Source organism: Pseudomonas acericola (SeqCode) (assembly GCF_053456465.1).
In genome coordinates this window covers 1,022,259-1,132,798 of sequence record NZ_JBRFJB010000002.1, presented here as the reverse complement: position 1 = coordinate 1,132,798, position 110,540 = coordinate 1,022,259, and the positions used below count along the sequence as shown (strand labels likewise).

The following is a 110,540-nucleotide window of genomic DNA, read 5'->3' as shown; positions in this document are numbered from 1 at the left end:
GTCAACGTGCACGTAGCCGCGCTCGTCGAGGCTTACACCGCTGTCAGCGGCCAGCAGGTCGGTGGTCACTGGACGACGACCAACGGCTACGATCAGCTTGTCGAAAGTGATGGTTTTTTCGCCATCTTTATCGGTGTAGTTAACGACAACTTCTTCGCCGTTGACTTTCGAGCCGGTCACGCGAGCGCCCAGCTTGATGTCCAGACCTTGTTTGGTCAGGGTTTTCAGCGCTTCTTTGGAGACGGCAGTGTCGGCAGCCAGCAGGAACGTGTCCAGGGCTTCCAGCACGGTCACTTCAGCGCCCAGACGGGACCATACCGAACCCAGTTCCAGGCCGATCACGCCAGCGCCGATCACGCCCAGACGCTTAGGTACAGCCTGGAATTCCAGGGCGCCGGTCGAATCAACGATCACGTTGTTATCAACGGGAGCCGGTGGAATGTCGATTGGGCGCGAACCTGGAGCCAGGATCACGTTTTCAGCTTCGATGATTTCGGTCGAGCCGTCTGGCTTGGTGATTTCAACTTTCTTGCCGGCCAGCAGCTTGCCGTGGCCTTGCAGGGAAGTGACGCCGTTGGCCTTGAACAAGGTCGCAACGCCGGAAGTCAGGCCCTTAACGATGTTGGCTTTACGGCCGACCATTGCTGGTACGTCCATAGTTACGCCAGCATGGTTGATGCCGTGGATCGCGAAGCCGTCTTGGGCTTCGTGGAATTTCCAGGAGCTGTCCAGCAGCGCCTTGGAAGGAATGCAACCGACGTTCAGGCAAGTACCGCCCAGCGCCAGTTTGCCTTCCTTGTCGGTGTATTTTTCGATGCAAGCAGTCGAGAGGCCCAATTGTGCGGCCTTGATCGCGGCAACGTAGCCGCCAGGGCCTGCACCAATCACTACGACGTCAAATTTCTGTGTCATGAAAATAGATCCTCTATTTGCGACAAGCTTTTAGCCGCAAGCTGCAAGCCAAGCTGCTTTTTCCTACAGCTTGTAGCTCGCAACTTGCAGCTGCTTATATCAGATATCCAGCAGCAGACGAGCCGGGTCTTCCAGCAGGTTCTTGATGGTCACCAGGAACGTCACGGCTTCTTTACCATCGATCAGGCGGTGATCGTAGGACAGTGCCAGGTACATCATCGGGCGGATCACGACTTGGCCGTTGATGGCCATCGGACGCTGGATGATGTTGTGCATGCCCAGGATCGCAGCTTGCGGCGGGTTGACGATCGGGGTCGACATCATCGAACCGAAAGTACCACCGTTGGTGATAGTGAAGGTACCGCCGGTCATCTCGTCGATGCTCAGCTTGCCGTCACGGGCTTTCTTGCCGTAGCCGGCGATGCCGCCTTCGATTTCAGCCAGGCTCATCAGCTCGGCGTTACGCAGAACCGGCACTACCAGGCCACGGTCGCTGGATACGGCAACGCCGATGTCTGCATAGCCGTGATAAACGATGTCGCTGCCGTCGATGGAAGCGTTGACTGCCGGGAAGCGTTTCAGCGCTTCGGTGGCCGCTTTCACGAAGAACGACATGAAGCCCAGGCGCACGCCGTTGTGGGACTTCTCGAACAGGTCCTTGTACTTCGAACGCAGGGCCATGACTTCGGTCATGTCGACTTCGTTGAACGTGGTCAGCATCGCCATGTTCGACTGTGCTTCAACCAGGCGCTTGGCCACGGTGGCACGCACGCGAGTCATCGGTACGCGCTTCTCGGTGCGGTCGCCAGCGGCGAACACAGGCGCAGCGGCAGCCGGGGCAGCAGCCTTGGCAGGTGCGGCAGCTGGAGCGTTTTTCTTCGCTTCAACAGCGGCAACCACGTCTTCCTTGGTCACGCGGCCGTCTTTGCCGGTGCCTTTGATGGAAGCCAGGTTGATGCCGTTTTCTTCAGCCAGTTGACGCGCAGCTGGAGCAGCGATCGGGTCTTCAGCGCCAGCAGCCGGAGCGGCAGCAGGAGCCGAGGCAGCTGGTGCAGCAGCGGCTGGAGCAGCGGCAGCAGCGCTGCCCTCTTCGATCGAGCCCAGCACCTGGTTCGACAGAACGGTTGCGCCTTCTTCGGCAACGATTGCGCCCAGCACGCCGTCAGCTTCAGCCAACACTTCCAGAACGACTTTGTCGGTCTCGATGTCGACGATCAGGTCGTCACGCTTGACGGCCTCGCCTGGTTTCTTGTGCCAGGTGGCAACGGTGCCATCGGCAACCGATTCCGGGAATGACGGGGCTTTGATTTCGATAGCCATTATCTGTGTGTCCTTAAAATTCGGTTTCAGTCAGCGCGAAGGCGTTAAACAGTGAAAGCATCTTGCAGCAGTTTTTCCTGCTGCTCGGCGTGCATCGACGCATAACCACACGCAGGTGCAGCAGAAGCATCACGACCGGCGTACTCCAGGCCCAGGCCTGCTTTGTGGTTACCGATACTGCGACGCAAGTGATGCTGGCTGCTGTACCACGCGCCCTGGTTCATCGGTTCTTCCTGACACCACACCACATTGGTGAGGTTGGTGTAGGCCGCGATGGCCTCCATCAGGTCGTCTTCCGGGAACGGGTAAAGCTGCTCGATACGCACGATGGCGATGTCTTCGCGGCCTTCGGCACGACGTTTTTCCAGCAGGTCGTAGTAGACCTTGCCGCTGCACAGGACCAGGCGAGTCACCTTGGCTGCATCCAATGCATCGATTTCTGGAATCACGGTCTGGAACGAGCCTTCGGCCAGATCTTCCAGGGTCGAGATGGCCAATTTGTGACGCAACAGCGATTTCGGGGTCAGCACTACCAGCGGCTTGCGCAGCGGGCGGATCACCTGGCGACGCAGCAAGTGGTAGATCTGGGCCGGGGTAGTCGGCACGCACACCTGGATGTTGTGCTCGGCGCACAGCTGCAGGTAACGCTCCAGACGGGCCGAGGAGTGCTCCGGACCCTGACCTTCATAACCGTGTGGCAGCAACATGGTCAGACCGCACAGACGGCCCCACTTGTGCTCGCCGCTGGTGATGAACTGGTCGATAACCACCTGGGCACCGTTGGCGAAGTCGCCAAACTGGGCTTCCCAGATCACCAGCGCGTTTGGCGTGGTGGTCGAGTAGCCGTATTCGAACGCCAGTACGGCTTCTTCGGACAGGAACGAGTCGTACAGGTCGAAACGTGGCTGGCCTTCGTACAGGTTCTGCAACGGGATGTAGGTGCCCGCGTCTTTCTGGTTGTGCAATACCGCGTGACGGTGCGAGAACGTACCACGGCCGATGTCCTGGCCGGTCATGCGGATCGGGTGACCTTCGAACGCCAGGGTCGCGTACGCCATGGTTTCGGCGTAACCCCAGTTGATCGGCAGGCCGCCGGCTTGCATCTTCTGACGGTCTTCGTAGATCTTCGCAACCTGGCGCTGTACGACGAAGCCTTCTGGAATTTCCAGCAGCTTGGCAGACAGTTCCTGCAAGGTCTTCAGGTCGAACGAGGTGTCGTGACGCGCAGTCCAGGTGTGACCCAGGTACGGACGCCAGTCCACGAACAACTCTTTGTTCGGCTCTTTAACCAGGCTTTTCACTACGTGCAGACCGTTGTCCAGCGCGTTGCGGTATTCATCGATCTTCGCCTGAACACGCGCATCGTCAACCACGCCGGCCTTGGTCAGGCTTTCGGCGTACAGCTCACGGGTGGTGCGCTGCTTGGTGATCTGCTGATACATCAACGGCTGGGTGCCGCTAGGCTCATCCGCTTCGTTGTGACCGCGACGGCGGTAGCAAACCAGGTCGATCACTACGTCACGCTTGAACTGCATGCGGTAGTCGATGGCGAGCTGGGTCACGAACAACACGGCTTCCGGGTCATCGCCATTCACATGGAGGATCGGCGCCTGGATCATCTTGGCCACGTCGGTGGCGTACTCGGTAGAGCGCGCGTCCAGCGGGTTGCTGATGGTGAAACCAACCTGGTTGTTGATCACGATGTGAATCGTGCCACCGGTCTTGAAGCCGCGGGTCTGCGACATCTGGAACGTTTCCAGGACCACGCCTTGACCGGCGAATGCCGCGTCACCGTGGATGGAAATCGGCAGGACTTTTTCACCGGTAGCGTCGTTACGACGATCCTGGCGAGCACGGACCGAACCCTCGACCACTGGAGAAACGATTTCCAGGTGGGATGGGTTGAAGGCCATGGCCAGGTGAACTTCACCGCCGGTGGTCATCACGTTGGACGAGAAGCCCTGGTGGTATTTAACGTCACCGGAACCCAGCTCGACCTTCTTCTTGCCTTCGAACTCGTCGAACAGTTCACGCGGGTTCTTGCCGAAGGTGTTGACCAACACGTTCAGGCGACCACGGTGAGCCATGCCGATCACGATTTCCTTGGTGCCGTAGGAACCGGAACGCTGGATCAGCTCGTCGAGCATCGGGATCAGGCTTTCGCCGCCTTCCAGGCCGAAACGCTTGGTGCCTGGGTATTTGGTGCCCAGGTATTTTTCCAGGCCTTCGGCAGCGGTTACGCGCTCAAGCAGATGGCTGCGTACGTCAGCGGACAAAACCGGACGGCCGCGCACACCTTCCAGACGATGCTGGAACCAGTGGCGTTGCTCGGAATCGGTGATGTGCGTGAACTCGGCGCCAATGGTGCGGCAATATGTCTGCTGCAACGCTTCGTGAATTTCGCGTAGGCTCGCTTCCTCTTTGCCGATGAACAGGTCGCCGGCACGGAAGGTCGTATCAAGATCGGCATTGGTCAAGCCGTAATGATTGATCGACAGGTCAGCAGGTGCAGGACGCTTCCAGAGCCCCAGCGGGTCAAGCTGGGCCGCCTGGTGGCCGCGCATCCGGTAGGCCTGGATCAGTCGCAGCACTTCAACTTGCTTCTTCTCATGCTCACTGCTCACGCTGCCGGCGGAAACCGGTTGAGCGCGGCGCTGGTTCTTTGCCAGCAGCACAAATTGATCGCGAATTGTTGCGTGCGATACATCGGTGGCAGCGTTGCCGTCTGAAGACAACGTCTGAAATTTGGTGCGCCATTCTTCTGGCACAGCGTTAGGGTCGTGCAGGTAGAGCTCATAAAGCTCTTCCACATAGGCAGCGTTACCACCTGAAAGATAGCCGCTGTTCCACATGCGCTGCATCACGCTTTCTTGCATGCTTGGTCACCCTCGATTTGGGGACACCACCGGCGAAAACACCGAGTTTGCTTGCAAAAGGCCAAGTGCAGCGACCAAAACAAGCCACTTAGGATCACGCTGATAGTTCGGGTACCAACCCGAATGCCCCTGCTTGTCTCATTTCTTCAAAATAAGAGCTGCGGCTTTGTAAGTCGCTGCTCAAGTTAAAACTACGGCGCCGGTTGAAGCCTGCGCCGTAGCATTTACGGGCACAACGGTCCTGCTTTGCTACAACGTCAGTTACACGCCGCTTTGCAGCAGCATGTTACGGATGTGACCAATGGCCTTAGTCGGGTTCAGGCCTTTGGGACATACGTTGACGCAGTTCATGATCCCGCGGCAGCGGAATACGCTGAACGGGTCATCCAGTGAAGCCAGACGCTCGGAGGTCTTGGTGTCACGGCTGTCTGCCAGGAAGCGGTACGCTTGCAGCAGGGCAGCTGGACCCAGGAATTTATCCGGGTTCCACCAGAAGGATGGGCAAGAGGTCGAGCAGCAAGCGCACAGGATGCACTCGTACAGACCGTCAAGCTTCTCACGTTCTTCCGGGGACTGCAGACGCTCGATGGCCGGAGCCGGCGTGTCGTTCTGCAGGAACGGCTTAACTTTCTCGTATTGCTTGTAGAAGATGCTCATATCGACGACCAGGTCACGGATAACCGGCAAACCTGGCAGTGGACGAACAATCAGCTTGTTGCCTTTAACCACGGCGGACAGCGGCGTGATGCACGCCAGGCCGTTTTTGCCGTTGATGTTCATGCCGTCGGAACCGCACACACCTTCACGGCAAGAGCGACGATACGAGAAGCCCTCGTCCTGCTCTTTGATCAGTGCCAATACATCCAGCACCATCAGGTCTTTACCACCGGTATCGACCTGGAATTCCTGCATGAACGGCGCGGCGTCCTGATCAGGGTTGTAGCGATAAACACTGACTTTCAACATGGCAGCCACCCTTAGTAAGTCCGAATCTTCGGTTCAAACGTCGGCACCGTCTTCGGCGAGAAGTTCACGGCACGCTTGGTTACGCGCTTGTCACCCGGGAAGTACAGGGTGTGGCACAACCAGTTTTCGTCGTCGCGATCTTCAAAGTCTTCACGGGCGTGGGCACCACGGGATTCTTTACGAACCTCGGCAGCGATTGCAGTCGCTTCGGCCACTTCCAGCAGGTTTTGCAGCTCAAGGGCTTCGATACGAGCGGTGTTGAACGCCTGGCTCTTATCGTTGATCTTGACGTTGGCGATGCGCGTACGCAGGTCGGCCAACTGGGCAATACCCTTCTGCATGTATTCGCCGGTACGGAATACACCGAAGTAGTTCTGCATGCAGCTTTGCAGCTCGCGACGCAGGGTTGCCACGTCTTCGCCATCGGTACGCTCGTTCAGAGCGTTCAGGCGCGCCAGGGCGGTTTCGATGTTGGCGTCGGTGGCGTCATCGTATTCGATGCCGTCAGTCAGCGCTTTTTCCAGGTGCAGGCCAGCAGCACGGCCGAATACCACCAGGTCGAGCAGCGAGTTGCCGCCCAGACGGTTGGCACCGTGTACCGATACGCAAGCCACTTCGCCTACGGCGAACAGACCGTGGATGATCTCGTCCACGCCTTCGGCGTTCTGGGTGATCGCCTGGCCATGAATGTTGGTCGGTACGCCGCCCATCATATAGTGGCAGGTTGGAACCACTGGCACTGGCGCCAGTACCGGGTCAACGTGAGCAAAGGTCTTGGACAGCTCGCAGATACCTGGCAGGCGGCTGTGCAGCACTTCCTCACCCAGGTGGTCGAGCTTGAGCATCACGTGGTCGCCGTTCGGGCCACAGCCGTTGCCGGCGATGATTTCTTTAACCATCGAACGCGCAACAACGTCACGACCAGCAAGGTCTTTCGCGTTCGGAGCATAACGCTCCATGAAACGCTCGCCGTGCTTGTTGATCAGGTATCCACCTTCACCACGGCAACCTTCGGTAACCAGTACACCGGCGCCGGCGATACCGGTCGGGTGGAACTGCCACATCTCGATGTCTTGTACCGGCACGCCAGCACGCAGGGCCATGCCGACGCCGTCACCGGTGTTGATCAGGGCGTTGGTGGTCGACGCGTAGATACGGCCTGCACCGCCAGTCGCCAGAACAGTCGCCTTGGCGCGGATATAGGTGGTTTCACCGGTTTCGATGCAGATGGCGATCACACCAACGAATGCACCGTCAGCGTTTTTCACCAGGTCCACGGCGTAGTACTCGTTCAGGAACGTAGTACCGGCTTTCAGGTTGCCCTGATAAAGGGTGTGCAGCAGCGCGTGACCAGTACGGTCGGAAGCGGCGCACGTACGGGCAGCCTGCCCGCCTTTACCGTAATCCTTCGACTGGCCGCCGAATGGACGCTGGTAGATACGGCCTTGTTCGGTACGGGAGAACGGCAGACCCATGTGGTCCAGTTCGAACACCGCAGCCGGGCCTTCCTGACACATGTACTCGATAGCGTCCTGGTCACCGATATAGTCGGAACCCTTGACGGTATCGTACATGTGCCAGCGCCAGTCATCGTTCGGATCGGCGGAAGCGATGGCGCAGGTGATGCCACCCTGGGCCGATACGGTGTGGGAACGGGTCGGGAACACCTTGGTGATCACGGCAGTCTTGTGACCGCCCTGGGCCAGCTGCAGCGCTGCGCGCATGCCAGCACCGCCGCCACCAATAATGATGGCGTCGAATGAAATAGTTGGAATGTTAGCCATGAATCAGATACCCCAAAGAATCTGCACACCCCAGACGAAGTAAGCGAACATCGCGACGCCGCAGACTGCCTGGAAGAGAAAACGTACTGCAGTCGCGGACTTGCCCAGCGCCATCGGCGTCAGGTAGTCGGTCGCGATGGTCCACATGCCAACCCAGGCGTGTGCGCCCAGGGCTACAAGGGCCAGCAGACTGAAGATTCGCATCGCATTGTGGGAAAACAGGCCATGCCATTGCTCATAGCTGATGCCTGGATTTGCGACGAGGTATCCGATCAGGAAAATGAAATAAGCCGCGAGAACGACCGCAGACACACGCTGTGCCATCCAGTCATAGAGGCCCGAACGCGAAAGGTTCGTAACGCTGGTTACCATATCCAAACTCCTGCCAGAACGATCAGCACCACGGAAATGGCGATGATGATTTTCGAGCCCAGGCGGCCGCCTTCCAGCGTCTCACCGATACCCGCATCCATGATCAAGTGGCGCACACCGGCTACCAGGTGATACAGCAGAGCGGACAGGAGGCCCCATGCTACGAACTTGGCCAGCGGGCTGGTCAAGCATGCCTTCACCTCGGCGTAACCTTCCTCGGAACCCAGGGATTTGCTCAATGCATAAAGCATGATGCCCAAGCCCAGGAACAGGATGATGCCGGAAACACGGTGCAGGAACGACGTAACGCCGGTGATGGGGAGTTTGATGGTCCTTAGGTCTAGGTTTACAGGTCGTTGGCTATTCACGGCTTTTTTTCACACTGAAGAGCCCCTAACAATCAGGGCAAAGTTGTTGGGGAGTGCACTGGTCAGGTAAGCACCACCCAGGGAGTGCGACCCCCAATGAAAGCAAGCCCAAAAGCCCTTGGCGGTCGGTGGCCGAGTATAGACAGTTAGGTTACTAATGACAACGCGCGCACCTCACCCTAATAGCTGATTGCGCTGGCGGTATAAAAGGCGTAAATGGCAGTCAATTTCGAGGAAAAAGTACGGTTAAAGCCTTCTGGTGCAAGACTTTAGGCAAATTGACATCTGGATTTATATCAATATAGTGGTGCGGGCCCTGCGTGGGGGGTCTGTCTGATGATTTGAAGCATAAATAGGAGGCCACATGGCTGACAAAAAAGCGCAGTTGATCATCGAGGGCGCAGCCCCCGTCGAGCTGCCCATTTTAACCGGCACCGTTGGTCCCGATGTTATCGACGTACGGGGCCTGACGGCCACGGGCCGTTTCACATTCGACCCAGGCTTCATGTCGACCGCCTCTTGCGAGTCGAAGATCACCTATATCGATGGTGATAATGGCATTTTGCTGCATCGCGGCTACCCGATCGAGCAACTGGCCGAGAAATCGGACTACCTGGAAACCTGCTACCTGCTGCTAAATGGCGAACTGCCAACAGCCGAGCAGAAAGCCCAGTTCGTCAGCACCGTGAAGAACCACACCATGGTTCACGAGCAATTGAAGACCTTCTTCAACGGCTTCCGTCGCGACGCCCACCCGATGGCCGTCATGTGCGGTGTGGTCGGCGCCCTGTCGGCCTTCTATCACGACTCCCTCGACATCAATAACCCGCAGCATCGCGAAATTTCCGCGATCCGCCTGGTTGCCAAGATGCCGACCCTGGCCGCAATGGTTTACAAGTACTCCATGGGCCAACCCATGATGTACCCGCGCAACGACCTGACGTACGCGGAAAACTTCCTGCACATGATGTTCAACACCCCGTGCGAGATCAAACCGATCAGCCCGGTGCTGGCCGCTGCGATGGACAAGATCTTCATCCTCCACGCCGACCACGAGCAGAACGCATCGACCTCTACCGTGCGCCTGGCAGGTTCTTCGGGTGCCAACCCGTTCGCCTGTATCGCCGCCGGTATCGCCGCACTGTGGGGCCCTGCCCACGGCGGTGCGAACGAAGCCGTATTGACCATGCTTGATGAAATCGGCGATGTGTCCAACATCGACAAGTTCATCGCCAAGGCCAAGGACAAGAACGATCCGTTCAAGCTGATGGGCTTCGGCCACCGGGTCTACAAGAACCGCGACCCGCGCGCCACCGTGATGAAAAAGACCTGCGACGAAGTGTTGAAGGAACTGGGCATCAAGAACGATCCGCAACTCGAACTGGCCATGCGCCTGGAAGAGATCGCCCTGACCGACCCGTACTTCATCGAACGCTCGCTGTACCCGAACGTCGACTTCTACTCGGGGATCATCCTCAAGGCAATCGGCATTCCAACCAGCATGTTCACCGTGATCTTCGCCCTGGCGCGGACCGTGGGCTGGATCTCCCACTGGAAAGAAATGCTCTCCAGCCCGTACAAGATTGGCCGCCCGCGCCAGCTGTACACCGGCTACGAGTCGCGTGACATCACCAAGCTGGAAGATCGCAAGTAAGCATTCAACTGCTTAGCTGCATTGAGAACGGCCTCCCTTAGTGGAGGCCGTTTTTGTTTGTGTCGCCTGTACCATCGCCATCGCAGGCAAGCCAGCTCCCACATTCGACCGAGTACACCCCTTGGAATGCAGTCAAATGTGGGAGCTGGCTTGCCTGCGATTAGGCCCGAACAGCCACCCCTGAACCCCAGACAAAAAAATACCCCAGCCTTGCGACCGGGGCACTTCTTATCCAGCTACAACCTTAGTGAGAAACCGCCCCACTCGCCCCCAGGCCAGTCTGCGAACGCACAAACTGCGGGAAGTAAAGCGCACGCTCTTTCTCCGCCGCCGCCGACTTGTCGGTGATGGAGAAGAACCAGATACCGACGAACGCAATGATCATCGAGAACAGCGCTGGGTACTCGTAAGGGAAGATGGCTTTTTCATGGTGCAGGATCGAGACCCAGATGGTCGGGCCGAGGATCATCAGGCCTACGGCGCTGATCAAGCCCAGCCAGCCGCCAATCATGGCGCCACGGGTGGTGAGGTTTTTCCAGTACATAGAAAGCAGCAACACCGGGAAGTTACAGCTGGCCGCAATGGAGAACGCCAAGCCAACCATGAACGCGATGTTCTGGCTTTCGAACAGGATACCCAGGCCGATTGCCAATACACCCAAGGCCACGGTGGTGATCTTCGACACGCGAATCTCATCTTTCTCGTTGGCCTTGCCTTTCTTGATCACGCTGGCGTACAGGTCATGGGACACCGCCGACGCACCGGCCAGGGTCAAGCCGGCAACCACCGCGAGGATGGTGGCGAACGCCACGGCCGAGATGAAGCCCAGGAAGATACTGCCACCCACCGCGTTGGCCAGGTGCACCGCCGCCATGTTGTTGCCACCGAGCAAGGCGCCTGCAGCATCCTTGAACGCCGGGTTGGTGCTGACCAGCAGGATCGCGCCGAAGCCGATGATAAAGGTCAGGATGTAGAAGTAACCGATGAAACCCGTGGCGTAGAACACACTCTTGCGGGCTTCTTTAGCGTCGCTGACGGTGAAGAAGCGCATCAGGATGTGTGGCAGGCCAGCCGTACCGAACATCAGCGCAAGACCGAGGGAGAACGCTGAGATCGGGTCTTTCACCAAGCCACCCGGGCTCATGATCGCCTCGCCTTTGGCGTGAACCTTGATCGCCTCGGAGAACAGCGTGTTGAAGTCGAAGTTGACGTGCTTCATCACCATCAGCGCCATGAACGAGGCACCGGACAGCAACAGCACGGCCTTGATGATTTGCACCCAAGTGGTCGCCAGCATGCCGCCGAACAGCACGTACATGCACATCAGGATGCCCACCAGGATCACCGCAACGTGGTAGTCCAGGCCGAACAGCAGTTGGATCAACTTGCCCGCGCCGACCATCTGCGCGATCAGGTAGAACGCCACCACCACCAGCGAACCACACGCCGACAGGCTGCGGATCTGGGTTTGCCCGAGGCGGTAGGACGCCACGTCGGCAAACGTGTACTTGCCCAGGTTACGCAGGCGCTCGGCGATCAGGAACAGGATGATCGGCCAGCCCACCAGGAAGCCGATCGAGTAGATCAGGCCGTCATAACCGGAGGTGTACACCAGCGCGGAAATCCCCAGGAAGGACGCCGCCGACATGTAGTCACCGGCAATCGCCAGGCCGTTCTGGAAACCGGTGATCTTGCCACCGGCCGCATAGTAGTCGGCCGCCGATTTGTTGCGCTTGGATGCCCAGTAGGTGATGCACAGGGTGGCACCGACGAACGCGACAAACATCACGATGGCCGATACGTTCAGGGGTTGTTTATGCACTTCACCGGTCAACGCGTCCGCGGCCCAAAGGGCCGGAGCGAAGAACGAAGCGCCAAGTAGTGCCAGTAGACGACCGATCATTGCGCAGCCTCCTTGAGAATCGCATTGTTCAGGTCGTCAAATTCGCCATTGGCCCGGCGCACGTAGATGCCGGTCAGGATGAAGGCGGACACAATCAGTCCGACGCCCAGGGGAATGCCCCAGGTAATCGAAGAACCGGGGCTGATCTTGGCCCCCAGCACTTGTGGCCCGTAGGCGATCAACAGGATGAAAGCGGAGTAAAGCCCGAGCATGATCGCCGAGAGAATCCAGGCGAATCGTTCCCTTTTTCTCACCAGCTCCTTGAAACGCGGGCTGTTTTGAATCGAGAGGTAAATGCTGTCGTTCATTGTTTTTATCCTCGCAGCACAGCTTTTTTATTATTTTGGAACGTATCCACTGTATGCGGCTGCCGTAGAGGTTCCAGACGACCTTAGTCTTAGATCGAGTGTAGCGAGGGATTGTCAGAGCGCAGGAGGATTTGCAGAGGGACAAATTAGTGTGGGAGCGGGCTTGCCCGCGATTGCGGTGATTCAGTCAGCTTAAGCATCGACTGACACACTGCTATCGCGGGCAAGCCCGCTCCCACATTAGGTTTGTGGCGTGCTTGCTACAGATTACTTACCGATCCACTCAGCCACACGCTCAGGGTGCTTGGCCACCCAATCCTTGGCCGCCGCATCCGGCTTGGCGCCCTCTTGAATAGCCAGCATGACCTCGCCGATTTCATCCTTGGAAGCCCACTGGAATTTCTTCAGGAAGGCCGCAACTTCCGGCGCTTTCTTCTCCAGGCCCTTGCTGCCGATGCTGTTGACGGTTTCAGCCGCGCCATACACGCCTTTTGGATCTTCCAGGAAGCGCAGTTTCCACTTGGCGAACATCCAGTGTGGCACCCAACCGGTGACCGCAATGGATTCCTGCTTGTCTTCAGCACGGGTCAGTTCGGCGATCATCGCTGCGCCCGAACTGGCTTGCAGTTTGTAATCTAGGCCGTACTGCTTGATCGCTTCGTCGGTTTTGAGCATCACGCCTGAACCGGCGTCGATACCAACGATTTTGTTCTTGAAGGTGGTGTCGGTCTTGAGGTCTTCGATGGATTTGGCTTTCACGTACTCCGGCACGATCAGGCCGATTTTCGCATCCTTGAAGTTAGGGCCGTAGTCGACCACCTTGTCCTTGTTCTTGGTCCAGTACTCACCGTGGGTCACCGGCAGCCAGGCAGACAGCATGGCGTCGAGTTTGCCGGTGGCCACGCCTTGCCACATGATCCCGGTGGCGACGGCTTGCAGTTTCACGTCATAACCGAGCTTGGCCTTGATCACCTCTGCCGCCACGTGAGTGGTGGCAACGCTGTCGGACCAACCGTCCACGTAGCCGATGCTCAGGGTTTTGCTGTCGGCGCTGGCCAGTGTGGAGCTCATCGCAACTACCAGAGTGGCAGCTGCGCCCAAGAGTCGTCGCATCTTCATCGTACTTCCCCGAAAGTGCTGCGCCCGACGGATGCCGAGCGACGTCAACCTGTTGTTATGTGGTGCGCCGCGCCCCCGTCACGCGCATCGATCCGGTTGCTGCGGCATCAGTGGAGTGCTGACACTTCGATCATCAACCCGGCGGGACTTGGAACCTGCTCTGTCAGCGACCTCACCCGAGCAAGAAACGACATCACAACGCCAGCAGGACGCTTTGTAGGATTTGGCGTCAAAATCCCGCCCGAACTTTGCATGTCAAAATTATGCAGCCCCACTGGGACGCGCCAAATCCGGGTAAGATGCGCGCCTTTGCTCCCCCAGATAAGCCGACCATGCCCGCGACTGCCCGCTTTCCTGCCCTGCCCTATTTCTTCGCCTTGATCCTTGGCCTGCTGGCCCTGGTCGGTTACTGGTACGGCCTCGGCCGGCCGGTGGTGTTGCCCGACGTCGCCAGCGCTTCGCACAAAATGCAGTGCGCGTCCTACACGCCGTTCGATAAAGACCAATCGCCGTTCGACCAGCCGTTCAAGCTGCGCCCCGAGCGCATGGAAGCCGACCTCGCCTTGCTGGCCACCCGTTTTGAATGCATTCGCACCTACTCAATGACCGGCCTGGAAGCCCTGCCGGACCTGGCGCGCAAGCATGGCTTGAAGGTGATGGCCGGTGCCTGGGTCAGCAGTGACCCGGTGGCCACCGAAAAGGAAATCAACGAACTGATCGCCTCGGCCAACGCCAACCCGGATGTCGTCACGTCGGTAATCGTCGGCAACGAAGCGCTGCTGCGCAAGGAAGTCACTGCCACGCAGTTGGTGAAACTGATCCAGACGGTCAAAAGCCAGATCAAACAGCCAGTGACCTACGCCGACGTGTGGGAATTCTGGCTGCAACACCCGGAAATCGCCCCGGCCGTGGACTTCCTGACCATTCACCTGCTGCCGTACTGGGAAGATGACCCGTCCGGGATCGACCAGGCGCTCAAGCATGTAGGCGACGTGCGCCAGACCTTCGGCACCAAGTTCGCGCCCAAGGACATCCTGATCGGCGAAACCGGCTGGCCCAGCGAAGGCCGCCAGCGTGAAACCGCGGTGCCGAGCCGGGTCAACGAAGCCAAGTTCATGCGCGGTTTCGTGGCCATGGCCGAAGCCAATGGCTGGCACTACAACCTGATCGAAGCCTTTGACCAGCCGTGGAAACGCGCCAGTGAAGGTGCCGTGGGCGGCTATTGGGGCCTGTTCGATGCGGATCGCCAGGACAAAGGCATCCTCGCCGGGCCGGTGACCAATGTGCCGTACTGGCCGTTGTGGCTGGGTGTAGGCGGGTTGATCCTGCTGGGTACCTTGGCGCTGGGTGGCCGTGTACGCAGCACCCGTGCCGCGCTGGCCCTGCCGCTGCTGGGCGCGGTGGCGGCTTGCTCCATCGGCAGCTGGGCAGAACTGACCCGCATCACTGCGCGTTTCAATGATGAATGGGTGTGGGCAGGTTTGCTGCTGGTGTTGAACCTGTTGGTGCTGGCCCACGCCGCGCTAGCCTTGAGTGCTCGCGAAGGCTGGCGTGAGCGAGCGTTCAACTGGCTGGAGCAACGGGCCGGCTGGCTGATGGCGATTGCCGGGTTTGCCGGGGCCGTGATGATGTTGGCGTTGGTGTTCGAGCCGCGCTATCGCAGCTTCCCAAGTGCGGCGCTGGTGCTGCCGGCCTTGGTGTACCTGGTTCGTCCGGTCACTGGCCCGCGCCGGGAGATTGCGTTGCTGGCGTTTATCATCGGTGCCGGCGTTGCGCCGCAGTTGTACCGCGAAGGTCTGTTGAATCAGCAGGCTTGGGGTTGGGCGGTGGTCAGCGTGCTGATGGTTGGGGCTTTGTGGCGGTGCTTGCGGGTGCGCAAGGCTTAAGTTCGCTATCGCAGGCAAGCCAGCTCCCACACTTTGACCGTGTGAACCCAGTCAAGTGTGGGAGCTGGCTTGCCTGCGATGAGGCCCTATCAGGCAACCCGCGGCTTCCTGACCAACCGCAACCCCGCAATCACCAACGCAAACACCGCAAACCCGGTGTTGTACAACGCCAGCGCCGGCAACCCGACCACCATCCCCAGCACCGCCAGCCACCAGCCCACACGGCCCGGCACAAAAAACGCGACAACCGACGCAATCAACGCCACCCAACCCAGCACCTTGAAGTGGATCATCAAGCCCAGGTTCGACCGCAACTGGCATTCCCAGCGGCCGGCTTCGTCGGCGCAGATCCCCACCCAACTGCCATCCTCCATAAAACCGTAGCGCGCACCATAACTGGCAGCCAGCCACAGCGGCAGGGCAATAAGCAGCAAAATCAACGGCAAGCGACGGGACATGGGGCACTCCGATAGGCAAAAACGGCGCTCAGCTTAATGCCCCGGTGGCCGTTAGCAAGGCGCATACACACAATTTGTGTCCACCAAAGCGTGGCAAAGTGTATCGTCTGGCTACTATTACCCCGATTCCGACGTTATTTTCCGAGATTTCGTGCCGTGTGATGGCACTTCGGCGACAGCGCGGTGGTCATAGCCTGCGAACTTCATTTAGCACGTTTCCTCTTAGGGATTTAGTCATGCTCCGTTCCTTGCGCTGTGCTGCCCTGCTGGGCAGCCTTTTTCTGAGTGCGTCAGCACTGGCGGTCGATATCGACCAAGCCAGCTATGGCTACCCTTTGACCAACCCGTTTGAAGCGACCATCGCCACCACCCCGCCCGACCTTCGGCCAAAATTGCCGAGCAACGACGAGATCAACCAGTCCGACTACACCCTGACGATGCGCCCCGAGCGCGAGTTCAGCCTGCCCGACAACTTCTGGCCGGTGAAGAAGCTCACCTACCGCATCGCCAAGCAAGACCGCGCTGCGCCGCTGATCTTCCTGATCGCCGGCACCGGTGCGCGGTTCGACAGCAGCATCAACGAATACCTGAAAAAACTGTATTACCAGGCCGGCTACCACGTGGTGCAACTATCATCGCCCACCAGCTTTGATTTCATCAGCGCCGCCTCACGCTTCGCCACCCCGGGGATCACCCAGGAAGACGCCGAAGACATGTACCGCGTGATGCAAGCCGTGCGTGCGCAGAATGCCTCGCTGCCGGTGACCGACTTCTACCTCACCGGCTACAGCCTCGGCGGCCTCGATGCAGCATTCGTGGCCAAACTGGACGAGACCCGCCGCAGCTTCAACTTCAAGAAAGTCTTGCTGCTGAACCCGCCGGTCAACCTCTACACCTCGATTACCAACCTCGACAAGCTGGTACAGACCGAGGTCAAGGGCATCAACAACACCACCACCTTCTATGAACTGGTGTTGAACAAACTGACCCGCTACTTCCAACAGAAGGGCTACATCGACCTCAACGACGCCCTGCTCTACGACTTCCAGCAATCCAAGCAGCACCTGACCAACGAACAGATGGCCATGCTCATCGGCACCTCGTTCCGCTTCTCGGCGGCCGACATTGCCTTTACCTCGGACCTGATCAACCGTCGCGGCCTGATCATCCCGCCGAAGTACCCGATCACCGAAAGCACCAGCCTCACGCCGTTCCTCAAGCGCGCGCTGCAATGCGACTTCGACTGCTACCTCACCGAGCAGGTGATCCCGATGTGGCGCGCCCGCACCGACGGCGGCAGCCTGCTGCAACTGGTTGACCAGGTCAGCCTTTACGCGCTCAAGGACTACCTGCACAGCAGCAAGAAAATCGCCGTCATGCACAACGCCGACGACGTGATCCTCGGCCCTGGCGACCTCGGTTTCCTGCGTAAAACCTTCGGCGATCGCTTGACCGTCTACCCGCTGGGCGGCCACTGCGGCAACCTCAATTACCGCGTCAACGCCGACGCCATGCTGGAGTTCTTCCGTGGCTAAATATCTTCTGCTGCTCGCTGCCTTGATGTGCGCGGGCGTGGCCAATGCCGACAACAGCAAGGCTCACGAACCGATCAAGGTCGACTCCGATGGTTTCAAGGAGCCGTTGTCCAAGCTCAAGTTCAACCCCGGCATGGACCAGCGTGAGTTCGAGCGTTCGTCGCTGACCGCACTCAACGTCTACGACCCGCTGGAGGCCTGGAACCGTCGGGTGTACCACTTCAACTACCGCTTCGACCAATGGGTATTCATCCCCGTGGTCAACGGCTACACCTACGTAACCCCAAGTTTCCTGCGTACCGGCGTGAGCAACTTCTTCAACAACCTGGGCGATGTGCCCAACCTGGTGAACAGCCTGCTGCAACTCAAGGGCCACCGTTCCCTGGAAACCACCGGGCGCCTGCTGCTCAACACCACCATCGGCATCGCCGGCCTGTGGGACCCGGCCACCGCCATGGGCCTGCCGCGCCAGAGCGAAGACTTCGGCCAGACCCTGGGCTTCTACGGCGTGCCCGGCGGCGCGTACCTGGTGCTGCCGGTCTTCGGCCCGTCGAACCTGCGTGACACCACTGGTTTGATTGTGGACTACACCGCAGAGAGCCAGATCAACTTCCTCAACGTCTCCGAAGTCAGCTCCAACCACCCGGAAATCTGGGCGTTGCGCGCGGTAGACAGGCGCTACCAGACCAGCTTCCGTTACGGTCAGATGAATTCACCGTTTGAGTATGAAAAGGTGCGTTACATCTATACGGAATCGCGCAAGTTGCAGATTGCCGAGTAAACAACGCCCACAAAAAAGGCCATTCGATTGAATGGCCTTTTTTATTGAAAAAATTGTTTCCTTACGCGGCAAACGTCTTCGCCAATTGCCTTTCAACACTCACTCGGGGGGCACACCGTAATTGTTCTCACCCTTATCGCCCTGAGTAAATAATTGGATGGACACCATGATAGAACCTACTACCGGTATCAAAAACCAAAGTATATATGCCCCTGTAACGTTTACATCATGCAGCCGTCGAAATGTCACTGACAGCCGCGGAGGTATCATGAACAACATATAAAAACCAAATGGAACGTAGAACCATGGATTCGAAAAAACACCTGCAGTTTTCGCCATGACAATAGAGCCCCAAATAACCATCGTGTCTATTAATACAAACCCCCAGTACTCCCTTCTACAGGCTCGCCCACTGAACTCGACATAGTTCTTCACTGCCTGAAAACACCCATTCATCCTTAACCCCTTATCGATCCGTTTTTATCGCGCGACCTCACTCGAAGGCACGCGACGCATCCTATAAATGCCTGAAAAACAGAACTGTAGGATTAAGCGTAAGTAGCTTCAAAACTGCACTCATTGCGAACTAATCAGCGCTTCGCAGCTCGCCATACCTTGCCCAGAACTTGAACGACGACCAATACCAACGCACCGGCAACAATCCCCGCGACACCATTGAGCAGCATCGGCACCAACCACGCCACCCCACCCGCGCCCTGGCTGACCGTCTCGATCCAGTGATGCACTACCGGCACGCCGTGGGTGAGGATGCCGCCACCCACCAGAAACATCGCCGCCGTACCGATCACCGACAGGCTCTTCATCATGTACGGCGCCGCGCGCAGTATCGCGCCGCCGATACTGCGCGCCATCTGGCCGGGCTTCTGCGTCAGCCACAGGCCCAGGTCATCCAGCTTGACGATGCCGGCCACCAGCCCATAAACGCCCACAGTCATGACGATGGCGATACCGGAAAGCACGATCACTTGCTGCATCAATGGCGCATCCGCCACGGTGCCCAGGGTGATCGCGATGATTTCGGCGGAGAGGATAAAGTCAGTACGAATCGAGCCCTTGATCTTGTCTTTTTCGAAGGCCACCAGATCGGTTGCCGGATCGGCTACTGCTTCGACCAATTGCGCGCGCTCGGCGTTGTCCTCGTCCTTGCTGTGGAGAAATTTGTGCGCGAGCTTCTCGAACCCCTCAAAACACAGATAAGCGCCGCCGAGCATCAACAAGGGCGTAACGGCCCACGGCGCAAACGCGCTGATCAACAACGCGGCCGGCACCAGGATCAACTTGTTGACGAACGAACCCTTGGCCACCGCCCACACCACGGGGATTTCCCGCTCGGCGCGCACGCCGGAAACCTGTTGGGCATTCAACGCCAGATCGTCGCCCAGCACGCCGGCGGTCTTCTTCGCGGCCATTTTTGTCATCAAGGCAACGTCGTCGAGTACGGCGGCGATATCGTCGATCAGTACCAGTAAGCTGCTGCCTGCCATGAATCGGTCTTCCATAAAGGGGGATACGCCGAGCATAACGTGGCGCAAGGCTTTGCGGGCGTCTTGTTGAGGCTCGCGGATAGCCGGTGCTACCATGCGCAACCGCCAGTCTTGGCAAGGAAAGTCCAGGTTTATGAGCAGCATTCGCGAGCGCAACAAAGAAAAAATCCTGCGGGCGGCGAGCGAGGAGTTTGCCGACAAGGGCTTCGCCGCGACCAAAACCAGCGACATCGCCGCCAAGGCCGGGCTGCCCAAGCCCAACGTCTATTACTACTTCAAGTCCAAGGACAACCTCTACCGCGAGGTGCTCGAAAGCATTATCGAGCCAATCCTGGCCGCCTCCACGCCGTTCAACCCGGAGGGCGAGCCAAAGGAAGTGCTGAGCAACTACATCCGCTCGAAAATCCGCATCTCCCGCGACCTGCCGTTTGCCTCCAAGGTCTTCGCCAGCGAAATCATGCACGGCGCCCCACACCTCAGCGCGGAGCAAGTCGAGCAACTCAACGCCCAGGCCAAGCACAACATCGACTGCATCCAGAACTGGGTGGATCGCGGCCTGATCGCAGCCATTGACCCCAACCACCTGATGTTCAGCATCTGGGCGGCGACGCAGACCTACGCGGATTTTGACTGGCAGATCTCGGCGATCACCGGCAAGGCCAAGTTGGATGAGGCGGACTATGAGGCGGCGGCGTTGACGATTATTCGGTTGGTGTTGAAGGGGTGTGAGCCGGACTGACATACCGGTGTGAGGCTATCGCAGGCAAGCCAGCTCCCACAGGTTCCAGCGTCGTACATAAAATGTAAACACACCGCAAATCCCCTGTGGGAGCGGGCTTGCCCGCGATAGCGCCCGCCCAGACACATCCTGCCAAAAGCCTGCCCATCAGCATCAACCACCTGGATCTAGCCTCTCAGAACCCCCACTGAAGAGAGGCCATGGAATGCCTGATCTCCCCGCGTCAAAACGCCTACGCTTCGGCCGGCATGATGAGCCCAGCCGTATTTACCTGCTGACAACCAATACGCTTGATCGCGAACCCATTTTCCAGGACTTCAAGCTCGGTCGCCTGGTGGTTCAACAATTCAGGATTGCCCAGAACCAGGGCCTGGCAACCTCATTGGCCTGGGTCGTCATGCCGGATCACTTCCACTGGCTGGTCTCGCTGGAGAAAGGCTCACTGGCCGATCTCATGCGCCAGGTGAAATCCAAAAGCACCCGCGTCGTGAATGCGGTAGCCAGGCGTCAAGGTCGGCTCTGGCAGCCGGGTTTTCACGACCATGCCGTGCGCCGTGAAGAAAGCCTTGAAGGGATCGCCCGGTATATCGTGGCCAATCCCCTAAGAGCTGGATTGGTAAAACGATATGGCGACTATCCGCTGTGGGATGCCATTTGGCTTTGACTTGAGACCGAGTCGCCGCCATCGCAGGCAAGCCAGCTCCCACATTGGCCGGTGTGAACACCACCAATCCCTGTGGGAGCTGGCTTGCCTGCGATGGGGCCCGACAGGTCACCCAACGATCAAGCCGACACCCCCGCATCCGCCAACAACCCCACCCCCTCGATCGCCGTTATCGCGCACTGCTCATCAATATCCGACGTATCCCCGCTGATCCCGATCGCCCCCAGCACCCGACCCTCCTGATCCCGGATCAACACCCCACCCGGCGCCGGCACCACGCTGCCCTGCCCCAGGCTGTTCAACGCGGCGATAAACGCCGGCCGTTGCTGCGCGTCGAGCGCCAGCAGGCGCGAGCCCTTGCCCAGGGCAATCGCGCCCCAGGCCTTGCCGATGGCGATCTGTGGACGCAGCAGGCTGGCGCCGTCTTCCCGTTGCAGGGTGATCAGGTGCCCACCGCTGTCGAGCACCGCGATGGTCAGCGGTGCCGCCGCAATGGTGCGCCCCGCAGTCAGGGCCTGGCTGGCCAGTTGGGTGGCAATTTTCAAGGTTAAAGCGCTCATGGTGCCGTCCTTATCTTGTTATGGAAAAAGCAGTGGAGGTCTGAAGGATCAGATGCTCGATCAAACAAATAGAACACAATGACATTTGTTTTTGTATACAATATTTTCGAACAAACCTTCCATACGTCGCAAAAATGCCTTCCGACGAACGCAAAGGCCCGCCGATAAAATGGATTGACCTGCGCAGCTCGCCGTGAATACACTTTGACCAGACACCACTTGTATACAATTACAAAACGCAAGAGGCACCAAAATCATGAGCAAAATGAGAGCAATCGAAGCCGCCGTTCTGGTAATGCGCCGTGAGGGCGTGGACACCGCCTTCGGTATCCCAGGCGCTGCGATCAACCCGCTGTACTCGGCCTTGCAAAAGGTGGGTGGCATCGATCACGTCCTTGCTCGCCACGTTGAAGGCGCCTCCCACATGGCCGAGGGCTACACCCGCACCAAGGCCGGCAATATCGGCGTGTGCATCGGCACCTCGGGCCCGGCGGGCACCGACATGGTCACCGGCCTGTACAGCGCCTCGGCGGATTCGATCCCGATCCTGTGCATCACCGGCCAAGCCCCCCGCGCCCGGATGCACAAGGAAGACTTCCAGGCCGTGGACATCACCAGCATCGTCAAGCCGGTGACCAAGTGGGCAACCACCGTGCTGGAACCCGGCCAGGTGCCTTATGCGTTCCAGAAAGCTTTCTACGAAATGCGCTCCGGCCGCCCAGGCCCGGTGCTGATCGACCTGCCGTTCGACGTGCAGATGGCCGAGATCGAGTTCGACATCGACGCCTACCAGCCGCTGCCCCTGGCCAAGCCACTGGCCACGCGCATCCAGGTGGAAAAAGCCCTGGCCCTGCTCGACCAGGCTGAGCGCCCGTTGCTGGTCAGCGGCGGTGGTGTGATCAACGCCGATGCCAGCGACCTGCTGGTGGAGTTCGCCGAACTGACCGGTATCCCGGTGATCCCGACCCTGATGGGCTGGGGCACGATCCCCGACGATCACCCGCTGATGGTGGGCATGGTCGGTCTGCAAACCTCGCACCGTTATGGCAACGCGACGATGCTCAAGTCGGACGTGGTGCTCGGCATCGGTAACCGCTGGGCCAACCGCCACACCGGTTCGGTGGAGGTGTACACCGAAGGCCGTAAATTCATTCACGTCGACATCGAGCCGACGCAGATTGGTCGTGTATTCACCCCAGACCTGGGCATCGTTTCCGACGCCGGTTCGGCCCTGACCATGTTCATTGAAGTAGCCCGCGAGTGGAAAGCCGCCGGCAAGCTCAAGGACCGCAGCGCCTGGCTGCATGATTGCCAACAGCGTAAAGCCACCCTGCACCGCAAGACTCACTTCGACAACGTGCCGGTCAAGCCGCAACGGGTGTACGAAGAGATGAACCAGGTGTTCGGCAAAGACACCTGCTACGTCAGCACCATCGGTTTGTCGCAGATTGCCGGCGCACAATTCCTGCACGTCTATAAGCCACGCCACTGGATCAACTGCGGCCAGGCCGGCCCGTTGGGCTGGACCATTCCGGCTGCGCTGGGCGTGGTCAAGGCTGATCCGAGCCGCAAGGTCGTCGCGCTGTCCGGCGACTATGACTTCCAGTTCATGATCGAAGAGTTGGCCGTGGGCGCGCAGTTCAAGCTGCCGTACATCCACGTGGTAGTGAACAACTCCTACCTTGGCTTGATCCGTCAGGCCCAGCGCGGGTTTGAAATGGACTACTGCGTGCAGTTGTCTTTCGACAACCTCAACGCACCGGAGCTCAACGGTTACGGTGTGGACCACGTGGCCGTCGCCGAGGGCCTGGGTTGCAAGGCCCTGCGTGTGTTCGAACCGGGCCAGATCCAGCCGGCGCTGCGCAAGGCGCAGGAAATGATCGAAGAATTCAAGGTGCCGGTGATCGTTGAGATTATTCTGGAGCGCGTGACCAATATTTCCATGGGCACCGAGATCAACGCCGTCAACGAATTCGAAGATCTGGCCCTGGTCGGCAACGATGCGCCGACTGCCATTTCCCTGCTCGATTAAGGAGAACCCTATGCCGCGCTTTGCCGCCAACCTGTCCATGCTGTTCACCGAGCAAGACTTTCTTGCTCGCTTCAAAGCGGCCGCCGATGCGGGCTTCGAAGGTGTGGAGTATCTGTTCCCGTATGAATTCAGCTCGGCTGAAATCAAGGCCCACCTCGACGCCAACGGCCTGACCCAAGTGCTGTTCAACCTGCCGGCCGGTGACTGGGCCAAGGGCGAACGCGGCCTGGCGTGCCACCCGGACCGGGTCGAGGAGTTCCGTGCCGGGGTCAACCTGGCCATCGCCTACGCCCAAGTGCTGGGCAACACCCAGGTCAACTGCCTGGCGGGCATCCGGCCGCAGGGCGTTGACGATGCAACGGTGGAAAAAACCTTCGTCGCCAACCTCAAGTACGCCGCCGACAAGCTGCAAGCGGTGGGCATCAAGCTGGTGATGGAGATGATCAACACCCGCGACATCCCGGGTTTCTACCTGAACAACACGGCGCAGGCCCTGTCGATCCGCGAGCAGGTGGGCAGCGCCAACCTGTTCCTGCAATACGACATCTACCACATGCAAATCATGGAAGGTGACCTGGCCCGCACCATGGCCGCGCACCTGGATGAGATCAACCACATCCAGCTGGCGGACAACCCAGGGCGCAACGAGCCGGGCACCGGTGAGATCAACTATCGGTTCCTGTTCGAGCATTTGGATCGCATTGGTTACAAGGGCTGGGTTGGTTGCGAATACAAACCGCTGACCACCACCGAAGCCGGCCTCGGCTGGCTCAAAACCCACAACGCGATCTAACCGACACACCACCCATTAATGTGGGAGCTGGCTTGCCTGCGATGCAGACACCGCGGTGTTTCAGGCAAAACCGGTGGATGCCATCGCAGGCAAGCCAGCTCCCACATTGGATCGTCTGTGTTTGGCAGACCGAGACAGGCCTGCCCATCTAATAAAAAGAGGATTTTCGTCATGGCTAAAATCGGATTTATCGGCACCGGCATCATGGGTCAACCCATGGCCGCCAACCTGCAAAAGGCCGGTCACCAACTGTTCCTCTCCGAACACCACGGCAAGGCCCCACAAGCCCTGATCGACGACGGCGCCATCGCCCTGGCCAGCCCGCAACAAGTCGCCCAGGAAGCCGAGTTCATCATCGTCATGGTGCCCGACACCCCGCAGGTCGAGGACGTGTTGTTCCGCGCCGACGGCGTGGCTGCTGGCCTGTCGCCGAACAAGGTGGTGATCGACATGAGCTCGATCTCCCCCACCGCCACCAAAGCCTTTGCCGCGAAGATCAACGCGACTGGCGCGCAGTACCTCGACGCCCCCGTGTCCGGTGGTGAAGTCGGCGCCAAGGCCGGCACCCTGAGCATCATGATCGGTGGCAAGCCGCAGACCTTCGAACGCGCCCTGCCGCTGTTCCAGGCCATGGGCAAGAACATCACCCTGGTCGGCGGCAATGGTGATGGCCAGACCGCCAAGGTGGCCAACCAGATCATCGTCGCGCTGAACATCCAGGCCGTGGCTGAAGCGCTGCTGTTTGCTTCGAAAAACGGCGCCGACCCGGCCAAGGTGCGTGAAGCGCTGATGGGTGGTTTTGCTTCGTCGAAGATTCTGGAAGTGCATGGCGAGCGCATGATCAAGGGCACCTTTGATCCAGGCTTCCGCATCAACCTGCACCAGAAGGACCTGAACCTGGCGCTGGCCGGTGCGAAGGAGTTGGGGATCAACCTGCCGAACACCGCTGGCACGCAACAGGTGTTCAGCACCTGCACCGCCATAGGTGGCGGCAACTGGGACCACTCGGCGCTGATCAAGGGCCTGGAGCACATGGCCAACTTCTCGATTCGCGACAAATAACAGCCTTTGAAATGCAATCCAGTGTGGGAGCTGGCTTGTGTGGGAGCTGGCTTGCCTGCGATAGCATCACCTCAGTTTGCCTGATACACCGAGGTGTTTGCATCGCAGGCAAGCCAGCTCCCACACAAGCCAGCTCCCACATTTTGGTCCCAGTTCCAAGTCTCGAATCTAATAACAAGAATCCCCCGGGAGCCCGCTTATGTCGGTCGATCCGCAACACCTGCTTCGCGAGCTGTTTGCCACAGCCATCGACGCCGCCCACCCCCGGCAAGTCCTTGAACCCTACCTGCCCGCCGACCGCAGCGGCCGGGTGATCGTGATCGGCGCCGGCAAGGCCGCCGCCGCCATGGCCCTCGTCGTCGAAAACTGCTGGCAAGGCGAAGTCTCTGGCCTGGTGGTGACCCGCTACGGCCATGGCGCCCCCTGCAAGAAAATCGAAGTGGTCGAAGCCGCCCACCCCGTGCCCGATGCCGCCGGCCTGGCCGTGGCCAAGCGCGTGCTGGCACTGATCAGCAACCTCGGCGAAGACGACCGCGTGATCTTCCTGCTCTCCGGCGGTGGCTCGGCCCTGCTGGCCCTACCGGCCGAAGGCATCACCCTGGCCGACAAGCAAACCATCAACAAAGCCCTGCTCAAATCCGGCGCCACCATTGGCGAGATGAATTGCGTGCGCAAGCACCTCTCGGCGATCAAGGGCGGCCGCCTGGCGAAAGCCGCCTGGCCCGCGACGGTGTACACCTACGCGATTTCCGATGTGCCGGGCGACCAGGCCACGGTGATCGCCTCCGGCCCCACCGTCGGCGACCCGAGCACCTCGGCCCAGGCCCTGGCGATCCTCAAACGCTACAACATCGACGCCCCCGCCGCCGTGCGCAGCTGGTTGCAGAACCCCGCCTCGGAAACCGTCAAGCCCGGCGACCCGGCGCTCGCCCGCAGCCACTTCCAGCTGATCGCCCGCCCGCAGCAATCCCTCGAAGCCGTGGCCGTGAAAGTCCGCCAGGCCGGGTTCAGCCCGCTGATCCTGGGCGACCTCGAAGGCGAAGCGCGGGACGTCGCCAAGGTGCACGCCGGCATTGCGCGGCAGATCGTGCAACACGGCCAGCCGCTGGCGGCGCCGTGCGTGATCCTCTCCGGCGGTGAAACCACCGTCACCGTGCGCGGCAATGGCCGTGGCGGGCGCAACGCGGAATTCCTGCTGAGCCTCACCGACAGCCTCAAGGGCCTGCCGGGCGTATATGCGCTGGCCGGCGACACCGACGGCATCGACGGCTCCGAAGACAACGCCGGCGCGATCATGACCCCATGCAGCTATGCGCGCGCCGAAGCCCTGGGCCTGTCGGCCAGCGACGAGTTGGACAACAACAATGGCTACGGCTACTTCGCCGCCCTCGACGGGTTGATCGTCACCGAACCGACGCGCACCAACGTCAACGACTTCCGCGCCATCCTGATTCTTGAGACTGCCAAACATGACGCCTGACAAGAAGGTCAAAATCCTCGCCACCCTGGGCCCCGCCACCGACGGCATCGACGACATCCGCGAGCTGGTGGAAGCCGGGGTGAATATCTTCCGCCTCAACTTCAGCCACGGCGACCATGCCGACCACGCCCAGCGCTACCAGTGGATTCGCCAAGTGGAGCGCCAGCTGAACTACCCGCTGGGCATTCTCATGGACCTGCAAGGGCCGAAGCTGCGCGTCGGCCGTTTTGCCGAGGGCAAGGTGCAACTGGTGCGCGGCCAGGCCCTGCGCCTGGACCTGGACCCGACCCCGGGCGACCAGTGCCGGGTCAACCTGCCGCACCCGGAAATCATCGCAGCACTGGAACCCGGCATGGACCTGTTGCTGGACGACGGCAAGCTGCGCCTGCGGGTCATCACCAAACACGCCGAGGCCATCGACACCACCGTGCTGAATGGCGGCGAATTGTCTGATCGCAAAGGCGTGAACGTCCCACAAGCCTTGCTGGAACTGAGCCCCTTGACCGCCAAGGATCGGCGCGACTTGAGCTTTGGCCTGGAACTCGGCGTGGACTGGGTGGCGCTGTCGTTCGTGCAGCGCCCGGAAGACATCCGCGAAGCCCGCGAACTGATCGGCGACAAGGCGTTTTTGATGGCCAAGATCGAGAAGCCATCGGCCGTGCAGCGCTTGCAAGAAATCGCCGAGCTGAGCGACGCGATCATGGTGGCCAGAGGGGATCTGGGCGTGGAAGTGCCGGCCGAGAGCGTGCCGCAGATCCAGAAAGACATCATCAGCGTCTGCCGCCAGCTCGGTAAGCCGGTGGTGGTGGCCACGCAGATGCTCGAATCCATGCGCTTCTCCCCGGCGCCGACCCGTGCCGAGGTCACTGATGTTGCCAACGCCGTGGCCGAAGGCGCGGATGCGGTGATGTTGTCGGCGGAAACCGCGTCGGGCGAGTACCCGCTGGAAGCCGTGCAGATGATGAGCAAGATCATCCGCCAAGTGGAGAGCGGCCCGGATTACCAGGCGCAACTGGATGTGAGCCGGCCGAAGGCGGATGCCACGGTGTCGGATGCCATCAGCTGCGCGATCCGACGGATCAGCAACATCCTGCCGGTGGCGGTGCTGGTCAACTACAGCGAGTCCGGCAGCTCCAGCCTGCGCGCGGCACGGGAACGGCCGGTGGCGCCGATCCTCAACCTCACGCCGAACCTGTCCACGGCGCGGCGCTTGAGCGTGGCGTGGGGGGTGCACTCGGTGGTCAATGACCGGCTGCGCCAAGTGGACGAGGTGTGCTCGACGGCGCTGGAGATCGCCCAGGCCCAGGGCATGGCGCAGCGCGGCGATACGTTGGTGATTACTGCGGGGGTGCCGTTTGGGCAGCCGGGGTCGACCAACTCCCTGCGTATAGAGACGTTGATTTAGCGTCTGTTCGGGCCTCATCGCGGGCAAGCCCGCTCCCACATTGGGCTGTATTCACGCTTATGAATGTGTGAACCCAATCAAGTGTGGGAGCTGGCTTGCCTGCGATAAGGGCAACTCGGTCTAACTGACTTACCCCTATGCATAACCCAACTTGCCCCGACTGGGCCGAAGCCCTGCTCAACGGCTTCAGCCAGATATTCCTGCAGCGCCAGCCACTGTGCGGCCTGCTGTGCCTGCTGGCCATCCTGATCGGCGCCCCGGCCTTGTTCGGCGGGGCGTTGCTCGGTGGCGTGGCGGGTTTGCTCACGGCCCAGCGCCGGGGCTATCCCAAGGCCGAGCGCCAGGCCGGGCTCTATAGCTATAACGGTGTGTTGCTGGGCTTGTTGATCAGCCAGCACTTCGCCTGGTCGGCCTTGTTGCCGCCGCTGATCCTCGCGAGCGGTGGGCTGGCGGCGATGCTCACGCGACAATGGCTGAAACAGACGACCTTGCCGCCCTACACAGCGCCCTTCGTGGGCCTGGGTTGGTTGCTGCTGGGCACCGTGCCGCCAGGCGCCCTTGTCCTGACCGAGCCGGATAGCCTCGCCGTCATTGCCGCGCCCTTTACCGGGCTCGCACAAATCATGTTGCTGGACCAACCGGCGGCTGGCGTATTGATTGCCCTCGGCCTGTGGCTGGCCAACCGGCGTGCCGCCCTGTGGGCCTTGCTCGGCGCCAGCCTCGGCGTGCTGGTCGCGCTGCTGCTGGGCGAGCCCTCCGGCGCCCTCCTCGGCCTGCACAGTTACAACCCGGCGCTGGCCGCATTGGCCCTGAGCCAAGCGCGCCGCCAACCCTGGCTGCCCCTGCTCGGTATCGCCCTGGCGATCCTCCTCACGCCCGCCTTCACCGCCCTGCATCTGCCGGCGTTGACCGCGCCCTTTATCCTCGCCTGCTGGCTGGTGCGCGCCGGTGTTCGCCTGCTTCAGAAACCCCGCATGGACAGCCCCTTCGAATCCCCCTAGGCTTGCTCGACATCTGATTCAGGCGGGCTTTATGGACAGCAACAACGACTGGCGCCAACGGCTCTACGTCATGATTTTCCAGACCGACACCAACGCAGGAAGACGCTTTGACGGCATCTTGTTGCTGATCATCCTCGCCAGCCTGGTGATCGTGATGCTCGACAGCATCGACGAGGTGCACCAGAACTACGCCGACGTGCTGGCGTACATCGAGTGGGGCTTCACCATCATCTTCGCCATCGAGTACGGGCTGCGGCTGTATTGCTCGCCCAAGCCGTTGCGGTATGCCTTCAGTTTTTATGGGCTGGTGGACTTGCTGGCCATCGTGCCGGGCATCCTCGCCCTGTATTACAGCGATGCGCAGTACCTGCTGATCATCCGCATCATCCGCATGCTGCGCATCTTCCGCGTGCTCAAGCTCAGCCCGTACCTCAAGCAGGCCAACTACCTGATGGCGGCGCTGCGCGGCAGCAAGCAGAAGATCGTGGTGTTCCTGGTCAGCGTGTGCACCCTGGTGACGGTGTTCGGCACCCTGATGTACGTGATCGAAGGCCCTGAACACGGCTTTACCAGCATTCCCAAAGGCATCTACTGGGCCATCGTCACCCTGACCACCGTGGGCTTTGGCGATATCGTGCCGAAGACGCCCTTGGGCCAGGTGATTTCATCGCTGGTGATGATCACCGGTTATTCGATCATCGCCGTGCCCACCGGGATTTTCACTGCCGAACTGGCCAGTGCCATGCGCGGTGAGCAGCTGCAACACGACTGCCCGGTGTGCAAGAAAAACAGCCACGAGCCCAACGCTGCATTCTGCTCGCGCTGTGGGAGTAATCTTTTTCATAAAGTGGAATAAGCAAAGTGCGTTTTAATCTTTAAACGTCTATGCAGGCCCGGCTATAGTCGCTGGCAAATTGCCGTCATTTACACCGTCACCTTCTCGAACAACAAGGAATGAGCAGTGAAAAAACTCGTTAGCGCCTCCCTACTGGCCGCCGGCCTTGCCCTGGCGGGCGCCGTCCAGGCTGCCCCCGTGACACTGCTTAACGTCTCCTACGACGTGATGCGCGATTTCTACAAGGACTACAACGCCGCGTTCCAGAAGCACTGGGACGCCGAGCACCCGAACGACAAGCTGACCTTGCAAATGTCCTTCGGCGGCTCAAGCAAACAAGCGCGCTCGGTGATCGACGGCCTGCCGGCTGACGTGATCACCATGAACATGGCCACCGACATCAACGCCCTGGTGGACAACGGCAAACTGGTGCCGGACAACTGGGTCACGCGCCTGCCGAACAACAGCGCACCGTTCACCTCCGCCACCGTATTCATCGTGCGCAAAGGCAACCCGAAAGCCCTGAAAGACTGGCCAGACCTGTTGAAAGATGGCGTGCAAGTGATCGTGCCCAACCCGAAAACCTCGGGTAACGGCCGCTACACCTACCTGTCGGCCTGGGGTTATGTACTGAAAAACGGCGGCGACGAAAACAAGGCCAAGGCCTTTGTCGGCAAGCTGTTCAAGCAAGCGCCGGTGCTAGATACCGGTGGCCGTGCCGCCACCACCACGTTCATGACCAACCAGATCGGCGACGTGCTGGTGACGTTCGAGAACGAAGCAGAAATGATCGCCCGTGAATTCGGCCGCGACCAGTTCGAAGTGATCTACCCGAGCGTCTCCGCCGAAGCCGAGCCACCGGTGTCGGTGGTCGACAAAGTGGTCGAGAAGAAAGGCACCCGCGCGGCTGCCGAAGACTACTTGAAGTACCTGTGGTCGGCAGAAGGCCAGGAAATCGCGGCCAACAACTACCTGCGTCCACGTGACCCGAAAGTGCTGGCCAAGTACACCGACCGCTTCCCGAAAGTCGACTTCCTGTCGGTGGAGAAGACCTTTGGTGACTGGCGCACCGTGCAGAAAACCCACTTCAATGATGGTGGGGTGTTTGACCAGATCTACAGCGGTCAATAAGCCCTGAATCAGCTAAAAGCCCCTGAATCCAGGGGCTTTTACTTTTATGCACGGACACACCAGACATTGCCATCACCTTTTTCGGGAAAAGGTACGTCGATCTCCATCCCCTGCCGTTTCAGTTGCAGACGCCTAGCCTGCCGGTCCGGAAACTCCCCCGCAGCGAACGGCACCACCAAAAACCCGCTCTCCTCGCCGCAGGACTTGCTGACCGCCAGCGCAACTGTCGCTCCGTCGACTGTGACATGGCCTCCCGACGGCGAAAACCGCGCCATCAAACCCACGAAAAACTCTTCGGGCATGTGTTCCACCTGGTAGCTGCCGCTCATGCCGATGGAACCCGCAACCGCCGCCATCGGCACCAACAGACGTAGGGTAGCGGCATCCTGCAACTGGCTGACAACAGGGTCGATGGCCGGTGCCAGATGTCGGTTGCGCGCTTCCACATCCTCTGCGATTCGATGATTGAGCCTCGCGTCCGGCACATCGACCCTTTGCGCAACGGACGCCAACAAGCGTTGCGCTGGCGCCTGCCCCTCGATGATCGCCTGCCACCCCGACGCATCCTTGCCTTCAAGCAGATAAATGGCCAAGGCACCCAATGCATAGCTTTCACCGTCCAACGACAACACCGCAGCCTCCGGGAAGCGCGTCCGCACACTGTGCGCCCACGCTTCAGACGTGTCCGGGGCACCACTCGCGAACTGCCGGGCGAGCCCCTCAATGTATTCGGCGGTGCCTTCAACAATGTCGTAAAAGTGGATGTCTTGCGCCTCCTGGGGGAACTCGGCCTGCCAACGGTCATGCCAGTAGCGCGCCTTGCCCAGCGCGTCGGCATCGCCTTGTAGTGAGGCATAAAAGGCGCTGATCAGGTGCTGCCGATACTGACGGGGCAACGCCTGTTCAGGGTAGCGCGCGGAGCGCGAGCCCGAAGGCAGTTGCCAACCCTTCTGCGCAAAAAAATGAAAGGCTTCATGGGTTGCCAGTGCAAACAACTCGGGTACGGCGGCGGGATTGCTGAGCAGGTGTTGCGCCTCTTGCTCAGGCAACTCCTGGCCCAACCCCATGTAGACCGTCGGGCGACCGTCCCACGACAGCTGTTGAAAGGTCTTGTAGTCCGATGACAAGCCAAGCGCTTGCACCGGTTCCACGGCAATCGCTCTGTAGCCGTTTGCATCGATCAACCAGGCGGCCGTACCGTCGTAAACCAGAATTTGCGCCTCAGCATAGAATCCGGTCTGCCGCTTCAAGCGCTCCATTGTCGCCAACTTTGGCCAAGCGACGGCGCTGGCGGCGGCCATCCGTTCGACGTAGGCCTCGTTACTGATCGTCGTAAGTTTTTGTTCAGCGACAGCCGTGATTGCCGGCACAAACGTCCACAGCAACAACATCCCGATCATCCGCATGATGACGCTCCCATCCTGATTCAGCCTGTAAAGGTGCAGGCGTCGAATCTAGAGCGGATACGTCATGCGGTCTTGCCAGACGCGCCCTATAACAGCGTCGGAATCGGCCTATACGGAAAAGCCTTCACATCGGCGGTGTCACCCCATCCTTGCCTGCCGAAATTGCCTGGGCCGTGATAGTCCCATCTGCGCCCTTCGCCGCAAACAGCACCACTTTCACCCCCGGCTGAAGCAAGCTGCGATCCCCTGGCTCCAGGTTGACGATCGGCACATCCTCCGGCACCACGATCTTCTGCTCGCCGCCCTTGTACTTCACCGTCAGCGTGCGCCCGTTGCTCACCACCAGGTCACCCACGGTGCCGTTGGTCATGCTGCTGCCTTCCTTCAAATCAAACGCTCGATGCCCGTCGCCGGTGCCGGCCATGGCCGGCGGGAACACGTGCACTTCCAGCGCAGTCAGGCTGCCGTCGGCATTGGGCATGGCAGCGGAACCGATGTAGCTGCCCGGCTTGATTTCATCGATCTTGGCCAAGGTGACGGCGCGCACCTGGGTGGCCGGGGTCAACAGCACAGTGACGTCTTCGCCGCTGTTGACCTTGACGTGCATCGCGTCACCGTCGATGGCGGTGATGGCACCGCGTACGCCCACGCGCGGCGCTTCGGCAGCGTGGGCCAAGCCCACGGCCATGGCGGCGGCGAGGGTTGAAGCCAGGAGCATCTTGTTCAGCGTGATCTTCATGGGATTTCCTGTTTCGGCAGTTGTGTCTGAATGTATCATCGCCGTTCGCGGCAAAAGTTAACGATTCAGTCATTAATTTGCGGCATGAGTGTTATCACCGCCAGCGGCCTTCTGCCCCAAGGGCCTTGTCTTTACTCTCGCACGCCATCTTCCTTCGCTTTTATGAGACCACCATGAACGCAACCCCACACGCTTCAAGCACGATGACCCGCGGGATGGTGATGCTGTTTGCGTTTTGCTGCGGCGCCATCGTTGCCAACATCTACTACGCGCAGCCGATCATCGAGCTGATCGCCCCGGACATCGGCCTCACACCGGCCATGGCCAGCCTGATCGTGTCGCTGACGCAAATCGGCTACGCCCTCGGCCTGTTTTTCCTGGTGCCCCTGGGCGACTTGCTGGAAAACCGCAAGCTGATGATCAGCACCACCGTGCTTGCCATCGCCAGCCTGCTCGGTGCGGCGTTTATCCAGCAGCCGAACCTGTTCCTGCTGGTGTCGTTGCTGATCGGCTTCAGCTCGGTGTCGGTGCAGATCCTCATCCCGCTGGCCGCGCACCTGGCGCCGGCGGAGTCCCGTGGCCGGGTGGTCGGCAGCATCATGGGCGGCCTGTTGCTTGGCATCCTGCTGGCGCGGCCGGTGTCCAGCGTGGTGGCGGACCACTTCGGCTGGCGCGCGATGTTCATGGCTGCGGCTGGGTTGATGGCGTTTATCAGCGTGGTCCTGCTGATCACCATCCCCAAGCGCCAGCCTGACCACAGCGCCACCTACGGCCAACTGCTGCGCTCCCTCGGCACCTTGCTGCGCAAGCAACCGGTGCTGCGCCAACGGGCGTTCTACCAGGGTGGCATGTTCGCCACGTTCAGCCTGTTCTGGACCGCCGCACCGCTGGAACTGGCGCGCAATCACGGCCTGAGCCAGAGCGAGATCGCCCTGTTTGCCCTGGTCGGTGCCCTCGGTGCCATCGCCGCGCCCATCGCCGGGCGCCTGGCGGATGCGGGCCACACCCACCGCGCTTCGCTGCTGGCCATGCTGTTTGCCGCATTGAGCTTTCTGCCGGCCTTCGTCCACCCGCTGTACAGCGTGATCGGCCTGGCCGTCACCGGCGTGGTGCTGGACTTCTGTGTGCAGATGAACATGGTGCTCGGCCAACGCGCCATCTACGCCCTCGACGCCAACAGCCGCAGCCGCCTGAACGCGCTGTACATGACCAGCATCTTCATCGGCGGCGCCTTCGGCTCGGCGATTGCCAGCAGTGTGTATGAACACGGCGGCTGGCTGGGTGTGATGCTGGTGGGCAGCGCGTTCCCGCTGGTGGCGTTGTTGCGGTTCTTGAGTGTTCCCCGCGAAGCTGCCCCGGTAGCCGCGTAGACGCATGACCTCAGGAACGCACCAACTTCTCCAAAGCCGCATCCGCCAGGAATGACGAGCGGCTTTTGACCTTGTGCTCACGCACATAGCGGTCGATACGCTGGATGACATAACCGGGCAAGGTCACATTGACCTTCTCGGTCTTGCCCAGATAGGGCGAGATGTCCAGCTCCAACATGCCCCAGCCCATACCTGCGTAGTCTTCGTGGGCGTGATGATTGGCCACCGAAGTGGGCATCGGAATCGGCCCGCCCTCGGCGGCGATCTCTTGCAGCAGGATGTGGGCAACTTCCACGGCGGCGTTGTACGCCTCTTCAAAACTGTCCCCGGCCGTGACGGCGCCTGGAATATCGGGGATCTGAATACCGGTGGCGGTGAAGTCATCGCCCCATTCGATACAGATTGGGTATTGCATGAATGCTCTCCTTGAAACTAAAGAGGTCGGCACGTTTGCGGATATTGCTTGCTCGCACGGGCCAGAAATAGATAACCCTAGGGTTATCTATAATTAAGCACAAAATGCACAAGACTGAATGACGGCTGTTTTACTGAATGTTGAAAAGCTACACGTTCACAACGTGTGAGCCTGGCGCTGCGTGGAGAAACCGAGGAATGCGACCATTCAGCGACGGCCAATAGCTGAACGACACAGGCAAGGCCGGCTGCCGCTGCAACCACGCCAGAATCACCTGTGACGCCAGGGTCAGCGCAAGCTGCTGGCCGGGGCACTGATGCCGGCCCCAACCAAAGCTGAACGTTCGCCGCTGCGGGCGCTCAAGCAGGAAGCTGTCGGGCTCCGGGTTGGCATCGCCGTCCCGGTTGGCCGACGCCAGAAGCACCAGAATCGCATCGCCCACTTCCAGGACCTGGTCGCCAATCGTGCAGCGCTGCGCGACAAATCGCCGGGTGTTTTGCACTGGTGCGTCGTAGCGTGCCACCTCCTCCAGCAGCGCCATCGCCAATGTCGGTGTGCGTTGCACCTGCTCCAGCAGGTCGGGCCGCCGGGCGAGCGTCACCAGCGTATTGCCGATCAGGCCGGCAGTGGCTTCGCAGGTCTGCGACAACAGGCCGATCAGGTTGGCATTCAACACGTCTGCACCCACCCATTCACCGTTGCGGATGGCGGCCAGCAGCGCCGTCTCTTCGAGCACCTTGCTGAACATCTGCCGCAACTGCGAAGCGCCGAGGTCGGCGTTGCGCAGTTGCGCTTCGTCACTCAACGGTGAGAGGCAAGCGACAAAATCCCGCGTCAACTCGGCGATCACACGCAACTGATCGCCGGGCACACCGAGCAAGTGGGCAATCACTGACACCGGCAAGCGGAACATCCAGTCGTCCCACTGAGTGGCATCAGCGCTGAGGTGCTGCACGGCGCCCGCGACCTGCTGCGCGCTAACAGCCGCCAGCGCAGGCTCGATGGCGGCACGTGGGCAGCGATGGGCAGCGCCTTCGTTCATGCGCATCAGCTGCGCAAATACCTGGCCCGCGGCGTGTTGCGCAATCGCGGCCGGCACCGGCTCATGCAGGGGCCGAACGCGGCAGTCGGGATGGGCCAACACCGCCTCGACCGTCTTCGCACGGCTCGCGATCCACAGCCCCAGGTCGGCGTCGAACAGCAAGCCGTCATGGCGGCGCAAACCGGCGTAGTAGGCGTAGGGATCAGCATGGGTCGCAGCTTGCAGCGGTGTCATTCAGCACATCCTGTCCTCATGAAGAACCGTTACTATCCGCGCTCCCGCTCGGCAACGATTCGCTCAGGAACGAAATATGAATGGCCACGACGAAGACGCCGCCCTCTCACAAGTCGCCGGGGCGATTGCCGAACCTGCGCGTACGAAAATGCTCTGCGCGCTGATGGACGGCCATGCGCGCACCAGCACCGAAATGGCGGCGATTGCCCAAGTCAGTGCGTCCACCGCCAGCGCCCATCTGGCGCGGCTCAAGGACGATGGGCTGATCCAGCTCCACACCCAGGGCCGCCATCGCTATTACAGCCTCGCGGGCCCGCACATCGCCCAGGCCATTGAAGGGTTGATGGTGATCAGCCGCCAGAGCGCCAAGGCGTTTGTGCCGAACACGCCAAGCCGCTTGCAGTTCGCGCGTACGTGTTACGACCACATGGCCGGGACGCTGGCGGTGCAGTTGCATGACCACTTCATCGCAGCCGGTTGGCTGGTAGGCGACGGGACATACCAGCTCAGCCCCAGCGGCGAAAAAGCCATGCTCGAACTCGGGATTGATCTGCCTGCCCTGCACGCCCAACGCCGGCGTTTTGCCTGTGCCTGCCTGGACTGGAGCATGCGCCGCCCCCACCTGGCCGGCGCGTTGGGCGCGGCGCTGCTCAACAGTGCGATTCGCAAGGAATGGGTGACGCAGGATCTGGATAGCCGCGCTCTGGGGCTGACGCCCAAGGGCTGCAAGGCACTGGTAACGCGATTTGGAATACAGGTGTAACCGCGAAAAATATCAAACTGTGGGAGCTGGCTTGCCTGCGATAGCGGTGTATCAGCCCACACCTTAGTTGGGTGGAGTACCGCCATCGCAGGCAAGCCAGCTCCCACATGAATCGGTGGCGTTGTCCAGGCAACACAACAGCCGCTCGACCGTATGCTCCAGCGGCCCGGAGTTATCCAGCACAAACAACCCCGACGCATTGCCGGCGATCAGCTCTGCCGTGAACTGCGCATTCCGCGCCAGGCGCGCCTCAATGTCCGCCAACGATTCACGCCCACGCGCAATCAAGCGCTGGCGCAACACCGCCTGATCCACCGTCAGCAACAACACCAGCAACGTCGGATAACGCGCGCGGGTCTGCGCCAGGTGCGCGCGGGAGCCATTGACCAGCACGTCGTCGCCGGCTGCCAGCCAGTCGTCGATTTCCTTGGGAATGCCGTAGGACAACCCATTCGCCTGCCAACTCAGGGCAAACGCGCCCTCGGCGTCCATCGCGGCAAACTGCGCCGGGCTCACGCCTTGCGCGGCCTCGCCCACTGACTCCGCCGAACGGGTGATGACGCGCCGCACAATCCGGCAGCCGCGCTCGGCCAGGCGTGGTCGCGCGGCATCCAACAGGCTGTCCTTGCCCGAACCCGATGGGCCGATGAGATAGATCAACCTGCCTGCCATCCACACACCCTCTTTACCTGTTGCCGGTCAGCCCGCCGGCGGCGGCCACTTTACAGCAGCGCACCGGTGGGCAGTGCCACGGGGTGGAAATTTTCCAGCATCAGCCGCTCGCCGTTCTTCAGTTGCCAGTCATAAAAATCCGCAAAGTCCCCACGCGCCAATCCACGGATCACCTTGGCCACGAAACCATGGGCCACCAGCAACACCGTGCCCGAAGGATAACGTGCCGCCAGTTCGGCCAAGCCTTGGTGTACACGGCTGACCACCTCGGCAATCGACTCGCCGCCCGTGGGCCCGACCGCCCATTGCCGGGTGATGTTCTGCGCCCACAGCAGTGGATACTGCGCCTTGGCTTGCGCTTGGGTCAGGCCCTCGAATACGCCCACATCGCGTTCGCGAAAGCTGTCCATGGTCACGGGTTCAAGGTGCAACGCCTGGTTCAGGATCTGCGCGGTTTGCTGGGCGCGCAAGCGTGGGGAGACGATCAGTGCGTCGATGCCGGTGGGTAGATTTTGGCTGAGGGAAAAGGCTTGCTCACGACCGCGTTCGGTCAACTCAGGATCCAGCGCGCCTAGGTAGCGTTGCTCGGCGTTGGCCCAGGTTTCGCCGTGGCGTACGACGTGTAGGTGCATGAGGTCCATCTCGCGGTTCTGTGGGTGAATGAGAACCCTGTGGGAGCTGGCTTGCCTGCGATGGCGGTGTGCCTGCAATGAATTCGGCGCCTGATACACCGCCATCGCGGGCAAGCCCGGCTCCCACAGTGGATCTTTATTGAACGGGAGAGAGTGTTTCAAAAGCATGAAAAAGGCGACCTTTCTAAGGTCGCCTTTTTGTCATTGCGCGTACTTTTTGCTCAACCCCGGCGGCACGCCCTGCACGTTGGTTTCTTCCCACGGCCCGTTCGGGCTGATGGAGCGGCTCCAGCCGTTGCTCCAACGGTAATACGTACGCTGGCGGTAGAAGGTGTCGGGCTGGTCTTCCAGCACGTAGACCTTCATGTTGCCATCCCAGTGACTCGCCGCACCCGGTGGTGGGGCGAAGGTCGGCGATGAGGTCGGCACCGGTTTTTTCGGCGGCGCGGTCACCGGGGTGCTGGGCCTGGTACTCGGCTGGGTCGCCGGGCCCGACGGTGGGATGGTCGGGCCGGTCGGTGCCGGAGGTGGCCGGTGGACCGCACAAGCACTCAGGCCCAATACCAGGCTGAGCAGGGTGATACGTGCGAATGCGGTCATGGGCGTTTCCTCGAAATTACTTGTCCGGACTGTCGATGGTCAGCTGCTGCAACGCAGTGGTGGTGCTGGCCAAGGGTTGGCTGCGGCCGATCCACTCGCCAGCGGTCGGAAGACCGGCCCGGGATATGCGCGCAACCAGTTGGACTTCGGGGAAGTTCGACAGTTTCAACTGCGGCATCATTGCGTCGGCATCGCCCAGCTCGACGGTGATCGGCAGTTCGGCGACGGTAACGCGCTTGGCCGCCAACGGTGCCGGCGGGCCGGACACGGCGCGGGCGAAGATGAACACGCTGTCGCCTGGCAGGGCTTTGGCCTTCACGTCCGGCGCCAGGTCCACGCGAACCTTGAGCAAGGCTTTTTGCGCGACGCTGCCACCGCTCTCTTTGAGCTTGTCGGCGGCGCGGTCGATGCCGCCTTGCAGGGCGGCGCGGGAGCCATCTTCAGCCGGCAGTTGCGCCAGCAGGCGGCTCCAGTAGTCGATCGCTTCCTGGTAGCGCTGGCCTTCAAAGGCGGCGATGCCCAGCAGGCCGAGGCTGGTGACTTCCTTGGGATCGAGCTTCAGCGCTTCATCGGTCAGCGCTTGAACCTTGGGCGACCACTGTTTGTTGTCGGCAAAGTACTGCGCCTGGGCCCACTGGCCGAGCAGTTCCGGCTGGCGCCCGGCCAGGGCCGCGGCACGTTCGAAGACCTTGGCCGCATCCGCCGCGCGGTCCTGGGCCATGTAGGCGCGACCGAGGAAGTACAGGCCTTCCGGCGAGTCCGGCTGGGCGATGGCGGCGCGTTCCAGGCGCTGGGTCATGTCTTCCATGGACACCGGCGGCTGGGAGAATTCGCGGGTCAGTTCGACCTTGTCGCTGGCGCCGAAATGCAGGTACAGGCTCACGCCCAACACCGGCACCAGGAACGCGGCGAGCAACGGCAGCGGTTTGCCCAGGCGCGACTCGCGGGGTTTTTCAACGCCTTCGGTGTCGGCGAGCAATTCGCGCGCGGCTTCGGCGCGGCCGGTGTCGAGTTGGGCGGCATTGAGCACACCTTCGTCCTGCTGCACTTGCAGCTCGGCGACGCGTTCTTGGTACAGCGCCACGTTCAACGCGGTGCGATCCTCCTCACGCTGGGCACGGCGGCCGCGCAGTACGGGGATCAACAGGAAACTCAGGGCAATCAGAAGCAGCAAGCCGGCTGCGAGCCAGAAATCAATCATCAGTCTTGGTGTCCAGCAATTGGTCGAGGCGTTTACGCTCTTCGGGGGACAGCGCGTCGGAGCCGTCAGTCGGTGCGGCGCGGCGCCGGCGGATGATCACGGCCATCACCACCACGCCGCTCAGCAACAGCCCGGCGGGGCCGAACCAGAGCAGCGCGGTCTTGCCGGTGAGCGCCGGTTTGTAGCGCACGAAGTCACCGTAGCGGTCGACCATGAAGTCGATGATCTGCTGGTTGTCCTTGCCCTCCCCCAACATGCGGAAGATCTCGCGGCGCAGGTCGGTGGCGATGGGCGCGTTGGAGTCGGCGATGTCCTGGTTCTGGCACTTGGGGCAGCGCAGTTCCTTGGTCAAGTCGCGGAAACGCTCGCGCTCGGCGTCGTTGGCAAATTCGTAGGTGTCGATGGCGGCGTGGGCCACACCGGCCAAGCCCAGCGCCAATACCGCAGCGGCTAACAGACGCTTCATGGCTTGGCCTCATCGACCAGCGCCTGGTACTTGGCGGCCAGTTGCTCGCGCCACACCACTTCGTCGATCACGCCGACGTACTTGTCGCGGATCACGCCCTTGGCATCGATAAAGAAGGTTTCCGGGGCGCCGTACACGCCGAGGTTGAGGCCGAGGTTGCCGTCCTCATCGCGGATATCCAGCTGGTACGGGTTGTGAAACTCCGCCAGCCACTTCAAGGCGGCGGCGTTGTCGTCCTTGTAGTTGATGCCGTAGATCACCACGCCCTTCTCGGCCAGCTTGTTGAGCACCGGGTGTTCGACGCGGCAGGAGATACACCAGGTGCCCCACACGTTGACCAGCGCCGGCTTGCCCAGCAGGTCGGCCTGGGTCAGGGTTTTGTCGCCCTGCACGGTGGGCAGGCTGAACGCCGGGAACGGCTTGCCGATCATCGCCGAAGGCAGCTCGGACGGGTCCAGGTACAGGCCGCGATACAAGACCACCGCACCCAGCAAAAACACGATCAGGGGGATCGCCATCAACCAACGTTTCATACCGCCGCTCCCTGCAGACCGAGGGCTTCACGCACCCGGCTCTTGACCTTGACCCGATAACGCCGATCCAGCGCCGCCAGCAAACCACCGAAACCGGTGAGCAGGCCGCCGAACCAGATCCAGCGCACAAACGGCTTCACATGCACACGCACCGCCCAGGCGCCGTCGCCCAGCGGTTCACCGAGGGCCACGTAGAGATCACGGGTGAATCCGGCGTCGATGCCGGCTTCGGTCATCATCGAACTCTGCACGGTGTACAGGCGTTTTTCCGGGTGCAGCACCGCCACTTCCTTGCCGTTACGCACTACGCGCACAGTGCCTTTGTCTGACGTGAAGTTCGGCCCTTCGAAGTGCTTGGCACCTTCAAAGATGAAGTGGTAACCGGCGAGGTCCATGGACTCGCCCGGCGCCAGGCGCAGGTCGCGCTCGGCGCTGTTCTGGCTGGACAGCACCACGCCGAGGGCGCACACGGCGATGCCGATGTGGGCGATCTGCATGCCCCAGTAGCTGCGGGTCAGGCCTGGCAAACCTTTGATCAAACCTTTGTGGCGGGTCTTGTCGAAGATGTCACGCACACCCGCCAGCAATACCCAGGCGGCGAGCAGGAAGGTGGCGAGCACCGCCCAGTTGAAGTCGCCGTAGGCAAAACCGGCGATCACCGCCAGGGCCACGCTGCCGAGCAATACCGGCATCAACATGCCCGCCAGCCATTTCACCGGGGTGTCTTTCCAGCGCACCAGCACGCCAACCGCCATCACCACCATCAACAGGCCCATCAAAGGGATAAACAACGCGTTGAAATACGGCGGGCCGACGGACAGTTTGGCGCCGCTCAGCGCATCCAGCACCAGCGGGTACAGGGTGCCGAGCAGGATCATCGACGCGGCCACTACCAGCACCAGGTTATTGCCCAGCAGCAAGGTCTCCCGCGACCACAGGTTGAAGCCGACCTGGCTCTTGACCACCGGCGCGCGCAGGGCGAACAGGGTCAGGGAACCACCGACCACAAACAGCAGGAAGATCAGGATGAAAATGCCCCGCGCCGGGTCGGAAGCAAACGCATGCACCGAGGTCAGCACGCCCGAACGCACGAGGAAAGTGCCGAGCAGGCTGAGGGAAAACGCCGCGATGGCCAGCAGCACGGTCCAGCTCTTGAACACGCCACGTTTTTCGGTCACGGCCAGCGAGTGAATCAACGCCGTACCCACCAGCCACGGCATGAAGGACGCGTTTTCCACCGGGTCCCAGAACCACCAGCCACCCCAGCCGAGTTCGTAATAGGCCCACCACGAACCGAGGGTGATGCCAATGCCGAGGAAGGCCCAGGCGACGATGGTCCACGGCCGCGACCAGCGCGCCCAGGCCGCATCCAGGCGCCCGCCGAGCAAGGCGGCGATGGCGAAGGCGAAGGCCACCGAGAAACCCACGTAACCCATGTAGAGCATTGGCGGGTGCACGATCAGGCCGATGTCTTGCAGCAGCGGGTTGAGGTCGTGCCCGTTGGTGGGAATCTGCGGCAGGATGCGGCTGAACGGGTTGGAGGTCATGATCAGGAACAGCAGGAAACCGATGCTGATCATGCCCATCACCGCCAGCACCCGGGCCAGCATGACTTGCGGCAGTTGGCGCGAGAACACCGACACGGCGAAGGTCCAGCCGCCGAGGATCAACGCCCACAACAGCAACGAACCTTCGTGGGCACCCCACACGGCGCTGAACTTGTAGTACCAGGGCAAGGCGGTGTTGGAGTTATTCGCCACATAGCTGACGGAAAAGTCGTCGGTCATAAAGGCGTAGGTCAGGCAGCCAAACGCGAACAGCAGGAAGGCAAACTGGCCCCAGGCAGCCGGCTGCGCCAGGCTCATCCACAGGCGGTCGCCGCGCCAGGCGCCGAGCAACGGCACCACGGCTTGCACGATGGCAAAGCACAGGGCGAGGATCATCGCCAACTGGCCGAGTTCGGGAATAAACAAAGCGGCGTTCATGACTCAACCCTCCTTGGCGGGGGTGGGGGCGGACTGGCCGCTGTCCTTGAGGGCTTTGGTCACCTCAGGCGGCATGTATTTTTCATCGTGCTTGGCCAGCACTTCATCGGCCACCACCACGCCGTCGGCGTTGAGCTTGCCCAGGGCGACGATGCCCTGGCCTTCGCGGAACAGGTCCGGGAGGATCCCGCGGTAGCTGATGGTCACCGACTTGCTGAAGTCGGTGACCACGAAGGTGACGTCGAGGGAATCGCCGGAACGCTTCAAGGAGCCGGCCTCGACCATGCCGCCGGCGCGGATGCGCGTGTCCAGCGGTGCTTCGCCGTTGGCGATCTGGGTCGGGGTGTAAAACAGGTTGATGTTCTGTTGCAGGGCGCTCAAGGCCAGGGCCACGGCAATGCCGACGCCGGCCAGGATGGCAAGAATGATCAACAGACGCTTTCTACGCAGCGGATTCACTTTTCGGTCTCCCGGCGCAGACGACGCGCCTCTTGTTGCAGGTAACGCTTGCGCGCCAGGATCGGCGCGGCAACGTTGAGGGCCAGCACTGCCAGGCAGATGCCATAGGCCGTCCAGACGTACAGGCCGTGGTGGCCCATGGCGAGAAAATCACTGAACGAAGCAAAACTCATCCGCGCGCTCCCAGGCTGTGTTGCACTTCGGCCTTGACCCAACTGGCGCGGGCTTCGCGCTTGAGCACTTCAAGGCGCATGCGCAGCAGCAGCACGGCGCCAAAGAAGCAGTAGAACCCCAGCACCATCAACAACAGCGGCGCCCACATTTCCACGGGCATCGCCGGTTTTTCGGTGAGGGTGAAGGTGGCGCCCTGGTGCAGGGTGTTCCACCACTCCACCGAGTATTTGATGATCGGGATGTTGATCACACCGACAATGGCCAGCACCGCGCAGGCCTTGGCGGCGCTGTCACGATTACTGATGGCGTTGCCCAAGGCAATCAGACCGAAGTACAGGAACAGCAGGATCAGCATGGACGTTAGTCGCGCATCCCACACCCACCACGAGCCCCAGGTCGGCTTGCCCCAGATGGCGCCGGTGACCAGCGCCACGGCGGTCATCCACGCGCCGATCGGTGCGGCGCATTGCAGGGCGACGTCGGCGAGTTTCATCTTCCACACCAGGCCGACGATGCCGCACACCGCCAGCATCACGTAGCAGGACTGGGCCAGCATCGCAGCGGGCACATGGATATAGATGATGCGAAAGCTGTTGCCTTGCTGGTAGTCCGGCGGCGCGAAGGCCAGGCCCCAGACCAGGCCGATGCCGATCAGCAACACGGCGGCGATGCTCAACCACGGCAGCAGCTTGCCACTGATGCCGTAGAACCATTTGGGCGAGCCGAGCTTGTGAAACCAGGTCCAGTTCATTGCTGTTTCCATCACGGGTGCTTTTCGTCGATGCGAAAAGCTTAGGGTCTTTACTGGCTAATGCTTAGCCAGACCTCATTATTCGCCGACGCTGATCTTCAGGCCGGCCGCTATAGCAAAGGGTGTCAGGGTTACCGCCAGGGCGGTCAGGCTGCCAAGCCACAAGAGGTAACCGGTCGCCGGCATGCCCATCAGCGCGGCTTGCAACGCACCGCTACCGAGGATCAACACCGGGATATACAAAGGCAGAATCAGCAGGGCCAGCAACAGGCCGCCGCGCTTCAAACCCACGGTCAACGCCGCGCCCACCGCCCCCAGCAAGCTGAGGACCGGCGTACCGAGCAACAGGCTCAGCAGGAGGATCGGCAGGCATTCAGTGGGCAGGCCGAGCATCATCGCCAGCAACGGCGAAAGCAAGACCAGCGCCAGGCCGGAAAAAGCCCAGTGTGCCAGTACCTTGGCCAGGACCAGTAGTGGCAGGGGGTGCGACGAAAGGACCCACTGCTCCAGGGAACCGTCCTCGAAATCACTGCGAAACAGCCCGTCCAGCGAGAGCAACACGGACAAAAGCGCCGCCACCCACACCAGTCCCGGAGACAAGGTTTGCAACAGTTTAGTCTCGGGACCGACCGCCAACGGGAACAAGGCGATGACGATGGCGAAGAACACCAGCGGGTTGGCCAGCTCGGCCGGGCGCCGGCACAACAGTCGTGCTTCGCGGGCCACCAACAGGGCGAAGACACTCATGCTGACCACCGTCCCAGATCGAGGTCGCGGTAACCGGCGGGCAGGCGGCTCAGGGTGTGGTGGGTGGTGAGGACGACCAAACCGCCCTTCTCACAATGCTGGGCCAGGTGTGCTTCCAACTGGGCGACGCCTTGTTTGTCGAGGGCGGTGAAGGGTTCGTCGAGAATCCACAGCGGCGGCCCCGGCAGATACAAGCGGGCCAGGGCCACGCGGCGCTGCTGGCCGGCAGACAGGGTGTGGCAAGGCACGTCTTCAAAACCCTTGAGGCCAACGGCGGCGAGGGCCTGCCAGATGGCGTCACGGGTCGCGGGATGATGCAGGGCGCTGAGCCAACTGAGGTTTTCTTCGGCGGTGAGCACGTCCTTGATGCCGGCAGCGTGGCCGATCCAGATCAGGTTGCGCGCAAGCTCGGTGCGTTGTTCGTTGAGGGGTTGGCCGTTGAGCCGCACCTCTCCCGCCGTCGGTTGCATCAACCCGGCCAGCAGGCGCAGCAAACTGGTCTTGCCGCTGCCGTTGGGGCCGCTGATTTGCACCATGTCGCCGCCCGTCAGCCGCAGTTCGAGGTGCTCGAACAGCAGGCGCAGGTCGCGTTCACAGGAGAGCGCTACGGCTTCTAGAAGAGGGCTGGTCAAAAGATCGCGGGCCTTTACGGTTCAAGTCGGCGGTGCAGCGGCCGTTAAAGAGAAGTGCACAATAACGGCTTCGGCGACCGATTTTAGAGAGCTGGATCAAATAGTTGTGAGGTTTTTAGCGCTCTCTTTGCAGACGGGCCGCATTATACATGCGATGCCCTACTCTAAAGAGGGCAATTTCCTTCAAGACGGCGCGCGCGATGACCGGTGAGATCAACCTTCCTACGCTTCCACCTGCACCGGCGACCGGGCCCAGCCCTGCGCCCGCCACCGGTGAATTGCTGAAACTGCTGGAACCGCAGATCGGCTTGATCACCCCGGGAAAAACCGTGAACGCCGAGGTCATCGCCCTGAAACAAGGCGGTGAAGCCTTTCAGCTGCTGCTCAAGCTGACCCTGGAAAGCGGCCGCCAGACCCTGGTGCAAGCCAGCAGTGCGCAGCCCTTGCCCCTGGGCAGCAATGTCGCGGTAAGCCAAACGCCCGCCGGCAACCTGACCCTCAGCCTGCAACAAGCGTTGAGCGCCAATGTGGCCGCCCTGACCCGCATCGACACCAGCAAGATTCCCGAAGGCACGCTGTTGCAAGCCAAGGTGCTGACCACCCAGATGCTGCCCCAGGGCACGGCGCAACCGGCGATCTACCGCTCACTGGTGACCGTGCTCAACAACGCCCTGGCCGGCGCCACGCTGACCCTGGAAAGCCCGCAGCCGCTGCGGGTCGGCAGCTTGCTCAGCGCCGTGGTGCAGAACGCACAGACCTTGAATTTCGTGCCGCTGAGCGGGCTCAAGGATCAACTGGCGATCACCCAGCAACTGGCTACCCAACAAAGCCGCCAAGGCTCGCTGGATGCAGTGTTCACCGCCTTGCAGAACCTGCCACGGGGCGGCACCTCCGCCGAACTGCGCGCCGCCGCCGACCGCCTGCTGGCCGCCCTGCCCGACCTGGCGCAGGTCAGCAACCCGAAAATCCTCGCCCAAGTGATCCAGAACAGCGGCGCGTTTCTCGAAGCCAAGCTGCTCGCCGGGCAGAACCCGCAGATCCCGCCGCTGGACATGAAAGGCGCCTTGCTGCGCCTGGTCGCCGACCTGCTGCCGGCCCTGCCCACCAGCACCAATCTGAATGCGATCCTGGCCGCCAACACCCTGGCCCAGGTGCTGCCCAACTTCGTACGCAGCCCGCTGAACACCCTCGGCCAGGTCAGCGCGCGCCAGACCCCCGTGGGTTTTCCCTTGCCCGAGCGGCTGATGGCAAAACTGGAAGGCGAAGGCGACCTGGAAAACCTCCTGCGCCTGGCCGCTGGCGCCATCTCGCGCTTGCAGAGCCACCAGCTGTCGAGCCTGGAACAGACCGGCACCACCGCCGATGGCCGCCTGCAAACCACCTGGCAGCTGGAAATCCCCCTGCGCACCCTGCAAGACATCGTGCCGTTGCAGGTCAAGTTCCAGCGTGAAGAACCGGCGCCGGACAAGGACCAGCCGGAACGCAAGGACAAGAAAGACCCCAAGCAAATGCTCTGGCGCGTCGAACTGGCCTTCGACATGGAGCCGCTGGGGCCGTTGCAGGTTCAGGCGCAATTGAACCAGGGCAAACTGTCGAGCCAGCTGTGGGCCAGCCGGCCCTTCACCGCGAGCCTGATCGAAAGCCACCTGGGCAACCTGCGCGAACGGCTGGTGACCTCGGGCATCAACGTCGGCGACCTCGACTGCCACCTCGGCACCCCGCCACGCGGGCCGAAAACCGGACTCGAACAACGCTGGGTGGATGAAACCGCATGAAGAACCCCAACCCGCCGCGCCAGGCGATTGCCCTCAAGTACGACGGCCAGCAAGCGCCAACCCTGACGGCCAAGGGCGACGATGCATTGGCCGAGGCGATCCTCAAGCTGGCGCGGGAAAATGAAGTACCGATCTATGAAAATGCCGAGTTGGTGAAACTGCTGGCGCGCATGGAGCTGGGGGACAGCATCCCGGAGGAGTTGTACCGCACGGTGGCGGAGATCATTGCGTTTGCCTGGACGTTGAAGGGCAAGTTCCCGGTGGGGTATGACCCGGATGCGGGGCCGGTGGAGCGGGATGTTACCGAGCGCGGTGACGATTACTAACAGACCTACAGGGATTCAAATGTGGGAGCTGGCTTGCCTGCGATAGCGGTGGGCCTGTGCCAAATGGGCAAGCTGATCCGCCGCTATCGCAGGCAAGCCAGCTCCCACAAAAGCCAGCTCCCACAATGGATCTCCACTGGCGCTCCAGTGTCAGTTGAGGACTTCACTTAGAGGAATGAAGTTGACCACATCCCCCTCCGCCAACGTCGTCCCTTCCAACACCTCCACAAACCCCTCGGCCCACGCCGCGCTGCGCAGCACGCCGGAGCTTTGGTTGCGGTAGATGATCGCCTTGCCCTGCTCGATGCGCCCGCGCAAATACTCACGGCGGTTGCCTGGCTTGGGCCACACAAACCCAACCGGCACTTCGAAGCGCAAAGGTTCGACATCCGCCACACCTTGGCGGCGCAGCAGGTACGGCCGCGCCAGCAGCGCAAAGGTCACCAGGGTCGAGGCCGGGTTGCCCGGCAGGCCGATCACCGGCACGCCACGGAAGTGCCCGAAGGTCAGCGGTTTGCCTGGCTTGATCGCGAGTTTCCAAAGCGCCAGCTCGCCTTCTTCACGCAGGGCAATACCGAGGAAATCCGCCTCGCCGACCGACACACCGCCGGTGGACAGGATCAGGTCGACGTTGCCCACGCCTGCCAGGCGAGTGCGGGTCTGTTCCAGATCATCGGGCAGGATGCCGGCGTCGATCACCTCGCAGCCCATGCGTTCAAGCCATGTGCACAACACGCGGCGATTGCTGTTGTAGATCTGCCCGGGGCACAGCGGCTGGCCAGGCTCGATCAACTCGTCACCGGTGGACAGCACGGCGACGCGCGGGCGGCGGACGACCTCAAGGCAGTCGCGCCCGAGTGAGGCGGCGAGCCCCAGCTCGATCGGCCCCAGGCGCGTGCCGGCATTCAAGACCAACTCGCCGACGGTGGTTTCCTGGCCCTGGGGGCGGATGTTCTGCTGGAGGTGCAGGGGCTCGCTGAAACTCACGCGCTCGTCGGCGTGGACCACGGCGTTTTCCTGCATTTCCACGCAATCGGCACCTTCCGGTACCGGCGCGCCGGTGAAGATGCGCGCGCAGGTGCCAACGGCCAAGGGCTGCGGCGCCTGCCCGGCGAAGATGCGCTGGCTGACCACCAGCGGCTCGCCGTGCCAGTCCGCCAGGCGCAGGGCGTAACCGTCCATGGCGCTGTTGGGCCAGGGCGGCAGGTCGAGGGTGGCGATCAGGTCTTGCGCCAAGACGCGGCCATCACACTCGGCCAAGGGCAAGGTCTGCTGCTCGCGGATCGGCGCAGCCTCGGCCATCGCCAGCAGTTGCGCCAAGGCGTCTTCCACCGGCATCAGCGCGCCGGTCTTGCCGGGCTTACCCACGGGAGGCGCAGGGCTCGGCCTGCTTCAAGTGAGGGACGAAGTTGCACGGGCGATGACGGTTATCCAGCTGTTCGGCGAGGATGCCATCCCAACCGGTGCGCACCGCATTGGTGGAACCTGGCAGGCAGCACACCAGGGTGCCGTTGGCCAGGCCGGCGAGGGCGCGGGATTGCACGGTGGAGGTGCCGATATCGGCCACGGAGATCTGGCGGAACAGCTCACCAAAACCATCGACCTGCTTGTCCAGCAGGCAGCTCACCGCTTCCGGGGTGCTGTCGCGGCCAGTGAAGCCGGTGCCGCCGGTGATCAGCACGACCTGCACCACGTCTTCGGCGATCCAGTGGGCAACTTGGGCGCGGATCTTGTAGAGGTCGTCCTTGAGCAGCACGCGCTCGGCCAGGTTGTGGCCAGCGGCGGTGAGGCGATCGACGAAGACCTGGCCCGAGGTGTCGGTGTCCAGGGTGCGGGTGTCGCTGACGGTCAATACAGCGATATTCAGGGGTACGAAGGGCGCATCTGCCTTGGCGGTCATGGCACGGTCCGGTTGTCGAAGAAACAGGCCGGTGTTATATCACAGGCCCCCCTTTTGCTGCCGCTGCGGAACTGCCATGCCTAGTGATTCATCTGCCCTGCCCTGTTCGGTTCTGCTGTTATCCGGTGGCCGTGGCCAGCGCATGGGCGGCGTGGACAAAGGCCTGCTGGAATGGCGCGGCCAACCGCTGATTGCTCATCTGTACGCCCTGGTGCGCCCGCTGACGGACGACCTGATCATCTCGTGCAATCGCAACCCCGAGCACTACGCCGCGTATGCCGACCAGTTGGTCAGCGACGACAGCGCGGACTTCCCCGGCCCGCTCGCCGGGATTCGTGCCGGGCTTGGCGCCGCACGTCATGGGCACCTGCTGATCCTGCCGTGCGATGTGCCGCAACTCGATGCACGGCTACTGGCCGAGCTGCGTGAGACGGCGCAGCGCAATCCCCTTGTGCCGGTAATGGTCCGTCACGGTCAATTCTGGGAGCCGCTGATCTGCATCCTGCCCGCCGCCCTGCGGGACGCGGTCGAGGCGGCCTGGCAGGCCGGTGAGCGCAGCCCACGGCAGATCTTCATGAAACTGGGCGCGGTGGGCCTGGAGTGTCCAGCAGATGATCCGCGCCTGGCCAACCTGAACACCCCCGAGCTGTTACTCCCCGGCCATGGCGTGTCAGAATGAACCTTGCACAAGGAACTTTGCCGACGCCTCGCGCGTCACAAGGTCAGCTTTTCAAAAGAATTCTCTCGGAGACAACACCATGACTCAACGGACCATCGCCGCTCTCATGCTTGCACTGGGCCTCGCTACCCTCGCCGGTTGCGCTTCGCCAACAGTGATCACCCTGAATGACGGTCGCGAAATCCAGGCCGTCGACACCCCTAAATTCGACAAGGATTCGGGCTTCTACGAGTTCGAACAACTGGACGGCAAGCAGACCCGTATCAACAAGGATCAGGTCCGCACCGTTAAAGACCTGTAAGTCTTAGCGTTTGCCAACAAGGCCCGCCGCGTGCGGGCCTTGTCGTTTCCGAGGGTTACCAGTCGAGGGTGATCTGGCTGCGGAACTGGCGCTCTTCGCCGGTTACCGGGTCGATGAACCGCACGCCCTGGGCCAGCAGTTTCAGCGGGTTGGCGTAGTCGTCCACGGCATCCTTGAGCACATCGGGGTAGAACGGATCGTTGCAGATACTCGCGCCGAGCGCGGTCATGTGCACGCGCAGCTGGTGCTTCTTGCCGGTCACGGGGAACAGGCCGTAGCGCCACAGGTCGCCGTGCTTCTCGCGCACCTCAACCGCCGTTTCGGTGTTGCTGGCGCCGGGACCTTCCTGCATGCGAAAGAACGGTTCGCCATCCACCAGGCGGCTTTTATGCACGAGCGGAAAGCTCAGGTCTGGCAGCGCGGGTGCAATGGCTTCGTAGAATTTATCGATCTGGCGCGTGGGAAACAGCTGCTGGTACGCCGAGCGGCTGGCCGGGTTGGCCGAGAACAGCACCAGCCCCGCCGTGTGCCGGTCGATGCGGTGCAGGGGCACCAGTGACGGGTTGTCCAAACGACGGATCAGGCGACGCAGCAGGGTTTGCTCGACATACTCACCGGCCGGCGTCACGGGCAGGAAGTGCGGCTTGTCGGCGACCACCAGGTGCTCGTCGGCGTAGAGAATGGTCTCCTCCACCGGGATCACTTTTTCGTTCGGCACTTCGCGAAAGTAGTAGATGCACAGGCCTTCCTTGTAGGCCAGGTCCAGGTGGATCGGGTTGCCGTGGACATCCAGCACCCGACCCCGCGCAATGCGGTCCAGCCAGTGTTCACGGCTGATCGCCGGGAAGTGCTCGCACAGGCAATCGAGCACTGTGGCCCAAGGCCCGGGTGGCAGGTATAAGGTGCTGGCCTGGTGCTCGGACGGGATAAAAATCGAAGTGGACATGCGTAAAGCCTGGAGAAAACCGGCGGGCATTATCCCGCATGGCTCAGGCCTTGGCCAATTGCGCCCGCAGGACAGGTGAGGCGCTGGCGGCCTCGGTGAACTCCTTGAGCCAGCGCAGCACGTCCACCGCTTCCCAGCGGCCCGGATCGTACAACGCGTACAGCAAGCCCTGGTAACCCACCACATCCAACTGCTTGTGATAACCGGCGCGCTGGAACAGCGCCTCGATCTCGGCAAAGCAGGTATTGAAATGCACTTTGTTAAACGGCGTCTTGCCTTCCGTGACCAGGCCGTCGAGGCGCAGCTCGTTCACCGCATCGCGCACGACATCGGCGGACATGCGATTGACGCTGCTTTTCAGTTGTTCAACATTCACCACGGGCGTTCCCTCTATTCAATCGCTGTACAAACATACAGTAACGTAATATTTGGAAACCCGCCATCGCCTAAACCTCAGCTGAGGAAGGCGGCAACCTGATCACCGTTGAATGGCCAGTCCAACTCAGCCCCAGTATCTACCCGCCGAAGCACCGGAATCCTTAGGCCGTAGGCGTCAGTCAGGTCTACGGGGTCGGTGATATCCACCAGTTCAACCAGCAGCCCGTGTTCGACGAGCGGCATGATTTCGGCTTCGGCAATCTCGCAAAGATGGCAACCCAGGGTGCCGAACAGCTGGCATTCAGGAAGCATGACGAATGGCTCTGATCAGAAAGTAGGCGGTCATTCTATGCCCGCAATACCCCTGTGGCGAGGGAGCTTGCTCCCGCTGGGGCGCGAAGTGGCCCCAAAATCCTGGGAGCGCTGCGCACTCCAGCGGGAGCAAGCTCCCTCGCCACAATAAACCCTGACCTAAATCAGCATGGCCTATAACTGATTCAGCGATTCTCGCGGCTTTTTGCCTGCCCCTTGCAACGGAGATGCGTGTGTTTGCCAACCTGCTGATCATTCTGGCCTCATCCTTGGTGGTGATTGCCCTGTTTCGCCGGCTGCAATTGCCGCCCGTGCTGGGCTACCTGTGTGTGGGCCTGGCCGTGGGGCCGACCGCCCTCGACTGGGTGAACGACAGCGAAGAACTGCCCGATCTCGCCGAGCTGGGCGTGGTGTTCCTGCTGTTCTCCCTGGGCCTGGAGTTTTCCCTGAGCAAGATGTTCGCCCTGCGCCGCGTGGTGTTTGGCCTGGGCAGTTTGCAGGTGTTGGGTTGCGGGGTGCTGCTGGGTGTGTTGCTGATGATCCTTGGTGTGGCGCCGGGCATCGCATTGTTGCTGGGCGCGGGGTTGGCGCTGTCCTCAACCGCCATTGTCAGCAAGGAGTTGACCAGCCTCGGCGAAATCTTCAGCAGCCATGGGCAAAATGCGATTGGCGTGTTGCTGTTCCAGGATGTGGTGGCGGTATTGCTGCTGACCCTGGTGCCGGTGTTTGCCGGTACCGGCGAGCAGGCCTGGTATATCGCGCTGCCGCTGACCCTGGCCAAGACCGTGGTGCTGTTTGTCGGTTTGCTACTGGCCAGTCGCTGGTTGTTGCCGCGCCTGTTTCATGAGGTGGCGGCGTCCCATTCGGCAGAGTTGTTTGTGCTGCTGGCACTGGTGATCGTGTTGCTCACCGCGTGGCTCACGCACCTGCTGGGCCTGTCCCCTGCCCTCGGCGCCTTCCTCGCCGGCATGCTGCTGGGGGAAAGCCATTACCGCCATCAGATCGAAGCGGATATCCGCCCATTTCGCGACATCTTGCTGGGGCTGTTTTTCGTCAGCATCGGCATGCTGATCGACCTGCAACTGTTCGTCAGCCACAGCTTGTTGATCCTCGGCCTGACCCTCACCTTGATGCTGGTCAAAGGTTGCGTCGTGGCGCTGCTGGTCAAATGGCGCGGCAGCGACAGTGAAACCGCCTGGCGCAGCGGCCTGGCCCTGGCCCAGGGCGGCGAGTTCTGTTTTGCCTTGATGGCGCAGATGCAGCAGAGCCGGCTGATCCCGGACGAGTTCAATGGCTTGCTGCTCGCCGCCACCTTCTGTTCAATGCTACTCACGCCGCTGCTGTTGCGCGCCGCGCCGGCCATCGCCCTGCGCCTGCACCGCAAGCCCAACCAACAAGTGCAGCTGGAAGAAATCACTGCGCTCAACGCCGAGCTGCGTGGGCACGCAGTGATTTGCGGGTATGGCCGCGTCGGGCAATCCATCGGGCGTTTTCTGCGCAACGAACAACAGGCGTTTATTGCCCTGGATGACGACCCGGAACGGGTGCAGGAAGCCGCCAGCGAAGACCGCAGCGTGCATTACGGTGATTGCCGGCGCGGGGCGCTGCTCAGTGCCGTGGGCCTGGAGCGCGCGCGGCTGGTGGTGATTGCCGTGGACAACACCGAGGTGGCGCTGGCGGTGTTGAAGGAAGCGCGGCGCATCAACCGCGACGTACCGATCCTGGTGCGGACCCGCGATGACAGCCAATTAGCCGAACTAAAAGCCGCGGGCGCCAGCGAAGTGGTGCCCGAGCTGTTGGAGTCGAGCCTGATGCTCGCCTCCCACGCCTTGATCCTGCTGGGCCTGCCGGACCAACAGGTGCAGGCGCGAGTCGATGAAGTGCGACAGAACCGCTATCGCCTGCTGCACGGCTTTTACGCGCAGGCCGACAACCCGATCAATCCTGACTGACCGCGCCAATCTTATGGATCGACAAGTCCGCGCCGTAGTATTCCTCTTCCTGGCTCAGGCGCAGGCCCGATACGCGCTTGATGGTGCCATACACCAGGAACCCGCCGGCCAGCGCCACCGCCACACCCAGGGCGGTGCCGATCAACTGGCTGATCAGACTGACGCCGCCCAACCCGCCGAGCGCGGTCTGGCCGAAGATTCCGCAGGCGATGCCGCCCCATACGCCGCACAGGCCGTGCAGCGGCCACACGCCGAGCACGTCGTCGATCTTCCAACGGTCCTGAGCGGCGATAAAGCACCAGACGAACAGGCCACCGGCGACCGCGCCGGTGACCAGCGCGCCCACCGGGTGCATCAGGTCGGAGCCGGCGCAGATCGCCACCAGCCCAGCCAAGGGGCCGTTGTGCAGGAAGCCTGGGTCATTGCGACCGATGATCAGCGCCGCCACGGTGCCGCCGACCATGGCCATCAGCGAGTTGACCGCCACCAGGCCACTGACGCCGTTCAGCGTCTGCGCGCTCATGACGTTAAAGCCGAACCAGCCGACGATCAGAATCCACGAGCCCAACGCCAGGAACGGAATGCTCGACGGCGCAAACGCCACCAGCCGGCCGTCCCGGTAGCGCCCGTTACGCGGGCCCAGCAACAGCACCGCCGCCAGCGCCAGCCAGCCGCCCATGGCGTGCACCACCACGGAACCGGCGAAGTCGTGGAAGCTGGCGCCAAAGGTCGCCAGCAGCCAGGCTTGCAGGCCGAAATTGCCGTTCCACACCATGCCCTCGAAAAACGGATAGATAAACGCCACGATCAGCGCCGTGGCGCACAGTTGCGGAACAAACCGTGCACGCTCGGCAATGCCGCCCGAAATGATCGCCGGGATCGCCGCCGCGAAGGTCAGCAGAAAGAAGAACTTCACCAGGCCATAGCCGTGGTCGGCGCTGATCACCGCCGCCGGTTGCATGAAGCTGACGCCGTAGGAGATCCAATAGCCTATAAAGAAATAGGCCAGGGTGGAGATGGCGAAGTCGCTGAGGATTTTCGACAGCGCGTTGACCTGGTTTTTCTGGCGCACGGTGCCGACTTCCAGAAACGCGAAGCCGGCGTGCATGGCCAAGACCATGACCGCACCAATCAGGATAAACAGGGTGTTGGAACTGTGGACCAGCGTGTCCACTGCACTTTGCAAATTTTCCATGGAGGTTGGCAGGCCTGCATTAAAGGCAAAAAGCACCAAAGCGGTTCAAACCCGGGTTGCGCGCACTAAATTGGCACCACCGGTTCCACCCCTCTTCAGAGGGCGTGAACCGCTTTAGCGCAGCGATCAACTCAACAGGCCGATGCCGACAGGGTTTTTCCGCGAGTTTCAGTTATTTAGGGTAAGGTTTTTGAAGGCTTCCTGCCCGACCGCCCGGATTTCGCGCAAGCCCCGTGGCGTGCGCACCAAGGCAAAGCAAAAGCTGTACCAGACAATTGCACTGAACCTTCACCGATACCGGTGACTCGAAACGACATCTACAGCTCAGCCCATCACGGAGATACCCATGGCCAGAAAAACCGCAAAGACTGCTCAAGAAATTCTGCTGGAGGATTTTCAAACCCTGGTCAGCGACACCGAAAAGTTGCTGGACGACACCAAGGTGCTGGCCGGCGACCAGGCTGACGAGCTGCGCAGCAAGATCCACGAAAGCCTGCTCAAGGCCCGCGAAACCCTGCAAGTGACCGAAGACTCCCTGCGCGAACGCGGCCAGGCAGCCGTCACCGCCACCGAAGACTACGTGCAGGCCAACCCTTGGCAGTCGGTGGGCATTGCCGCCGGCGTGGGCTTTTTGATCGGCCTGCTGGCCACAAGGCGCTAATCATGTCTATCGGCGAAACCGGCTCGTCAACGGGCACTACCTCAAGACGTCTGGGCGCGGCCGTGCTGGGCTTGTTGCACAGCCACGTCGAACTGTTTGGCATCGAATTGCAGGAACAGAAGGCGCGTACCGTCAGCCTGCTGCTGTTTGCCGGCCTGGCACTGGTGTTTGCCCTGCTGTTGCTGGTGGGGCTATCGACGCTGGTGATGATCCTCGTGTGGGACACCGGCTACCGTCTCACCGGGATCATCTGCCTCTGCGTGTTCTACAGCCTGGCCGCCGCGTTCTGCGGGGTGCGCCTGAAAGCGGCGGTGTTCGATGAGTCCACGCCGTTCCACGCCACCCTCGAAGAGCTGGCCAATGACCGGGAGCGCCTGCTGCCATGAGCCTGACTGAAATCCCGCAGAACACCTCACGCCGGGAAATGCGCAAGGCCTTGATCCGCCTGCGCATGGAAATGCACCGCCAGGAAATCCGCCACGAGTCCCAGCAACTGTTGGCACCGCTGACCAAGGTGCGCAACATGGGCCAGAACTGGCAGGACAACCTGGGCATCAAGCATGCGCCGCTGTGGGGCGTGGCGGCGGTGACCCTGCTCGGCTTCATCACCGGCAAGGGTGCCAAGGGCGGCAGTATCAGCAGCCTGACGCGCCTGGTACGGCTGGGCGCCGGGTTGATCCCGCTGATCAAGCTGGCCATGCAAGGCGCTTCGCGCAAAGGTTGAGCCACCCTGGCTGCATTCTTGCAAACAGAAGCGGCCCGGCTCTCACATTCGAGAGCCGGGCCTTTTTTTTCGCCAACTCGTTAAGGAGGCCCTGTGATCGACGGGCAACCGCTCGCCTGCTTCCAGCCGTTTATCGACACTGCCACCGGGCGCATCGCCGGCGTCGAAGCCCTGGGTCGCTTGCGTCAACCTGACGGCCGCCTGCTCTCGGTGGGCCCGCTGTTCGCCGACCCGCGCACGCCTGGCGTGACCTTGCGCCGCCTCGACCGGCAGATCCGCGACAACGCATTGAGCCGCCTGCATGAAGTGCCCGAAGACTGGTTCCTCAGCCTGAATATCTCGCCGCGCTGGATCAACCGCCTACGCCCCGGCCAAGCGCTGCCCAGCCTGAAGCAGGTGCACGCCCAGGGGGTGGATCCGCGGCGGATCGTGTTCGAAATCACCGAATTGGGCGGTGATATCCAACGCCTGGCCGACGTGGTGGCGCGCTATCGCCAAGCCGGTGCGCGGATTGCCATCGATGATTTCGGCGCCGGCTATTCCCAGCTCGACCGGGTGCTGGCGCTGCAACCGGATATTCTCAAGCTCGACATGCGCCTGTTCCAGGACGCGGCACGGGGCGGGCCGAGCAGTGAAGTGGTGCGCGCGCTTGCGCAAATGGCCGAGAAAACCGGCTGCTGGATCATTGCCGAAGGCGTGGAGACCGAAGCGCAGTTGAGCTTTGCCCTGGAGTGCGGTGCGCGCTATGTGCAGGGTTATCTGTTCGCGCAGGCGCAGTTGGACTGGTTCGCCGCCGATGCTTTCGTGCCACGGTTTGCGCAACTGCGCACGCAGTACGTGCAGCAAAAACTCGCCGAGCGTGGACGCATCATGCAGCTGCGCCAGCAGTTGGCCGAACTGATGAAAATCCTCCAGGCCTGGGCCCAAGGCCAAGCGCCGCTGAGCCATCTGCCGCAACTGCCGGACTTCCCTTGGCTGCTGCGCTTCTACCAGTGCGACCGCCATGGCACCCAACTGACCCCCAACTTCGAGTGGCGGCACGACGCCTGGCAGTCCGACAGCCGATACCTGGGCCACAACTGGTCGTGGCGCCCGTATTTCTATCACTTGCTGGCCGAGGGCTGGGAGGAGCGCCGGCTGAACCTGTCCTCGACCTACCGCGATGCCACCACCAACCAATACTGCCTGACCGCCGGACAATTCTTCGATAACGGTCAGCGCTTGCTGTTAATCGATATCGATGCCGCCGGCCTGTAGATTTTCGCTTGCCCCGCCAAGGCGGAACCGGGAAGCTGGGGGGGTCATTCACCGAACGGAGAGTCCCCGCCTTGGATTGGCCCACCCTGCTGACCCGCGAACGTCTTGGAAAAACCCTGCACAGCCCGGAAGAACTGGGGCGCAGCCCGTTTCACAAGGACCACGACCGCATCATTTTCTCCGGCGCGTTTCGCCGCCTGGGCCGCAAGACCCAAGTGCACCCGGTGTCGAGCAACGATCACATCCATACGCGCCTGACCCACTCGCTGGAAGTCAGCTGCGTCGGCCGCTCCCTGGGCATGCGCGTCGGCGAAACCCTGCGCAGCGCCCTGCCCGACTGGTGCGACCCGAGCGACCTGGGCATGGTGGTGCAATCGGCCTGCCTGGCCCATGACATCGGCAACCCACCGTTCGGCCACTCCGGCGAAGACGCCATCCGCCACTGGTTCCAGCAAGCGGCAGGACGCGGCTGGCTGGACGACATGAGCAATGCCGAGCGCAATGATTTCCTCAATTTCGAGGGCAATGCCCAGGGCTTCCGCGTGCTTACCCAGTTGGAATATCACCAGTTCGACGGTGGTACACGGCTGACCTACGCGACCTTGGGCACCTACCTCAAATACCCTTGGACCGCCCGCCACGCCGACGCATTGGGCTACAAGAAACACAAGTTCGGCTGCTATCAGAGCGAGTTGCCGATTCTGGAACAAATCGCGCAAAAGCTCGGCCTGCCGCAACTGGAAGAACAACGCTGGGCACGCCATCCGCTGGTGTATTTGATGGAGGCTGCCGATGACATCTGCTACGCCTTGATCGACCTGGAGGACGGCCTGGAAATGGAGCTGCTGCAATACGCCGAGGTCGAAGCACTGCTGCTCAACCTGGTGGGCGACGACTTGCCGCAAACCTATCGACAGCTGGGCCCCGGCGACTCGCGCCGACGCAAACTGGCGATCCTGCGCGGCAAGGCCATCGAACACCTGACCAACGCTGCGGCACAGGCCTTCGTTGAACAACAGGACGCCCTGCTCGCCGGCACCCTGCCCGGTGACTTGGTGGAGCACATGCACGGCCCAGCCCAACGCTGCGTGCTGGATGCCAAGGACATGGCGCGCAAGAAAATCTTCCAGGACAAGCGCAAGACCCTGCATGAAATCGGCGCCTACACCACCCTGGAAATCCTCCTGAACGCCTTTTGCGGTGCCGCGCTGGAGCAGCATGGCGGCCGTACGCCGTCGTTCAAGAACCGGCGTATTCTCGACTTGCTCGGCAACAGCGCACCGAACCCGGCCTGGCCGTTGCACGCCTCGTTCCTGCGCATGATCGATTTCATCGCCGGCATGACCGACAGCTACGCCACCGAAATGGCACGGGAGATGACCGGGCGCTCCAGCCCGCAATAACGTCGGCAATCAAGCAGCCTGTTCCCTGAAAAGAATCGCCCTACGACGGGAACAGAGCGGCCTGATCGAATTCGCACAACCATTCAAAGAATAATCACGCGCGCTTCTGGCCGACCTTGAGAGCAATTCCTACGCTCCGCCCCATCGACGCTTGACTCAGTGTGTGCCCTTTTTATGCCCCAACATTGCCTGCGTATTCTGCTGGTGGAGGATCATCCCTTTCAGCTCCTGGCAACCCAGTGCCTGCTCAAGAGCTTCGGCTTCGAGCAACTGACGCTGGCGGAAAATGCCGAACATGCGATTCGCCAGATGACCCGGTCCCGGACGCCTTTCGACCTCATGCTCTGCGACCAGTGCCTGCCGGACCTGCCTGGGCTGGAGCTGGTCGAAATAGCCAGCCGCCGGGGCTTCGTTACCGCCGCCATCTTGCTCAGCGGCCTGTCCCTGCTTGAACTGTCGAAGCTCTATGCCCAGGCACTGCAACGCGGCCTGCCATTATTGGGTTACTTACCCAAACCATTGAATAGGGATGAACTTACCGCGCTGATCAATCAAACTTCTGACCTATAGCCGTAGGACTTTAAACATAAACCCATACGAAACACACAGCACAAAACCAACCTCGGGGCGTTATCCACGCCATTGCCTTCACACAACGCTCGACACACTGACACCCCCAAGCATTAAGTCCTGACAAATCGTAAGCAGCAGCCTTTTTTATTGTAGGAATTTTCTTGTTTTGTATCCAGCGCCACTGAGCTTCATGCTCACAACACACCATCTGAGCTAATGTGCCCGCTTTATTTGCACTTGCATGGAATGGGAATATGAACTCAGTTTTCATTATCGATGACCACCCTGTTATACGGCTGGCGATTCGAATGTTGTTGGAACACGAAGGCTATAAAGTCGTCGGTGAAACAGATAATGGTTGTGATGCGATACAGATGGTTCGCGAATGCCTCCCGGACCTGATCATTCTTGATATCAGTATTCCAAAGCTTGACGGGCTCGAAGTGCTGTGCCGGTTCAACGCCATGAACACTCAGATGAAAACCCTCGTCCTGACGGCCCAGAGCCCCACGCTGTTCGCCACACGTTGCATGCGTTCGGGCGCCGATGGCTACGTGTGCAAGGAGGGCGACCTGAGTGAACTGCTGAGTGCCATCCGTGCGGTCCTGTCAGGCTACAACTACTTCCCTAGCCAGGCATTGAATGCCAGCGGCGTGGACACCAGCTCGCAAGAACTTGAACTGTTCAAGTCGGTTAACGACAGGGAATTAATGGTATTGCAACTTTTTGCACAAGGCCGCACCAACAAAGAAATCGCCAAAGGAATGTTTTTAAGTAACAAAACTGTCAGCACCTATAAAAAGAGGCTCATGCAAAAACTGAAAGCCAAATCCTTGGTAGAACTTATCGAGTTGGCAAAACGAAACGCGCTAGTGTGAGAAAGCGGATGCCCAGGCGTATAAAGGATTATCTGATTGTATTGAGTGCAGGCCTATGCTTGAGCACGGCCGTGTTCGCGGCTCAAACCGAACCACAACATTTCACCTTGTTGAGCCGTGCGGGGTCCCTTCAACTGGACACTCAACTGGACAAGACCCAGCGCCAGTGGCTACAGAACAAACGCGAATTGGTGCTGGGCACCGCGCAACCGGACTACCCGCCCTTCGACCTTACGTCCAGCGGACAGGACTACGAAGGGCTCACCGCTGACTATGCAGGGATTCTCGCCAAGTCACTGGCGATGCCGGTCAAGGTGCTGCGCTATCCCACCCGAGAGGCCTCCATTCAAGCGCTCGAAACCGGTGAAATCGATCTGCTCGGTTCCTCCAATGGCTTTGAGGCTGCCAACCCTCGGCTCACGCTCTCCACGCCGTATGCCGTCGACCAACCGGTATTGGTGACCCGTGAGCGCGAGACCCGCAGCCTCAGCGAGGGCCTGGCGGGGCTGCGCTTGAGCCTGGTTTATCACTACCTGCCACTGGACGAAGTGCAAAAGCTGTACCCCAAAGCAGTCATCCGCGCCTATCCCTCGTATCAGAATGCCTTGAATGCAGTGGCATTCGATCAGGCAGACGTGTTTCTCGGCGACACCATTTCTACCCACTACATGATCAACAAGGGCTACCTGAAAAATATCCGCATGGCCAACTTCGGCAAACACGAGGCCTACGGCTTCAGCTTTGCCCTGCGCCAGGACCAGCAGATGCTCCTGGGTATCGTCAATACGGTGCTGGCGACGGTGCCCAGTAACGAACGGGACCGTATTGCCAAACGCTGGAGCGCCGGCAGCGACATCCTGCTGACTGACCAGAAGCTGCAACTGAGCAGCCGCGAAGAGCGCTGGTTGAGGGAGCATCCAGTGGTCAAGGTGGTGGTGAACGAAACCTTCGCGCCGCTGACCTTCTTTGATGCCGATGGCAATTTTCGCGGCATTACCGCCGACCTGCTGGAGCTGATTCGCCTGCGCACCGGGATGCGTTTCGAGATCGCGCGCGTAAGGGGCGTGAACACGATGATCGAACAGTTGGCGACTGGCAAATCCGACATGATTGGCGCCATCGCGCCGAGCGCCGAGCGGGAAGCCCAACTGAACTTCAGCCGGCCTTACCTGGAAAACTCCTATGTGATGCTGACGCGCAAAGAAGATCAGGTCCCCCCCAGCCTGGAGGCAATGGCGGGCAAGCGCCTGGCATTGACCCAAGGCAGCCCGATCACACGGTTCCTGCGTGAAAACTTCCCCAATATTCAACTTGTAGAAACGAGCGACACCTTCAAATCCGCCGAACTGCTGGTGCAAGGCCATGTAGACGGTGCGGTGAACACCTTGGTGGTTGCCAACTATTTCCTGTCTTCACCGATGTTCCAGGACAAGATCCAGACCAGCTTCAGTATTGGCACGGCGCCGGCCACCTTTGCTCTGGCAACGTCACGCGCAGCGACCGAGCTCAGTTCAATCCTGGACAAGGCTCTGCTGAGCATCGACCCGGATGAACTGGGGGTCATCAACAGCCGGTGGCGAGGCTACACCGCCGCATCCGACAGTTACTGGCGCAACTACCACGACCTGATTGCCCAGATCATCCTCGGTACCGGGCTGTTGCTGTTGATCTCCCTCGCGTGGAACGCCTACATGCGCCGGCAGATCAAGCATCGCAAGATGGCCGAGCGGGCGCTTAACGATCAGTTCGAATTCATGCGGGCGCTGGTCAACGAAACGCCCCACCCCATTTACGTGCGTGACCGCAAGGGGTTGCTGCAGACCTGTAACGACAGCTACCTGCAAGTGTTTGACGTCAAGCGCGAGGACGTGATCGGCAAAAGCGTCATGCAGATCAGCACGGCCCTCGAAACCGAATCCGCTCAATACCATGCCGACTACCAACGCGTGGTGGCACAAGGCAATCCGCAAATTCTCGATCGCCCCCTGCATATCCGTGGAAAAAAACACACGATCTACCATTGGATCCTGCCTTACCGCGATTCCACCGGAGAGGTCCAGGGCATCATCGGTGGCTGGATCGATATCAGCGAACGGCGCCAGCTGTTCGATGAACTGCGCACGGCCAAGGAACGAGCCGACGAGGCCAACCGCGCCAAAAGCACCTTTCTTGCAACCATGAGCCACGAAATCCGTACCCCGATGAATGCGGTGATCGGCATGCTCGAACTGACGCTCAAGCGGGCTGACCAGGGCCATCTGGACCGCCCGGCGATTGAAGTGGCCTACAACTCGGCGAAGGACCTGCTGGAGTTGATCGGCGACATCCTCGACATCGCCCGTATCGAATCCGGCCGCCTGAGCCTCGCCCCGGAGCGCGTCAACCTGAAGGAGGTGATTGAATCGGTGGTGCGTGTGTTCGATGGCCTGGCACGCCAGAAAACCCTCAGCCTGTTGCTTGAATACACCCCTGAACTGGATGACAACGACGTGCTGATCGATCCGTTGCGCTTCAAGCAGGTGTTGTCCAACCTGGTCAGCAATGCCATCAAGTTCACTGAACGTGGTCAGGTGAAGATCCGGGTCGAGGTGCTGGCCACTGATCTGCCGCAGCAGGTCGAGATGAAACTCGTGGTGGAAGACACGGGCATCGGTATCAGCCGGGACGATCAACTTCGCCTGTTCGAACCCTTCGCCCAGGCGGATAACTCAGGGCACCTGGCCCGCAGTGGAGCGGGCCTGGGACTGGTCATCTGCCGCAGCCTGTGCGCAATGATGGGCGGGCAATTGAGCCTGAGCAGCGTGCCCATGGTGGGCACCCAGGTGCATATCAGCTTGAAAATGCCACGCCTGCAACCGCTCCAGGCAGTGGATGAGCTCAAGCCGGCGACGCCCGCTTCCGCTCCAGTGCTTAACGTTCTGGTGGTGGACGACCATCCCGCCAATCGCTTGCTGATGTGCCAGCAACTGGGCTACCTGGGGCACCAGTTCACGGCCGCCCAGCACGGTGCCGCCGGGTTCCAGGCCTGGCGCCAGGAACACTTCGACCTGGTGATCGCCGACTGCAACATGCCCATCATGAACGGCTACGAATTGAGCCGCTCAATCCGCGAGTACGAGCTGCGCGAACAACGACCGCCGTGCATTGTGCTGGGCTTTACCGCCAACGCCCAACCCGAAGAGAAACAGCGCTGCGCCGAAGCGGGCATGAATGACTGCCTGTTCAAACCCATCAGCCTCACGGCGTTGGAACGGCAACTGACACAAATCCGGCCGCAACCCTGCGATGTAAAACTGGACCTTGGCAGCCTGGACGCGCTGACGGGAGGTGACCCGCAACTCAGCCAGCGCCTGCTGGAGGAGCTGCTAAGCAGCAGTCGCCATGACCGCGAGGAACTGGCGGCGCTGTTGGCACGCAAGGCGCCAGCACAGGACATTCTCGAGCAGGCCCACAAGATCAAGGGTGCCGCGCGTATCGTGCAGGCTCGCGATTTGGCCGGGCAATGTGAGGCGTTGGAGCAAGCCTGTGCCCGAGGGGAGCAGCCGCCCGCGATCGAAACGGGGATCAAGGCCTTGGAAAAATGCATGCTTGAGCTGGAGAGAATGTTGCAAACACAACTCAACGAGCTCAATCGTGCCTGACGGCCGATCTTGGGGAGCGAAATTGCTCGCTCCCCAAGGCTAGGATCAGCAGTCGGTCAAACGCAGGAAAATCGCCGCCAACTGTTCGATGCCCGCCTGATCTTGCACCGTGAAGCGCGCCAGCGAAGGGCTGTCGAGGTCGAGGACGCCAATCAATTGGCCATCCTTGACCAGCGGCACCACCAATTCACTGTTGGAGGCGCTGTCACAGGCGATATGCCCAGGGAACGCATGCACGTCTTCTACCCGCTGGGTTTGCCGCGAAGCCGCAGCAGCACCGCACACACCGCGGCCAAACGGAATACGCACACAGGCGATCTGGCCCTGGAACGGCCCAAGCACCAGCTCTTCATTGCGGTTGAGATAGAAGCCGGCCCAGTTCAGGTCGTCCAACTGGTTGAACAGGAATGCGGAAAACTGCGCGCTGTTGGCGATAAAGTCACGCTCGTCGGCGAGCAGCGATTCCAGTTGCGCACACAGCATGGCATAGCCATCAAGGCCGGTGCCGGCTTGTTGTAGATCGATCACGATTGACGCTCCAGCAGTTTGAGGCCCACCCAGTAACGGGCAAATTGATACGCGCAACGGCCGTTGCGATTGCCGCGCCCGGTTGCCCAGCGCACAGCAAGGATGTCGAGGTGTTCATCGCGCTGCCACTGCAAGCCGGCTTTGCCCGCCAGCTCGCCGATCCAGTGCTCCACCACATCCAGGAAGTGTTCCTGGGTGAACGGGTAAAACGACAGCCACAGGCCAAAACGGTCAGACAGGGCAATCTTGTCTTCCACGGCTTCACTTGGGTGCAGCTCGCCGTCCACGCGCTTCCAGTTGTCGTTGTCGCTCTGGTTTTCCGGCACCAGGTGACGACGGTTCGACGTGGCGTACAGCAGCACGTTTTCCGGCGCCTGTTCGAGGGAGCCATCAAGCACGCTCTTGAGCACGCGGTAGTCGCCCTCGCCCGCTTCAAACGACAGGTCATCACAAAACAGAATGAAGCGTTGCGGCAGCTTGAGCAGTTGCTCGACCACGCGTGGCAGGTCGGCCAGGTGGTCGCGTTCGATCTCGATCAAGCGCAGGCCGGCCTTCGCGTGCTGGGCCAGCAAGGCGCGCACCATGGACGACTTGCCGGTGCCACGCGAACCCCACAGCAACGCATGGTTGGCGGGCAAGCCATCGAGAAACTGCTGGGTATTGCGTGCCAGGGTTTCACGCTGCTTGTCGACGCCGATCAGGTCGGACAGGCGCATGTCCAGGCTGACGTCCAGTGGCAACAAGAAGCCGCTGCGACCTTCACGCTGCCAACGGGCAGCCAGGCACTGGTTCCAGTCGATGGCTTGGCGCGGCGCGGGCAACAAGGGTTCCAGGCGGGCGAGCACTGCATCGGCCCGCTCAAGAAAGGCATTCAATCGAGAATCCACGATTATTCCTCTGGCAAGTTCTTGCAAAAGATGGCGTATTGGCAGCCCCGCGGCAGAACACACGAGGCTGCGTAAAAACCGATTAATGCCGGGCAAGCCAGAGCCGGTGGATGTTCAGCTATGCTTGCCGGGCGAAGGGAAACGTGAAGTGGTTCAACACCCAATGGATATCAAGTTCGCCCACCGTTTGTCTTATAAACAAGCCCGATTGACTGTGCTGGTCGGTTTCGTCTTGGGAACCTTGCTCAGTCTGATCCAAATCGGCATTGATTATGCCAGCGAAGACGCATCCATCAACCGTGAAATACGCTCGCTGCTCGAAATCAGCCACAACCCCGCGTCACGTATTGCCTACAACATCGACGCTGAACTGGCGCAGGAACTGACCCTGGGCCTGCTGCATTCTCCGGCAATCATTCACGCCCGGCTGGTCGACAACAACGGCGTGGTACTCGCCGACGTCAGTCGTCCCCGCGCGGAAAGCCCCTACCGGCCCATCAGCGACTTCCTGTTTGGTGCCAACCGCCAGTTTGAAGATCGATTGTTTCTTACGCATATGCCCAACGAATCCCTCGGCGAGCTGCACCTGGATGTCGATACCTACGCGTTTGGCAGCCGCTTCCTGCGCCGCGCCGAGATCACCTTGCTCAATGGCTTTGCCCGCAGCCTGCTGCTGACCGGGATCCTGCTCGGCCTGTTCTACGTGATGCTGACCCAACCCCTGGTACGCATCATTCGAGCGCTGAGCACCAGCAAACAAACCCGCCTGGACTGCCCACCCGGTCACGAAAACGACGAGATCGGCGTGTTGGTGAACGTGGCCAACCAGCAATTCGAAAACATGGAAACCGAAATCCAGCAGCGTCGCCACGCCGAAGACCGCCTCACCGAATACCTGGGTCAACTGGAACATATCGTCTCGGCCCGCACCCTGGAACTCAAGACCAGCAACCAGCGCCTGAGCCAGTCCAATGACGAACTGGAAACCGCGAAGATCAATGCCATCGGCATGGCGCAGGCAAGAGCGGCGTTCCTGGCCAACATGAGCCACGAGATCCGCACGCCACTCAACGGCCTGCTGGGGATGATCGCCCTGTCCCTGGACAGCCCGCTGAACGCCGAGCAGCGCCAGCAGCTGTCCATCGCCCATGATTCGGGCAAAGTGCTGGTGGAATTGCTCAACGATATTCTCGACCTGTCCAAGTTCGATGCCGGCCAGCTTGAACTGGAGTCGATCCCCTTCGACCTCGGTTCATTGGTGGAAGACACCGCGAACCTGCTGTCGCAAAACGCCGCGTCGAGCGTCGAGCTGACTTGCCTGATCGATCCGCTGTTTCCGGCCCAGGTCATCGGCGACCCGACGCGGGTGCGGCAGATTGTCAGCAACTTGCTCTCCAACGCGCTGAAATTCACGCGCTTCGGCCGCGTGGACGTGCGCCTCAGCGCCCACAATGGCCAGGTGAGGATTGAGGTGTGTGACACCGGGATCGGCATTGCGCCAGAAGCACAGCTGAAGATATTCCAGCCGTTTACCCAGGCGGGTGCGGGCATCACCCGGCAATTCGGCGGCACCGGGCTGGGTCTGGCCTTGACCCACAACCTGTGCGAGGCGATGCGCGGTCGCTTGAGCATCAGTTCCGAAGTAGGCTTCGGCAGCCAGTTCTGCGCCGAGCTGCCGCTGCCCACCCACTTGCCCGCCGCCCGCCAGGCACCACTGCAGGGGGAGGTGATCGCCATTACCAGTGCCGGCAGTGGCCTCGCGGAGCTGCTGACCAGCCTGCTGCCCCATTGGGGGCTCACGCCTCATTGCTATCCCCGTGACGCGGACATGAGCGGGCGCAACCCTGACCTGTTGATCACCGACTGCCCCGAATGCCTGTTCCGCCTGCGCCCGACCCTCAACGCGCCGATACTGCTGGTCACCGCCTATGGCAGTTTCATGCCCAGCGAAGAAGTCGCAGCGCTGGCGCCGTTGCAACAACAGGCGCGCCCTTTGAGCCGCAATGCGCTGTACCAGATCCTGCAACGCAACCTGCGCAGCGACGCGCAACCGTTCCTCGACCCGATCCAGATGGACGCCCCACCCCTCACGCACCGGGCGCGCATCCTGCTGGTGGAGGACAACCCGGTCAATCAACTGGTGGCCAAGGGCATGCTCGGCAAGCTGGGCTGCGAAGTGATCGTCGCCGCCCACGGCGGTGAGGCGCTCAAGTGCCTGGAGGAACAGCACTTTGACCTGGTCTTGATGGACTGCAACATGCCGGTCATGGATGGTTACGAGGCCAGCCGGCAGATTCGCCGCAGCGGGCGCTGGCCGGACCTGCCCATCGTGGCCTTGACCGCCAACGCCCTGGCCGAAGAACGCGAGCGCTGCCGGGCGGCGGGGATGAATGACTACCTGGCCAAGCCGTTCCGTCGTGAAGAGCTCAAGGGCCTGCTGGATCTGTGGGTGCCGCGCTCGACAAGCCTCTGATTTGCGCGAGTAGCTGATCAAGACCGTCGCGCAAGGCATCGGCCTGGTTCAGGTCGACACCGCTGTCGCACAACAGGCGGGTTTTCAGGCCGTGGGCTTGATCGCGCAACTGCGCACCCGCCTGGTTCAGACTCAGATGCACTTCGCGCTCGTCCCGCGCACTGCGCTGGCGGCGCACCAGCCCGAGTTGCTCCAGGCGCTTGAGCAGCGGCGTGAGCGTGCCCGAGTCCAGCATCAACCGCTCCCCCAGCGCCCTGACCGTCGGCTGCGCCGGGGATGAGGCGTGCCATTCCCACAGCACCAGCATGGCCAGGTATTGCGGATAGGTCAGGCCGAGTCGATCCAGCATCGGCTTGTAGGCGCGGGTCACCGCCCGTGACGCCGCGTACAGCTTGAAACACAACTGATCGTCGAGGGCCAGGGACACGTTGGGCAAGTCGGTCATTTGAGCAGGGCTTCGATCTCTTGGGTCAGATCTTGCGGCTTGGTGGTCGGGGCGAAACGCTTGACGACCTGGCCGTCGCGACCGATGAGGAACTTGGTGAAGTTCCACTTGATGCCTTTGGAGCCCAGCAGGCCCGGCGCTTGCTTCTTCAGCTGAACAAACAACGGGTGGGCATCGCCGCCATTGACGTCGATTTTCTTGAACAAGGGAAAACTGACACCGAAGTTCAACTCGCAAAACTCGGAAATCGCACCTTCGTTGCCCGGTTCCTGTTTGCCGAACTGGTTGCAGGGAAAGCCCAATACCACCAGGCCCTGGTCCTTGTAGTCCTGCCAGAGTTGCTCCAGGCCCTTGTACTGTGGGGTGAAGCCGCATTTGCTGGCGGTATTGACCACCAGGATGGCCTTGCCGGCGAAATCGGCCAAGGTCTTTTGCTCACCCTTGATGGTGGTGCAAGGGATGCTTAGCAGGTTGTTGCTCATGGCAGTGCCTCACGAAATAGGAAAGAACGGAAAAGATAGCTAGCAATTAAATTGCGTGCAATTTAATTGGTGAAAATGATACCCCTTCATAGATCGTTCCCACGCTCTGCGTGGGAATGATCATTCACAGTTCTAGCGCGGAACGAAGTCCAGGCACACCGAGTTGATGCAATAGCGCAACCCCGTCGGCGGCGGGCCGTCCGGGAACACGTGGCCCAGGTGCGCGTCGCATTTGGCACAGGTGACTTCGGTGCGGATCATGCCGTGGCTGACGTCACGGATCTCGATCATCGCGCTGTCGGCAATCGGCGCGTAGAAGCTCGGCCAGCCGCAACCCGAATCGAATTTGGTGCTGGAATCAAACAACGGCTCATTGCAGCAGATGCAGTGATAAACGCCATCGGTCTTGGTGGCATTGTACTTGCCGCTGAAAGGTCGCTCGGTGCCCTTGAGACGGCACACGTTGTACTGCTCGGGGTCGAGCATCGCCTTCCATTCATCAACGGTTTTCTGCAACTTTTCCATCGGTACACCTCGGCAACTGAAAAACCCTGATCTGTGTCTTTTCCGTAGATCAGGTGGCACGTATGATTGCGCCTCTTCAAAACGCCAGTCTGGCACCCGCGCTACCGGCATTCAAACGTATTTATGGGTGCGGGCCCCGCAGGATTCACAGTACGGTAGTGCCCCTACCTTCTGGATCGTTCATTTTCAGGATCACATCGCCATGCAGGTCAGCAAATCGAACAAGCTCGCCAACGTCTGCTATGACATTCGCGGCCCAGTGCTCAAGCACGCCAAACGCCTGGAAGAGGAAGGCCATCGCATCCTCAAGCTGAACATTGGCAACCCGGCGCCCTTTGGTTTCGAAGCGCCGGACGAAATCCTCCAGGACGTGATCCGCAACCTGCCAACCGCCCAGGGCTACAGCGATTCCAAGGGCCTGTTCAGCGCGCGCAAGGCGGTGATGCAGTACTACCAGCAGAAGCAGGTGGAGGGCGTCGGCATCGAAGACATCTACCTGGGCAATGGCGTGTCCGAGCTGATCGTGATGTCTATGCAGGCCCTGCTCAACAACGGCGACGAAGTGCTGGTGCCGGCGCCGGACTACCCGCTGTGGACCGCCGCCGTGACCCTGGCCGGTGGCCACCCGGTGCACTACCTGTGTGACGAAGGCGCCGACTGGTTCCCGGACCTGGCCGACATCAAGGCCAAGATCACCCCGAACACCAAGGCCCTGGTGATCATCAACCCGAACAACCCGACCGGCGCCGTGTACTCCAAAGAGGTGCTGCTGGGCATGCTGGAACTGGCACGCCAGCACAACCTGGTGGTGTTCTCCGACGAGATCTACGACAAGATCCTCTACGACGACGCCGTGCACGTGTGCACCGCCTCCCTGGCGCCGGACCTGCTGTGCCTGACCTTCAACGGCCTGTCCAAGTCCTACCGCGTGGCGGGCTTCCGCTCCGGCTGGATCGCCATTTCCGGGCCCAAGCACAATGCCCAGAGCTACATCGAAGGCATCGACATGCTGGCCAATATGCGCCTGTGTGCCAACGTGCCAAGCCAGCACGCCATCCAGACGGCCCTTGGCGGCTACCAGAGCATCAACGATCTGGTCCTGCCCCAGGGCCGCCTGCTGGAGCAGCGCAACCGCACCTGGGAGCTGCTCAACGCGATCCCCGGTGTCAGCTGCGTGAAACCCATGGGCGCGTTGTACGCGTTCCCCCGGATCGACCCGAAAGTCTGCCCGATCTTCAACGACGAGAAGTTCGTGCTCGACCTGCTGCTGTCGGAAAAGCTGCTGGTGGTCCAGGGCACCGCATTCAACTGGCCATGGCCGGATCACTTCCGCGTGGTGACCTTGCCGCGTGTGGATGACCTGGACATGGCCATTGGTCGCATCGGCAACTTCCTGAAGTCCTATCGCCAGTAACGACAATGGCGCTGTGCGAGCGACATTCGGTCGTACAGCGAGTATCTGGCAACACTTCTCTGCCCTTTGCCCTCCTTCCCCTGTCACTGCCTGCCAAGGACCGGTAAGCCCCCTATAATTACGGGACGCAAAGGCATGGGCGCGACGATCACGAGGGGTTTTCCAGGTCGGAAAATCCCTTCAAGGCTCTACATTCAGGCTGTAGGACACAGTTTGAAATAGTCGCCCGGTTGAATAGCCCCATGCCGCACCTTATATACCCCGCAGTACGCGACATATTAAGCATGAGGAGAACTCTACAACCATGATGCGCATCCTGCTGTTCTTGGCCACTAACCTGGCGGTCGTGCTGATTGCCAGCATCACCCTGAGCCTTTTCGGCTTCAACGGGTTCATGGCGGCCAACGGGGTTGACCTGAACCTCAATCAGCTGCTGGTTTTCTGTGCGGTCTTTGGTTTTGCCGGTTCGCTGTTCTCGCTGTTCATCTCCAAGTGGATGGCGAAAATGAGCACCAGCACCCAAGTCATCACCCAGCCACGCACCCGGCATGAGCAATGGTTGCTGCAGACCGTCGAGCAATTGTCCCGCGAGGCCGGTATCAAGATGCCTGAGGTCGGGATCTTCCCGGCTTATGAAGCCAACGCCTTCGCCACTGGCTGGAACAAGAACGACGCGCTTGTTGCAGTGAGCCAGGGCATGCTGGAACGCTTCTCGTATGACGAAGTGAAGGCGGTACTGGCCCACGAGATCGGCCACGTGGCCAACGGTGACATGGTCACCCTGGCGCTGGTGCAAGGCGTGGTGAACACCTTCGTGATGTTCTTCGCGCGGATCATCGGCAACTTTGTCGACAAGGTGATCTTCAAGAACGAAGAAGGCCGCGGCATTGCCTACTACGTGGCGACCATCTTCGCTGAGTTGGTACTGGGCTTCCTGGCCAGTGCGATCACCATGTGGTTCTCGCGCAAACGGGAATTCCGGGCAGACGAAGCCGGTGCCCGCCTGGCCGGTACCGGGGCAATGATCGCAGCGCTGCAACACCTGCGCTCCGAACAAGGCCTGCCGGTGCACATGCCGGACAGCCTGACCGCCTTCGGCATCAACGGTGGCATCAAGCAGGGCTTTGCCCGACTGTTCATGAGCCACCCGCCGCTGGAAGAGCGGATCGACGCACTGCGTCGTCGGGGCTGATAGGCCACGGGTGACACAAAAAGGGGCGATCTGATCGCCCCTTTTTTGTGGCTGCTTATATCGTCATCGCAGGCAAGTCGATTCAGCGCTTGAGTAACTGATACACACGCTCTTCAAGCCGCGTGACGCCATCCTGCACAAACTTCCAGCTCTCACCCAGGATGTCCTGCTCTTGCAGCACCTGCAGCGCCCAGTGCTCGCCCAGCAGCAGCTGCACCTCTTCATCCGTCACCGCAAACGGGGGGCCCGCCTTCTGCACTTGCTCGTAGTCCAGGGTGATCAACAAACCCTGGCAGCCTGATGGCAGCCACGTATTCAGATGTTCGGTGTACTTCGCCCGCATCAGCGGCGGCAAGGCAATCAACGCCGCGCGGTCGTAGAGTGCTGTGCAATCCGCCAGCACCTCGGCATCCAAGGCGAAGAAATCGCCGCACCAGATCTCGATCGAATCCGCCTGATACACCTTGAATACGCCCCGCTCGGTGATTCGCGGCGTCAGATTTTGCTCACTGAAAAACGCCTCAACCGCCTGCTCCGACAGCTCCACGCCCAATACCCGCAGACCTTGGCTGGCCAGCCACATCAAGTCCAGGCTCTTGCCACACAACGGCACCAGCACCCTGGTGCCTGCGGCCAACGACGGCCAGTGCCGTTGCAGGTAGGGGTTGACCTCGGGCAAGTGAAAGCCGATCTGATTGCGCGCCCAGCGCTCCTGCCAAAACTTAGGCTCCATGGATCACCCCGAAAATTCGATCAAATAGCGCTAAAACTTATATTAGATTTAGATCAATGATCTGATTGAAGATGGGCCCATATTAACGCTCAGGACCCTTCTTATGCTCCCTAGCCTGTTTATCTCCCATGGTTCGCCCATGCTCGCCCTGCAACCCGGCGCCAGCGGCCCGGCCTTGCAGCGCTTGGCCGCGCAACTGCCACGCCCAAAGGCAATCGTGGTGGTCTCGGCGCATTGGGAAAGCCATGAACTGTTGGTCAGCGGCAGCGCCGCACCCGAAACCTGGCACGACTTCGGCGGCTTCCCGCGTGAATTGTTTGCGGTGCAATACCCGGCACCCGGCGACCCGCAGTTGGCCGGCGAGATTGTCGAGCTGCTGCACAGCGACGGCCTGAATGCGCGCATCGATGAGCGTCGCCCCTTCGACCATGGCACCTGGGTGCCGTTATCACTGATGTACCCGGCGGCCGATATTCCGGTGGTCCAGGTTTCCCTGCCCAGCCGCATGGGCCCTGCCCTGCAGACGCGGGTCGGGCATGCGCTTGCCAGCCTGCGCGGGCAAGGCGTGCTACTGATCGGTTCGGGCAGCATCACCCACAACCTCGGCGAGCTGGACTGGCACGCCGGGCCGGAGAGCATCGAGCCGTGGGCGCGGGATTTTCGTGACTGGGTGGTGGATAAGCTGGCGGCGGATGATGAAAGCGCGCTGCATGATTATCGGCGTCAGGCGCCACATGCCGTGCGCAGTCATCCGAGTGACGAGCACCTGTTGCCGCTGTACTTCGCGCGCGGCGCTGGTGGGGATTTCAGTATCGCGCACCAGGGCTTCACCATGGGTGCCTTGGGGATGGACATCTATCAGTTTGGCTGAATCTCTGTGGGAGCTGGCTTGCCTGCGATGGCGGTGTAACAGTGACCAATGTGCTGACTGAACCACCGCTATCGCAGGCAAGCCAGCTCCCACACTGATTGGGGCTGACCCTAGATTGAGCAGGCAAAAAAAATCCCCGAACCAGTCGGGGATTTTTATGTGCGATCAATCAGCCCGGGGGCGGATCAATCTTCGCGGTAGCGACGCAGCTTCAGCTGCTTACCGGCAACGCGAGTGTCTTTCAGCTTGGCCAGCAGTTTTTCCAGACCGTCTTCCGGCAGCTCCACCAGGGAGAAGCTGTCACGAACCTGGATGCGACCGATGGCTTCACGTGCCAGGCCACCCTCGTTGAGGATAGCGCCCAGCAGGTTCTTGGCAGCAATACCGTCACGCGCGCCCAGCGCGGTACGGCAACGAGCACGGCCTTCAGCCAATGGAACCGGAGCACGACGCTCACGATCACCACGGTCTGGACGGTCGCCAGTACGCTCTGGACGATCACCGCGTGGCGCGTTGTTCGGAACCAGTGGGCGTTCTTTCTCGATGGCAGCCAGGGTCAGGGCTTGACCGTTGGTTGCTTTGCGCAGCAGGGCTGCAGCCAGGGCACGTGGGGTGCAACCGATATCGGCGGTCAGGCGGTCAAGCAGGTCGCCGTGGGTCGATTCAGCGTCAGCTACCAGTGGCGACAGGCTGTTGGTCAGTTTCTTGATGCGCGCATCCAGAACAGCTTGTGCATCCGGCAGGCGGACTTCAGCAACTTTCTGACCGGTTACACGCTCGATCACTTGCAGCATGCGGCGCTCACGTGGAGTCACCAGCAGCAGTGCACGACCTTCGCGACCGGCACGGCCGGTACGGCCGATACGGTGAACGTAGGACTCTGGATCGTAAGGCATGTCAACGTTGAACACGTGGGTGATACGTGGAACGTCGAGGCCACGAGCGGCAACGTCGGTCGCTACAACGATGTCCAGACGGCCATCCTTGAGGGAGTCGATCACACGCTCACGTTGGTTCTGGGCGATGTCACCGTTCAGCGCAGCGGCTTTGTAGCCTTTGGCTTCCAGGGCACTGGCCAGGTCCAGGGTCGCTTGCTTGGTACGTACGAACATGATCAGGGCGTCGAAGTCTTCGACTTCCAGCAGGCTCAATACAGCCGAGGTCTTCTGGTCAGCGTGAACCAACAGGTGAGCCTGTTCGATCGCGGTAACGGTCTGAGTCTTGGTCTGGATCTTGACGTGCTCTGGGTCACGCAGGTGACGTTCGGCAATGGCACGGATCGACTGTGGCAGGGTAGCCGAGAACAGTACGGTCTGACGGGTCGGTGGCAGTGCCTTGAAGATGACTTCCAGGTCATCCATGAAGCCCAGCTTCAACATTTCGTCAGCTTCGTCGAGAACCAGGTGGTTCACGGTCGACAGGACTTTCTCGTCACGACGCAGGTGGTCGCACAGACGGCCCGGCGTGGCGACAACGATCTGTGCGCCATTGCGGATTGCTTTCAGTTGTGGGCCCATAGGCGCGCCGCCGTAAACGGCCACAACGGTTACACCAGGCATTTGCTTGGCGTAGGTTTCGAAAGCGGTTGCTACTTGCAGCGCCAACTCACGGGTTGGCGCCAGGATCAGGGCTTGCGGCTCGCGCTTGGCAGGATCGATGCAGTGCAGGATAGGCAGGGCGAACGCGGCGGTTTTACCGGTACCGGTTTGCGCCTGGCCAATCATGTCTTTGCCGGCCATGATGATCGGGATCGATTGCTGCTGAATCGCCGAAGGTTCTTCGTAGCCAGTCGCGATGACGGCAGCAAGAATGTTCGGGTTAAGATTAAAAGCGGCGAAGCCGCCGGTTTCCTGGGTCATGGGTCTGCCTCTAAGTGCATCCGCAAAGACCCATGCTCCAAAGCTGCGCATGCCGTGTTGAGACTCAAGAGTCGCCCTGGCTGCTTTGTCGGCGGGGATTTGCGAAAACGAATGAAAGAAAAAAGATTCGTCAAGGAAGAGTCCGCTGTGCGGACGTGCAGCCGAAGCTGACTTCGGGGAATTGCGCTACCTAAACGCGGCCCGGTTAAAGGCCGGCGCGCACTATACCGGAAATACCTGAAAAAGGGAGCTTTTTTTATCGCAAAGCGCCGATAAACCGCGCTGCATCACAGTCTTTGCAGATAACGGCCACAGGGTCTATTTTTCAAAGGCCCGGCCCTGCTGGTCATAACGCTTAAACGGTTCACCCAACCCTTCAGGCCCTTCGGTCTGAAACCTCTGCCGCGCCCGAGGGCACCCCCGATGAATCCAGCCAGCAGCAGCCGCGTCAGCCGTGAATTGCAGGGCCATGTCTTGCTGCTGGGCCTGGACCGGGTGACCAAGCGCAACGCTTTCGACCTGGATCTGCTCAATGAGCTGAGCCTGGCGTATGGCGAATTTGATCGAAATGCCGAGGCGCGGGTGGCCGTGGTATTTGCCCACGGCGAGCACTTCACTGCCGGGCTCGACCTGGCGAATGTCAGCAGCGTGATGGCCGGTGGCTGGCAACCGCCGTTGGGCGGCTGCGATCCGTGGGGCGTGTTCGCCGGCCCCAGGGTCAGTAAACCGGTGATCGTGGCGGCCCAGGGCTATTGCCTGACCATCGGCATCGAATTGATGCTGGCGGCGGATATCAACCTGTGCGCGAGCAACACGCGCTTTGCGCAGATGGAAGTGCAGCGTGGGATCTTTCCGTTCGGCGGCGCGACATTGCGCTTTCATCAGATTGCCGGCTGGGGCAATGCGATGCGCTGGCTGCTCACCGGTGATGAGTTCGATGCCCATGAGGCGCTGCGCCTGGGATTGGTGCAGGAGGTGATGGCCAGTGAAGACTTGCTGCCCCGCGCCATCGAGCTGGCCAATCGTATTGCGCGGCAGGCGCCGTTGGGGGTGCAGGCGACGTTGATGTCGGCGCGGTTGGCGCGGATGGAGGGCGAGACCGTGGCGGCCGCCGCACTGCAGCCGATGGTGGATAAACTGCTGAATAGCGAGGATGCCAAGGAAGGTGTGCTGGCGATGGTGGAGAAGCGGCCGGGGGTGTTCAAGGGTATTTAGTCGTCGGCAGTGATGGCCTCTTCGCGAGCAAGCCCGCTCCCACAGGGGGAATGCATTTCAACAGGAGAATGCAGTCCAAATGTGGGAGCGGGCTTGCCCGCGAAGGGGCCCGCTCAGGCAATCAAGTAGCCGGCCGGATAGCCTTGATCAACGCCTGCAACGAATACCCCAGGCGCGGCGCCAAGTCTTCGGCACGCGCCGTCAACGCTTGCATATCCAGCTCCTGATCCAACTCCGAAGGCACCAGCAAGATCACATTGCCCTCCTTCACCGGCAGTTCCCAGTAATGCCGGTGATACAACCCGCGCAGCAACGCCGCACCCAAAGGCTTGCCGTCGTCGGTGGCCCACTGGTTGATCACCAGCCAGCCGCCGGGGTTGAGTTTCTTCTGGCAGTTTTCCAGGAAGGTCCAGGCCAAGTGCCCGACGCCAGGGCCGACATCCGTATACAAGTCGACGAAGATCAGGTCGGCCGGCTCAGCGGTCTCCAGCAATTGCAGGGCATCGCCGATGCGGATGTACAGGCGCGGATCATCGTCCAGCCCCAGGTACTCAATGGCCAGGCGCGGCACGTCCGGGCGCAGCTCGATGGCCTCGACATCTTCCAGTGGCAGGAATTTGAGGCACGCCTGGGTCAGCGTGCCGGCGCCGAGCCCAAGGAACAGCGCGCTCTCCGGCTGCTCATGGCACAACGCACCGATCAGCATCGCGCGGGTGTAGTCGTACTCCAGCCAGCTCGGATCGGCGGTGAACACACAGCTTTGCTCGATGGCATCGCCAAACTCGAGAAAACGGTAATCGGCCACTTCGAGCACACGGATCATGCCGAAGTCATCATGGACTTCGGCCAACAGGCGCTCGACACGCTCCTCGGTCATCACTACTCCTAAAGGGTTTACCGCACGGCAAAGGCGCGATTGTCGGCCAACCGGCGGCAACAGGTCACGCACTAATTGCTGATAACATTGGCGCCCGACCGTCAATCAGCCAATCGAGTTCAAGATGAGCCAACCCTGGAGCCCCGACAGCTGGCGCGCCCTGCCGATCCAGCAACAACCCCAGTACCCGGACGCTGCACACTTGCTGCAAGTGGAGCAGAGCCTGGCCAGCTACCCACCGCTGGTGTTTGCCGGGGAAGCCCGCGAGTTGCGCCGTCAGTTTGCCGAAGTGACCCAGGGTCGCGCTTTCCTGTTGCAAGGTGGCGACTGCGCTGAGAGCTTTGTGGAGTTCTCCGCTGCGAAAATCCGCGACACCTTCAAGGTGCTGTTGCAGATGGCGATCGTGATGACCTTCGCCGCCGGCTGCCCGGTGGTGAAAGTCGGGCGCATGGCCGGCCAGTTCGCCAAGCCGCGTTCGGCCAACGATGAAACCATCGACGGCATCACCCTGCCCGCCTACCGTGGCGACATCGTCAACGGCATCGGCTTCGATGAAAAAAGCCGCGTGCCGGACCCGGACCGCCTGCTGCAGTCCTACCACCAGTCCACCGCCACCCTCAACTTGCTGCGGGCCTTTGCCCAGGGCGGTTTTGCCGACCTGCACCAGGTGCACAAGTGGAACCTGGACTTCATCGCCAACTCCGCCCTGGCCGAGAAGTACAGCCAACTGGCCGACCGCATCGATGAAACCCTGGCCTTTATGCGCGCCTGTGGCATGGACAGCTCGCCGCAACTGCGCGAAACCAGCTTCTTCACCGCCCACGAAGCGCTGCTGCTGAACTACGAGCAAGCCTTCGTACGCCGCGACAGCCTGACCAACGACTACTACGATTGCTCGGCGCACATGCTGTGGATCGGCGACCGCACCCGCCAGTTGGACGGCGCCCACGTCGAATTCCTGCGCGGCGTGAACAACCCGATCGGGGTCAAGGTCGGCCCAAGCATGAACCCCGACGACCTGATCCGCCTGATCGATATCCTCAACCCGGACAACGACCCCGGCCGCCTCAACCTGATCGCGCGCATGGGCGCCGGCAAGGTCGGCGACCACCTGCCCAACCTCATCCGCGCCGTACAGCGCGAGGGCAAGCAGGTGCTGTGGAGTTCCGACCCGATGCACGGCAACACCATCAAGGCCAGCAGCGGCTACAAGACCCGAGACTTTGCGCAGATCCTTGGCGAAGTGAAGGAGTTCTTCCAGGTGCATCAGGCTGAAGGCAGCTATGCCGGCGGGATTCATATCGAGATGACCGGGCAGAACGTCACCGAGTGCATCGGCGGCGCGCGGCCGATTACCGAGGATGGATTGTCGGACCGTTATCACACCCACTGTGATCCGCGGATGAATGCGGACCAGTCGTTGGAGTTGGCGTTTTTGATTGCCGAGACCTTGAAGCAGGTCAAGCGCTGAGATTCAGGTTGCCTGCACTGACGCCTTCGCGGCGGTGCGACGGTTCGACAAGCCCGCTCCCACATTGGAATGCATTGTTCCTGCTGAAATGCATTCCCCTGTGGGAGCCGGGCTTGCCCGCGATAGGGCCCTAGAGGCCGACACCTATACTGACCATTGCCACCCTCAACCGCACCGCACTCGCCCGCTGGCAATTCAACTGCACCCGCGCCAACCCCAACCAATCCGCCATCTGCCGCAAATTCAGCGCCAACGCCACCATCCCCTCCTCATCCAGCCCCGGCTCTTCTTCATGCACCGCATGTACCGCAAGGCAGCCATTGGCGCGCTCAGCCCGCAGATCAACACGCGCGGCGATCCGTTCGTTGTGCAAAAACGGCAGTACGTAGTAGCCGTACACCCGCTTCTCCTGCGGGGTGTAGATCTCCAGCCGATAACGGAAATCGAACAGCCGCTCCGTGCGACTGCGCTCCCAGACCAACGAATCGAACGGTGACAGCAATGCACTGGCCGGCACTTTGCGCGGCACTGTCGGTGCCGGCAGGCAGTACGCCGCATGCTTCCAGCCTTGCACCTGGCAGGCCAGCAGTTGGCCGTCTTCCACCAATTCCGCGAGACGATTGCGACTGTCGGCGGGGTCCAGGCGAAAGTAATCGCGCAGGTCCTTTTCCGTGGCCACGCCCAAGGCGGTGGCGCTGTGCAGCAACAGACCACGTAGCGCTTCGGCTTCGCCTACGCGGGCTTGCAGGAACTCGCTCGGGATTACCCGCTCCGGCAGGTCATAGAGGCGCTCAAACCCGCGCCGCCCCGCCACGGTGACCAGCCCGGCGGCGAACAGCCATTCCAGCGCGTGCTTTTCGTCACTCCAGTCCCACCACGGCCCGGCGCGTTCTTCACGGGTAGACAAACTGCCCGCACCCACGGCGCCCTGTTGTTCGACAGTGCTCAGCACGCGCTGGATAATCGCCTGCTGCTCGCGCCCGAATCGTGCCATCTGCGCGTAAATCCCCTGCCCTTGCCGTGCCCGTTCCATGCGCCAGCGCATCAACGGATACAACGCCATCGGCAGCAACGAGGCCTCATGCCCCCAGTATTCAAACAGCGAGCGCCGCTGCCCCTGGCTCCAGGCGGCCTGTTCGAGGATCTGCGCAGAATAGGTGCCCAAGCGGGAAAACAGCGGCAGGTAGTGCGAGCGCACCACGGCGTTGACTGAATCGATCTGCAACACACCCAGGCGTTCGATCACCCGATTGAGGTGCGCAGCCTTGATCTGTGCCGGCGCCTGGCGCCCGGAAAAACCCTGGGCCGCCAGCGCCATTCGGCGCGCTTGCTTAAGTGAAAAAGACAGGTCGGCAGGCATGGGACTCTCCGTGTGGGCGCGCCAACCACCCTACTGCATCCGCACTCATTTTCGCAGCGGATCTTGCCACGCATGCAGGCGACGCTCGCGCTCCACATCCGCACGGCGCAGCCCGATGTCCTTGAGCGCGTCATCGCTCAAACCTGCCAAAACCTGGCGCTCCTGCCAGCGGGCCAGTGCATTCAGCACGCCACTAAATGGCCGCTTCGCCAGCAATACAAAACCTTTTTGACCTTTCATCTTCTCGCCCTCCCTTGGGGATGGCGCAAGTGTGTAACCCAGCTTAAGATCAATCCAACGAATGTTTCTTATGCAATACATCTCAGAGATTGATGATTTGTCAGCCTACCCCAGCATCGACACCGAAGTACTGCGCACCTTCGTCGCCATCGCCGACCAGGGCGGTTTTACCCGCGCCGGCGAACAGGTCAACCGCACCCAGTCGGCGGTGAGCATGCAGATGAAACGCCTGGAAGAGGACGTGCTACAGCGCAAGCTGTTCGAACGCGACGGCCGCCAGGTGCGCCTGACCCCCGAGGGCCAAGTGTTGCTGGGCTATGCGCGACGCATCCTGAAACTGCACAGCGAGGTGTTCAACACCCTGCGCGAGCCACATATGGTCGGGCTGGTGCGCATCGGCACGCCGGACGACTACGTGATGCGCTTCCTGCCGGGGATTCTCAAGCAGTTCTCCAAGGCCTACCCGCTGATCCAGATTGAGCTGCACTGCGAGTCGTCAACGGTGCTGATGCAGCGCCGCGACCTGGCCTTGACCGTGATCAGCCGCGAACCCACCAAGGAAGTAGGCGAATTGCTGCGCACCGAACGCATGGTGTGGGCGGCGGCGCCGTGTTTCTGCGTAGATGAACATGCGGCCTTGCCGCTGGCGATTTCCGGCCCGGACTGCCTCTACACCCAGTGGGCCTGCTCGGCACTGGATGCCATCGGCCGCGACTATCGCCTGGCGTATCACAGCTCCAATGTCGCGGCGATCCAGGCGGTGGTCAACGCCGGCCTGGCGGTGATGGTCAGCATGGAAAGCCTGGTGACCGAAGACTTGCGCGTGCTGGGAAGCGAGCAGGGGTTCCCGTCGCTGCCGTCGATGAACCTGCACTTGCTGCGCAACCCGCTGATGGCCTCGCCCATTACCGCATGCCTGGCCGATTACATCATCGAAGGCTTCAGACTTTAAAGGTCAGCATCACCGCGCATACGATCAGGAATCCGCAAAACAGCCCGCGCAATACCCGCTCCGGCAAGGCATGGGCGACTTTCACCCCCCAACTGATACTGAGCAAGCCACCGACCGCCAAGGGCACGCCGATCACCCAATCCACTTCGTGGTGCCAGGCGTACGTCACCAGGGTCACGCCGGTGCTGGGCAATGCCAGGGCCAGGGACAGGCCTTGGGCGACCACCTGGGTGGTGCCGAACAAGCTGGTCAGCACCGGCGTCGCAACCACCGCCCCACCGACACCAAACAAACCGCCCATGGAACCGGACGCCGCGCCCAGCACACCGAGCCATGGCCAGGAGTAGCGCATCTCAACCGTCGGCGGCGCATTGCGTGTGAACATGCGCAACAGGTTGTAGGCCGACAGCGCCACAAGGAAGGCGATAAAACCGATACGCATCGCCCCCGCATCCAGGCCCACCGCCCAGATCGAACCCAGCCACGCAAAGCAAAACCCCATGATGCCCAACGGCAGGGCATGGCGCAGTTGAATACGGTTGCGCTGGTGGTAGCGCCACAGCGCGAGCATCACGTTCGGCACCACCATCACCAAGGCGGTGCCTTGCGCGATCTGCTGGTCCAGGCCGAAAAACACCCCCAGCACCGGGATGGCAATCAGCCCGCCGCCGATGCCGAACAAACCACCCAGCGTGCCCAAGACCCCGCCCAATACCAGGTACAACGCTAAATCCAACACAGCTGGCCACTCCACAATCCCAAGGCCTGCATGCTACGCAGTCCGCTCTAGCACGGAAACGCACAGCAACGCACAATGGCTGTGCCGATCTCGCATAAGCACCTGCCATGAACCCGAATACCTTGACCGACCAATTGAGCCTGTTTCTCGATGTACTGGAAACCGGCAGCTTTTCCGCCGCCGCACGCCGTCATCCCCTGACGCCCTCGGCGGTCGCGCGGCGTATCGACAGCCTGGAAAATTCCGTGGGCAGCCGCTTGTTTCAGCGCAGCACCCACGCCGTGGTGCCAACCCCGGCGGGCCTGGCGTTTGCCGAGCGGGCGCGGCGGATTGTCAGTGAGTTGCAGTTGGCGCGGGCCGAAGCGGTGTCCCTGAGCCATGCGCCGGAAGGCTTGATTCGGGTAGATGCGCCAGCCGCGTTTGGGCGGCGGCATTTGGCGCCGGTGATCGCTGACTTCCTCAATGTGTACCCAGGGCTGGATGTGCACCTGCATCTGATCGACAGCTTTGTGGATATGCAGGGCGCGCACCTGGGCAAGGTTGACCTGGTGCTGCGCGCCGGGCATATCGTCGACACGCGGCTGATTGCCACGCCGCTGGCGAGTATCGTGCGCATCGCCTGCGCCAGCCCGGCCTACTTGAAAAGCCGCGGTACGCCGCGCCATCCGCGCGAACTCAGTGACCACGACGGACTCGACTGGGATGGGCTGGCGCCGATGTTCGCCTGGCGTTTCGAACTGGACGGGCGCCGCGCCACCTACCGCCCGCAGCGCATCCGCATGAGCGCCAACAACGCCGAGGCCCTGCTCTCCGGCGCCTTGGCCGGCCTGGGCATCGCCCATCTGCCGACGTGGCTGGCCAGCGAATACCTGGTGCGCGGCGAACTGGTGCCGCTGTTTTGCGAAGACGGCCTGCCGAGCCCGGAGACCACCGGGATCTACGCACTGCGCCTGGAACAACAGCCCAACGCCCGCAGCCGGTTGTTGCTGGAATACCTGAAAACCCGTTTCAGCCCGGTACCGCCGTGGGATCTGGCGTTGCAGAGCGGTTTGGTCTGACTGCGCGGCCAGAATTATCTGGCGCATTAAACATTTGCCCGCTAGATTCCAGCCTATAGACGCTTTTCCGAGGTACCCCCATGAGCAAAAATCCCGCCCCGTGCGAATCCCTGATGCTAGATAACCAGCTGTGCTTCGCCCTGCACTCCACGTCGCTGCTGATGACCAAGGTCTACAAGCCGCTGCTGCAAGCCCTTGGCCTGACCTATCCGCAATACCTGGCCATGATGGTCCTGTGGGAAGAAGATGGTTTGACCGTCGGCGAAATCAGCAACCGTTTGCTGACGGACCCGGGCTCACTCACCCCGCTGCTCAAGCGCCTGGAAGCTGAGGGGCTGCTGAGCCGCACCCGCAGCCGTGAGGATGAGCGTGTGGTGGTGGTGGAATTAACCGACGCCGGGCGCGCCTTGCAGGAGAAAGCCATGGGCATTCCGCAGTGCATCCTTGGTGCCAGCGGCCTGGCGTTGGAGCAGTTGCGCAAGTTGCAGGAAGACCTGATCGCGTTGCGCAGCAACCTGCAAGCCAGCGTCTGACACCGTAGACCAGCCACCCAATACCTGAAGTGTGGAAACAATCAATGTGGGAGCGGGCTTGCCCGCGATAGCGGTAGATCAGTCAAAAGCCTATCGACTGACATACCGCTATCGCAGCGATGCGGCGACCCGACAAGCCAGCTCCCACATTTGATTTTGTGGTGTGGCAAAAAAATCTCGCAGGAAATAATTTATAAATTTATCTTGCGCGCAAAACATTAGCGCTATACATTCACCTCACCAACTACTTAGCGCGCAAACATTTAGCGCTACACACCCAAGAGGACGACACCATGCAAACTCTCTATACCGCAGTAGCCACCGCCACCGGCGGCCGTGATGGTCGTGCGGTTTCCAGCGACAACATCCTCGACGTCAAACTCTCCACTCCCAAGGAATTGGGCGGCGCCGGTGGCCAGGCCACCAACCCTGAGCAACTGTTCGCCGCCGGCTATTCGGCCTGCTTTATCGGCGCGCTGAAATTCGTCGCCAGCCAGACCAAACGCAAGATCCCGGATGACGCTTCGATCACTGCCCACGTCGGCATCGGTCAAATCCCCGGTGGTTTTGGCTTGGACATCGACCTGCACATCAGCCTGCCGGGCCTGGAGCAGGATGACGCACAAAGCCTGGTCGACGCGGCCCACCAGGTGTGCCCGTACTCCAACGCCACACGCGGCAATGTGGATGTGCGCCTGCACGTCACGGTCTGATAAACAGACGCCCATAAAAAAACCCGACGCTAGTCGGGTTTTTTTCGTATCGGCGGGGCCAGAATTACTTCTTGGCGCGACCTTTGTACGAACCACCTTCACGGGTGTCGATCTCGATCATGTCGCCGATTTCGATGAAATCTGCAACAGCCAGCTCGGTACCGTTTTTCAGTTTGGCAGGCTTCATCACCTTGCCCGAAGTGTCGCCGCGAGCGGAACCTTCGGTGTAGTCAACCTGACGCACGATGGTGGTCGGCAGTTCTACGGAAACCAGACGGTCTTCGAAGAAGATAGCTTCGCAGACGTCTTCCATGCCTTCTTCCACGAACGGCAGAACGGCTTCGATGTCTTCAGCGTTCAGCTCGTACATGGTGTAGTCGGAAGTGTCCATGAACGTGTAGGTGTCGCCGCTGATGAAGGACAGGGTCGCTTCTTTGCGGTCGAGGATCACGTCGTCCAGTTTGTCGTCGGCGCTGTAGACGATCTCGGTCTTGTAACCGGTCAGCAGGTTCTTCAGCTTGGTCTTCATGATTGCGCTGTTACGACCAGACTTGGTGAACTCAGCTTTCTGAACCAGCCAAGGGTCGTTTTCGAGACGGATCACTGTACCGGGTTTCAGTTCTTTACCAGTTTTCATTGCATATATCCGAAATTTGGATGGGATTTACAAAATTCAAGGTGGCGTATCATATCCAACTTTCATAAAACTGTACCAGCGCCGTCGCAAGATCGGCCTGCAAGGCCTGTTCCAGACACCAGGATTCGGCGTGCTGGCTGACCTCCGGCCAGTGCTCCATGAGCATTTTCCACGGTTGTGCCATATCGCCCTCCGTGTTCCAGGCTTGCCACAGCGCGATCACTGCCGCCCGCGCCGCTGACGACAAGGCGGCGGTGTACAGCGCCAGGAACGCATCGAGCTTGTCGAGGTGAATGTCTTCATCCTGCCGGTAGATGTGCCACAACAGCGGCCGGCCGGCCCATTGCGCCCGCACGAAGGAGTCTTCGCCGCGCACCGCGTTGAACTCACAACACCACAGCAGGCGGTCGTATTGGTCCTGGCGCACAAACGGCAGCACCTGCACCGTCAGGGCCCCACGCTGATGCACGTCACCCACCGCCAGCCCTTCGACACCCAGCCAGCGCTGCACATCACCGAGGATGCGCCCTTCCGGCACCAATAGATGGGTGGTACGCCCGTCCGTCGATAACACGTCCAGCCAAGCGGCGAGCCCGGCGTTTTCGTAGGCAAACAACGAGATCAGCCGCGCACCCGCTGCCGGAAAGACGCCAAGGGTTTGCAGGAATTGTTGCTGCGCGGCCGCATCCTGCTGAAACGCCAGACGCTGCTCAAGCAGCCCGGCCTCGCGCAACAGCCCGCCCGTACCCGGCCGGAAGCCAGGAAAGAAGAAGTACTTCTGCACGCCCTTGTACTTCACCGAGGGCAACCGATGACAGCCCACGACCCAATCCTCGGCGCTCAGGTAATCCAGGTTCATCCACAACGGCGGGCGTTCGCGCGCGGCCATGGCGTCCATATAGTCAGGCGGCAGTTGGCAGGCGAACGCGGCAATCACCACATCCGCCGCTACCGCGCCCTGCCACTCGGCCGGCCAATGGCGCACTTCGACGCCGGCCTGCCATTGCTGGCCCAGCTGTACGTCGATCTCGGGGCACATGCGCTCGAACGCGCGCAGGTCATCGACCCACAAACGCACGTCACAGCCATGCTCTGCCACCAATTGCCGGGCCAGGCGCCAGGTCACGCCGATGTCGCCGTAGTTGTCGACGACGCTGCAAAAAATATCCCAGCGGGCTTTCATTCCGGGCTCCAACGCTTAAAGGCTCGATTGTCCGTATAAATGCGCCGATGCAGAAGACTTGATCGCGATTATTCTGCATGGCGGCTGTGCGACAATCGCCGCCACGCCGCAAATGCCTGCCAGGAGGCCGCCATGTCTGATCGTCCGTTGTCGTTGTTCAAGCTCTGTGCTGCCATCGCGTTTGGCGTATGGCTGGGGTTTGTCGCCATTGCGCTGACTGCCTGGCTGGCGTCGCGCTATCTGTTTCCGCAAAGCCTCGCGCCGGTGGCCCAGGCCGTGCAGCAATTGGGCCAGCCAACGGTCGTGGCGCCCGAACCGCCGAACCGCATGTTCGAGCAGTATCAACAGAACCTGCACAAGCAAGAACAGCAACAAACCCTGGACCAGGCCCGCAACAATGCGCGCAACCTGTCCAACCCAAAATGCCAGTTCTGGCTGCAACAGGACCAGAACGCCCCCAACGAAAAGACCCGGGCCAATGTCCTGCAATTCTGCGATTGATGACCATGAATAAACACGCCGTCCACCAGTTGATCCTGGAAAAGCTCAGCGTCGATCTCGACATCGCCCAACGCGCTGCGCAAACCGCCTACGAAACCGCGACCCACGAAGAAAACATCGCCGAGAACAAGTACGACACCCTAGGTCTGGAAGCGTCCTACCTCGCGGCCGGGCAAGCCAAGCGCGTCGAGGAAATCAAGCAGGCGCTGACGCTGTGCCAGAACCTGCCACTGCGGGCCTACGATGATCAGCGTGGCATAGAGATTGGCGCGCTACTGGGCCTGGAAGACGAGAACGGGCGCCAGCAATGGCTGTTCCTCGCGCCGGACGGCGCAGGCTTGAAGGTGGATGTGGTGGGGCAACCGGTGACCGTCATCACCCCGCGCTCGCCCCTGGGCAAAAGCCTGCTGGGCAAGTTCGAAGGTGATGAGGTGGAGATTCTGGTGGCGGGCGCCCGGCAACACTTTATGGTTACCGAGGCCAAATAAGAGAGCTTCTGTGGCGAGGGAGCTTGCTCCCGCTGGAGTGCGCAGCGCTCCCAATATCTTGGGGCCGCTTCGCAGCCCAGCGGGAGCAAGCTCCCTCGCCACAGAAGCTCCCCTCGCCTTTGCGGTGTTAGTGGACGGGCAGTTCAACGCCTTCGAACAGCTCTTCCAGTTCCTGCTTGTTGTGGCACTGGATCGCCTTGGCCATGACTTCGCGGGTCAGGTGCGGGGCGAACTTCTCGATGAAGTCGCACATGAAACCACGCAGGAAGGTGCCGCGACGGAAGCCGATTTTGGTCACGCTGGATTCGAACAACTCGCTGGCGTCGAGCACCACCAGGTCTTTATCGAGGTTGGTGTCCACCGCCATCTTGGCGACGATACCCACGCCCAGGCCCAGGCGCACGTAAGTCTTGATCACGTCGGCGTCGGCGGCGGTGAACACCACTTTCGGCGTGAGGCCGCGATGGCTGAACGCTTCGTCGAGCTTGGAGCGGCCAGTGAAACCGAACACGTACGTCACGATCGGGTATTCGGCCAGGGCTTCCAGGGTCAGCTTCGGCAACTTGGCCAGCGGGTGACCTTGCGGCACCACCACGCAACGGTTCCAGCGGTAGCACGGCATCATCACCAGGTCACCGAACAGCTCCAGGGCTTCGGTGGCAATCGCGAAATCGACGGTGCCGTCAGCGGCCATCTCGGCGATCTGCATCGGCGAACCCTGATGCATGTGCAGGGCCACATCCGGGTATTGCTTGATGAAGTCGCGGATCACCGGCGGCAATGCATAACGAGCCTGGGTGTGGGTGGTGGCGATGGACAGCGTGCCCTTTTTCTCGTTGGAGAATTCCTGGGCAATCTGCTTGATGCTTTCGACTTTACGCAGGATCTCGCCAGCGGTGGTGATGATGCGCTCACCGGCCGGGGTCACACGGGTGAGGTGCTTGCCGCTGCGGGCGAACACTTCAACGCCCAGCTCGTCTTCGAGCAGGCGGATCTGCTTGCTGATACCGGGTTGCGAGGTGTAAAGGCTTTGAGCCGTAGCGGAAACGTTGAGGTCGTGGTGCGCCACTTCCCAGATGTAGCGCAGTTGTTGAAGCTTCATATGTATCCCTCAAAGCAGATAGACGCCACGGGTATCAGCGACGGTATATAACTATATTAAAGGTTAGATAGATAAATCTAGAACTTTTTATCGTTTTCTACCCTCACGCGTCATCACTGCGTCGACGCTGTAGCGAGGGCACCAGGTAAACCGGCACCGTAGACAGTTGCAGCACCCGCGCAGCGGTGCGTCCAAGCGGTGTGGCCGCCGCCGCTGCATGGCTATGACTGCCGACGATCAACAGATCGACGGACAGTTTACGCAACTGGTCGAGTATCACCTCGCACGGATCGCCCTGGATCACCCGTACCGAACGGATCAGCTTGAGGTCTTGCTCGCCATCCCCCAACTCCTCGCGAAAACTGTCCAGCACCCGCTGCTCGATGGTCGCCATGACCGTGGTCAGCCCCTGGCTCTGCCACTCACTCAGGGCCTTCTCATCAAGGTAGCTTTGCAACACCGATTCGGCGAACAACCCGATGGGCTCGACCACGTGAATCACATACAAGTCCGCCTTGAACGTTCGCGCCAACGCCAGTGCATGTTGCATCACATAAGGCGCGTACAGACCGAGGTCCGTGGCGTACAGCATCGAACGAATCATAGAACCCCCTGGAACTGCCAGGATGGCGGAGATTGAATGAGCTTAGCAGCGCATCAACGACTTCGACTGGCTTAGCTCTGCGTCTGACTCCTCACCTCATTACTGATGCCATGGGGCACATGCCCGGTGGCCACCACCTCCCTGGCTTTCTCGCAATGACCGGCCTGGTCATCGAAAAACACATCGGCGGCAAACGCTTCCAGGAACGCGGATTTTTCCAGGCCACCAAGGAACAACGACTCATCCAGGCGGATATCCCATTCGCGCAACGTGCGAATCACTCGCTCGTGGGACGGCGCCGAACGGGCGGTGACCAACGCGGTGCGGATCGGGCACGCTTCATCCGGGAACTCGCGTTGCAACAAATTGAGTGCCGCCAAAAAGCCCTTGAACGGACCGCCATGCAACGGCTGGCGCGCCGACTCCCGCTCGCTGGCCTGGAAGGCCTCCAGCCCGCCGGCCTGGTACACGCGCTCCGACTCATCGGAAAACAGTACCGCATCACCGTCGAATGCGATGCGCAGTTCGTCGCTGCACGCGCGGTTCGGGCCGCCGGACAAAATCGTCGCGGCAGCAAAACCGGCATCGAGGGCGCTGCGCACATCTTCAGCATGGGTTGAAAGAAACAGATGGCAACCGAAGGCCGCCAAATAAGGATAGGGACTACGCCCCCCCACGAAAGCGGCGCGGGAAATATCCAGGCCGTAATGCTGGATCGAATTGAACACCCGCAAGCCAGTGTCGGCACTGTTGCGCGAAACCAGCACCACTTCAACGCGGGCACGACCGAGGCTGGCGTTGAGGCTCAAAAGCTTCTTGACCAGCGCAAATGCGTCGCCGGTCGCGAGGACTTCTTCCTCGTGCTCGATCTGGTATTTGCGATAGGCCTCCACACCTTGGGCCAGATAGACCTTGTGGCTGTCGCTCAAGTCAAACAGGGCGCTCGAAGAAATCGCCAGCACCAATTTGTCGCCCAATCCCTTCGCCATTGTATGCTCCCCGAATCAGCGGTTATGCCGATCAATAAAACTCAACGCCTGATACAACGCCTGCATCCGTGGCAACTCGCAACCGGCAGCCCGGGCAGCCGCCAAAGGCCTAGCGTAGATGGCAGCCAGTTCCAGCGGGCGTTTGTGGACATGGTCGTGGTACATGCTGGGCAGGTAATCGTCCATGGTTTCCGTCATGGCGAACATCTGCTCGGCGTAGCTGGCGGGGATTTCATGGCCACAGGCGTGGGCGCCCGCCACGACTTCGGCCATCAACGCCTGGATCAGTTCGCGGCTGGACTCATCGGCCATCATCGCTGTCGTGCCGGTGCCCAACAACACCGAAAGGCCGTTGTACGGCACATTCCACACCAGCTTGTGCCAGCGCGCCTGATGCACATTGGCCATGGCCTGGGACTCGATCCCCGCCTGATGGAACAACGCCGCGCCGGCTTCGACAATCGCCTGCTGCTGCGCTTCATCGTTGGCCGCCGTGCCACTGTGATAACCCAGGTTGACCCGGCCCAGGGCCTGATGCTCAACCACGCCAGGCCCGGAGCGGTGCACGCCGATGTAGCACAAGCCGCCAAGCAAGTGCAGCGAGGCCGGCAGGTGTTCGCGCAGGCTGTCTTCGACATCCAGGCCGTTTTGCAGCAGTACCACCTTGGCATCCGGCGCCGCGACCTGGGCGATGGTCGGAGCCAGGTCCACATTGCCGGTGGACTTGGTGCCCACCAGCAGCCAGTCACACGGTGGCATATCGGCGGCGCTGGCGTAGGCCTGCACCGGGTGCAGATGCAAGGGGCCGTGCACGCTGCTATTGATGCGCAGGCCATGCTTGCTCACTGCCGCGTACTCGCTGCGCAGCAGGAAGTGCACGTCAAAGCCGGCACGGGCCAGCATCACGCCGTAGAAACCACCGATGGCGCCGGTGCCGATGATGCCAATGCGTGGCGATGGTGCGGTCATGGCAGATCCTCTGGAATGCGGGTAAGGGCTTGCTTGATGCTGTCGGCAAGGTCGGATGCTGTAAGCCGCGTCTGCAATTGCCCGAGGAACTGACCCTCGCACGCCACGAACAACGCCGGCAAATGAAAGATCTGGTAGCGTTCAACCGCACCGCCGTTGTGGCCGGCGTCCACCCAGCACACGCGGTCCACCGGCAGTGACCAAGCGGGTAACTGCTGGCGTGCCCAACGGCAACTGGAACAGCCTACGCTGGTGAAGACCAGCAGAGAAAGGCCTGGCAATCCCAGCAATTGCTGGTCAATATCCAGGTCGGTCAATTCCAGTTCCTTCACTATACTGCTGCTGCCGCCGTCAACAGGACGGTGCTCGGAGTCCGTGTACATGGGTCGTTTTTTACCTCACCCTGATGATGTCGCTGTCGAGTTAACACAACGTCCCTCCCCCGCCATTCCCCGTCAACGCCTGCTCACGATCGGCCTGGGCGGCATCGCCTGCCAGTGGCCGCGCGCCTGGCGCCAGGGTACGGCCGTTGACCTGCACATTCCCTCCCTCGGGCCCAGCGCGTGTTATCCGGGCTACGTGGCATGGTGCCGCAAGGTCGCGGACGGCTACCGCATCGGCATCTCGTTTACCGATGAGCACGCCCTGTTTGGTGCGCGGATGGGTGAGCAAGCATGCCGGATAGAGCGCTATTGCCGCCAGCACGAAGACGCCGAACCAACGCCCGAACAATTCGAAGCCCTGGCGCGCGAGTGGGTGTCGCGCCATGCCGTCGAGTTCTCCCATGAGGCCTTTGTGGCGCCAGCGCTGGATTAAAGCGGGCTTTGCCCATTGTCGCGGGCCCGTGTTACGCGCTAAGGTTCCTCCCCCCTGCATTCAAATCATGCTGTGCTCCGCCGCACGGGGATGGCTGGCGGCCGGCACCCGTGACCCTGACGAGTAAACGATGGCTGATTTACCGATCAATGACCTAAACGTCGAATCCAACGAGACCCTGATCACGCCCGATCAGCTCAAGCGCGAAATCCCCCTGAGCGACGCTGCCCTGCAGACCGTCACCAAGGGCCGCGAAGTCATCCGTGAGATTCTCGACGGCACCGACCATCGCCTCTTCGTCGTCATCGGGCCTTGCTCGATCCACGACCTCAAGGCGGCCCACGAGTACGCCGAGCGCCTCAAGGTGCTGGCGGCGGAAGTGTCCGACACCCTGTACCTGGTCATGCGCGTCTACTTCGAGAAACCGCGCACGACCGTCGGCTGGAAAGGCTTGATCAACGACCCGTACCTGGACGACTCGTTCAAGATCCAGGACGGCTTGCACATCGGCCGTCAGCTGCTGCTGGACCTGGCTGAAATGGGTCTGCCCACCGCCACCGAAGCCCTCGACCCGATCTCCCCGCAGTACTTGCAAGACCTGATCAGCTGGTCGGCCATCGGCGCACGCACCACCGAATCCCAGACCCACCGCGAAATGGCGTCCGGCCTGTCGTCGGCCGTGGGCTTCAAGAACGGCACCGACGGCGGCCTGACCGTGGCGATCAACGCGCTGCAATCGGTCTCCAGCCCGCACCGTTTCCTGGGGATCAACCAGGAAGGTGGCGTGTCCATCGTCACCACCAAAGGCAACGCCTACGGTCACGTGGTCCTGCGTGGCGGCAACGGCAAGCCCAACTATGATTCGGTCAGCGTGGCCCTGTGCGAACAGGCGCTGAACAAGGCCAAGATCAAGCCGAACATCATGGTCGATTGCAGCCACGCCAACTCCAACAAGGACCCGGCCCTGCAACCGCTGGTGATGGAAAACGTCGCCAACCAGATCCTGGAAGGCAACCAGTCGATCATCGGCCTGATGGTCGAGAGCCACTTGAACTGGGGTTGCCAGGCCATTCCAAAAGACCTGGCCGACTTGCAGTACGGCGTGTCGATCACCGATGCCTGCATCGACTGGGCGGCCACCGAAAACACCCTGCGCAGCATGCATGCCAAGCTCAAGGACGTCTTGCCGAAACGCAAACGCACCTGAACCCGCACTGCGCACACAAAAACGCCGGGCTAAGCCCGGCGTTTTTCATGCTGCTGGTTTATGCCTTACAGCTTCGCGGCATGGCGCTGGTGACGCTCCATGTAGCGTTCGACATAGGAGCAGGACGGGATCACCGTGTAGCCGGACTGTTCGGCAAACTTCAGGGCTTCCTCGGTCAGCGCCGCTGCAATACCCCGGCCGCGCAGTGCGTTGGGCACGAAGGTCCGATAGATATCCAGGGTCTGCTTCCCGAGGTCCATGTAGGTCAGGTAGGCACGATGACCGTCCACATTGGTCTCGAACTGATGACCAGCCTGGTCATGGTGGATGGACAACGCCTCGCTCATCACTACTCCTCGCGGGTCTTGGATTTCGACCCCTACCTTACCGATGTTTTCCCGGCGAAGGAACATCTACGCCACCCCGTGCCGGTTTCGACAACGAGAAACCTCTAGCGCTCACAACCAGCACGTAGGGAATAGTAGGCACCAATCCTGAAATTGCTCAAGGCGCACTCATCCTCCTCCGGCGCTGGCGGTTATAGAAAGGGCATCGACCAACCGCTGATCGATAGCCTGAACATTGCCGGCAGTTGAATCTTGAGACGAACAGGCGCTCTTAAAGTCACCTCTACATGCGTAAAAGATGCGAGGTGCGCTAACGGTACGCAGAACAAAAGAACAGCCACCAATATATAAATTTCTACCGATATACCACGCCCGACGCATGCGGGCCGTAGCTTTCAGACGGGCCCAGATACGCATCGGATTGAAAAAAATTGAACGGTTTTTATACAAACCTTCAAAAGATTAGCCAAAATAGATTCGGCGCGAGAATTTTTTTTGCTTCTTGCGCTACGTCAGTTTACTTACTACAAGTAATGGGTAGTATGTACGCCGGCTTTTGCTCACTCTGAGCAAGTAGCTATTTAATAGAAAGTCCTTGAAGGGGAACACGATGAACAACGTTCTGAAATTCTCTGCTCTGGCTCTGGCCGCAGTTCTGGCTACCGGTTGCAGCAGCGTCTCCAAAGAAACCGAAGCTCGTCTGACTGCAACTGAAGACGCAGCAGCTCGCTCCCAGGCTCGTGCAGACGAAGCCTACCGTAAAGCTGATGAAGCTCTGGCTGCTGCTCAAAAAGCACAACAGACTGCTGACGAAGCTAACGAGCGCGCTCTGCGTATGCTTGAAAAAGCTAGCCGCAAGTAATAATCCCTCGGGGTTGTTATCAAGCCGATCCATTTATGGGTCGGCTTTTTTATTGCCTGGGATTCGGCACTGAACCCCAGGCAATAAAAAAGCCCGCCGCAGCGCAAGGCCGTGGCGGGCTTTTGATCCGGCCGCTTTACTGCTGCAAGTCGATCGGCGCGCTGGCGGCGATCGGCGCGCCACCAGGCACACCGATTTCAGTCGGCAAGCCATCTTCCGCGGCGACCACATCACGCACCTGATCCCAGTTCACCCGCAGGTTATTGGCCAGGTCTTCACGCTTGAGCAAGGCGTTGATCACCGCCGTGTGCTTATCGACCACCGACGGCGTGCCGTCGTCATTCAACGGCGTGTGCGCTTCAAGGAAGACCTTGCCGCCGCTGCTGCCGAACTTGTAGGCATCGTTGATGATGCGCACCGACGTGCCCACCGGCACCATGCCGGCCATTTCCAATACGTTGTTGTTGAACATACGGAAGCAGCCGTGGCTGGTACGCGTGCCGATACCAAATTTCATGTTGGAGCCGTGGATCAGGTAACCCGGCGTGCCCAGGGTGAACTTGAATGGTCCCAGCGGATTGTTCGGGCCGGCAGGCACTACGTTGGGCAACGGATCGCCATTGGCAGCGTGCTCGGCCTTGATCGAAGCCGGTGGCGTCCAGGTCGGGTTCGGCGTCTTCGCGATGATGCTGGTATGGGCGATGGGTGAGCCCCAGCCTTCACGACCAATCCCCAGTGGGAAGGTGTAGACGACGTTCTGCCCCTTGGGATAGTAGTAGAGCCGGTATTCCGCCAGGTTGATCACGATGCCTTCCCGCGGACCGGGCGGCAGGATAAAGCGCGTCGGCAACACAATCTCGGTGCCGGCACCCGGCAACCAGGCATCGACACCCGGGTTGGCCGCGACCATCTCCGAGTAGCCCAGGTCGTAGGTGGTGCCCAGGTCGGCAAAGGTATCTTCGTACTTGGCCTTGATCACCTGGACCTGCCCCACGATGTCTTCACCCGGTGGCGGCAACGGTAACTGCAGGGCTACCGCAGGGCCGGCCGCGCACAAGGCGGCAAGAGACAGGCAGCAGGTGACGACGGAGAGGCGCGAGAACATCCGATAAATCCTTCGCAGAACGACGGGTAGGAAAAAACTGATTGTATACGTGAAGCACGCCGGGAGCATCCATCTGCCCCGCTGACTACTCGAAGCGCAGCTCCGGCCAGATCAGCGGCGTGCCGCGCTTCTGGGATTCGAGGATTGCCCGGCACAACGGACACAGCCGCTGGTCCTGGAAAATCGCGCGGTCCACCGATGACCAGCGCGGCTGGGCGGGCAGCAAGGTGCCACATAGCGTGCGGTCAATCGTGCCGCCCAGCTCCAATTGGCGTGCCACCAGATGCACCCGGACTTCCTGGCAGGCGAACAGATCCAGCTGCTCGTCAGGCTCGATCAGTTGGTAGTTGAACAGGGACCAGGCAGGGCGTGACATCGGGGGCTCCAGATCGGGGGGGCGCCACCTTAGCCGAAAGCCTGCCGGTAGAAAAGCGTCATAACAGCGGTTTTAGCGTCGGCCAGACATTTTCCAGCAACTTGCCCTGGGCGCCGACCGCCGGGTGCAGCCCGTCAGCCTGCATCAACTCCGGGTGACCACCGATACCTTCAAGGAAAAACGGCACCAACGGCACCGCCTTTTCCTTGGCCAGGCGGCCATAGACTTCGGCAAAGGCGTTGGTGTAGCGCGGGCCGTAGTTGGGCGGCAATTGCATGCCGAGCAACAGCACCTTGGCGCCAATGGCCTTGGACTGGTCAATCATCGAGGCAAGATTTTGTTGCAATTGCGCCGGAGGCTGACCGCGCAGGCCGTCATTGCCGCCCAGCTCGATGATCACCAGTTCCGGTTTATGCTCTGCAAGCGCCGCCGGCAGCCGCGCGAGGCCTCCGGCACTGGTGTCGCCGCTGATGGAAGCATTGACCACTTTATCGTCGAAACCTTCGCGCTTGAGCCGTTGTTCCAGCAGCGCGACCCATCCTTTGCTGGTATCCAGGCCGAAACCGGCACTGATACTATCGCCAACGATCAGGACTGTACCCGCCGCTGCGCCCTGGGCCACGCACATCAAGGCCAGGCCAGCACTCAAAAACCACATTCGCATCGGATTCTCCATGGGCGCAAGCATTCTCACCGCGCGGAACCTTAGCAAAGTGGTTCCCAGCGCGGAAGGTGAACTGACTATCCTGCACGAACTGAGCCTGGAACTGAACAAGGGCGATAGCCTGGCTATCGTCGGCAGCTCCGGTTCCGGCAAATCCACCCTCCTCGGCCTGCTCGCCGGCCTCGACCTGCCCAGCAGCGGCGAAGTCACCCTCGCCGGGCAAGCCCTGAGTACGCTGGACGAAGACCAACGTGCACGCATCCGTGCCGAACACGTGGGTTTTGTCTTCCAGTCGTTCCAACTGCTCGACAGCCTCAACGCCCTCGAAAACGTCATGCTGCCGCTGGAACTGGACGGCCGCAAAGACGCCCGCGAGCGCGCCCGGCACCTGCTCGAACGTGTCGGCCTGGGCCAGCGCCTGACCCACTCGCCACGCCAGCTGTCCGGTGGCGAGCAGCAACGCGTGGCGATTGCCCGCGCCTTCGCCGCCGAACCGGACGTGCTGTTTGCCGATGAACCCACCGGCAACCTCGATAGCCACACTGGCGAGCGCATCAGCGACCTGCTGTTCGAACTCAATAAAGAGAGCGGCACGACCCTGGTGCTGGTGACCCACGACGAGCGCCTGGCACACCGCTGCCGACGCCTGATCCGCCTTGAAGCCGGCCTGATGGTCGCGCCCCTGGAGCCTTGATGGCACGTTTGCCGCTATTGCGTCTGTTCAGCCTGGCCATGCGCCAACTCCTGCGCGATGCCCGCGCCGGTGAATTGCGTGTGTTGTTCTTCGCCCTGCTGGTGGCAGTGTCCGCCAGCACCGCCATCGGCTACTTCGGTGCACGCCTCAACGGCGCCATGCTGTTGCGCGCCACCGAGTTCCTGGGGGCCGACCTTGTGCTCGAAGGCAGCTCGCCGGCGCGTACCGAACAAATCAGATCCGGCACCGAGCTGGGCCTCGACCATGCGCGCATCGTCGAGTTTTCCAGCGTTATCGCCACCGACAACGGCATCCAGCTCTCCAGCATCAAGGCGGTCAACGAGCAGTACCCACTGCGCGGCGAACTGAAAAGCGCCGCCGAGCCCTTCGCCGAGGAAACCCCAGGCGGCGGCCCGAAACCCGGCGAAGCCTGGGTGGAGGCACGCCTGCTGACAGCGCTGAGCCTGAAAGTCGGCGACAGCATCGATGTGGGCATGAAGACCTTGCGCCTGGCCCGCATCCTGACCTATGAACCCGACCGCGCCGGCAACTTCTACAGCCTCACACCCCGCGTGATGATCAACCTGGCCGACCTGGACGCCACCGGCGTGGTCCAGCCCGGCAGCCGCGTCAGCTACCGCGAACTGTGGCGTGCGCCACCCGACAGCACCGCCCTGCAAACCTATCGTGACCTGATCAAGCCGGGCCTCGCCGCCAACCAGCGCTTGCAGGACTCGCGGGACGGCAACCAGCAGATCGGCGGCGCCCTGGGCAAGGCCGAACGCTACTTGAACATGGCCAGCCTGGTCGCCGTACTGCTGGCCGGCGTGGCCGTGGCGCTGTCGGCCAACCGCTTTGCCAGCCGTCGCTTCGACGCCAGCGCGTTGTTGCGTTGCCTCGGCTTGTCGCGCCGCGAAACCATGCTGCTGTTCAGCCTGCAACTGAGCGTGCTCGGGCTGCTGGCAAGCCTGACGGGCGCCCTGCTCGGCTGGCTGGCGCAATTTGGCCTGTTCTACTTCCTGCATGACCTGTTGCCGGCAGACGTGCCCCCCGGCGGGCTGTTGCCGGCAGCCGCCGGGATCGGCACCGGGCTGGTCGCCCTCGCCGGTTTCGCCCTGCCGCCGCTGGCCGCGCTGGGGCGCGTACCACCGCTGCGGGTGTTGCGCCGCGACCTGCTGCCCATCGCCTCCAGCACCTGGATGGTCTACGGCGCGGCGCTGTTCGCCCTGGGCCTGATAATGTGGCGCCTGAGCCTCGACCTGGTGCTGACTTTCGCCCTGCTCGGCGGCGGTGTGATTGCCGCGCTGATCCTCGGCGGCCTGCTCCTGCTGTTGCTGCAAAGCCTGCGCAAGCTGCTGGCACGTGCATCACTGCCGTGGCGCCTGGGGCTGGGCCAACTGCTGCGTCACCCGCTGGCCGCAGCCGGCCAATCCCTGGCATTTGGCCTGATCCTGCTGTCCATGGGCTTGATCGCCCTGTTGCGTGGCGAGCTGCTCGACACCTGGCAAAACCAGTTGCCCAAGGACGCCCCCAACTATTTCGCGCTGAACATCCTGCCCGCCGACACCGAAGCCTTCAGCGCTCGCCTGTTGGCCTTGCAGGCCCAATCGGCGCCGCTGTATCCGGTGGTCCCAGGGCGCCTGATCAGCATCAATGGCGAGGCGGTGCAGGCGATTGTCAGCAAGGACTCCAGCGGTGACCGCGCCGTGCAGCGCGACCTGAGCCTGACCTGGGCCGCCGACCTGCCACCGGGCAACGTCCTGACATCCGGTACCTGGTGGTCGCCACAACCGACGGATGAGATTCCCGGGGTATCGGTAGAGGCCAAGGTCGCTGAAAGCCTCAAGCTCAAGCTCAATGACCACCTGGTGTTCACCGTCGCCGGGGAAAACCGCGAGGCGCGCGTCACCAGCTTGCGGACCATCAATTGGGACAACTTCCAGCCCAACTTCTTCATGATCTTCCAGCCAGGCACCCTGAAGGACCTGCCTGCCACCTACCTGACCAGCTTCTACCTGGCACCCGGGCATGACCAGCAGATCGTCGATCTGTCCCGGGCGTTCCCGGCGGTGACCATCCTGCAAGTCGAGGCCTTGCTGGAGCAATTGCGCAGCATCCTCGCCCAGGTGACCTTGGCAGTGGAATACGTGCTGTTGTTTGTATTAGCAGCCGGGATGGCGGTGCTGTTCTCGGGTTTGCAGGCCACCCTTGATGAGCGAGTCCGCCAGGGCGCATTGCTGCGGGCACTGGGAGCTGAGCGCAAATTGCTGGTCAAGGCGCGGCGTATCGAGTTCGGCTTGCTGGGCGCGGTCAGCGGGCTGCTGGCGGCACTGGGCACGGAGCTGGTGACGTTGGTGTTGTACCGCTATGCCTTTGATCTTGCCTGGCACCCTCACCCGTGGCTGTTGCTGCTGCCGGTGATCGGTGCCGTGCTGATTGGCGCTGCCGGCGTGTTCGGCACACGCCGCGCCTTGAACGCCAGCCCACTGACCGTGTTGCGCGAAGGCTGACACGCCGACGGCCCGTACCCTCCCAGGTACGGGCCGTCTTGACTTACTTCACATACTCGATCGCAGTAATCCACCAGCAGGCTTCGCCGCTTGGCGTCTGCACCATGGCCTCATCATCGACTTCCTTGCGCAGCAGCGCCCGGGCCATGGGTGAGTCGATGGAGATGTAATCCATCCGGTCGTAGATCTCGTCATAACCCACGATGCGAAAACGCTTGGTCTCGCCTTGCTCGTTTTCAATATCGACCCAGGCGCCGAAAAATACCCGCCCTTCCTGCTCCGGCATGTATTCCACCACGCGCATGTCTTCCAGGCGCTTGCGCAGGTAGCGCACGCGACGGTCGATCTCACGCAGCAGCTTCTTGTTGTACTGGTAGTCGGCGTTTTCACTGCGGTCCCCCAGGGACGCCGCCCACGTCACTTTGCGCGTGGTGTCCGGGCGCTTTTCCCGCCACAGGTAATCCAACTCTTTTTTCAGCGCTTCATGACCTTCTTTGGTAATCAGCTTGGTGCTCAAACGCCTTCATCCCCAGAAAATGCTCATTGACCCCACTACGCCATTGCATCAAGGCATGGCGTCGGCGAACAGAGCCTGATGATAAATGAACAAGGGAAAGTAGCCAGAACTGCATCACGTCGACATCGAACGAGAATCGACCATCGATGGCGTGCGCTCGGTACTGTCGAAGTCCCCCACCACTTGATCCAGCTCAGGGAGCATGACCTGCATGCGTTGGCGCAAGCCGGAAAACTGCAACAGCATGGCTGCCAACTGCTCGCCTTTGCGGTTAACCATCAATTCCTGGGCGTGCACTTGGGCCACACGCTTCTCAAGGGCATCGGCCCGCTCATCCAGTTGCTGCTGCGCCTGCTGATAGACAGCCGAGGCACTCGCCAAGCGACTTTCACGATTCTCCAGAGCCTGCGCCTGCATTTGCAGGGCGGTCTCCTTTTCCAAGGTTCGACTCGCCAGCTCCTGGCGCTTTTGCTCAAGCTCAGCCTGGCCTTGCTGCAGTTGAACTTGCCACTGCTCAAGCGCTGCCTCTTTCTTGAGTACCACCAGTTTCTGCTGGGTCAGCTCCTGGGCGACGCGCGCAAGGCTGGTCAGCGTGCTATCCACCTCGAACAATGACGGGGCTTCAATTGACGCGCCCAGCGCTTCAAGTGGCGGCTCGCTCAGTGGCAAGGGTGCAGGCTGCGGCTCAAGCAGCGCCGGCTGAGGTGGTTCAGGCCTGCTTGCAGCCTGGGGCGGCGATACCATTTGAGAAGAGAAACGAATGGAAGGGACTACCACAGCAGTGCTTTCAATAGCGGGTGACGCGGGAGCCGATGTTCCCAAGGTGATGACTTTCATCACCAGGGCTTTCTTGATGATCAGGGAGTGGTGATCCTCAGGCCGTGCCGGGGGTAACTTGCAGCCTTTCAAGTCGACGAAGTGATAAGGAATCTGGGTATCGGTCACGCCACTGGTTTTCACGCCGGAGGCCGCCCACGTCAATATCTGCTTGAATACCTGCATCGCCAAGTGCAAATCCGCTTGCACATCGACACCCCCCAAGTAATAACGCTCAAGTTTCTTACGCAAGGCTGCGATATATACTCGGGAACTACCTGGTTCCGCCTCTTCATCCAGGCTATACACCAGAAAGTTGGAACTGATCTGAGGCACGGCAAAACCACAAAGCAGTGCACCGTTGACCGGAGCATCCGCACCGGAGTGTGCAAGAACAAGGGTACGTAGAAGCATCATGATTGTTGGGCCTCGTGCCAGCGAATAAACTTCAAATAAACATTAAATAAACATTCCACTGTCAAATAGCACTCACAAAACAATTGTTTCAGCGAGCTGCAAGCCTGAACGTAGGACTAATCTTATTCATCCCCTCGCGCATTTCCAAGCCCCTGCATTGAACGTACTATTTTTTAACCCGAGCCCCGACTTACGTCAACCACAGCGCTTGCCTCTTCATATATATTGCGAAACTAATGCAGCATAAAAGCAAAATTATCGAGATAAGTAACCTGACCAAACAACTGGGCAAACAGCCTATTATCAGCGATCTTTCATTGGTAGCCCATTGCCAGGAATGCATAGGTTTGTTCGGGCATGGGGGGGCGGGTAAAACGACACTCCTGAAGTTGATCGCCGGCCTGCTCAAACCTTCTTCAGGGCACGTGAGCATCCTTGGTTCCAACACCCGTAGCCATCGACTTCAAGTAGCCCAGGCCGTGGGCTACCAACCTGAACCCGGCATTCACCATTCAACGATGCCTGTCGCAGGTTTCCTCAACCTTGTCGCTACTTTTCGCAGGTTCCGCGGCGTCGAAAAACGCAAACGCATTGATCGGATCACCATGCAACTGGAGCTGTCGGCCGTGCTCAACGAACCGCTCAACGCACTCCCCATGGGCTTGCAACGCAAGGTTGCGCTGGCGCAGGCCATCCTGCATGACCCCGGCGTGCTGTTGCTGGATGAGCCGACCGAGGGCCTGTCACCGTACCAGCAATGCAAAATCCGCACGCTCATCCAGTCGCTGGCCGAGGAGATGACAGTGATCGTCGCCACGCGGGATTGCGAGGCGTGGTCGGGTATCTGCACCCGCGCTCTGGTCATGGGTGGGGGCCGCCTGCTGGCAGACACCCCTATGCCTGAGCTCCAGCGCAGTTCTCGGTACTACAGGGCCGTCACCCTGGCAACGGATACGCCATTGGACCTGCTGGCCTTGGCCGTGCTGCCGGGTGTTGCCGGCATCGAAGAGGATCGCCACAGCCCTGGCACCGTCACCGTTCTCGCTATGCCGGGTCACGCTATCTATCCCCCGATCAGCGCCCTGATTGCCAAACGCGGTTGGCAGATAACCGCACTGAACCTGGAGCCTGGCCGCCTGAACGACGTCGTCCACCACTTAAGCCAAGAGGTGTCCCTTTGAATATGCTGCCGTCTATTATCAAGCGCCAACTTGCCCGCTACTTGTGTGCTCCAGCAACCTACCTGAACATTGCAGTATTCCTGACACTGTCAACTACGGTTGGATTACACAACAGCCAGTTACTGGAGCAAAGCAGCAGCGACCTGCAAGACTTTTTTCAATTACACCCGTGGCTATACCTGTTATTGATTCCCGCACTCTCCACCCAACTCTGGGCCGACGAGAATGAAACAGGCCTTCGTGATTTACTCATAACACTGCCTGTGACAAGCACGGAACTTGTCATCGGTAAATTTTTCGCGGCCTGGGTCATAACTGCAATGGCGCTGGCATTGACATTTCCCATCGTGGTGGTGGTCAACACTTTAGGAAGCGCAGACAACAGCGTGATTGCCACGCAATATCTGGCCAGTTGGCTGCTCGCCGGAAGTTATCTTTCCGTCGGCTGTTTTATATGTGCCCTGAGCCGTTATCACCTGGTTATATTCATACTAACCTTGAGCATTTTGCTGGTGAGCAGCGGACTTTCCAGCGTGCTTGATGCACTGGAGCACCAAGCCCCGATCTGGGTAATCGATAATGTGTCGTCCTTAAGCCCACTGTCACGCTTCACTCAGATTGATCACGGCGTCATTGTGCTTCGAGACTGTCTCTACTTTATCAGCACAATAGTGGCCTCACTCGCTGCGACGACCGTCATCCTCAACTACAAAAACAGCTGAGAGGGAGCGTTCTCGATGCGATCCGCACTGCACGCCGGCATGACACTGGTGGTCCTACTCTTGGTTTTCCTGGCCTTTAACCTGGTGTGGGCCGTTAAGCTGCCTGACCTGCGCTGGGATGCCTCACACTCGAAAACCAATACCCTATCGGCTCCTGTACAGCAGTTTCTGGCATCCCTGGACACTCCGCTGGATCTGTACTACTTCAATTCAAACGGTCACCCGAAAAAAAGTCAGGCCACCCAACGCTACGCCAAGCGTGTAGAGGAAACGCTCAAGGCGTTCGAAGTGGCGGCAAAAGGCATGATCAATCTGCACATTATCGACCCAGGCGCTTTTTCAGAGGACGCCTACAGAGCCGGGCTCTTTGGGCTTGATGACGAAGCGGGATTCTTTGGGCTCATTGGCACCCGAGACGGCCAGGCCGCGCAACGCATCAAATCGTTCAGCGCTGACCGTGCAGCGTTGCTGGAGTATGAAATCAGCCACTTGATCAGCCAGTTACTCCACCCGCAACCGCCTGTCATCGGCTTGCTATCAGGACTACCGCTCAAGGAACTGGCCGGCCCCCTGCTCCAGGAACTGCATCGGCACTTGAACATGGTAGAGCTGGAGCCGAGCGCACGCCGTGTACCCACGCAGATCAAAACGCTCATGCTTGTGCACCCCAGGGCGCTACCTGAACAGGCCTTGTACGCCATTGATCAATTTGTACTCGGTGGTGGCAAATTGATGATGTTTATCGACCCACAGAGCGAGCAGGGTTCAAGGCAACAAGCCCTTAACCCCCGCCTGGAAGCGCTGCTGTCCAGTTGGGGCGTCCGTATGCCGGCCCACCAGGTGTTGATCGACCATCGTTATGCCTCGCAAGCACCCTCGGGGACCGTTTCCACCACACTGAGCCTGCCCAGAGAGGCAATGGCCGCCAACGATATCAGCACCTGGAAACTGGACGCTGTCAGCGTCTCGAGCAGCGGCGCCCTTTTCCCCCTCGATAAGCACCGCACACGCTTCACCCCCCTGCTGTACAGCTCTGAGCAGTCTGCATTGCTGGAGGCCGGCAGGGTTGGCCAATCGCCCGATGCCGGCGAACCGCCTCCAAGCGGGGAGCGCCACGTGATCGCCGCCCGTCTTGAGGGGCCGGCCTATTCGGCGTTTCCCGACGGCATTGGTGGCCAAGCCCCCGGGTTGCAGAAGGCGGCGCATATCCAGGTCGTGGTGGTCGCCGACACCGACGTGCTCATGGGACCGTCAACCCGATCGACGCCCCACAGCAACAACCTGTTTGTCTTGAACACACTGGACAACCTGGCAGCACCGCAAGCGCTAGCCAACATACGCCCACGGCCACCGACGGAATACGCGCTGCATGGCCTGGAGCGCCAGCGCAAGGCCACCGAACGCGCCTACCAGGAACAGGCACGCGACCTGGAGCGGCGCCTGGCGCAAACAGAATACGAATGGCAGCGCTTGAACCCGACCGTGACAACCTTGGGTACCGAAACCGTCAATACCAATGCCCAATTACAAGCGCACAACAAGGAGCGCCTGCGCCTGGCGATGGAACTGCATGCACTGAAAGTGAAGGTGTATGCGCCGCTGGATCGCCTGGTGCAAAACATCAAGCTCGGGGTGAGCGCACCGATACCGATACTGCTCTGCCTGACGGCCTGGGGCCTGTATCGACGGCAGCGTCGCCGACACGTAAGACCCTGAGACGGTTCAACGACGCGCGATCAATCCTTGCCTGGCAACGCGTGTCAGGTGACGGATCACCTCATCTGCGTCCACGGCACTGGGCGCCTGGATAACCGCAAGGTCAAAGCTGTTATTAGCAAAACGGGCAAGGGAATCGCCGTCTTCGACAAACTGGATCAGGAACGCCGAAGGCCGACCGGTGCGACGTGGCCAGCCATCCAGATAACGCAGCAGCGTCGGCTGGTGTTTGCCGCCCAGAAGGATTTTCGGGTTGCGCTGAGTCAGGTCAGCGGTGATCGGGGCCAAGCGTATGAGGGGGCGTAGTGCAGTCATCGTGTCGTGTCTCTGCCTCAAAAGTCTGCGGGCAGGTGAGAGGCAACACCGAACCAGCGCTTTAGCGGAATTTCGAAGCAACGTGATTGCTTCTGTCGGGACCGATCAACGGCCACCCATGGCGCCCCGCAATTAGCTGTTTAAATCGGCGCATGAGCGGGCATCCTAGAGAAGCCGACGGGGCCATGTCAAGAATTGCGCGCAACGAAAAGGCCCGCACATGGCGGGCCTGGACAGGGTGTTACAGGTCACTCAGTTGGCGATGGCGCGGTCGGCAGACAGCTTGCCGGCACCTTCGAACAACACAGCCAGCGAGCCGCCCAGCAAGGCCAGTGCAAACTCATAACCGTTGTTGGCCATGAACAGACCGTTGTGGATATGCACCGAAAGGATCGCGACCACCGACAGAATGGTCAGGCCCAAGGCCGCCGGGCGCACCAGCAAACCAATGATCAGCGCCAGGCCGGCAAAAAACTCGGTACCGCCGGACAACAGTGCCATCAAGGTACCTGGCGCCAGGCCAATGCTTTCCATCCACTGGGCCGTGCCCGCCAGGCCATAACCGCCAAACCAGCCGAAGAGTTTCTGCGAACCGTGGGCGGCAAAAATCACGCCGACAACAATACGCAGAATAGTCAGGCCGTAGCCGGCGCGGGTGGACAGCAGGTTTTTGATCAGTGGGCTCATGGGGGTAATCCTTTTCGATGTAGGGGTTGGTTGGCCGCTATATTAATCAGATTATGGAATGATAAAAGCCGAAAAAATGCCTGATTAATATCGATTAAATCGATTACTTCCGTGAGGCGACTTTCGGCACCGGTGGCTCCAGGGACTCCCGCTCCCGATCGAATGCCAAGTAGTACTTGTTGACGCTATTAACATAGCTGACGCTGCCCATTCCCACCTGTTCCATGGCAATGCGCTCAACCTGGAAGAACCACTGGTTGGGGTTCAGCCCCCGACGCTTGGCCTCGGTGCGCATCCCCTGCACCCGCTCCGGGCCCATGTTGTAAGCCGCCAAGACAAACGCCATGCGCTCGCGCTCGTTGAGCTTGGGACTGGCGAAGAACTTGCGGCGAATCATCGCCAGGTAGCGAGCGCCCGCCTGCACATTGCTGTCCAGGCTTTCGATATTGTTGACACCCACCCGCTGCGCCGCCGACGGGGTGATCTGCATCAGCCCGGTGGGCCCACCGCTGTTGCGTGCGCCCGGGTCGAGCGCGGACTCCTTGAAGGCCAGCGCGGCGAGGTTCAGCCAGTCCATGCCCTGCTCGCGGGCGTGCTTTTGCAAGACCGGGCGCAGTTTTTCCAGGCGCTGGCGGTCTACACGCGCCAGCGGGTTGCGCACTTGATAAAGGCGTCGGTAGATCCGCTGGAACGCCACATCCTGGTCGGAAGGCGTGTGATAGGTCTTGAGGAATCGATCAATGCTCGCGCGCAACATCGACGCATCCTGGCGCACGAACCAGTACTCGTCGCCCGGTTCGCTGATGGCCACCTGCTTGTCGAAGCGCAGCTTGGGCAGGATCTTCGACCACCGTTCGGCAATCGGCTTTTCCACAATCGTCAGGTGGAAAATACCCGCCTGGACCATCTCCAGCACATCTTCCACGGCCAGGGTCGGGTCAACCCATTCAACTTTTACCGGCGGCTGTTTGTGCAGCGCCAGCTTCTGGTTGACCTGGTTGATGGCGTCCGCCGCCGCACTGCCGGTGGTCAGCGCCAGGGTGCGCCCGGACAGCTGCTCCAGCTTGGTGAACCGCCGCTCACCCTTCACCCCCACCAGCCATAACGGTACGCCGCTGGCAATCGGGTCACTGGTGCTGATCTTGTGGGCGGCCTTGACGTCGAGCAGTTCACCCGGCGCGACCAAGTCACCCTCGCCGCGCGCCAACGCACCGAGCAACTGGTCCTTGGCCTTGGGAATGATCTTGAGGTTGATCTCCTGGCCATCGCGGGCATGGCCGTTGAGGTATTGCTCAAAGGCGCGCAGGCGATGGTATTCGACACCGATGGCCTGGCCTTGCACTTCACCGGAACTGTTGCGGCTCTGGTTGACCAATACGCGCAAGGTACGACTGGCGCGGATTTCCGCCAGGTCGCGGACCTTGCCGGGCTTGGTCACTTCCAGCGGCCCGTCGAGACGCGCGACCGCCGCCATGGGCAGCAGCAACGTCAGGCACAACATAAGCAACGCCGAGGGTCGGATCATCCGCTCTCCGGTAAGAATACTGGCCAACGCGCTCGCGAAAAACGAGGCGTTGGGGATCAGAAACAGAGCGCTTTAAGCGCTGGCAAGACGCGCAACGGTGACACAGGGAAAAGCATTCGGCCAACCACGATGTCACTTGCGACGTTCAAAGACAGCGATAACTCGTTGTAGTTCTTCGTTTTTCTTATAAATCTACAGCTCTGATATGCTTTCCTGCCGCAGGCGGAGATAGCACCATGCAACTCATTGATATCGGCGTCAACCTGACCAACCCCAGTTTCGACGAGAAGCACCAGGCCGTGCTCGACCGTGCCTACGCCGCTGGCGTGCAACAATTGGTCGTCACCGGCACCAGCCTCGACGGCAGCGAACAGGCCCTGGAACTCTGCGTAAAACTCGATGAAAGCGGCCAGCGCCTGTTCAGCACCGCCGGTATCCACCCGCACTCCGCCAGCGACTGGAACGGCGACAGCGCCCGACGCCTGCACGGTTTGCTCAGCGAAAGCCGCGTGCGTGCGGTGGGCGAATGCGGGCTGGATTTCAATCGGGATTTCTCCCCGCGCCCGCAGCAGGAAAAAGTCCTCGAAGAACACCTGGCCCTGGCCGTCGAGCTGCAACTGCCGGTGTTTCTCCATGAACGTGACGCCAACCAGCGCCTACTGGACATCCTCAAGGACTACCGCGACCACCTGAGCGCCGCCGTGGTGCATTGCTTTACCGGCGAGCAGCAAGCGCTGTTCAGCTACCTCGACCTGGATTTGCACATTGGTATTACCGGCTGGATCTGCGACGAGCGCCGTGGGACCCATCTGCACCCGCTAGTCAGGGAAATTCCCCGGGGCCGTCTGATGCTGGAAAGCGATGCGCCCTATCTGCTGCCGCGTACCCTGCGGCCCAAGCCGAAAAACGGCCGCAACGAACCGGCCTATCTGCCCGAAGTGCTGCGCGAAGTCGCCCTGCACCGCAATGAGACCGAGGAAGACCTGGCCGAGCACAGCAGCGCCTGTGCCCGTGCATTTTTTGGCCTGCCTACCGTGGAGTAATGCGGCGCATTGACCCATGTCAAAAGCGCCCTGCTGAATAGCGGCACAATACTGGCACCTTGCCAATGCTGTTTCCGCTATCAGAGAAAACCTTCCATGGGTGCCTGGCTTAGCAACATCTCACTGAAGTACAAATTCTGGGCCGTCAACGCGGTCGCTTTCATCACCACTTTGTTGCTGGTGCTGTACGCCGTGCAGCTCGAACAACAAGCGCGCAGCGACGCGTCCCAAGCGTCGGCGCAGGCCCAGGCGCGCTTGCTCGGCGCATGGCCCGCTGGCACACCGCTGCCCAAGGGCGAGCACTGGCTGGCCTTTTCCCGTGGCCAAGTCCCACAACTGGGGGATCAGGATCTGTCAGCACTGGCCAGTGCCACGGGCTGGGTCGAACTCAACCACATGCCCTGGTTCGGCGAAAACCCACTGCTGGGCGCCGACGTGGTCGCCCGCGCCGACGGCCAATACGTCGCCGTACTGGCCTACGCGCCAAGCCTGAGCCAAGTGTTCGAAGAGCGCTTTGCCAACTACGCCGTCGCCGTGGCGATCTTGATGCTGGCGATGCTCGGTGCATCGCAGTTGCTGATCCGCTTCCTGCTCAGCCAGCTCAACACCCTCAAGGACGTGATGCTGCACGTGGAAAAAACCGGCGACCTGTCCGCCCGTGTGCCACTGGCGTGCAAGGATGAAGTCGGGCAGATGGCCAGCGCCTTCAACGCCATGCAGGCCGGCTACCAACGGGTGGTCAACACCGTGGCGCGCACCGCCCAGCAACTGGATGACGGCGCCGCACGCCTGGCCAGCAGCATGAACGA

At 60.9% G+C, this 110,540-nt stretch carries 114 protein-coding genes (2 of these 114 cut by a window edge); 51 read left to right on the top strand and 63 right to left on the bottom strand.

What is annotated here, in order from left to right; all coding sequences use genetic code 11:
• The 7 genes from lpdA to sdhC form a co-directional block, all read right to left on the bottom strand.
• Positions 1-912, bottom strand: the 5' portion of a protein-coding gene (gene lpdA / locus ACU688_RS11400) for a dihydrolipoyl dehydrogenase (RefSeq protein ID WP_017734334.1). 525 nt of this gene lie to the left of the window's left edge; the window shows 912 of its 1,437 coding nt (coding positions 1-912); it begins with the start codon at positions 910-912; its stop codon lies beyond the left edge, outside the window.
• A gap of 99 nt (positions 913-1,011) precedes the next feature.
• A complete protein-coding gene (odhB, locus tag ACU688_RS11395) occupies positions 1,012-2,232 on the bottom strand; it encodes a 2-oxoglutarate dehydrogenase complex dihydrolipoyllysine-residue succinyltransferase (protein ID WP_017734335.1) in 1,221 nt (406 codons plus the stop codon).
• Positions 2,233-2,276: 44 nt separating this feature from the next.
• Complete coding sequence (locus ACU688_RS11390; RefSeq protein ID WP_017734336.1) at positions 2,277-5,108, bottom strand: 2-oxoglutarate dehydrogenase E1 component; 2,832 nt, start codon at positions 5,106-5,108, stop codon at positions 2,277-2,279.
• Positions 5,109-5,369: 261 nt separating this feature from the next.
• On the bottom strand, positions 5,370-6,074 hold the full coding sequence (locus ACU688_RS11385) for a succinate dehydrogenase iron-sulfur subunit (protein WP_003172807.1): 705 nt from the start codon (positions 6,072-6,074) through the stop codon (positions 5,370-5,372).
• Between the two features lie 11 nt (positions 6,075-6,085).
• Positions 6,086-7,858, bottom strand: a complete 1,773-nt coding sequence (gene sdhA, locus ACU688_RS11380; protein WP_026136464.1) for a succinate dehydrogenase flavoprotein subunit — start codon at positions 7,856-7,858, stop codon at positions 6,086-6,088.
• Between the two features lie 3 nt (positions 7,859-7,861).
• The gene (gene sdhD / locus ACU688_RS11375; protein ID WP_016974690.1) at positions 7,862-8,230 is read right to left on the bottom strand and encodes a succinate dehydrogenase, hydrophobic membrane anchor protein; all 369 of its coding nucleotides are present in this window, start codon (positions 8,228-8,230) and stop codon (positions 7,862-7,864) included.
• Positions 8,224-8,598, bottom strand: a complete 375-nt coding sequence (gene sdhC, locus ACU688_RS11370) for a succinate dehydrogenase, cytochrome b556 subunit (protein ID WP_016979564.1) — start codon at positions 8,596-8,598, stop codon at positions 8,224-8,226. Before sdhC ends, sdhD begins: the two co-directional genes overlap by 7 nt.
• A 364-nt stretch (positions 8,599-8,962) precedes the next feature.
• On the opposite strand from sdhC, the gene gltA reads away from it, so the two are divergent.
• On the top strand, positions 8,963-10,252 hold the full coding sequence (gene gltA / locus ACU688_RS11365; protein ID WP_017734340.1) for a citrate synthase: 1,290 nt from the start codon (positions 8,963-8,965) through the stop codon (positions 10,250-10,252).
• Between the two features lie 244 nt (positions 10,253-10,496).
• On the opposite strand, the gene ACU688_RS11360 is transcribed toward gltA, so the two are convergent.
• The 3 genes from ACU688_RS11360 to ACU688_RS11350 all read right to left on the bottom strand — a co-directional run bounded on the left by ACU688_RS11360 (position 10,497) and on the right by ACU688_RS11350 (position 13,582).
• Positions 10,497-12,155 (bottom strand): cation acetate symporter, encoded by a 1,659-nt coding sequence (locus ACU688_RS11360; RefSeq protein WP_017734341.1) that lies wholly within the window; start codon positions 12,153-12,155, stop codon positions 10,497-10,499.
• On the bottom strand, positions 12,152-12,463 hold the full coding sequence (locus tag ACU688_RS11355; protein WP_003190001.1) for a DUF485 domain-containing protein: 312 nt from the start codon (positions 12,461-12,463) through the stop codon (positions 12,152-12,154). The genes ACU688_RS11360 and ACU688_RS11355 overlap by 4 nt, the downstream gene beginning before the upstream one ends.
• A gap of 267 nt (positions 12,464-12,730) precedes the next feature.
• Positions 12,731-13,582, bottom strand: a complete 852-nt coding sequence (locus ACU688_RS11350; RefSeq protein WP_124525326.1) for a glycine betaine ABC transporter substrate-binding protein — start codon at positions 13,580-13,582, stop codon at positions 12,731-12,733.
• A 332-nt stretch (positions 13,583-13,914) separates the two neighbouring features.
• On the opposite strand from ACU688_RS11350, the gene ACU688_RS11345 reads away from it, so the two are divergent.
• Positions 13,915-15,468, top strand: a complete 1,554-nt coding sequence (locus ACU688_RS11345) for a glycoside hydrolase family 17 protein (protein ID WP_448184760.1) — start codon at positions 13,915-13,917, stop codon at positions 15,466-15,468.
• A gap of 89 nt (positions 15,469-15,557) precedes the next feature.
• On the opposite strand, the gene ACU688_RS11340 is transcribed toward ACU688_RS11345, so the two are convergent.
• Positions 15,558-15,926, bottom strand: a complete 369-nt coding sequence (locus tag ACU688_RS11340) for a hypothetical protein (protein ID WP_448184759.1) — start codon at positions 15,924-15,926, stop codon at positions 15,558-15,560.
• A gap of 236 nt (positions 15,927-16,162) precedes the next feature.
• Here ACU688_RS11340 and ACU688_RS11335 point away from each other — a divergent pair, with 236 nt between their 5' ends.
• Entirely contained in the window at positions 16,163-17,461 is a 1,299-nt protein-coding gene (locus tag ACU688_RS11335; RefSeq protein WP_017734345.1) for a serine protein kinase PrkA, read from the top strand.
• On the top strand, positions 17,454-18,242 hold the full coding sequence (locus ACU688_RS11330; RefSeq protein WP_448184758.1) for an MlaA family lipoprotein: 789 nt from the start codon (positions 17,454-17,456) through the stop codon (positions 18,240-18,242). The genes ACU688_RS11335 and ACU688_RS11330 overlap by 8 nt, the downstream gene beginning before the upstream one ends.
• Positions 18,243-18,341: 99 nt before the next feature.
• Here ACU688_RS11330 and ACU688_RS11325 read toward each other — a convergent pair whose 3' ends face one another.
• Positions 18,342-18,698, bottom strand: coding sequence for a DUF805 domain-containing protein (locus tag ACU688_RS11325; protein ID WP_448184757.1), 357 nt, complete (start codon positions 18,696-18,698; stop codon positions 18,342-18,344).
• A gap of 134 nt (positions 18,699-18,832) precedes the next feature.
• Positions 18,833-19,747: a DUF808 domain-containing protein gene (locus ACU688_RS11320; RefSeq protein WP_448184756.1), complete on the bottom strand. Its 915-nt coding sequence runs from the start codon at positions 19,745-19,747 to the stop codon at positions 18,833-18,835.
• A gap of 133 nt (positions 19,748-19,880) precedes the next feature.
• Between ACU688_RS11320 and ACU688_RS11315 the strand changes: the two genes are divergently transcribed.
• Both ACU688_RS11315 and ACU688_RS11310 read left to right on the top strand, forming a co-directional pair.
• Positions 19,881-20,486 carry a TetR/AcrR family transcriptional regulator gene (locus ACU688_RS11315; protein ID WP_448184755.1) on the top strand — a complete coding sequence of 202 codons (606 nt, stop codon included), beginning with the start codon at positions 19,881-19,883 and terminating at the stop codon, positions 20,484-20,486.
• Between the two features lie 205 nt (positions 20,487-20,691).
• Complete coding sequence (locus ACU688_RS11310) at positions 20,692-21,150, top strand: REP-associated tyrosine transposase (RefSeq protein ID WP_448184754.1); 459 nt, start codon at positions 20,692-20,694, stop codon at positions 21,148-21,150.
• Between the two features lie 119 nt (positions 21,151-21,269).
• Here the strand turns inward: ACU688_RS11310 and ACU688_RS11305 are convergent, their stop codons facing one another.
• A complete protein-coding gene (locus ACU688_RS11305; protein ID WP_257783554.1) occupies positions 21,270-21,710 on the bottom strand; it encodes a GlcG/HbpS family heme-binding protein in 441 nt (146 codons plus the stop codon).
• 256 nt (positions 21,711-21,966) lie between these two features.
• Between ACU688_RS11305 and gcl the strand changes: the two genes are divergently transcribed.
• The 8 genes from gcl (at position 21,967) to ACU688_RS11265 (ending at position 31,449) form a co-directional block, all read left to right on the top strand.
• Positions 21,967-23,742: a glyoxylate carboligase gene (gene gcl / locus ACU688_RS11300; protein ID WP_026136466.1), complete on the top strand. Its 1,776-nt coding sequence runs from the start codon at positions 21,967-21,969 to the stop codon at positions 23,740-23,742.
• A 10-nt stretch (positions 23,743-23,752) separates the two neighbouring features.
• Entirely contained in the window at positions 23,753-24,535 is a 783-nt protein-coding gene (gene hyi, locus ACU688_RS11295; protein ID WP_448184753.1) for a hydroxypyruvate isomerase, read from the top strand.
• A 171-nt stretch (positions 24,536-24,706) separates the two neighbouring features.
• Positions 24,707-25,597 (top strand): 2-hydroxy-3-oxopropionate reductase, encoded by an 891-nt coding sequence (locus tag ACU688_RS11290; RefSeq protein ID WP_448184752.1) that lies wholly within the window; start codon positions 24,707-24,709, stop codon positions 25,595-25,597.
• 199 nt (positions 25,598-25,796) lie between these two features.
• On the top strand, positions 25,797-27,077 hold the full coding sequence (locus ACU688_RS11285; RefSeq protein ID WP_448184751.1) for a glycerate kinase type-2 family protein: 1,281 nt from the start codon (positions 25,797-25,799) through the stop codon (positions 27,075-27,077).
• Positions 27,067-28,482, top strand: a complete 1,416-nt coding sequence (gene pyk / locus ACU688_RS11280) for a pyruvate kinase (protein WP_017734355.1) — start codon at positions 27,067-27,069, stop codon at positions 28,480-28,482. Before ACU688_RS11285 ends, pyk begins: the two co-directional genes overlap by 11 nt.
• Before the next feature lie 137 nt (positions 28,483-28,619).
• Positions 28,620-29,483, top strand: a complete 864-nt coding sequence (locus ACU688_RS11275; RefSeq protein WP_448184750.1) for an urea transporter — start codon at positions 28,620-28,622, stop codon at positions 29,481-29,483.
• A 31-nt stretch (positions 29,484-29,514) separates the two neighbouring features.
• Positions 29,515-30,339, top strand: a complete 825-nt coding sequence (locus tag ACU688_RS11270; RefSeq protein ID WP_448184749.1) for an ion transporter — start codon at positions 29,515-29,517, stop codon at positions 30,337-30,339.
• Positions 30,340-30,444: 105 nt separating this feature from the next.
• Positions 30,445-31,449, top strand: a complete 1,005-nt coding sequence (locus ACU688_RS11265; RefSeq protein WP_124525340.1) for a sulfate ABC transporter substrate-binding protein — start codon at positions 30,445-30,447, stop codon at positions 31,447-31,449.
• Positions 31,450-31,493: 44 nt separating this feature from the next.
• Here ACU688_RS11265 and ACU688_RS11260 read toward each other — a convergent pair whose 3' ends face one another.
• Both ACU688_RS11260 and ACU688_RS11255 read right to left on the bottom strand, forming a co-directional pair.
• Positions 31,494-32,855, bottom strand: a complete 1,362-nt coding sequence (locus ACU688_RS11260; protein ID WP_448184748.1) for a hypothetical protein — start codon at positions 32,853-32,855, stop codon at positions 31,494-31,496.
• Positions 32,856-32,979: 124 nt separating this feature from the next.
• Complete coding sequence (locus ACU688_RS11255; protein WP_448184747.1) at positions 32,980-33,594, bottom strand: DUF5666 domain-containing protein; 615 nt, start codon at positions 33,592-33,594, stop codon at positions 32,980-32,982.
• A gap of 173 nt (positions 33,595-33,767) precedes the next feature.
• Here ACU688_RS11255 and ACU688_RS11250 point away from each other — a divergent pair, with 173 nt between their 5' ends.
• Positions 33,768-34,964 (top strand): MFS transporter, encoded by a 1,197-nt coding sequence (locus ACU688_RS11250; protein WP_448184746.1) that lies wholly within the window; start codon positions 33,768-33,770, stop codon positions 34,962-34,964.
• Positions 34,965-34,974: 10 nt separating this feature from the next.
• Here ACU688_RS11250 and ACU688_RS11245 read toward each other — a convergent pair whose 3' ends face one another.
• Positions 34,975-35,379 (bottom strand): type II toxin-antitoxin system HicB family antitoxin, encoded by a 405-nt coding sequence (locus ACU688_RS11245; RefSeq protein ID WP_448184745.1) that lies wholly within the window; start codon positions 35,377-35,379, stop codon positions 34,975-34,977.
• A gap of 148 nt (positions 35,380-35,527) precedes the next feature.
• Entirely contained in the window at positions 35,528-36,655 is a 1,128-nt protein-coding gene (locus ACU688_RS11240; protein WP_448184744.1) for a cytochrome P450, read from the bottom strand.
• Positions 36,656-36,731: 76 nt separating this feature from the next.
• Here ACU688_RS11240 and ACU688_RS11235 point away from each other — a divergent pair, with 76 nt between their 5' ends.
• The gene (locus tag ACU688_RS11235) at positions 36,732-37,418 is read left to right on the top strand and encodes an ArsR/SmtB family transcription factor (protein WP_448184743.1); all 687 of its coding nucleotides are present in this window, start codon (positions 36,732-36,734) and stop codon (positions 37,416-37,418) included.
• Positions 37,419-37,481: 63 nt separating this feature from the next.
• On the opposite strand, the gene phnN is transcribed toward ACU688_RS11235, so the two are convergent.
• From phnN to ccmA, 12 genes are all read right to left on the bottom strand, one after another.
• Complete coding sequence (gene phnN / locus ACU688_RS11230) at positions 37,482-38,090, bottom strand: phosphonate metabolism protein/1,5-bisphosphokinase (PRPP-forming) PhnN (protein WP_448184742.1); 609 nt, start codon at positions 38,088-38,090, stop codon at positions 37,482-37,484.
• 50 nt (positions 38,091-38,140) lie between these two features.
• Positions 38,141-38,722, bottom strand: coding sequence for a histidine phosphatase family protein (locus ACU688_RS11225; RefSeq protein WP_448184741.1), 582 nt, complete (start codon positions 38,720-38,722; stop codon positions 38,141-38,143).
• Positions 38,723-38,923: 201 nt separating this feature from the next.
• Complete coding sequence (locus ACU688_RS11220; protein WP_207041444.1) at positions 38,924-39,322, bottom strand: RAD23 family protein; 399 nt, start codon at positions 39,320-39,322, stop codon at positions 38,924-38,926.
• A gap of 16 nt (positions 39,323-39,338) precedes the next feature.
• Complete coding sequence (gene ccmI, locus ACU688_RS11215; protein WP_448184740.1) at positions 39,339-40,523, bottom strand: c-type cytochrome biogenesis protein CcmI; 1,185 nt, start codon at positions 40,521-40,523, stop codon at positions 39,339-39,341.
• A complete protein-coding gene (locus ACU688_RS11210; protein ID WP_017734370.1) occupies positions 40,516-40,989 on the bottom strand; it encodes a cytochrome c-type biogenesis protein in 474 nt (157 codons plus the stop codon). Before ACU688_RS11210 ends, ccmI begins: the two co-directional genes overlap by 8 nt.
• Positions 40,986-41,522, bottom strand: coding sequence for a DsbE family thiol:disulfide interchange protein (locus tag ACU688_RS11205; protein WP_017734371.1), 537 nt, complete (start codon positions 41,520-41,522; stop codon positions 40,986-40,988). Before ACU688_RS11205 ends, ACU688_RS11210 begins: the two co-directional genes overlap by 4 nt.
• The gene (locus ACU688_RS11200; protein ID WP_448184739.1) at positions 41,519-43,507 is read right to left on the bottom strand and encodes a heme lyase CcmF/NrfE family subunit; all 1,989 of its coding nucleotides are present in this window, start codon (positions 43,505-43,507) and stop codon (positions 41,519-41,521) included. Before ACU688_RS11200 ends, ACU688_RS11205 begins: the two co-directional genes overlap by 4 nt.
• A 3-nt stretch (positions 43,508-43,510) precedes the next feature.
• On the bottom strand, positions 43,511-43,966 hold the full coding sequence (gene ccmE, locus ACU688_RS11195; protein ID WP_026136470.1) for a cytochrome c maturation protein CcmE: 456 nt from the start codon (positions 43,964-43,966) through the stop codon (positions 43,511-43,513).
• The gene (gene ccmD, locus ACU688_RS11190; RefSeq protein WP_003172771.1) at positions 43,963-44,139 is read right to left on the bottom strand and encodes a heme exporter protein CcmD; all 177 of its coding nucleotides are present in this window, start codon (positions 44,137-44,139) and stop codon (positions 43,963-43,965) included. The genes ccmE and ccmD overlap by 4 nt, the downstream gene beginning before the upstream one ends.
• Entirely contained in the window at positions 44,136-44,891 is a 756-nt protein-coding gene (locus ACU688_RS11185) for a heme ABC transporter permease (RefSeq protein WP_124525352.1), read from the bottom strand. The genes ccmD and ACU688_RS11185 overlap by 4 nt, the downstream gene beginning before the upstream one ends.
• A gap of 78 nt (positions 44,892-44,969) precedes the next feature.
• The gene (gene ccmB, locus ACU688_RS11180) at positions 44,970-45,638 is read right to left on the bottom strand and encodes a heme exporter protein CcmB (RefSeq protein WP_017734375.1); all 669 of its coding nucleotides are present in this window, start codon (positions 45,636-45,638) and stop codon (positions 44,970-44,972) included.
• On the bottom strand, positions 45,635-46,270 hold the full coding sequence (gene ccmA, locus ACU688_RS11175; RefSeq protein WP_448184738.1) for a cytochrome c biogenesis heme-transporting ATPase CcmA: 636 nt from the start codon (positions 46,268-46,270) through the stop codon (positions 45,635-45,637). Before ccmA ends, ccmB begins: the two co-directional genes overlap by 4 nt.
• 200 nt (positions 46,271-46,470) lie before the next feature.
• Here ccmA and fliK point away from each other — a divergent pair, with 200 nt between their 5' ends.
• Both fliK and ACU688_RS11165 read left to right on the top strand, forming a co-directional pair.
• On the top strand, positions 46,471-48,045 hold the full coding sequence (gene fliK / locus ACU688_RS11170; RefSeq protein ID WP_448184737.1) for a flagellar hook-length control protein FliK: 1,575 nt from the start codon (positions 46,471-46,473) through the stop codon (positions 48,043-48,045).
• A complete protein-coding gene (locus tag ACU688_RS11165) occupies positions 48,042-48,371 on the top strand; it encodes an EscU/YscU/HrcU family type III secretion system export apparatus switch protein (RefSeq protein ID WP_003210638.1) in 330 nt (109 codons plus the stop codon). Before fliK ends, ACU688_RS11165 begins: the two co-directional genes overlap by 4 nt.
• A 150-nt stretch (positions 48,372-48,521) precedes the next feature.
• Here the strand turns inward: ACU688_RS11165 and ACU688_RS11160 are convergent, their stop codons facing one another.
• Both ACU688_RS11160 and moaB read right to left on the bottom strand, forming a co-directional pair.
• Positions 48,522-49,709 carry a molybdopterin molybdotransferase MoeA gene (locus tag ACU688_RS11160; RefSeq protein ID WP_448184864.1) on the bottom strand — a complete coding sequence of 396 codons (1,188 nt, stop codon included), beginning with the start codon at positions 49,707-49,709 and terminating at the stop codon, positions 48,522-48,524.
• 22 nt (positions 49,710-49,731) lie between these two features.
• Positions 49,732-50,271 (bottom strand): molybdenum cofactor biosynthesis protein B, encoded by a 540-nt coding sequence (gene moaB, locus ACU688_RS11155; protein WP_017734379.1) that lies wholly within the window; start codon positions 50,269-50,271, stop codon positions 49,732-49,734.
• A gap of 76 nt (positions 50,272-50,347) precedes the next feature.
• Here moaB and mobA point away from each other — a divergent pair, with 76 nt between their 5' ends.
• Both mobA and ACU688_RS11145 read left to right on the top strand, forming a co-directional pair.
• Entirely contained in the window at positions 50,348-50,950 is a 603-nt protein-coding gene (gene mobA / locus ACU688_RS11150) for a molybdenum cofactor guanylyltransferase MobA (RefSeq protein ID WP_448184736.1), read from the top strand.
• Positions 50,951-51,029: 79 nt separating this feature from the next.
• Positions 51,030-51,251, top strand: a complete 222-nt coding sequence (locus ACU688_RS11145) for a YgdI/YgdR family lipoprotein (protein WP_016978480.1) — start codon at positions 51,030-51,032, stop codon at positions 51,249-51,251.
• A 55-nt stretch (positions 51,252-51,306) separates the two neighbouring features.
• Here ACU688_RS11145 and ACU688_RS11140 read toward each other — a convergent pair whose 3' ends face one another.
• The 3 genes from ACU688_RS11140 to ACU688_RS11130 form a co-directional block, all read right to left on the bottom strand.
• A complete protein-coding gene (locus ACU688_RS11140) occupies positions 51,307-52,197 on the bottom strand; it encodes a pseudouridine synthase (RefSeq protein ID WP_448184735.1) in 891 nt (296 codons plus the stop codon).
• Between the two features lie 43 nt (positions 52,198-52,240).
• Entirely contained in the window at positions 52,241-52,576 is a 336-nt protein-coding gene (locus ACU688_RS11135) for a hypothetical protein (RefSeq protein ID WP_003189932.1), read from the bottom strand.
• A gap of 74 nt (positions 52,577-52,650) precedes the next feature.
• Positions 52,651-52,887 carry a glutaredoxin family protein gene (locus ACU688_RS11130; RefSeq protein WP_448184734.1) on the bottom strand — a complete coding sequence of 79 codons (237 nt, stop codon included), beginning with the start codon at positions 52,885-52,887 and terminating at the stop codon, positions 52,651-52,653.
• A gap of 227 nt (positions 52,888-53,114) precedes the next feature.
• On the opposite strand from ACU688_RS11130, the gene ACU688_RS11125 reads away from it, so the two are divergent.
• On the top strand, positions 53,115-54,839 hold the full coding sequence (locus tag ACU688_RS11125) for a cation:proton antiporter (RefSeq protein WP_448184733.1): 1,725 nt from the start codon (positions 53,115-53,117) through the stop codon (positions 54,837-54,839).
• Here the strand turns inward: ACU688_RS11125 and ACU688_RS11120 are convergent.
• Positions 54,826-56,034 (bottom strand): ammonium transporter, encoded by a 1,209-nt coding sequence (locus ACU688_RS11120; protein WP_207041424.1) that lies wholly within the window; start codon positions 56,032-56,034, stop codon positions 54,826-54,828. The genes ACU688_RS11125 and ACU688_RS11120 overlap by 14 nt on opposite strands.
• Positions 56,035-56,380: 346 nt before the next feature.
• Here ACU688_RS11120 and ACU688_RS11115 point away from each other — a divergent pair, with 346 nt between their 5' ends.
• The 8 genes from ACU688_RS11115 to ACU688_RS11080 all read left to right on the top strand — a co-directional run bounded on the left by ACU688_RS11115 (position 56,381) and on the right by ACU688_RS11080 (position 65,171).
• Positions 56,381-56,695 (top strand): ElaB/YgaM/YqjD family protein, encoded by a 315-nt coding sequence (locus ACU688_RS11115; protein WP_017734386.1) that lies wholly within the window; start codon positions 56,381-56,383, stop codon positions 56,693-56,695.
• A 2-nt stretch (positions 56,696-56,697) separates the two neighbouring features.
• Complete coding sequence (locus ACU688_RS11110) at positions 56,698-57,081, top strand: phage holin family protein (RefSeq protein WP_012723020.1); 384 nt, start codon at positions 56,698-56,700, stop codon at positions 57,079-57,081.
• On the top strand, positions 57,078-57,419 hold the full coding sequence (locus tag ACU688_RS11105; RefSeq protein WP_448184732.1) for a hypothetical protein: 342 nt from the start codon (positions 57,078-57,080) through the stop codon (positions 57,417-57,419). Before ACU688_RS11110 ends, ACU688_RS11105 begins: the two co-directional genes overlap by 4 nt.
• 93 nt (positions 57,420-57,512) lie before the next feature.
• A complete protein-coding gene (locus ACU688_RS11100) occupies positions 57,513-58,676 on the top strand; it encodes an EAL domain-containing protein (RefSeq protein ID WP_448184731.1) in 1,164 nt (387 codons plus the stop codon).
• Positions 58,677-58,747: 71 nt separating this feature from the next.
• Entirely contained in the window at positions 58,748-60,079 is a 1,332-nt protein-coding gene (locus ACU688_RS11095; RefSeq protein WP_448184730.1) for a deoxyguanosinetriphosphate triphosphohydrolase, read from the top strand.
• A 174-nt stretch (positions 60,080-60,253) separates the two neighbouring features.
• A complete protein-coding gene (locus tag ACU688_RS11090) occupies positions 60,254-60,649 on the top strand; it encodes a response regulator (protein WP_448184729.1) in 396 nt (131 codons plus the stop codon).
• A gap of 257 nt (positions 60,650-60,906) precedes the next feature.
• A complete protein-coding gene (locus tag ACU688_RS11085) occupies positions 60,907-61,530 on the top strand; it encodes a response regulator (RefSeq protein ID WP_448184728.1) in 624 nt (207 codons plus the stop codon).
• Between the two features lie 8 nt (positions 61,531-61,538).
• Positions 61,539-65,171: a transporter substrate-binding domain-containing protein gene (locus tag ACU688_RS11080; RefSeq protein ID WP_448184727.1), complete on the top strand. Its 3,633-nt coding sequence runs from the start codon at positions 61,539-61,541 to the stop codon at positions 65,169-65,171.
• 45 nt (positions 65,172-65,216) lie between these two features.
• On the opposite strand, the gene ACU688_RS11075 is transcribed toward ACU688_RS11080, so the two are convergent.
• Together ACU688_RS11075 and ACU688_RS11070 are read right to left on the bottom strand one after the other, a co-directional pair.
• A complete protein-coding gene (locus tag ACU688_RS11075) occupies positions 65,217-65,699 on the bottom strand; it encodes a GAF domain-containing protein (RefSeq protein ID WP_448184726.1) in 483 nt (160 codons plus the stop codon).
• Positions 65,696-66,586: an ATP-binding protein gene (locus ACU688_RS11070; RefSeq protein WP_448184725.1), complete on the bottom strand. Its 891-nt coding sequence runs from the start codon at positions 66,584-66,586 to the stop codon at positions 65,696-65,698. The genes ACU688_RS11075 and ACU688_RS11070 overlap by 4 nt, the downstream gene beginning before the upstream one ends.
• 163 nt (positions 66,587-66,749) lie before the next feature.
• Here ACU688_RS11070 and ACU688_RS11065 point away from each other — a divergent pair, with 163 nt between their 5' ends.
• Complete coding sequence (locus ACU688_RS11065) at positions 66,750-69,059, top strand: hybrid sensor histidine kinase/response regulator (protein ID WP_448184724.1); 2,310 nt, start codon at positions 66,750-66,752, stop codon at positions 69,057-69,059.
• Here ACU688_RS11065 and ACU688_RS11060 read toward each other — a convergent pair.
• The 3 genes from ACU688_RS11060 to msrB all read right to left on the bottom strand — a co-directional run bounded on the left by ACU688_RS11060 (position 69,013) and on the right by msrB (position 70,511).
• Positions 69,013-69,504 carry a MarR family winged helix-turn-helix transcriptional regulator gene (locus tag ACU688_RS11060; protein ID WP_448184723.1) on the bottom strand — a complete coding sequence of 164 codons (492 nt, stop codon included), beginning with the start codon at positions 69,502-69,504 and terminating at the stop codon, positions 69,013-69,015. The genes ACU688_RS11065 and ACU688_RS11060 overlap by 47 nt on opposite strands.
• On the bottom strand, positions 69,501-69,986 hold the full coding sequence (locus ACU688_RS11055) for a glutathione peroxidase (protein ID WP_448184722.1): 486 nt from the start codon (positions 69,984-69,986) through the stop codon (positions 69,501-69,503). Before ACU688_RS11055 ends, ACU688_RS11060 begins: the two co-directional genes overlap by 4 nt.
• 132 nt (positions 69,987-70,118) lie before the next feature.
• The gene (msrB, locus tag ACU688_RS11050; protein ID WP_305433129.1) at positions 70,119-70,511 is read right to left on the bottom strand and encodes a peptide-methionine (R)-S-oxide reductase MsrB; all 393 of its coding nucleotides are present in this window, start codon (positions 70,509-70,511) and stop codon (positions 70,119-70,121) included.
• Positions 70,512-70,713: 202 nt separating this feature from the next.
• Between msrB and ACU688_RS11045 the strand changes: the two genes are divergently transcribed.
• Positions 70,714-71,925: a pyridoxal phosphate-dependent aminotransferase gene (locus ACU688_RS11045; RefSeq protein WP_017734399.1), complete on the top strand. Its 1,212-nt coding sequence runs from the start codon at positions 70,714-70,716 to the stop codon at positions 71,923-71,925.
• Positions 71,926-72,229: 304 nt separating this feature from the next.
• Entirely contained in the window at positions 72,230-73,117 is an 888-nt protein-coding gene (gene htpX, locus ACU688_RS11040; RefSeq protein ID WP_124525376.1) for a protease HtpX, read from the top strand.
• Between the two features lie 82 nt (positions 73,118-73,199).
• On the opposite strand, the gene ACU688_RS11035 is transcribed toward htpX, so the two are convergent.
• Positions 73,200-73,850 (bottom strand): thiopurine S-methyltransferase, encoded by a 651-nt coding sequence (locus tag ACU688_RS11035; protein WP_448184721.1) that lies wholly within the window; start codon positions 73,848-73,850, stop codon positions 73,200-73,202.
• 103 nt (positions 73,851-73,953) lie between these two features.
• On the opposite strand from ACU688_RS11035, the gene ACU688_RS11030 reads away from it, so the two are divergent.
• Complete coding sequence (locus ACU688_RS11030) at positions 73,954-74,721, top strand: DODA-type extradiol aromatic ring-opening family dioxygenase (RefSeq protein WP_448184720.1); 768 nt, start codon at positions 73,954-73,956, stop codon at positions 74,719-74,721.
• A gap of 185 nt (positions 74,722-74,906) precedes the next feature.
• On the opposite strand, the gene ACU688_RS11025 is transcribed toward ACU688_RS11030, so the two are convergent.
• The gene (locus ACU688_RS11025; RefSeq protein WP_017734403.1) at positions 74,907-76,580 is read right to left on the bottom strand and encodes a DEAD/DEAH box helicase; all 1,674 of its coding nucleotides are present in this window, start codon (positions 76,578-76,580) and stop codon (positions 74,907-74,909) included.
• Positions 76,581-77,003: 423 nt separating this feature from the next.
• On the opposite strand from ACU688_RS11025, the gene ACU688_RS11020 reads away from it, so the two are divergent.
• The gene (locus ACU688_RS11020) at positions 77,004-77,795 is read left to right on the top strand and encodes a crotonase/enoyl-CoA hydratase family protein (RefSeq protein WP_448184719.1); all 792 of its coding nucleotides are present in this window, start codon (positions 77,004-77,006) and stop codon (positions 77,793-77,795) included.
• Positions 77,796-77,916: 121 nt separating this feature from the next.
• On the opposite strand, the gene ACU688_RS11015 is transcribed toward ACU688_RS11020, so the two are convergent.
• Positions 77,917-78,672 carry a spermidine synthase gene (locus tag ACU688_RS11015; protein WP_448184718.1) on the bottom strand — a complete coding sequence of 252 codons (756 nt, stop codon included), beginning with the start codon at positions 78,670-78,672 and terminating at the stop codon, positions 77,917-77,919.
• A 124-nt stretch (positions 78,673-78,796) separates the two neighbouring features.
• On the opposite strand from ACU688_RS11015, the gene ACU688_RS11010 reads away from it, so the two are divergent.
• On the top strand, positions 78,797-80,143 hold the full coding sequence (locus ACU688_RS11010; protein WP_124527722.1) for a class II 3-deoxy-7-phosphoheptulonate synthase: 1,347 nt from the start codon (positions 78,797-78,799) through the stop codon (positions 80,141-80,143).
• 130 nt (positions 80,144-80,273) lie between these two features.
• Here ACU688_RS11010 and ACU688_RS11005 read toward each other — a convergent pair whose 3' ends face one another.
• Positions 80,274-81,503 carry a winged helix-turn-helix domain-containing protein gene (locus ACU688_RS11005; RefSeq protein ID WP_448184717.1) on the bottom strand — a complete coding sequence of 410 codons (1,230 nt, stop codon included), beginning with the start codon at positions 81,501-81,503 and terminating at the stop codon, positions 80,274-80,276.
• Positions 81,504-81,548: 45 nt separating this feature from the next.
• Positions 81,549-81,743, bottom strand: a complete 195-nt coding sequence (locus ACU688_RS11000; protein WP_448184716.1) for a DUF1127 domain-containing protein — start codon at positions 81,741-81,743, stop codon at positions 81,549-81,551.
• A 70-nt stretch (positions 81,744-81,813) separates the two neighbouring features.
• Here ACU688_RS11000 and ACU688_RS10995 point away from each other — a divergent pair, with 70 nt between their 5' ends.
• Positions 81,814-82,695 carry a LysR family transcriptional regulator gene (locus tag ACU688_RS10995; RefSeq protein ID WP_448184715.1) on the top strand — a complete coding sequence of 294 codons (882 nt, stop codon included), beginning with the start codon at positions 81,814-81,816 and terminating at the stop codon, positions 82,693-82,695.
• Here ACU688_RS10995 and ACU688_RS10990 read toward each other — a convergent pair.
• A complete protein-coding gene (locus ACU688_RS10990; protein WP_448184714.1) occupies positions 82,685-83,434 on the bottom strand; it encodes a sulfite exporter TauE/SafE family protein in 750 nt (249 codons plus the stop codon). The genes ACU688_RS10995 and ACU688_RS10990 overlap by 11 nt on opposite strands.
• A gap of 107 nt (positions 83,435-83,541) precedes the next feature.
• Here ACU688_RS10990 and ACU688_RS10985 point away from each other — a divergent pair, with 107 nt between their 5' ends.
• The 3 genes from ACU688_RS10985 to ACU688_RS10975 all read left to right on the top strand — a co-directional run bounded on the left by ACU688_RS10985 (position 83,542) and on the right by ACU688_RS10975 (position 85,738).
• Positions 83,542-84,492 carry a LysR family transcriptional regulator gene (locus ACU688_RS10985; RefSeq protein ID WP_448184713.1) on the top strand — a complete coding sequence of 317 codons (951 nt, stop codon included), beginning with the start codon at positions 83,542-83,544 and terminating at the stop codon, positions 84,490-84,492.
• Positions 84,493-84,572: 80 nt separating this feature from the next.
• Entirely contained in the window at positions 84,573-85,025 is a 453-nt protein-coding gene (locus ACU688_RS10980) for a MarR family winged helix-turn-helix transcriptional regulator (RefSeq protein ID WP_448184712.1), read from the top strand.
• A gap of 293 nt (positions 85,026-85,318) precedes the next feature.
• A complete protein-coding gene (locus tag ACU688_RS10975) occupies positions 85,319-85,738 on the top strand; it encodes an organic hydroperoxide resistance protein (RefSeq protein WP_448184711.1) in 420 nt (139 codons plus the stop codon).
• Between the two features lie 64 nt (positions 85,739-85,802).
• Here the strand turns inward: ACU688_RS10975 and ACU688_RS10970 are convergent, their stop codons facing one another.
• Positions 85,803-86,375: an elongation factor P gene (locus ACU688_RS10970; protein WP_064451538.1), complete on the bottom strand. Its 573-nt coding sequence runs from the start codon at positions 86,373-86,375 to the stop codon at positions 85,803-85,805.
• Between the two features lie 49 nt (positions 86,376-86,424).
• Positions 86,425-87,558 (bottom strand): elongation factor P maturation arginine rhamnosyltransferase EarP, encoded by a 1,134-nt coding sequence (gene earP / locus ACU688_RS10965; protein WP_448184710.1) that lies wholly within the window; start codon positions 87,556-87,558, stop codon positions 86,425-86,427.
• Between the two features lie 132 nt (positions 87,559-87,690).
• On the opposite strand from earP, the gene ACU688_RS10960 reads away from it, so the two are divergent.
• Positions 87,691-88,059 carry a hypothetical protein gene (locus ACU688_RS10960; protein ID WP_448184709.1) on the top strand — a complete coding sequence of 123 codons (369 nt, stop codon included), beginning with the start codon at positions 87,691-87,693 and terminating at the stop codon, positions 88,057-88,059.
• 5 nt (positions 88,060-88,064) lie between these two features.
• Entirely contained in the window at positions 88,065-88,547 is a 483-nt protein-coding gene (locus tag ACU688_RS10955; RefSeq protein ID WP_448184708.1) for a GreA/GreB family elongation factor, read from the top strand.
• A 127-nt stretch (positions 88,548-88,674) separates the two neighbouring features.
• Here the strand turns inward: ACU688_RS10955 and cysB are convergent, their stop codons facing one another.
• The 5 genes from cysB to ACU688_RS10930 form a co-directional block, all read right to left on the bottom strand.
• Positions 88,675-89,649, bottom strand: coding sequence for an HTH-type transcriptional regulator CysB (gene cysB, locus ACU688_RS10950; RefSeq protein ID WP_017734418.1), 975 nt, complete (start codon positions 89,647-89,649; stop codon positions 88,675-88,677).
• Between the two features lie 103 nt (positions 89,650-89,752).
• Positions 89,753-90,253: a universal stress protein gene (locus tag ACU688_RS10945; RefSeq protein WP_448184707.1), complete on the bottom strand. Its 501-nt coding sequence runs from the start codon at positions 90,251-90,253 to the stop codon at positions 89,753-89,755.
• Positions 90,254-90,324: 71 nt separating this feature from the next.
• The gene (locus ACU688_RS10940) at positions 90,325-91,242 is read right to left on the bottom strand and encodes a 5'-nucleotidase (RefSeq protein ID WP_448184706.1); all 918 of its coding nucleotides are present in this window, start codon (positions 91,240-91,242) and stop codon (positions 90,325-90,327) included.
• Positions 91,243-91,257: 15 nt separating this feature from the next.
• A complete protein-coding gene (locus ACU688_RS10935) occupies positions 91,258-92,211 on the bottom strand; it encodes a putative 2-dehydropantoate 2-reductase (protein ID WP_448184705.1) in 954 nt (317 codons plus the stop codon).
• Positions 92,208-92,594 (bottom strand): YbbN family protein, encoded by a 387-nt coding sequence (locus ACU688_RS10930; protein ID WP_448184704.1) that lies wholly within the window; start codon positions 92,592-92,594, stop codon positions 92,208-92,210. The genes ACU688_RS10935 and ACU688_RS10930 overlap by 4 nt, the downstream gene beginning before the upstream one ends.
• On the opposite strand from ACU688_RS10930, the gene ACU688_RS10925 reads away from it, so the two are divergent.
• Complete coding sequence (locus ACU688_RS10925) at positions 92,593-93,027, top strand: PilZ domain-containing protein (RefSeq protein WP_448184703.1); 435 nt, start codon at positions 92,593-92,595, stop codon at positions 93,025-93,027. The genes ACU688_RS10930 and ACU688_RS10925 overlap by 2 nt on opposite strands.
• Positions 93,028-93,157: 130 nt before the next feature.
• The gene (locus tag ACU688_RS10920) at positions 93,158-94,234 is read left to right on the top strand and encodes a 3-deoxy-7-phosphoheptulonate synthase (RefSeq protein WP_124527136.1); all 1,077 of its coding nucleotides are present in this window, start codon (positions 93,158-93,160) and stop codon (positions 94,232-94,234) included.
• A 65-nt stretch (positions 94,235-94,299) separates the two neighbouring features.
• Here ACU688_RS10920 and ACU688_RS10915 read toward each other — a convergent pair whose 3' ends face one another.
• The gene (locus ACU688_RS10915; protein WP_448184702.1) at positions 94,300-94,581 is read right to left on the bottom strand and encodes a GNAT family N-acetyltransferase; all 282 of its coding nucleotides are present in this window, start codon (positions 94,579-94,581) and stop codon (positions 94,300-94,302) included.
• A gap of 610 nt (positions 94,582-95,191) precedes the next feature.
• On the opposite strand from ACU688_RS10915, the gene oprI reads away from it, so the two are divergent.
• Positions 95,192-95,443 (top strand): outer membrane lipoprotei OprI, encoded by a 252-nt coding sequence (oprI, locus tag ACU688_RS10910; RefSeq protein ID WP_003172710.1) that lies wholly within the window; start codon positions 95,192-95,194, stop codon positions 95,441-95,443.
• Between the two features lie 136 nt (positions 95,444-95,579).
• On the opposite strand, the gene ACU688_RS10905 is transcribed toward oprI, so the two are convergent.
• The 3 genes from ACU688_RS10905 to ACU688_RS10895 all read right to left on the bottom strand — a co-directional run bounded on the left by ACU688_RS10905 (position 95,580) and on the right by ACU688_RS10895 (position 97,588).
• Entirely contained in the window at positions 95,580-96,548 is a 969-nt protein-coding gene (locus ACU688_RS10905; protein ID WP_448184701.1) for a L,D-transpeptidase family protein, read from the bottom strand.
• A gap of 85 nt (positions 96,549-96,633) precedes the next feature.
• Positions 96,634-96,924 (bottom strand): hypothetical protein, encoded by a 291-nt coding sequence (locus tag ACU688_RS10900; protein WP_192298733.1) that lies wholly within the window; start codon positions 96,922-96,924, stop codon positions 96,634-96,636.
• 58 nt (positions 96,925-96,982) lie between these two features.
• Entirely contained in the window at positions 96,983-97,588 is a 606-nt protein-coding gene (locus ACU688_RS10895) for an arylesterase (protein ID WP_448184700.1), read from the bottom strand.
• A gap of 10 nt (positions 97,589-97,598) precedes the next feature.
• Between ACU688_RS10895 and ACU688_RS10890 the strand changes: the two genes are divergently transcribed.
• Together ACU688_RS10890 and ACU688_RS10885 are read left to right on the top strand one after the other, a co-directional pair.
• Complete coding sequence (locus tag ACU688_RS10890; protein WP_005786391.1) at positions 97,599-98,282, top strand: ABC transporter ATP-binding protein; 684 nt, start codon at positions 97,599-97,601, stop codon at positions 98,280-98,282.
• Positions 98,282-100,792 (top strand): ABC transporter permease, encoded by a 2,511-nt coding sequence (locus tag ACU688_RS10885; RefSeq protein ID WP_448184699.1) that lies wholly within the window; start codon positions 98,282-98,284, stop codon positions 100,790-100,792. Before ACU688_RS10890 ends, ACU688_RS10885 begins: the two co-directional genes overlap by 1 nt.
• Before the next feature lie 43 nt (positions 100,793-100,835).
• Here ACU688_RS10885 and greB read toward each other — a convergent pair whose 3' ends face one another.
• Together greB and ACU688_RS10875 are read right to left on the bottom strand one after the other, a co-directional pair.
• Entirely contained in the window at positions 100,836-101,309 is a 474-nt protein-coding gene (gene greB, locus ACU688_RS10880; RefSeq protein WP_017734429.1) for a transcription elongation factor GreB, read from the bottom strand.
• Positions 101,310-101,423: 114 nt separating this feature from the next.
• Entirely contained in the window at positions 101,424-102,542 is a 1,119-nt protein-coding gene (locus ACU688_RS10875; protein ID WP_448184698.1) for a hypothetical protein, read from the bottom strand.
• A gap of 236 nt (positions 102,543-102,778) precedes the next feature.
• Between ACU688_RS10875 and ACU688_RS10870 the strand changes: the two genes are divergently transcribed.
• From ACU688_RS10870 to ACU688_RS10860, 3 genes are read left to right on the top strand one after another with little or no spacing between them, the layout of a single operon-like run.
• On the top strand, positions 102,779-103,723 hold the full coding sequence (locus ACU688_RS10870) for an ABC transporter ATP-binding protein (protein ID WP_448184697.1): 945 nt from the start codon (positions 102,779-102,781) through the stop codon (positions 103,721-103,723).
• Positions 103,720-104,445 carry an ABC transporter permease gene (locus ACU688_RS10865; protein ID WP_448184696.1) on the top strand — a complete coding sequence of 242 codons (726 nt, stop codon included), beginning with the start codon at positions 103,720-103,722 and terminating at the stop codon, positions 104,443-104,445. The genes ACU688_RS10870 and ACU688_RS10865 overlap by 4 nt, the downstream gene beginning before the upstream one ends.
• A gap of 15 nt (positions 104,446-104,460) precedes the next feature.
• Complete coding sequence (locus ACU688_RS10860; RefSeq protein WP_448184695.1) at positions 104,461-106,161, top strand: Gldg family protein; 1,701 nt, start codon at positions 104,461-104,463, stop codon at positions 106,159-106,161.
• Positions 106,162-106,167: 6 nt separating this feature from the next.
• Here the strand turns inward: ACU688_RS10860 and ACU688_RS10855 are convergent, their stop codons facing one another.
• From ACU688_RS10855 to ACU688_RS10845, 3 genes are all read right to left on the bottom strand, one after another.
• Entirely contained in the window at positions 106,168-106,476 is a 309-nt protein-coding gene (locus tag ACU688_RS10855; protein WP_448184694.1) for a class I SAM-dependent methyltransferase, read from the bottom strand.
• Between the two features lie 252 nt (positions 106,477-106,728).
• Entirely contained in the window at positions 106,729-107,163 is a 435-nt protein-coding gene (locus ACU688_RS10850; RefSeq protein WP_257780258.1) for a DoxX family protein, read from the bottom strand.
• A 103-nt stretch (positions 107,164-107,266) separates the two neighbouring features.
• Positions 107,267-108,688 (bottom strand): MltF family protein, encoded by a 1,422-nt coding sequence (locus ACU688_RS10845; protein ID WP_448184693.1) that lies wholly within the window; start codon positions 108,686-108,688, stop codon positions 107,267-107,269.
• A gap of 236 nt (positions 108,689-108,924) precedes the next feature.
• Between ACU688_RS10845 and ACU688_RS10840 the strand changes: the two genes are divergently transcribed.
• Both ACU688_RS10840 and ACU688_RS10835 read left to right on the top strand, forming a co-directional pair.
• Positions 108,925-109,731, top strand: a complete 807-nt coding sequence (locus tag ACU688_RS10840) for a TatD family hydrolase (protein WP_448184692.1) — start codon at positions 108,925-108,927, stop codon at positions 109,729-109,731.
• Between the two features lie 96 nt (positions 109,732-109,827).
• Positions 109,828-110,540, top strand: the start of a protein-coding gene (locus ACU688_RS10835) for a methyl-accepting chemotaxis protein (protein WP_448184691.1). Its footprint extends 769 nt past the window's final position; the window shows 713 of its 1,482 coding nt (coding positions 1-713); it begins with the start codon at positions 109,828-109,830; its stop codon lies off the right edge, out of view.

What these genes read in the sequence shown, in the direction of transcription:
- ACU688_RS10875 (WP_448184698.1), bottom strand. Translation starts at nt 102,542, where the DNA reads ATGATGCTTCTACGTACCCTTGTTCTTGCACACTCCGGTGCGGATGCT.
- ACU688_RS11225 (WP_448184741.1), bottom strand. Translation starts at nt 38,722, where the DNA reads ATGCACCTACACGTCGTACGCCACGGCGAAACCTGGGCCAACGCCGAG.
- ACU688_RS11245 (WP_448184745.1), bottom strand. Translation starts at nt 35,379, where the DNA reads ATGCAATACCCAATCTGTATCGAATGGGGCGATGACTTCACCGCCACC.
- ACU688_RS10930 (WP_448184704.1), bottom strand. Translation starts at nt 92,594, where the DNA reads ATGTACACGGACTCCGAGCACCGTCCTGTTGACGGCGGCAGCAGCAGT.
- ACU688_RS10985 (WP_448184713.1), top strand. Translation starts at nt 83,542, where the DNA reads ATGAACCCGAATACCTTGACCGACCAATTGAGCCTGTTTCTCGATGTA.
- ACU688_RS10845 (WP_448184693.1), bottom strand. Translation starts at nt 108,688, where the DNA reads ATGATCCGACCCTCGGCGTTGCTTATGTTGTGCCTGACGTTGCTGCTG.
- ACU688_RS10960 (WP_448184709.1), top strand. Translation starts at nt 87,691, where the DNA reads ATGTCTGATCGTCCGTTGTCGTTGTTCAAGCTCTGTGCTGCCATCGCG.
- ACU688_RS11355 (WP_003190001.1), bottom strand. Translation starts at nt 12,463, where the DNA reads ATGAACGACAGCATTTACCTCTCGATTCAAAACAGCCCGCGTTTCAAG.
- ACU688_RS10885 (WP_448184699.1), top strand. Translation starts at nt 98,282, where the DNA reads ATGGCACGTTTGCCGCTATTGCGTCTGTTCAGCCTGGCCATGCGCCAA.
- htpX (WP_124525376.1), top strand. Translation starts at nt 72,230, where the DNA reads ATGATGCGCATCCTGCTGTTCTTGGCCACTAACCTGGCGGTCGTGCTG.
- ACU688_RS11325 (WP_448184757.1), bottom strand. Translation starts at nt 18,698, where the DNA reads ATGAATGGGTGTTTTCAGGCAGTGAAGAACTATGTCGAGTTCAGTGGG.
- oprI (WP_003172710.1), top strand. Translation starts at nt 95,192, where the DNA reads ATGAACAACGTTCTGAAATTCTCTGCTCTGGCTCTGGCCGCAGTTCTG.
- ACU688_RS10870 (WP_448184697.1), top strand. Translation starts at nt 102,779, where the DNA reads ATGCAGCATAAAAGCAAAATTATCGAGATAAGTAACCTGACCAAACAA.
- ACU688_RS11010 (WP_124527722.1), top strand. Translation starts at nt 78,797, where the DNA reads ATGAGCCAACCCTGGAGCCCCGACAGCTGGCGCGCCCTGCCGATCCAG.
- cysB (WP_017734418.1), bottom strand. Translation starts at nt 89,649, where the DNA reads ATGAAGCTTCAACAACTGCGCTACATCTGGGAAGTGGCGCACCACGAC.
- ACU688_RS10850 (WP_257780258.1), bottom strand. Translation starts at nt 107,163, where the DNA reads ATGAGCCCACTGATCAAAAACCTGCTGTCCACCCGCGCCGGCTACGGC.
- ACU688_RS11015 (WP_448184718.1), bottom strand. Translation starts at nt 78,672, where the DNA reads ATGACCGAGGAGCGTGTCGAGCGCCTGTTGGCCGAAGTCCATGATGAC.
- ACU688_RS11220 (WP_207041444.1), bottom strand. Translation starts at nt 39,322, where the DNA reads ATGACCGCATTCGCACGTATCACCCTGCTCAGCCTGGTATTGGGCCTG.
- ACU688_RS11350 (WP_124525326.1), bottom strand. Translation starts at nt 13,582, where the DNA reads ATGAAGATGCGACGACTCTTGGGCGCAGCTGCCACTCTGGTAGTTGCG.
- ACU688_RS10840 (WP_448184692.1), top strand. Translation starts at nt 108,925, where the DNA reads ATGCAACTCATTGATATCGGCGTCAACCTGACCAACCCCAGTTTCGAC.
- ACU688_RS11025 (WP_017734403.1), bottom strand. Translation starts at nt 76,580, where the DNA reads ATGACCCAGGAAACCGGCGGCTTCGCCGCTTTTAATCTTAACCCGAAC.
- ACU688_RS11090 (WP_448184729.1), top strand. Translation starts at nt 60,254, where the DNA reads ATGCCCCAACATTGCCTGCGTATTCTGCTGGTGGAGGATCATCCCTTT.
- ACU688_RS11205 (WP_017734371.1), bottom strand. Translation starts at nt 41,522, where the DNA reads ATGAAACGTTGGTTGATGGCGATCCCCCTGATCGTGTTTTTGCTGGGT.
- phnN (WP_448184742.1), bottom strand. Translation starts at nt 38,090, where the DNA reads ATGGCAGGCAGGTTGATCTATCTCATCGGCCCATCGGGTTCGGGCAAG.
- ACU688_RS11200 (WP_448184739.1), bottom strand. Translation starts at nt 43,507, where the DNA reads ATGAACGCCGCTTTGTTTATTCCCGAACTCGGCCAGTTGGCGATGATC.
- ACU688_RS11315 (WP_448184755.1), top strand. Translation starts at nt 19,881, where the DNA reads ATGAGCAGCATTCGCGAGCGCAACAAAGAAAAAATCCTGCGGGCGGCG.
- ACU688_RS11035 (WP_448184721.1), bottom strand. Translation starts at nt 73,850, where the DNA reads ATGGAGCCTAAGTTTTGGCAGGAGCGCTGGGCGCGCAATCAGATCGGC.
- ACU688_RS11085 (WP_448184728.1), top strand. Translation starts at nt 60,907, where the DNA reads ATGAACTCAGTTTTCATTATCGATGACCACCCTGTTATACGGCTGGCG.
- ACU688_RS11060 (WP_448184723.1), bottom strand. Translation starts at nt 69,504, where the DNA reads ATGACCGACTTGCCCAACGTGTCCCTGGCCCTCGACGATCAGTTGTGT.
- ACU688_RS11385 (WP_003172807.1), bottom strand. Translation starts at nt 6,074, where the DNA reads ATGTTGAAAGTCAGTGTTTATCGCTACAACCCTGATCAGGACGCCGCG.
- ACU688_RS11145 (WP_016978480.1), top strand. Translation starts at nt 51,030, where the DNA reads ATGACTCAACGGACCATCGCCGCTCTCATGCTTGCACTGGGCCTCGCT.
- ACU688_RS11310 (WP_448184754.1), top strand. Translation starts at nt 20,692, where the DNA reads ATGCCTGATCTCCCCGCGTCAAAACGCCTACGCTTCGGCCGGCATGAT.
- ACU688_RS11360 (WP_017734341.1), bottom strand. Translation starts at nt 12,155, where the DNA reads ATGATCGGTCGTCTACTGGCACTACTTGGCGCTTCGTTCTTCGCTCCG.
- ACU688_RS11120 (WP_207041424.1), bottom strand. Translation starts at nt 56,034, where the DNA reads ATGGAAAATTTGCAAAGTGCAGTGGACACGCTGGTCCACAGTTCCAAC.
- ACU688_RS11065 (WP_448184724.1), top strand. Translation starts at nt 66,750, where the DNA reads ATGGATATCAAGTTCGCCCACCGTTTGTCTTATAAACAAGCCCGATTG.
- ACU688_RS11275 (WP_448184750.1), top strand. Translation starts at nt 28,620, where the DNA reads ATGCATAACCCAACTTGCCCCGACTGGGCCGAAGCCCTGCTCAACGGC.
- moaB (WP_017734379.1), bottom strand. Translation starts at nt 50,271, where the DNA reads ATGACCGCCAAGGCAGATGCGCCCTTCGTACCCCTGAATATCGCTGTA.
- pyk (WP_017734355.1), top strand. Translation starts at nt 27,067, where the DNA reads ATGACGCCTGACAAGAAGGTCAAAATCCTCGCCACCCTGGGCCCCGCC.
- ACU688_RS11305 (WP_257783554.1), bottom strand. Translation starts at nt 21,710, where the DNA reads ATGAGCGCTTTAACCTTGAAAATTGCCACCCAACTGGCCAGCCAGGCC.
- ACU688_RS11210 (WP_017734370.1), bottom strand. Translation starts at nt 40,989, where the DNA reads ATGAAGCGTCTGTTAGCCGCTGCGGTATTGGCGCTGGGCTTGGCCGGT.
- ACU688_RS10860 (WP_448184695.1), top strand. Translation starts at nt 104,461, where the DNA reads ATGCGATCCGCACTGCACGCCGGCATGACACTGGTGGTCCTACTCTTG.
- hyi (WP_448184753.1), top strand. Translation starts at nt 23,753, where the DNA reads ATGCCGCGCTTTGCCGCCAACCTGTCCATGCTGTTCACCGAGCAAGAC.
- ACU688_RS11340 (WP_448184759.1), bottom strand. Translation starts at nt 15,926, where the DNA reads ATGTCCCGTCGCTTGCCGTTGATTTTGCTGCTTATTGCCCTGCCGCTG.
- ACU688_RS10900 (WP_192298733.1), bottom strand. Translation starts at nt 96,924, where the DNA reads ATGTCACGCCCTGCCTGGTCCCTGTTCAACTACCAACTGATCGAGCCT.
- ACU688_RS10925 (WP_448184703.1), top strand. Translation starts at nt 92,593, where the DNA reads ATGGGTCGTTTTTTACCTCACCCTGATGATGTCGCTGTCGAGTTAACA.
- gcl (WP_026136466.1), top strand. Translation starts at nt 21,967, where the DNA reads ATGAGCAAAATGAGAGCAATCGAAGCCGCCGTTCTGGTAATGCGCCGT.
- ACU688_RS11110 (WP_012723020.1), top strand. Translation starts at nt 56,698, where the DNA reads ATGTCTATCGGCGAAACCGGCTCGTCAACGGGCACTACCTCAAGACGT.
- ACU688_RS11235 (WP_448184743.1), top strand. Translation starts at nt 36,732, where the DNA reads ATGAATGGCCACGACGAAGACGCCGCCCTCTCACAAGTCGCCGGGGCG.
- ACU688_RS11290 (WP_448184752.1), top strand. Translation starts at nt 24,707, where the DNA reads ATGGCTAAAATCGGATTTATCGGCACCGGCATCATGGGTCAACCCATG.
- ACU688_RS10890 (WP_005786391.1), top strand. Translation starts at nt 97,599, where the DNA reads ATGGGCGCAAGCATTCTCACCGCGCGGAACCTTAGCAAAGTGGTTCCC.
- ACU688_RS11335 (WP_017734345.1), top strand. Translation starts at nt 16,163, where the DNA reads ATGCTCCGTTCCTTGCGCTGTGCTGCCCTGCTGGGCAGCCTTTTTCTG.
- ACU688_RS10855 (WP_448184694.1), bottom strand. Translation starts at nt 106,476, where the DNA reads ATGACTGCACTACGCCCCCTCATACGCTTGGCCCCGATCACCGCTGAC.
- ACU688_RS11080 (WP_448184727.1), top strand. Translation starts at nt 61,539, where the DNA reads ATGCCCAGGCGTATAAAGGATTATCTGATTGTATTGAGTGCAGGCCTA.
- ACU688_RS11125 (WP_448184733.1), top strand. Translation starts at nt 53,115, where the DNA reads ATGCGTGTGTTTGCCAACCTGCTGATCATTCTGGCCTCATCCTTGGTG.
- ACU688_RS11285 (WP_448184751.1), top strand. Translation starts at nt 25,797, where the DNA reads ATGTCGGTCGATCCGCAACACCTGCTTCGCGAGCTGTTTGCCACAGCC.
- ACU688_RS11320 (WP_448184756.1), bottom strand. Translation starts at nt 19,747, where the DNA reads ATGGCAGGCAGCAGCTTACTGGTACTGATCGACGATATCGCCGCCGTA.
- msrB (WP_305433129.1), bottom strand. Translation starts at nt 70,511, where the DNA reads ATGGAAAAGTTGCAGAAAACCGTTGATGAATGGAAGGCGATGCTCGAC.
- ACU688_RS11160 (WP_448184864.1), bottom strand. Translation starts at nt 49,709, where the DNA reads ATGCCGGTGGAAGACGCCTTGGCGCAACTGCTGGCGATGGCCGAGGCT.
- ACU688_RS11030 (WP_448184720.1), top strand. Translation starts at nt 73,954, where the DNA reads ATGCTCCCTAGCCTGTTTATCTCCCATGGTTCGCCCATGCTCGCCCTG.
- ACU688_RS10945 (WP_448184707.1), bottom strand. Translation starts at nt 90,253, where the DNA reads ATGATTCGTTCGATGCTGTACGCCACGGACCTCGGTCTGTACGCGCCT.
- ACU688_RS11020 (WP_448184719.1), top strand. Translation starts at nt 77,004, where the DNA reads ATGAATCCAGCCAGCAGCAGCCGCGTCAGCCGTGAATTGCAGGGCCAT.
- sdhA (WP_026136464.1), bottom strand. Translation starts at nt 7,858, where the DNA reads ATGGCTAACATTCCAACTATTTCATTCGACGCCATCATTATTGGTGGC.
- ACU688_RS10980 (WP_448184712.1), top strand. Translation starts at nt 84,573, where the DNA reads ATGAGCAAAAATCCCGCCCCGTGCGAATCCCTGATGCTAGATAACCAG.
- ACU688_RS11260 (WP_448184748.1), bottom strand. Translation starts at nt 32,855, where the DNA reads ATGCGGATGATCGGGATGTTGTTGCTGTGGACGTTTGTGCCGGCAATC.
- ACU688_RS10895 (WP_448184700.1), bottom strand. Translation starts at nt 97,588, where the DNA reads ATGCGAATGTGGTTTTTGAGTGCTGGCCTGGCCTTGATGTGCGTGGCC.
- ACU688_RS10970 (WP_064451538.1), bottom strand. Translation starts at nt 86,375, where the DNA reads ATGAAAACTGGTAAAGAACTGAAACCCGGTACAGTGATCCGTCTCGAA.
- gltA (WP_017734340.1), top strand. Translation starts at nt 8,963, where the DNA reads ATGGCTGACAAAAAAGCGCAGTTGATCATCGAGGGCGCAGCCCCCGTC.
- ACU688_RS10955 (WP_448184708.1), top strand. Translation starts at nt 88,065, where the DNA reads ATGAATAAACACGCCGTCCACCAGTTGATCCTGGAAAAGCTCAGCGTC.
- ACU688_RS11005 (WP_448184717.1), bottom strand. Translation starts at nt 81,503, where the DNA reads ATGCCTGCCGACCTGTCTTTTTCACTTAAGCAAGCGCGCCGAATGGCG.
- earP (WP_448184710.1), bottom strand. Translation starts at nt 87,558, where the DNA reads ATGAAAGCCCGCTGGGATATTTTTTGCAGCGTCGTCGACAACTACGGC.
- ACU688_RS11255 (WP_448184747.1), bottom strand. Translation starts at nt 33,594, where the DNA reads ATGAAGATCACGCTGAACAAGATGCTCCTGGCTTCAACCCTCGCCGCC.
- ccmI (WP_448184740.1), bottom strand. Translation starts at nt 40,523, where the DNA reads ATGATTGATTTCTGGCTCGCAGCCGGCTTGCTGCTTCTGATTGCCCTG.
- ACU688_RS10940 (WP_448184706.1), bottom strand. Translation starts at nt 91,242, where the DNA reads ATGGCGAAGGGATTGGGCGACAAATTGGTGCTGGCGATTTCTTCGAGC.
- ACU688_RS11105 (WP_448184732.1), top strand. Translation starts at nt 57,078, where the DNA reads ATGAGCCTGACTGAAATCCCGCAGAACACCTCACGCCGGGAAATGCGC.
- ACU688_RS10905 (WP_448184701.1), bottom strand. Translation starts at nt 96,548, where the DNA reads ATGTTCTCGCGCCTCTCCGTCGTCACCTGCTGCCTGTCTCTTGCCGCC.
- ACU688_RS11270 (WP_448184749.1), top strand. Translation starts at nt 29,515, where the DNA reads ATGGACAGCAACAACGACTGGCGCCAACGGCTCTACGTCATGATTTTC.
- mobA (WP_448184736.1), top strand. Translation starts at nt 50,348, where the DNA reads ATGCCTAGTGATTCATCTGCCCTGCCCTGTTCGGTTCTGCTGTTATCC.
- ACU688_RS10995 (WP_448184715.1), top strand. Translation starts at nt 81,814, where the DNA reads ATGCAATACATCTCAGAGATTGATGATTTGTCAGCCTACCCCAGCATC.
- ACU688_RS11165 (WP_003210638.1), top strand. Translation starts at nt 48,042, where the DNA reads ATGAAGAACCCCAACCCGCCGCGCCAGGCGATTGCCCTCAAGTACGAC.
- ACU688_RS11140 (WP_448184735.1), bottom strand. Translation starts at nt 52,197, where the DNA reads ATGTCCACTTCGATTTTTATCCCGTCCGAGCACCAGGCCAGCACCTTA.
- ACU688_RS10935 (WP_448184705.1), bottom strand. Translation starts at nt 92,211, where the DNA reads ATGACCGCACCATCGCCACGCATTGGCATCATCGGCACCGGCGCCATC.
- ACU688_RS11055 (WP_448184722.1), bottom strand. Translation starts at nt 69,986, where the DNA reads ATGAGCAACAACCTGCTAAGCATCCCTTGCACCACCATCAAGGGTGAG.
- fliK (WP_448184737.1), top strand. Translation starts at nt 46,471, where the DNA reads ATGACCGGTGAGATCAACCTTCCTACGCTTCCACCTGCACCGGCGACC.
- ACU688_RS11240 (WP_448184744.1), bottom strand. Translation starts at nt 36,655, where the DNA reads ATGACACCGCTGCAAGCTGCGACCCATGCTGATCCCTACGCCTACTAC.
- ACU688_RS11250 (WP_448184746.1), top strand. Translation starts at nt 33,768, where the DNA reads ATGAACGCAACCCCACACGCTTCAAGCACGATGACCCGCGGGATGGTG.
- ACU688_RS10920 (WP_124527136.1), top strand. Translation starts at nt 93,158, where the DNA reads ATGGCTGATTTACCGATCAATGACCTAAACGTCGAATCCAACGAGACC.
- ACU688_RS10975 (WP_448184711.1), top strand. Translation starts at nt 85,319, where the DNA reads ATGCAAACTCTCTATACCGCAGTAGCCACCGCCACCGGCGGCCGTGAT.
- odhB (WP_017734335.1), bottom strand. Translation starts at nt 2,232, where the DNA reads ATGGCTATCGAAATCAAAGCCCCGTCATTCCCGGAATCGGTTGCCGAT.
- sdhD (WP_016974690.1), bottom strand. Translation starts at nt 8,230, where the DNA reads ATGGTAACCAGCGTTACGAACCTTTCGCGTTCGGGCCTCTATGACTGG.
- ACU688_RS11390 (WP_017734336.1), bottom strand. Translation starts at nt 5,108, where the DNA reads ATGCAAGAAAGCGTGATGCAGCGCATGTGGAACAGCGGCTATCTTTCA.
- ACU688_RS11045 (WP_017734399.1), top strand. Translation starts at nt 70,714, where the DNA reads ATGCAGGTCAGCAAATCGAACAAGCTCGCCAACGTCTGCTATGACATT.
- ACU688_RS11000 (WP_448184716.1), bottom strand. Translation starts at nt 81,743, where the DNA reads ATGAAAGGTCAAAAAGGTTTTGTATTGCTGGCGAAGCGGCCATTTAGT.
- ccmB (WP_017734375.1), bottom strand. Translation starts at nt 45,638, where the DNA reads ATGAGTGTCTTCGCCCTGTTGGTGGCCCGCGAAGCACGACTGTTGTGC.
- ACU688_RS11130 (WP_448184734.1), bottom strand. Translation starts at nt 52,887, where the DNA reads ATGCTTCCTGAATGCCAGCTGTTCGGCACCCTGGGTTGCCATCTTTGC.
- ccmD (WP_003172771.1), bottom strand. Translation starts at nt 44,139, where the DNA reads ATGAGTTTTGCTTCGTTCAGTGATTTTCTCGCCATGGGCCACCACGGC.
- ACU688_RS11115 (WP_017734386.1), top strand. Translation starts at nt 56,381, where the DNA reads ATGGCCAGAAAAACCGCAAAGACTGCTCAAGAAATTCTGCTGGAGGAT.
- ACU688_RS11185 (WP_124525352.1), bottom strand. Translation starts at nt 44,891, where the DNA reads ATGAACTGGACCTGGTTTCACAAGCTCGGCTCGCCCAAATGGTTCTAC.
- ACU688_RS11345 (WP_448184760.1), top strand. Translation starts at nt 13,915, where the DNA reads ATGCCCGCGACTGCCCGCTTTCCTGCCCTGCCCTATTTCTTCGCCTTG.
- ACU688_RS10915 (WP_448184702.1), bottom strand. Translation starts at nt 94,581, where the DNA reads ATGAGCGAGGCGTTGTCCATCCACCATGACCAGGCTGGTCATCAGTTC.